Source organism: Pseudomonas paraeruginosa (assembly GCF_003025345.2).
GTDB classification, from domain to species: domain Bacteria; phylum Pseudomonadota; class Gammaproteobacteria; order Pseudomonadales; family Pseudomonadaceae; genus Pseudomonas; species Pseudomonas paraeruginosa.
This window is the reverse complement of the sequence record NZ_CP020560.1, coordinates 2578743-2693809: the sequence shown is the minus strand read 5'-3', so window position 1 is coordinate 2693809 and position 115067 is coordinate 2578743. Positions and strand designations below refer to the sequence as shown.

The window sequence follows — 115067 nt, the reverse complement described above, 5'->3', positions numbered from 1 at the left end:
CGACCTGGAGCAAATCCGAAGAGGACCTGTTGCGCCAGCACTACCAGCAACGCGGCTCGCTGTGGTGTGCCCAGCAGACCGGCAAGAGCCGCGCGGCGGTGTTCCACCGGGCCAAGAAGCTGGGCCTGCAACGGCAACGGCCGAAGCATTCCTGAACGTCAGCGCCGACGCAGCGCGGAGGAAGAAAGGCACTGGGCCGAACCGCGGCCCGCCCGCTCCCGGCAGGCGCGCCCTCCCCCGCACGAGCGGCGAAGGGCGCCGCGAGTCAGCCTCGGTAATAGCGCTGCGCCACGAACGGCATCTTGCTGACCACCAGGGTCACCGGCTTGCCACGCACCATCGCCGTCACCTCGCTGCCCAGCCCGGCCAGCGCGCTCGGCACGTAGCCCATGGCCAGCGGCGCGTTGAGGGTCGGGCCGAAACCGCCGCTGCTGACCTTGCCGATCACCCGGCCGTCGGCGTCGACGATCTCGGCGCCCTCGCGCACCGGCATCCGCCCCTGCGGCAGGAAACCGACGCGCTTGCTGGCGACGCCCTGCGCCTGCTGGGCGAAGATCCGCTCGGCGCCGGGGAAGCCGCCGGCGCGCACACCGTCGGCGCGGCGCGCCTTGGAAATGGCCCAGCCGAGGCTGGCTTCGACCGGCGTGGTGGCGCTGCCCATGTCGTGGCCGTAGAGGCACAGGCCGGCTTCCAGGCGCAGCGAGTCGCGCGCGCCGAGGCCGATCGGCGCCACTTCCGGCTCGGCCAGCAGGCGCCGGGCCAGGGCCTCGGCGTGCTCGGCGGGCACGGAGATCTCGTAGCCGTCTTCACCGGTGTAGCCGGAGCGGCTGACGTAGCAGTCCTGGCCGAGCAGCTCGACGCGAGCGAACTGCATGAAGGTCATCTGCGCCACCTGCGGCGCCAGGCGCTCCAGCACGCGCACCGCCGCCGGGCCCTGGAGGGCGAGCAAGGCACGCTCCTCGAACAGCGGCTCGACGCTGCAACGGCCCTCCAGGTGCCGACGCAGGTGCGCCAGGTCCTGGTGCTTGCAGGCGGCGTTGACCACCAGCAGCAGGCAATCGCCGAGGTTGGCCACCATCAGATCGTCGAGGATCCCGCCCTGCTCGTCGGTGAACAAGGCGTAGCGCTGCTGGCCCACCGGCAGGTCGAGGATGTCCACCGGCACCAGGCTTTCCAGCGCCAGCGCCGCGTCGGCGCCCGCCAGGCGGATCTGGCCCATGTGCGAGACGTCGAACAGACCGGCCTGCTCGCGGGTGTGCAGGTGCTCCTTGAGTACTCCGGCCGGGTACTGCACCGGCATGTCGTAGCCGGCGAAAGGCACCATCTTCGCCCCCAGTTCCAGGTGCAGGGCGTGCAGGGGCGTCTTGGCGAGGGTTTCTGCGGTCATGCTTCACTCCATGGCATCCCGGTCTCCTTCTGCCGGAGAGCCGCGATCGATTGTCGGGAAAGAAAAAAGAAGCGCCGGCGCAGCGGCGCGGTTCAGCATTCGATGATGTTCACGGCGAGGCCGCCGCGCGCGGTTTCCTTGTATTTGCTTTTCATGTCGGCGCCGGTCTGGCGCATGGTGCGGATGACCTTGTCGAGAGAGATGAAGTGCTGGCCGTCGCCGCGCAAGGCCATGCGCGCCGCGTTGATCGCCTTCACCGAAGCCATCGCGTTGCGTTCGATGCAGGGCACCTGGACCAGCCCGCCGACCGGGTCGCAGGTCAGCCCGAGGTTGTGCTCCATGCCGATCTCGGCAGCGTTCTCGACCTGCTGCACGCTACCGCCGAGCACTTCGCAGAGCGCCCCGGCGGCCATCGAACAGGCCACCCCGACCTCGCCCTGGCAACCGACCTCGGCGCCGGAGATCGAGGCGTTTTCCTTGTAGAGGATGCCGATCGCCGCCGCGGTGAGCAGGAAGCGCACCACGCCGTCGTCGTCGGCCCCGGGGATGAAGCGCGCGTAGTAATGCAGCACCGCCGGAATGATCCCCGCCGCGCCGTTGGTCGGCGCGGTCACCACGCGGCCGCCGCTGGCGTTCTCCTCGTTCACCGCCAGGGCGTAGAGATTGACCCAGTCGAGCACACTGAGAGCGTCGCGCAGACCGGCCTCCGGCCGCTGGCACAACTGGCGGTGGAGCGCCGCCGCGCGGCGCCTGACCTTCAGTCCGCCGGGCATGACGCCCTCGTTGCGGCAGCCGGCCTCGACGCAGTCCTGCATCACCTGCCAGATGCGCAGCAGGCCGGCGCGGGTTTCCTCGGCGGGGCGCCAGGCCTTCTCGTTCTCGGCCATCAACCGGCTGATCGACAGGCCTTCGCGGGCGCAATGGTCGAGCAGTTGCCGCGCGGTCTTGAAGGGGAACGCCAGCGGCGTGCGGTCCTCGACGATACGGTCGAGGCCGGCGGCTTCGTCGTCGACCACGAAGCCACCACCCACCGAGTAGTACTCGCGGCTGCGCACCTGCAGGCCGGCGGCGTCGAAGGCACGGAAGATCATGCCGTTGGGATGGTAGGCCAGCGGCTTGCGGATCAGCGCCAGGTGTTCCTTCTCGACGAAGCGGATCGGTCGCTCGCCGAGCAGGCGCAGCTCGCCGCTGGAACGGATGGCATCGAGCCGGGCGGGAATCGCGGCGGTATCCACCGTGTCCGGCTGCTCGCCCTCCAGGCCGAGCAGTACCGCCTTGTCGCTGCCGTGGCCCTTGCCGGTGGCGCCGAGCGAGCCGTACAGCTCGACCTTGACGCTGGCGGTGGCCTCCAGCAGCCCCTCGCGCCTCAGCCCCTCGGCGAAGCGCGCGGCGGCACGCATCGGCCCTACGGTGTGGGAGCTGGACGGCCCGATACCGATCTTGAACAGATCGAAGACACTCAGGGACATGCTCGTCTCCGCTTGCGGATTGGCCGCCACCACGGCGGCGCTCCTGTTCAATCAGCGTAGACCGGGAAGTGCCGGCAGAATTCGCCGACCTGGCCCCTGACCCGTTCGCTGACCTCGGGATTGTCGATGTCGTCGAGGATGTCGCAGATCCAGCCGGCCAGTTCTCGGCACTCGCCCTCGCGGAAACCGCGAGTGGTGATGGCCGGGGTGCCGATGCGGATGCCGGAGGTGACGAACGGACTCTGCGGGTCGTTCGGCACGGCGTTCTTGTTCACCGTGATGTGCGCCGCGCCGAGCGCCGCGTCGGCGGCCTTGCCGGTCAGGCCCTGGCGCACCAGGCTGATCAGCATCAGGTGGTTGTCGGTACCGCCGGAAACCACGTCGTAGCCGCGCCCGATGAATACCTCGGCCATCGCCCGGGCGTTGCGGATCACCTGCGCCTGGTAGTCCTTGAAGCCCGGCTCCAGCGCTTCCTTGAAGCACACCGCCTTGGCCGCGATCACGTGCATCAGCGGGCCGCCCTGGGCGCCGGGGAATACCGCGGAGTTGAGCTTCTTCTCGATCTCCTCGTTGGCGCGCGCCAGAATCAGGCCGCCGCGCGGGCCGCGCAGGGTCTTGTGGGTGGTGGTGGTGACCACGTCGGCGAAGGGGATCGGGTTCGGGTAGAGGCCGGCGGCGACCAGCCCGGCGACGTGGGCCATGTCGACGAACAGCAGCGCGCCGACCTTGTCGGCGATGGCGCGGAAGCGCGGGAAGTCGAGGGTCTTGGAGTAGGCGGAGAAGCCGGCGACGATCATCTTCGGCTTATGCTCCACGGCCAGGCGCTCGACTTCGTCGTAGTCGATCAGCCCGGTGGCGGTGTCCAGGCCGTACTGCACGGCGTTGTACAGCTTGCCGGAGGAGGACACCTTGGCGCCGTGGGTGAGATGACCGCCATGGGCCAGGCTCATGCCCAGGATGGTGTCGCCGGCGTTGAGCAGCGCCAGGTACACCGCGGCGTTGGCCGAGGAACCGGAATGCGGCTGGACGTTGGCGTAGTCGGCGCCGAACAGTTGCCTGGCGCGGTCGATGGCCAGCTGCTCGACCTTGTCGACGTGTTCGCAGCCGCCGTAGTAGCGCTTGCCCGGATAGCCCTCGGCATACTTGTTGGTCAGGCCGCTGCCCTGCGCCTGCATGACCCGCTTGCTGGCGTAGTTCTCCGAGGCGATCAGTTCGATGTGGTCTTCCTGCCGCCGGTCTTCGGCGTCCATCGCGGCGAGCAGTTCGTCGTCGTAGCCCTGGAGCTGGTCGTGCTTGCTGAACATGGCGCTGGCCTCTTGTCGTGTCGGTGTCAGGACGCTCGCTGGCGCGAGCGTGGCCGCGGCGCCGCTACGCAAGCGCGGCGCCGGGAAAGGGGTATCGCCGGAAACGGAAGGACGCCGCCGCTGGCGGCGCCCTCCTCGTCCGTCACTCCTCGCTGTACGCCTCGATGGGCGGGCAGGAGCAGGTCAGGTTGCGGTCGCCGTAGACGTTGTCGACGCGGCCCACCGGCGGCCAGTACTTGGCCTCCACCAGGCTCGCCAGCGGATAGGCGGCCTGCTCGCGGCTGTAGGCATGGTTCCATTCGCCCAGCAGCTCGGCGGCGGTGTGCGGCGCGTTCTTCAGCGGGTTGTCGTCCTTGTCCAGTTCGCCGCGCTCGACCGCGCGGATCTCCTCGCGGATACGGATCATCGCGTCGCAGAAGCGATCCAGCTCGGCCTTCGGCTCGCTCTCGGTGGGCTCGATCATCAGCGTGCCGGCCACCGGGAAGGACATGGTCGGCGCATGGAAGCCGAAGTCCATCAGGCGCTTGGCCACGTCGTCGACGCTGATCCCGCTGCTGTCCTTGAGCGGCCGCAGGTCGAGGATGCATTCGTGGGCGACCAGGCCGTTGCCGCCGGCGTAGAGCACCGGGTAGTGCTCTTCCAGGCGATGGGCGATGTAGTTGGCGTTGAGGATGGCCATTTCCGAAGCGCGCTTGAGGCCTTCGCCGCCCATCATGCGGATGTACATCCAGGTGATCGGCAGGATGCTCGCGCTGCCGTAGGGCGCCGCGCTCACCGCGCCGTCCTTGCGCTCGCTGCGGCCATGGCCGGGGAGGAACGGCGCCAGGTGCGCGCGCACGCCGATCGGGCCGACGCCCGGGCCGCCGCCGCCGTGGGGAATGCAGAAGGTCTTGTGCAGGTTCAGGTGGGAAACGTCGCCACCGAACTTGCCCGGGGCACAGAGGCCGACCATGGCGTTCATGTTGGCGCCATCGATGTACACCTGGCCGCCGCAGTCGTGGACGATGGCGCAGATCTCGCGGATCGCTTCCTCGAACACGCCGTGGGTCGACGGATAGGTGATCATCAGCGCGGCCAGGCGCTCCTTGTGCTCGCTGGCCTTGGCGCGCAGGTCGTCGACATCGACGTTGCCGCGCGCGTCGCAGGCCACCACCACCACGCGCATGCCGACCATGCTCGCGGTGGCCGGGTTGGTGCCGTGGGCGGAGGACGGGATCAGGCAGATGTCGCGCTGGCTGTCGCCGCGGCTGTGGTGATAGGCGCGGATCGCCATCAGGCCGGCGTACTCGCCCTGGGAGCCGGCGTTGGGTTGCAGCGACACGGCGTCGTAGCCGGTGGCGGCGCAGAGCATCGCCTCCAGCTCGTCGGTGAGCTGGCGGTAGCCTTCGCTCTGCTCGGCCGGGGCGAACGGGTGCAGGTTGCCGAATTCGGCCCAGGTCACCGGGATCATCTCGCTGGCGGCGTTCAGCTTCATGGTGCAGGAGCCCAGCGGGATCATCGTGCGGTCCAGCGCCAGGTCCTTGTCCGCCAGCTTGCGCAGGTAGCGCATCAGCTCGGTTTCCGAGTGATGGCGGTTGAAGATCGGGTGGCTGAGGATCGCCGACTGGCGCAACAGCGCGGCCGGCAGGCGGTCGCCGCTGCTGGCGGCAAGGGCGGCGAAGTCCGGGAGCGCCTGGCCCTCTTCGGCCAGCAGGCCCCAGAGGGTCTCCACATCGGCCTGGCGGACGGTCTCGTCGAGCGACAGGCCGAGACGGCCGGCATCGATCTCGCGCAGGTTGATCCCGGCCGCGCGGGCCTTGGCATGGATCGCCGCGGTGCGCGCGCCGGTGGCCAGGCTCAGGGTGTCGAAGAAGTGCTTCTGCTCGACGGCCACGCCCAGGCGCTCCAGGCCGGCGGCGAGGATCGCGCTCAGCCGGTGGGTGCGCCGGGCGATGCGCAGCAGGCCCTGCGGGCCGTGGTAGACGGCGAACATGCTGGCGATGTTGGCCAGCAGCACCTGGGCGGTGCAAATGTTGCTGGTGGCCTTCTCGCGGCGGATGTGCTGCTCGCGGGTCTGCATGGCCAGGCGGTAGGCCGGCTTGCCGTGGCGGTCGATGGAGACGCCGACCAGGCGTCCCGGCATGTCTCGCTTGAACGCGTCGCGGGTGGCGAAATAGGCCGCGTGGGGGCCGCCGAAGCCGAGCGGCACGCCGAAGCGCTGGGCGCTGCCGATGGCCACGTCGGCGCCGAACTCGCCCGGCGGGGTCAGCAGGGTCAGCGCCAGCAGGTCGGCGGCCACCGCGACCAGCGCATCGACCGCGTGGAAGCGGCTGACCAGCTCACGGTAGTCGACGATCTCGCCGTCGCAGGTGGGGTATTGCAGCAACGCGCCGAAGTAGGCGGAGAAGTCCTCGATGGCGCTTTCGTCGCCGACCACCACCTCGATGCCCAGCGGCTCGGCACGGGTGCGCAGCACGTCGAGGGTCTGCGGGTGGCAATGGCGGGAAGCGAAGAACGCCTGGCTGGTACGGTTCTTCGACAGGCGCTTGCAGAAGGTCATGGCCTCGGCGGCGGCGGTCGCCTCGTCGAGCATCGAGGCGTTGGCGATCGGCAGGCCGGAGAGGTCACTGACCAGGGTCTGGAAATTCAGCAGGGCTTCCAGGCGGCCCTGGGAGATTTCCGGCTGGTACGGCGTGTAGGCGGTGTACCAGGCCGGGTTCTCCAACAGGTTGCGCAGGATCGGCGCCGGGGTGTGGCAGTTGTAGTAGCCCTGGCCGATGAAGGAGCGGAACGCGCGGTTGCGCCCGGCGATGGCCTTCAGGCTGGCCAGCGCCTCGGCCTCGCCCATGCCGGCCGGCAGGTCGAGCACGCTGCTGCCCTTGATGCTTTCCGGGATCACGTTGCCGATCAGCGCGTCCAGCGAATCGTAGCCCAGGCGCTGGAGCATGGCCTGGGTGTCGGCGGCGCGCGGGCCGATATGGCGGGCGATGAATTCGTCGTCGGTGCCCAGGTCGATGGCGCCGAGGTTCAGGTTATCGGTCATGACGGGATCCTCAGGCGTCGGCGTTGGCGTTGAGCAGGCGGTCGTAGGCGGCCTGGTCGAGCAGCTTTTCCCAGGCGCCGGCGTCGGCCGGGCGGAAGCGGAAGAACCAGGCCTCGCCGAGCGGATCCTGGTTGACCAGCTCCGGGGTATCCGGCAGCGCGTCGTTGATCGCCACCACCTCGCCGTCCAGCGGCATCAGGATGTTGCTGGCGGCCTTGACCGACTCCAGCACCGCCACTTCGCTGCCGGCGGCGTGTTCGCCGAGCTCCGGCAACTGCACGAATACCACGTCACCGAGGGCGTCCTGGGCGTAGGCGGTGATGCCGACGGTCAGCAGCCCGTCGTCGTCCTGGCGCAGCCATTCGTGGTCGGTGGTAAAGCGCAACTTGCTCATGCTGGATCCTCATTGTCAGCGGGTCGCCCGGTCGGGACGGGACTTTGTTCTGCGGCAGCCCGTAGCAAGCAAGGTGCCAAGCGGCGCCCGCCCCCGCCGCCCGGGGGCTGGCCCCGAGCGGCGGGAAACCCGCACCCGCCTTTCTGGAACGTTTCCGTTACAGACCCACCGGACATTTCCCGAGCCCAGGGGCAAATGCCTGATGGCAAAGGATTTTCGCGCGACCGGAACGAATTCGTTCCAGTCGTAGCCGAAGCGTTACAGCCGCTCGCAGAGCCCTTGCCGTTCCAGGCTGGCGCGCAGGTGCTCGAGAAACGCGCGGACCTTGCGCGTGTTGCGCCGGTGCCCCGGATAGAGGACATGGATGGAAGGCCCGAACGGCCCCGGGTCGAAGTGATGGTCGCCGAGCAGGCGCACCAGCCGCCCTTCGGCGAGCAGCGGCGCGACGCTCCATTGCGGGCAGAACTGCAGGCCCAGCCCGGCCAGCAGGTGGGCGAGCAGGAAGTCGTAGTTGTCGCTGGCCAGTCGCGGGCGCGGCTGGTCGATGCGCTGGCGTATGCCGCCGCGCTCCATCCACCAGAAGTGCTGGTCCAGGGACGGGTGCTGGAACACCAGCCAGGCGTGCCGCTCGAAATCTTCCGGGCCTTGCGGCGCGGGTTGTCGCGCCAGGTAGGCGGGACTCGCGCAAAGCACGATCTGGTTCGGCGCCAGCGGCCGCGCCACCAGCCCCGGCAGGTCGATGGGGCCGTCGCGCAGGCCGAGGTCGTAGCCGCCCTCGCTGAGGTCGAGGAAGGTTTCGTCGAGGTCCACCCGCAGGCTGATCCGCGGATGCGCCTCGAGGAAGCTGGCGCAGGCCTGCTGGAGGAACGCCGCGGCGAACGACGGCGGCGCGGCGAGGCGCAGTTCGCCACGCAACTCCGACTCCAGCAGTTCGATCTCCTGCCCCGCCGTGCGCAGCGTCTCCAGGGACTGGCGGGCCGCCTCCAGGTAGATCTGCCCGGCCTCGGTCAGCGCCAGGCTGCGCGTGGTGCGCTCGAACAGGCGGGCGCCCAGTTCCGCTTCCAGGTGGGCGACGGCCTTGGTCAGCGCCGACGGGGTCTTCCCCAGGCGCTCGGCGCCACGGCTGAAGCTACCGGTTTCGGCAGTGGCGACGAACATCGCCAGGGCATTCAATTTGTCCATCGACTCCTTCCGTTCCGGCACAAGTGTTGTGCGCCTCGCCCGGTTCTGCCGGCCCGGCGCTTTGGCTAGTCTCGCCCGGGTCACGCTACACAAGAGCAAGAAACAAAGGAAACCACCATGAAGCCACGGATACCCACCCTCCTCGCCGGCGCCTGTCTGGCCCTGCCCCTGCACGCCCTCGCCGCCGCCGACCTGCTGCTGGTCAACGCCAGGATCTTCACCGCCAATCCGCAGCAGCCTTTCGCCGAAGCACTGGCGGTGGAGGACGGGCGGATCGTCGCGGTCGGCGACGAGGCCAGGCTGCGCACCCTGGCCGATGGCGACAGCCAGGTCGTCGATCTCGGCGGCAGGCGCCTGATGCCCGGCCTGATCGACACCCACTCGCACGCGGTGTTCGGCGGCCTGGAACTGGCCGGCGCGGACATGGGCAACGAGCAGGTCGGTCTCGACGAACTGGAACGGCGCTTGCGCGCCTGGCGCGACAACGGCAGGGCGCGGCATGGCGACATGCTCGATGTCAGCGGCATGCACAGCGCCTACTGGAGCCAGGTCAAGGGCTTCCGCGCACGCTTCGACCACGGCGAATGGGCCGACCAGCCGCTGGCCTTCATCGGCAGCGACCACCACACCGGCTGGGCCAACGCCGCCATGCTGAAACGCGCCGGTATCGACGCCGCGCGGGTCCGCGCCCTGCCCCAGGAGCAACGCAACACCATCGGCCACGACGCCGACTTCACCCCCAACGGCTTCCTCGCCGATGCCGGCCTCGACGCGGTGCTCGCGGTACTGCCGGCGCCGAGCGCGGAACGGATGCTCGAGGCCGGACGCAGCGCGGTGCGCTACAGCAACTCGCTGGGCCTGACCGCATGGATGGACCCGGCCGCCAATGGCTCGCCGGGCGATGCCCTGTTCAGCCTCAGGCCCGACGAGAACACCGTCGGCGTGCTGCCGGTCTACCAGCGGCTGGCCAAGGGCGGCGAGCTCAGCGCCCACGTCGCCGCCCTCCTGGTCGCCAACCCGCGCAGCCGGCCGGCCGACCTCGAGGTGCTGGACAAGGTGCGCCAGCGCTTCCTCGGCAGCCCCAACCTGACCCTGCCGGGGATCAAGGTGTTCGCCGACGGCGTTCCGGAGTACCCGGCGCAGACCGCCGCGCTCCTCGAGCCCTACCGCAACAGCCGGAAGAAGGGCGAACTGCTGATCGACCCGGCGCACTTCGGCGAACTGGTCAGCGCCGCCGACGCCCGCGGCTGGCTGGTCCACGTCCACGCCATCGGTGACCGCGCGGTGCGCGAGGCGCTGAACGGCATGCAGCAGGCGCGGCGCGACCGCGACAGCGGCATCGCCCACTCGATCACCCACCTGCAACTGGTCAATCCCAAGGAGTTCGAGCGCTTCAGGCCGCTCGGCGTGATCGCCTCGATGCAGCTGTACTGGGCCGCCGCCGACGAAACCACGGTGGACCTGATGAAGCCCTACATCAGCGCCTTCGCCTACCGCTACCAGTACCCGGCGCACTCCCTGCTGAGCAAGGGCGCGACCATCGCCGGGGCCAGCGACTGGCCGGTGTCCAGCCTGTCGCCGTGGAAGGCCATCCAGCAGGCGGTGACCCGCAAGGGCCCGCAAGGCGTGCTCAACGCCGGCGAACGCCTGGACCGCCAGACCATGTTCTACGCCTACACCCGCAACGCCGCGCGGACCATCGGCCTGGAACGCCGGATCGGCAGCCTGGAACCGGGCAAGCAGGCGGACTTCATCGTCCTCGACCGCGACGTGTTCGAGGTGCCGGAGACGCAGCTGGGCGATACCAAAGTGCTGAAGACCTGGTTCGCCGGCAAGCCGGTGTATTCCAGCGAGGGTTGAGCCTGCCTCAGCCGCGCGGACCGATACCGTACTTGCGCAGGCGGTGGGCGATGGCGGTGTGCGAGGTCTGCAGGCGCGCCGCCAGTTGGCGGGTCGATGGATAGCTGACGTAGAGCTTCTCCAGCAGGGCCTTCTCGAAGCCCTCCACCGCCTCCTCCAGGCTGCCCACCTCGCCGTCGTTCTGCCGCGCCACGGCGGTGCCGGCGATCTCCAGGTCGCCGATATCCACCAGGCTGCTCTCGCAGATCGCCGCGGCGCGGAAGATCACGTTCTGCAACTGGCGCACGTTGCCCGGCCAGCGGTTGCTCAGCAGCGCCGGGTAGGTGCCCGGCGCCAGCCGGCACACCGGGCGCTGGATCTGCGCGCAGGCCTGCTGCATGAAGTGCCGCGCCAGCAGCAGGATGTCGTGGCCGCGCTCGCGCAACGGCGGGACTTCCAGGCTGAGCACGTTGAGGCGGTAGAACAGGTCCTCGCGGAAGCTGCCCTCGGCGACCATCTTCTCCAGGTTGCGGTGGGTGGCGCTGAGGATCCGCACGTCGACCCTCACCTCGCGGTCGCCGCCGACCCGGCGGAAGCTGCCGTCGCTGAGGAAGCGCAGCAGCTTGGCCTGCAGATAGGGGGACATCTCGCCGATCTCGTCGAGGAACACCGTGCCCTGGTGGGCCAGCTCCAGCAGGCCCGGCTTGCCGCCGCGCTGGGCGCCGGTGAAGGCGCCGGGGGCGTAGCCGAACAGCTCGCTCTCGGCCAGGTTCTCCGGCAACGCCGCGCAGTTCAGCGCCAGGAACGGCGAGTTGTGTCGCGCACTCAGGGCGTGGCAGCCGCGCGCCACCAGTTCCTTGCCGGTACCGGTCTCGCCATGGATCAGCAGCGGCGCGTCGAGCGCCGCCACGCGCTGCGCGCGGGTCTTCAGGGTGCGGATCGGCTGGGAATCGCCGAGGAGCATCTCGAACCCCTCGGCATGGTCATGGTGCAAGGCCGCCAGGCGCTCGCCGATGCGGTTCGGTTCGTAGAGGGTCAACAGGCCGCCGGCCAGGTGCCGCTCGCCCTCGCCCGGCCCTTCGGTGATCGGCGTGGCATCGAGCAGCAGGGCCTGGCCCATGAAGGTCACTTCGCGCAGCGGCAGGCGGAAGCCCTGCTCGACCAGAGCACCCTCCAGGGTTTCATCGTCGAACAGGCTGGCCAGCCGCTCGCCGGCCGGGTCGCGTCCGCAGCGCTCGCTGAAGGCCGGGTTGGCCAGCAGCACCAGGCCCTTGCCGTCCACTGCCAGCACCGGATCGGCCATCGCCGCCAGCAACGCATCGAGCTGCAGGCGGCGGCGCTGGCCGGGCAGGATGTCGACCACGGTCATCGCCTGCACGCCACGGATGCCCAGCAGCGCTGCGCGCAGTTCCTCGAGCACTTCGGGACTGAGGGTCGGCGCGTCGATGTAGACGTTCGGCGGCACCATCTCCACCGCGTCCAGGTTCAGGTTGCGCCCGCCCAGCAGCGCCAGCACCTCCTGGGTGATGCCGACACGATCGATGAAGGAGACGTGGATGCGCATGCGGGAACCTGGACTGCGGCGACGCTCGCCATGAAGCCGTCGATTGTACGGCCTGGCGCCGCCCAGCCCAAGGGGCCGGCGTCAGGGCACGGGGCGCAGCGCCTCGCTGCGGGTACGGTGGCTCCAGTCGCCCTCGTCGTCCATTGCGGTTTCGGTCACCAGCACTCGGCCCGGCTGCTGCGGGTCGGCCTTGTACAGCACCAGCTCGGCCTCGGCATCGTCCCAGGTGGTGGAGATGTCCGGCAGCACCCGCACCCACTGGCCGTCGCGGATTTCCAGCAGCGACGACCTGGTCCAGGTGCTGGTCCACCAGGTACGCAGCAGTTGCAGGTGCTCGCGGCCGCTGTCGTCGAGGCCGCCGAGCACGCTGAGTACCGCGCCGGTGCAACTGCCCAGCGGCTTGGGCGGGACGCGCGCGTCGGCGCTCCAGAGGTCGCAGCGGCAGTCTTCGTACTCATCGCAGAGCGCGGTGCTGTTCGGTGCGTGCGCCACCACCCAGGCGAATTCCGGCTCGGCCCCGGCGAAGCGGCCGCGAACCAGCGGGGTGCGCCGCGGATCGACGGCGTAGCGGGTGATCTCGTCGCTCTCGCCGACGAAGCGCCAGCTATCGCCCGGCCCGGCGCGCTCGGCCAGGAGCAGCCCCGGATAGTTGCGCAGGCGCCCGTCGAGGCGCACCTGCTTGACGAAGCGCACCTCGTAGCGGCCCTCCTCGTCACCCGGCACGATCTGCGGCGCAGCGACGATGCGCTGCTCGAAGTCGGGATGGCGGGCGAAGAAGGCCTGCTTGGCGGAGAGGGTGCGCTCGCGCGCCTGGACCCGGCCATAGTAGTCCAGGCGCGGCGCATAGACCCCTTCCAGGGCCTTGTCGCTGCGTTGTTCGTGAGCGGCCTGCCAGCGCTGGAACAGCGCGAGGATTTCGCTTTCGGCGGCAGCCTGGACCAACGCTGGGTAGAGGCAGAAGAGCACGGCGCAGAATAGCGGGCGCAAGAGTCGGCGCATCGAGAACATCCTTGTCGTTCGATTGGGCGAACGCCGATTGTCCCCTATTCGCCGACGCTGGCAAATGGCCTTGGGCGATTTTTGCCGATTCCGCAACGCAGTGGGCATCGCGAGCCCGGTCCGGACGGCCTTTCCCACCTCCTGGCCCCGGCACGGCGGATAACCGCCCCACGCCAGCCAGCCTGCTCAATGCGCCGGCAACAAGGCCTGCAACCCTTCGGCAAGCTCCAGGCTCCACGCCGCGTAGTCGTGGCCGCCGGGGAACTCGCGGTAGTGCAGCGGGTAGCCCTTGCCTTGCAGCGCCGCGCGAAGGCTGCGGTTGCTGCCGAGAATGCCGTCCGCCTCGGGCTCCTCGAGCAGGCCGGAACTGAGGAAGAACGCCAGCGGCAAACGCTCGCCAGCGGCGAACTGCCGTACCAGCCACTGCGGCTGCTGCTCGTCCGGCCCCCACCAGAACGAGCCGGACAGGCTCAGCACCTTGCCGAAGCGTTCCGGATAACGGTAGGCGATGCAGCCCGAGGCCAGCCCACCGTAGCTGGAACCGGAGAGCACACGATCGGCTGGCTCCGCGCTCAGTGCATAACGCTGCTGCAACCAGGGCAGCAGCTCGTGGGCGAGCATGTCGGCGAAGGCCTCGTTGCAGGGCAGCTCGCGGCCCCGGCTGCCAGCGTCGACATTGCCGACCATCACCGCCAGGGTCGGGCGGATACGCCCGGCGGCGATCAGGTTGTCGAGGATGGTCGGGGTCGGTACGTCGCGCGCGTAGTGGTCTTCGTCGAACAGCACCAGCAGCGGATAGCGCTGGCCCTCGGGGTCGTAGCCCGGCGGCGTGTAGAGCGTCAGCTGGCGCTGGTTGGCCAGGGCCTGGCTGGTATAGCCGAGGCGCTCCACCTTGCCGCGCGGCACGTCCTTGCGCGGCTGGTCCCAGGTCTCGGCAGGGGCGCCGCCGAGCTGCACCAGCGAGGCCTGCTCGGCCCGCGGCAGCGCGCGGCTGTTGAGCCACGGCGTGCGGCTCAGCGGGTCCGGCCGCGCCGCCGCCTGCAACGCCAGGCGCAAGGTGCCGCGATCGGCCTGTTGCAGGTCCGGCAGGCCGGCGCTGAGCTGGTAGGAAACCCGCGCGTCACGGCGCAGCGGCAGGCTCAGGTAGCGTACGTCGCTGCCGGCCAGGGCCTCGAAGCGGCGGGTGTTGACCTCCGGGGTCGGCCACAGCAGGCGCACGTCGCCGGGACGCTGCTGGCGCCAGAGGAAGGTGACCAGCACCCGTTCGGCATCCAGCGGCTCCACCAGCGGCGTGCCCTGCTTCGCCACCTGCTTCCAGAACGCCTTCAGCGCGCCGGGGCGCTTTTCCGCAAGCTCCGCCTGCAGGCGTTGCAGGATCGGGCTCTGCGGCGCCGGCGAGGCCAGCGCCGGGGTCTGCGGGGTGAGGCGCTGGGTGGGGGTCAGGGTCAGCGCGGTGTCTTCGTCGGCGCTGAAGGTCAGGCGCAGGCCCTGGCGCTCACCGGCCTGCAGGCCGAGCGACTGGCGTCCGGCCAGCTCCATCGCGCGCAACGCCTTGCCGTCGGGCGTGGTAGCGCGCAGGCGGACGCGGCCGCGGTCGACCTCCAGATCGAGCAACTGCAACTCGCCGGGGGCAAGGTCGAGGTAGCGCTGGCGGCTCTCGCCGGCGCCGATTTCGATGCGCCCATCGGCTGGCAACAGGGGTTCGGCGGCCTGGGCCGGGCCCAGCAGATTGAGGAAAAGCAACAACGAGGTGGAAACGGCAGACATGGAATCTCCCTTCGAATAGGCGCCGCCATCCGGGCGGCTCACCGGAAGAGACGTGCAGCCGCAACGGAAATTTGCCGCTGTGATCCCGGCTAGAGCGGTTGCGCCGCGACTGGAGTAGAATCCGCCGCCTCGAAAACCGTCCGAAGGAAAATTCCGATGACTGCCCGTCTGCTGCCCGCCCTGTTGCTCTCCTCCGCATTCGCCGTCCTGGCCGGCTGCTCCACCCCGACCATCGTCACCCTCAACGATGGCCGCGAGATCCAGGCGGTGGATACCCCGCGCTATGATCGTAGTTCCGGCTTCTACGAACTGGAGCAACTGGACGGCAAGCGCACCCGCGTCAACAAGGACCAGGTGCGCAGCATCAAGGACATGTAATCCCCGGACCCGCCACCCGCGCGGTGGCGCACTCCAGGGAAGGAGTCGAACCATGCGATCCGACCTGCACGAGGCCAACCGGCTGTCGTGGAACGCCGCCACCCAGGCGCACAACAGCCACAAGGCCGACCAGGCCGCCTTCTTCCGCAACGGCGGTTCCACCCTCTATCCCGAGGAACTGGAGTTGCTCGGCCACCTCGACGGCCTGCGCCTGCTGCACCTGCAATGCAACGCCGGACAGGACAGCCTGAGCCTGGCGCGCCTCGGCGCACTCGTCACAGGAGTGGACATCGCCGACAGCGCCATCGACTTCGCCCGCCAACTGTCCCGCGACAGTGGCATCGCCGCCGACTTCCAGCGCGACGACATCCTCCGTTGGCTGCCCGTCGCCGCCACCCGTGGCGAACGCTTCGAGCGGGTCTTCGCCTCCTACGGCACGCTGGTCTGGCTCTCCGAGCTCAAGCGCTGGGCCGACGGCATCGCCCAGGTACTGGTTCCCGGCGGGCGCTTCGTCCTGGTGGAGTTCCATCCTTTCGCCCTGTACTTCGACCCACACTGGCAGCCGGCCTACGACTACTTCAGCCGCGAGCCGATCGCCGAGAGCGGCGTCAGCGACTACGTCGCCGAGTCCGGCGCCAGCCTGGCGCCCTCCGGTTACCGCGCCGGCGTCGAGAACTTCAGCAACCCTCATCCCAGCTACGAGTTCCAGTGGGGCCTGGCCGATGTGATCGGCGCCCTGCTCGGCGCCGGCCTGCAACTCGAACGGCTGGAGGAATACCCCTACGCCAACGGCTGGGCCGGCTTCGACGGCATGCGCGACGGCGGCGGCGGACGCATGCTGCCGCCCGCCGATCGTCCGCGCCTGCCGCTGATGTACGGCCTCAGCGCAAGGAAACCACGATGACCGAAGAACGCCTGCTGCGCCGCGACGAAATCCCCCTGGTCTGGGAGATCGACCGCAGCGAAGTGATCGAACACCTGTATTCCGTCGAGGCCGGCCAACTGGTGCTGCGCCCCGAGTTCTACGACATGCGCGGCTGGCCGGAGGGCGAGGCCGAGCACTACACGCCGATCCTGCTCGACTGCTTCGACCGCGGCGGCTGGTTCCTCGGCCTGTTCGACCAGGGCCGCCTGATCGGCGCGGTAGTCCTCGACCCGCGCCGCCTCGGCCCCGAGCACGACTGGTTGCAACTGAAGTTCCTCCACCTCAGCCACGCCTACCGCCGCCGCGGCCTCGGCGCCCACCTCTTCCACCTCGCCGCCACCCAGGCCCGCCACCTCGGCGCCAGCGCGCTCTACGTTTCGGCTACGCCGTCGCAGAACACGGTGGATTTTTATATGAGACTCGGATGCCGGCTGTGCATGGAACCGGATGAGGAGTTGTATCGGTTGGAGCCGGAGGATGTTCATCTGGTCTATGGGTTAGGGGTTAGATAACTCGCGGACTGCGCGAGGGCCGGATATTTCACGGATTGGAATGTGGTGGGAAATGAAAAGGAAATTCTTTGTAGCGGCCCTGCTATCAGCATCGCTTAACCAAGAGGTTGAGGCCGAGCCTTTTTGGTGGGCAGCGAGCTATTTCGACCCGCATCTCAGGTCGGCTCAACTTGCCTGCGAATATACCGCCAGCCGTATTTTGAGATGGTCGGACACCTACTATGCCGGGACAGTTCTTGCCATACGGGTAAAAGGTGGTTATGGGGAGTGCCTAATAAAACACCCTCCATATCCAAACGGGGGAGGAGCGCTTCCTCCTTCCTGGTATTCAATCGTCAGATGGAGCGACGGCTGCCCGGACAACCAGGAATACGATGCCAACACCGGCGCCTGCCTTTCCCCCAATGGCCCGCCCAACCACGGGTCTGACTGCTCGCCGCCGTCACTGTCCGCCGGTAATCCGATCAACATCGCCACCGGCAACAAGTACCAGAGCGAAACCGACTACGCCGGCCCGGCCATCGCTCCCCTGCTCCGCTTCACTCGTCACTACAACAGCAGCAACGGACTCTGGACCCACAACCTAAGCGCCCGCCTCACCCTACAGAGCCATATGGTCACCCTGCACCGGGAGGACGGTCGGGCCCTCGACTTCATCCGCCTGTACGACCGCATCACCTCCCAGGCCGATAACCTCGGCCGATTGGAGAAGATCGACGGCGGCTGGCGCTACGACGAACCGAGCGGCCTGCGCCTGGATTTCGACGAAGCCGGCGCGCTCGTCGAACTGGTCCAAGCCAGCGAAAAGCTGCGTCTGGCCAGGGAAGGAGGGCAGGTTCGCGTTTCCCACAACCGCTACCCCAGGCAGTAAAGGGGACAGATCTATTTTCCCTACTCTAATTTCGGTGACTGCGCCCACGCCGAACCACTCAAAGCGAATAACTCGCTAAACCATGCGCCCTTACCGAGGCATCGCGGAGTCCCCTTACGGCGTCTAGAGCCTGCTTTCCAGAGCATTAGAGCAGGGAAAATAGATCTGTCCCCTTTACGACCAGTCCCCTTTACGGCCAGAAAGAGAGTTTATCTAAAAGCTCTTTTACTTTCTCAGTATCTTCAGGATGGCGCTGAAGATATTTTTCACAAGCGAGCCGAATGAACTTAGAACAAACAGCCTCGCTCACAACAATGGTGTCCTCATCCTTAGGCGGATAGCCATAAGAAAACTCAACCCCCTCAAAGTGTTCCTCATCAAACGGACTGTTTTCATCAGGAAAATTACAGTACGCCCCATCCGTGCTATAGCCCCACCTATTTACAATGCACTCAATGGCTCTAATAAACCTACCATCCGAGTACATTATATCCATGTAGCACATAACTACCCAGCACGGATCAGCCTCGTTGTATGGCTGACCAAATAGTTCATTCATAGAACCACCTATTATTTCGGATGAAAATTAAGGACAGTTCCTGTTCTTTCATCCAGATAAACTCTAAAGGTGATACCTTCAGCCGTACTATCATAATAACGATCACCACTAGCTACCGCTTTTACATAACCACTGGCAGCAGCTTGCTGCCCGAGATCTAGAACCTTCTGATCAGAAATAACTTTAGGATCATATACAGTCTTAGTAAAAGGCTGCGCTTTATAGCCAATTACGTTCCCAGCACGATCATATGCAGGAATCTGATATTCAATCGTCGTAATCCCCTTAACCGAGCCAGGAGTTTCACTAAGTACCTTCACCCCATTACTGGATGCCGCCTGAGAGAAAGCATCTAGGTTATGAGTACCGCTAATCCCACTCTTCTGCGTCAGGCCATCAAAATTGCTGAGGTGATTCTTGATGTTGGGATTGAAGCTCATCCCTTCCGGGAAATTAGCAGTTCCTTTTGGCCCCCCACCCAGCCGACCCAAATCCCCCGCTGCCCCGAGCTGCGAACTCATACTACCGGAAACCGGTGACTCCGCAATCGCGTTGACCAGGTTCTTGGCTGCTGTTGGCAGCTTGGCGGTTATCTGCGCGCCACCTTTTACTGCCGTCAGAACGCCAACAAGTTCCGCAGCGAACCTACCGCCCTCGACACCAGCTGTGACCGAACCTTGCCAGCCGGCATCCTCGTATGCCTGGGTCAAGAATGCGGCGCGCTCCTCCAGCCCCTTCAGGTAGTTATCGCCAAATTGCTGCCGGAACTCTGGCGAAGTGGCCAACTGCTCCAGAGCTGCATAGGTTTCCCTCCAGTTCTTGACCAGCTCATAAACACCCACTGCGGTTTCAGCTGTCGAAAGACCGATGCCTCCTCCAACACCTACGACGATACCGACATCCTGCTGGGCCGAAATAATTGCCCATTTGGCTTCTATTCCGGTTTTGCAGAGCGGTTTGTCCTTGCAGCCATCGACCTCCTGCCGCTTCTTCTCCTCCTGCCAATGACTGAGGTAGTTGTGTTGGGTGGCATTCCCCGCCACCCAGGCCCCCGTCTGCAAGCTCTTGGCGTCCGCATCGCCCTGCGTCGAAGCCGCCAGCATGCCGATCAACTGCGAACTCATGGTCAGCAGGCCCTTCTTGTCATCGATGGGCAGGCTGGCGTATTGCTTGGCGAGGCTATCCACCAGCGCCTCGTTGACTCCCGCAGCCAGGGCTCCGGTACGGAAATCGCCACCTACCGCTTCGGCGGCCAGACCTCCCATCAGGGCGTGCAAGCCGATCTTGCCGAGGCTGCCGTCGTCCAGCACGCCATGGGTGGTGTCGCCAATCAGCTTGAAGCCGTAGGCCGCAAAGGCATTTGCCAGGCTGTTTTGCAACGCATCGCCCAGGCTGCCCTTGCCGCCCAGCGCCCGGTCCAACAGCACCGAAGTACCATTCTGCAGCAACTGGTTCGAGGTGAACTGGCCCACGCCTTGCCAGGTGCCCAACCCTGCGGCGGGCGCCACGGCCCCGGTGTTCGGTAGAGCGGTCGAGGTGCCGGTCTGGGTCGAGGTCCATTTGTCGTAGACGCCGGCAGTCAGCCCCGCAGTTGTGCCAGCGACTACATAGCCCCTCAGCGCATCGCTGGAGGTCACGTCCTTGACGACATCCCCCAGGTTTCCCCGGTTGTTGATGGTGCTGATCGCTCCATTGCTGGCCATGCCGCTGAGCGCTGCGGTACCTGCCGCGTTCAACCAGCCCGCCGAAGTCGTAGCGGTAGCGGCTGCGGTCGCGCCTGCCATGGAGGTTCCGGCCCCGGCCGTTGCAATCGCCCCGCTGGCTGCGCCCGCCGTGAAGTAAGTCACGACGATCGCTATCGCCAACTGCGCGCCGACGCCCAGCCCGGAGTTGCTGTACTTCCAGCTGTCATGCAGTTCCTGCACGCGCCGCCAATCCACATCGCCACGCTGCTCCATCTCCTTCAGCCACGCCAGTTGCGGATCCGCCTGCACCATCGCGTCGATGGTCTGGCTCACGGTCTTCTGGTCGATATGCTTGAGGTCGATCTTCAGCCCTTCCACGGCCTTGATCGCCAGGTTGCCCTGGGCCACGATCTGGGTCTGGCGTACGGTTTCGTCGGTCTGGCCCTTGCCCTTCGATGACTGCCACGCCAAGTCGCCCTTGCTCTTCTCGTGGCTCTCCTGGTGCAGGTCCTTCACTGCCTCGAAGGTCACCGCGCCGCCGCTGACGATGGCCAGGTCGTTGCCCGATTCCAGCTTCGCGCCCTGGTAGGTCTGGTCGCCGCCGCTGAGCAGGGTGAGGTCACCGCCGCTGGATATTTGGCTGCCCACTGCCGTCACATCGGTGATTTCGTCGCGCCGGGTCTTCTTGCTACCGAAGCTGCCTTTGCTCTTCTTGTCATAGAGGTAGTAACTGCTGTCGTTGGCGGCCAGCAGCTCCAGCTTGTCGCCAGCCACCAGGTAGGCTTCGTCGCCGGCGCTGGCCTGGCTCGCGACCAGCCGCAGGTCCTGTCCGGCATTGATCGCCAGGTCGCCGCCAGCGTCCACGCGAGTGGCCTGCTGGGTGATCTTGTCGTCCTGGAAAGTGACCTTCTTGGTCTTGCCATAGGCATGCTCTTCGTTGGCAGCCGCGACCAGGCCCACATCGCGACCCGCCTCGAATGTCACGTCGCGACGAGCGTCGATGCGGCTGCCCACGACGCTGATATCGCGTCCGGCGCTGACGCTGATGTCGCGTCCCGCCACGACCTCGGCGCCCATCTGGGTCGTCTGGGTCTGGTATGCCTGGCTTCCTGCCGTCCAGCCCCGCTCCGCTACCGCAGCCGAAACCAGGACATCCCTGCCGCCTTGCAAGGCGAGGTCGCCCTTGCTGTCGATGACAGCGCCAATATTGGCTACATCGCGTCCTGCCGAAACGGTCAGCTTCTGCGCAGCCTCGATACGCGCGGCGCTATCGGCAAATGCCTCAGTGGTACCGGTTCCCCTGTAGGAGGACTGGTGCTGGGTCACCGTCCGTTCATTGATGACGTCTCCGGTAAGGGCGGAGAGGCTTACCTCGCGCCCGGCAATGATGCCGCCCTGGTCATTGCGGATGGAGCCGCTGGCCAGCAGGTCGAGGCGGTTGCCGGCCTCGATCAGGCCGCTGTTGTCGATGTTGCCGGCTGTCGCGCTGAGGTCGTTCTGCGCGCGCAGGGTGCCGGCGTTCCTCAGGTCCCCGCCGGTGATCAGGTTCACGTCGCGCCCCTGGATCAGCGCGCCGTTCGGGCCCAACCGCCCCTCGGCCTGGGCCAGGTAGACCACGGGGGCGAGGACCTTTTCGCCATTCACCTCGACTTCTTCCAGCCACACGATGTCGTGGGTCAGCGCCGCCACCTGGGCGGCGCTGAGGGTGACGCCAGGGGTCAGTCCCAATACGTCCTTGCTGGCGATGGCGTTGTCCATCAGATAGCGGAACATCGCTTCGTCGCTGTTCAATCCGGCGATGAAGCGCTGCCCCGTACGCTGGACGATCGCTTCGCGTACCAGGCGCTGCTCGTATAGACCGTCGCCCAGGCGCTTCTTGCTGTCATCCGGATTGATACCCAGGCCTCCGAGCAGGTAGTCCGAGTTGAGGAACTGCTTCAGCTCGGTGAGCGCCGGGTTGGTCTCGATCAGATACTTGTGGCTGTTGCTCGGTGTGGCATTGCTGGGCACGCCCTCAACGCGCGCAACCGACGGCAGGGTTTGCAGCGCTGGCTGCCCAACCGGAGATTCGGCAAGAAGGGGACTCCATTTCTCGAAGCGAGGATGGCTGTCCGCCCGAACAGCCGAAGGCAAGGCCTGAACCACCGGCTGCGCGTCCTGCCAATTGGCGAGAATATTTCCATTCCCAGCGTGACCGGGCGCTACGCCTTGTACGCGATCAGCCGCGGGAGAGCTCGAGAACGAAGGTAGATCACCGCGCAGACCGGCGAGGATGATGCCGTTGCTGTGACCCGATGCATTGCCCTCGACGAGTCCACCCAGTCCCGTGGTCGCCTGGTTCTCACCGGTCTGGAAACGGCCAGTGTTTCCCCCCCCGCCCGAGATTGGCGCGGAAGCCCGTAGCGCATCGATAGCCTCAGCTACCCGGCCTTGATAGGCGGAACCGGTAAGCGAGGTGACCCGTTCATCGCCGACACGACGCGCCTGGGTACTCCAGCCACTTACGCCACTGCCTGTCTGTGCGGATACAGATACGCCATGGCCGCTCTGGGTGAGATCGCTGGCGGATTTCAGAGCACCACTTGCCTGGTTCACCTGGGCTCCTTGGGACGCCAGGCGGAAGAGCCCATTCTGGCCTTGAGGCAGGCTGAAGCCCGGCAAGGTGAGAGGATTGATCTGTTGCCTTGCCAAGTCTGGTGGCAGTTGACTGTTCAAGTTGACAATAGTAGATGAGGTATTAGCCGACACTTGTGTATTCAAGGCTATCCCTAGCTCGGACGATACCGGCAGTCCTTCTCGAACGACGCTATTATTTATCTCTTGGCTAGCCGTGATACTGACCTTTCCCGCCGCCTGCACAACGGCATCAGTCACACCTTTCTGTGCACCATCCGAAACAGTAAGAACATCAAAGTAATTGACATTCCTTATTGCATCAGGAAGTGGCACCCTTACACCTTCTGTATATTTCGCCTCAGGAAATATTCCATAAAAATTACTAGGTGTAATAAAGGTCCAGTAATCTTGCCAACCAATCAACACATGGGTTTCTCGGTTAGCCGTCCCTCCCATTTTCCAACCAGTATAGGCAATCGACTCATTCCAGTTCTCATCCCAATAATGTATGGATCCACCACTGACGGTATTTGGAGCCCCGCCTCTTCTGGAAGGAAGATATTGCGAATCATTCGAAGCATTATATTCCATTACCGAGCGCCAAAAACTCAGAATACTTTTGTCTTCGCGCAGCCAAGGGTGTTCGAAGGATCTCCTTACCGAGTACTTTCCTAATGTAGCGCCCTGATTGGTAAATTTGTCTACACGCACATCGATGTCTTTCGAAGCCGTTACATAGGATGCCGAATTGAGAAAATCTGAGCCCAGCACATAGAGACTCCCTCCTGCAGAAATACTTGCGGATGGAGCATCAGCCTTCAGACTCGACTCGTAATTCTCCAGCAAGACCATGTGGCCGTTACCAGGCGACGTTCTCCGCATCCCGATTGCACTGGAAACAAGCTCAGATGACACCTCAAAAAATTCTTTCTTATTTACGATATTGCTGGCAGAAATCCTGGTATCTCCAGAGCTTTCTATATTCGCCGAGATATTTTCCAGGCTGGCGGCACGGTTGCCGGCATCATCGCGGGCGATATCCAGCCTGCCGAGGCTGTACACATCCGCGTAGAGGTTGGTGATGTCGCGGGCGCGCAGGCTCATGTCGGCGCCGCTGAACAGCAGCCCGCGCTCGTTGCGCAGAGAGGTCGCGTTGAGCCGCAGGCGGCCGCCGCCGCCCAGGGTGCCGTAGTTGTTCAGGCTCGCGGCGCTGGCCACGAGGTCGCCGGCGGCGGTGATCCGCCCACGGTTGACCAGCAGGTTGCCGGCGCCGAGCGTGACATTGGCGCCGCCGGCGAGGCTGGCGGCGGTGCCGAGGTCGAGGCTGGCGGCGTTCAGGACGAAGTCGCCGAGGCTGGTGGCGCGGCCGTTGCCACGGTAGCCGCCGCTCAGGTCGAGGCGCAAGCTGCCGTCGCTGGCCAGCAGGCCGTCGTTGCTCCAGTCGCCGCCGCGGCCGGTGAAGGACTGCACGGCCAGCAGCTTGCCCTCGGCGGTCTGGCGGAAGGTGCCGATGTCCAGGTTCAGGCGTCCGGCCTGCAGCACGCTGCTGTTGGTCCATTCGCTGGCGCGGATGTCCAGCAGGCCATTGGTGGTCAGCTCGCCGCCGGCGCGGATCACCTGCCCGGAATCCAGGCCGAAGGTGCCGTTGCCGGTGTGCAGGATGCGCCCGTCGGCGTTGGCCAGGCTGCCCAGTTGCAGGTCGAGGTCCTGGTTGGCGCTTTCCAGCGCGCCGTAGGCATTGTTCAGCTCGCCAGCGACCAGCCGCGTGCTGCCGCTGCGGCCGAGGGCGCGCAGGCTGCCGTCACTGTTGTCGATCGAGGCGGCGCGCAGGAGCAGGTCGCCTTCGCTTTCCAGCTGGCCGAAGCGGTTGGCCAGCGCGCCGGCCAGGCTGAAGTCGACGCGCCCGGCGCCGACCTTGCCGCCCTGGCCCGCCGCCGCGCCCTGGTTGAGGAAGCGCTGGCCGCTGACACTGAGCAGGCCGCTGGCGTAGAGGCCGCCGCCCTGGTTGTCGAAGTCGGCGGTGATGATGCGGTTGTCGCCGGCCAGCGCCGAGAGATGGCCCTTCTGGTTGCGCACGCCTTGCTGGGCCTGGATCTCCAGCGACTGCGCCTGGGTGATGCCGGCGCTGTTGTCGAACAGCCCGGTGACCAGCTTCAGCCAGCCCTTGGCGCTGTTGAGCACGCCGCCGGCGCCGTTGTCGAGGCTGGCGCTCTGCAGGTCGAGGTTGCCGGCCCGGCTGTCCAGACGGCCGTCCCGGTTGTCCAGCGCGGCGTCGAGGCGCAGGCGGTTGTCGCCCTGGGCCTGGAGGGTGCCCTGGCGGTTGTCCAGGCTGCCGGCCTGCACGTCGAGGGCGCCGGCCTGGCTGAAGACCAGGCCGTCCTGCTGGTTGCGCAGGGTGCCCTGGCCCAGGCGCAGGGTCATGTCGGCCTGGCTGGCGAGGGTGCCGGAGGCGCTGTTGTCCAGGCCCTGGGCGAAGAGTTCCAGCAGCCCCTGGCTGACCAGCTTGCCGCCGCGGTTGTCGACGCTGGCGCTGCGCAGCAGCAGGTCGCCGCCGCTGGCCAAGCGCGCGCCGCCGGTATTGACCAGGGCGCCGCCGAGGAGCGCCTCGAGCCAGCCCTGGCTGATCAGCTGGCCGCCGCTGTTGTCCAGGCTGGCGCCCGTGAGCAGCAGGCTGCCGCCGTTGACCTGGCCGCCGGCGTTATTCAGCACCGCGCTGGCGCGGTCGAAGGTCAGCGCGCGCTGCGCCGAGATCAGCCCGCCCTGGCCGTTGTCCAGCTTCCCGGCGATGCTCAGGGTCACGTCGCTTTCGCCGGAGACGATGCCGCCGGCGTTGGCCAGGCGGGCGGCGGCGATCCGCTGCGCCCCCTTGCTGACCAGGGCGCCTTGGCCGTGGTTGTCCAGCGCGCCGGCGAGGCTGACCGCCAGCTCACCGTTCTTGCTCGACAGGGTGCCGCCGGCGCTGTTGTCCAGGCTGCCGCCCTCGACCGCCAGGCCTTCCCAGCCGGAGAACAGGCCGTCACCGGCATTGCCCAGCTGGTCGGCGACCAGGCGCAGCTTCCCGGCGCTGATGATGCGGCCCTTCTGGCCGTTGTCGATGCGACTGGCCAGCAGCTCGAAGCCCTGCTGGCTGGAAATCTCGCCGCCCTGGCGGTTGTCGAGGACGTTCAGCCGCTCGATGCTCAGCGGGCCACGGGCGCTGATCAGGCCGCCCTGGTTGTCCAGGTCGCCGCCCTGCAGGTCGAGACGGACGCCGCGCTCGCCGATCAGCCGGCCCTGGCGTTGCAGCAGGCGCTCGACGGTCAGGCGCAGGTCGCCCCTGGCGGAGATTTCGCCGCCGTCGGCGGAATCGACGCGCCCTGCCGTCAGTTCCAGTTCGCCGTCGCTGGTGAGCAAGCCGCCGCGGTTGTCCAGGTTGCCGGCGCCCAGCGTCAGCGACTGCTTGCCACTGAGGGCGCCGCCACGGTTGTCGAGGTCGGCGCTGCTGACATCGAGGGCGCCCTGGCTGACCAGTTGACCACCCTGGGCGTTGTTCAGCGCGCCAGTGGCGACGCTCAGGCCGGCGTTGCCGGAGAGCAGACCCTTGCCGCTGTTGTCCAGCGAGGCGCTGGCGAGCGTCAGGCGGGCGCCGGAAACGGTGCCTTCGGCGTGGTTGTCCAGCGCGCCGGCGACGCGCAGGTCGATGCCGGCGCGGCTGGCCAGGGTGCCCCTGGCGCTGTTATCCAAACTGCCGGCCTCAATGTCCAGCCCGGTGGCGCCGGAGATCACCCCGGCCAGGCTGTTGTCCAGGGCCTGGGCGATGCGCAGGGTCAGGCTGGCGGCGCCGATCAGGCGCCCGCCGCGGTTGTCCAGGCTGGCGGCGGCGAGGGTGAAGGCGCGGTCGCTGGAGATTTCCCCGCCCGCGCCGTTGTCCACCGCGCCGAGCTGGCGCAGCAGCAGCGCGCCGGGCGTGGCGATCAGGCCGCCGTCGCGGTTGACCAGCGCGCCGCCATTGAGGTCGAGGGTGACGCCGGTTTCGCTGACCAGTGCGCCACCTGCGCGCTGGTCGAGGCCTTTCAGGTTGGCGTCGAGCAGGCCCTTGGCGCTGATCCGGCCCTGCTGGCCGTTGTCCAGCCGGGCGGCCGCCAGGGTGATGCCGGCGTTGCTGCCGATGGTGCCCTTCTGGCTGTTGTCCAGCGCACCGGTGCGGATATCCACCGCGCCCTTGGCGCTGATCACCCCGGCGCGGCTGTTGTCGAGGCTGGCTCCGTCCAGCGCCACGCCGGCGTCGCTGAGCAGCTTGCCGCCCTGGTTGTTCAGCGCGCCCCGGCTGCTCAGCGTGAGCGGGCCGGCGCTGGAGAAGGTGCCGCCACGGTTGTCGAGGCTGGCGGATCGCGCCGTCAGCGCGCCTTCGCTGACCAGCGCGCCCCCCTGGTTGTCCAGCGCGCCGTCCAGGCTCACGCCCAGGCCTTTCTGGCTGTCGAGCCGCCCGCCGTCGCCGTTGAACAGTTCGCCGCCGTCCAGGCTCAGGCCATCGCGCCCGGCCAGCACCCCCTTGGCCTGGTTCAGCAGGCGCTGCACGGTGAGGCGCAGGCCGCCGTCGCCGATGACCTTGCCGGCGCGGTTGTCCAGTTGCTCGCGGACGTTCACGGCGACCTTCGCGGTGCTGGAAATCTCGCCGGCGCGGTTGTCGACCTGTCGCGCCTCGATAGCGATGCCGCCGTTCGCGGCGATCAGCCCGGACTGGCTGTTGTCGAGCACGTCGGCGCGAAGGTCCAGGCTCCCCTGGCTGACCAGCTCGCCGCCTTGCTGGAGCAGCGTACCGACCGCCGCCTCCAGCACGCCTCTGGCGGCGATACGGCCTTGGTTGCCGTTGCTCACCTGGTCGGCTACAAGCTCCAGGCGGCCTTCACTCACCAGGCTGCCTTGTTCGGCGTTGTCCAGGCTGGTCACGCTGATACGAGCATCACCCTTGCTGCCGATGGTTCCCGCACGGTTGTCCAAGACCTGAGACTCGATGGCCAGTCCGTCGGTCGCCAGGACCTGCCCCTTGAGACTGTTGTCCAGTGTCTTGGCGATGCGCAGGGTCAAAGCTTCGCTGCTGATCAGCCGCCCGCCCTGATTGTTCAGTGTGTTGGCGGCGAGGGTGAAAGCACGGTCGCTGGATATCTCTCCGCCGATGCTGTTGTCCACCATGCCGAGTTGGCGCAGCAGGAGCGCGCCAGGCGTTGAAACCAGACCGAGGTCGTGGTTGTCCAGGGTGCCACCGTTGAGATCGAGGGTGACACCGCGCTCGCCGACCAGCGAGCCTCCCCCCTGCTGAAGCAACCCTTTCAGGTTGGCGTCGAGCGTACCCTTGGTGCTGATCCGTCCTTCCCGGCCGTTGTCGACCAACCCGGCGACCAGGGTGACGCCCGTATTGCCGCCAATGGATCCCTTCTGACTGTTGTTCAGGGCTCCGGTACGAATGGCCACAGCCCCTTTCGCACTGACCAGGCCCGCACGGCTGTTGTCGAAGCCAGTGCTGTTCAGGGTGGCTCCAGCATCGGTCACCAACCTGCCACCCTGGTTGTTCAACTCGCCCCGGCTGGTAACGAGCAGGCTACCCGCACTGGAGAAAGTCCCCGCCTGGTTATTGACCTGGCCGGCCTTCACTGTCAGCGACCCTTCGCTGACCAGTGCACCGCTCCCCTGGTTGTCCAATGCACCACTGAGCGTTACATCCACCAGGCGTTGGCTGCTGAGCAGGCCGCCATCGCCATTGAGCAGTTCCGCGCCGTCCAGGTGCAATCCATCGCGACTGGCGAGCACACCCTTGGCCTGGTTCAGCAGGCGCTGCACGGTTAGGCTCAGCTCACTGTCGCCGATCACCTTGCCCCCCCGGTTGTCCAATTGTTCCCGGACAGCCAGAGCCACCTTGGCCACGCTGGATATTTCCCCACCGCGGTTATCGATCTGGCGTGCCTCGGCGGTGACCCCGCCATCGGCGCTCACCAGGCCGCCATTGCGGTTATCCAGGCTATCGGCGTCGAGAGTCAGCGTCCCCTGACTGGCCAGTTCTCCACCCTGCTGCTCCAGGGTGCCAACCGTGACCTGCAGATCGCCCTTCGCGGCAATGCGCCCCTTGGCGCTGCTCACCTGCTTGGCGGTCAGATCCAGGGCGCCTTCGCTGACCACGCGGCCTGCCTCGTTCTCCAGGCGGTTCACCCCGATGCGTGTATCGCCCTTGCTACCAACGATGCCGCTATGGTTGTCGAAGACGAGTGCAGCGACATCCAGCCCTCCGCTTGCGGAAAGAACGCCTTGGAGGCTGTTGTCCAGTGCTTGGGCGATGCGCAGGGTCAGGGAGTCGCCGCTGATCACGCGGCCACCCCGGTTGCTCAGCGCGGTCGCGGCGAGGGTAAAGCTTCGATCGCTGGAGATCTCGCCACCGCCACTGTTGTCCACGACACCCAGTTGCCGCAGCAGCAAGGTTCCAGGCGTGGCGATCAGGCCCTGAGCACGGTTGACCAGTTCTCCCCGCGCAGATCGAGTGCGATGGCCGTATCGCTGACCAGCCTGCCGCTGCCCTGCTGATCCAGCCCCTTCAGGTTGGCAACGATCGCCCCCTTGGCAGTGATCCGGCCGTTCTGGCTGTTGTCCACCAGGTCCGCGACCAGCGCGAGCCCGGCACCGCTGCCTATGCCGCCCTTCTGGCTATTGTCGAGGCTGCCAGTACGGATCTCCGCGGCCCCCTTGGCGCTGACGATGCCGCCCTGGCTGTTGTCGAGGCTGACGCTATGCAGGACGGCACCAGCGTCGGTGACCACCCTGCCCCCCTGGTTGTTCAACGCACCCTGGCTGGAAAGCGACAAGGTCCCGGCGCTGGAGACTGCACCGCCCTGGTTGTCCAGCCGACCGCTCTTCACGCTCAGGCGTCCCTGGCTGCTCAAGCTGCCCGCCTGATTGCCCAATACGCCGTCCAGAATGACGTCGATGCTTTGCTGGCTGCTGAGCAGGCCGCCGTTGCCATTGAACAGTTCGGCGCCATTCAGGCGCAGCCCATCACGACTGGCGAGTACCCCGCCGTCCTGGTTGAGTACCCGTGGCGCGACGAGGCGAAGTCCGCTATCGCCGATGGCCTTGCCGCCTCGGTTGTCCAACTGCTCGGCGACGTCCAGTGTCACCTGGCCCGGGCTGGCGATTTCGCCCGCACGGTTGTCGATCCTCCGGGCGGAAACGGTCAGGTTGCCATCAGCACTGACCAGACCGCCGCTGCGGTTGTCGAGGCTATCGGCCTCGAGCATCAGCGCACCCTCGCTGCTCAATTCGCCACCCGCCTGGTTAAAGGCTGTCACGCTGGCGTGCAGGTCACCCCTGGCCGCGATCCGTCCCCTGACACTGTTCGCTCGCTCGGCAGTCAGTTTCAGACGACCTTCGCTAAGCAGGTCGCCGTCATCGTTTTCCAAACGGGACACGTCGATATCGACGGCGCCCTTGCTGCCGATGGAGCCACTGCGGTTGTCCAGGGCAAGCGCCCGGATATCCAGGCCTCCGGTGCCGGAGAGAACACCTTCGAGGCTGTTGTCCAGAGCCTGGGCGATGCGCAACGTCAGTACACCGCCGCTGCGCAGGCGGCCGCCCTGGTTGATCAGCGCGGAGGTGGTGAGTGTGAAGGCTCGGTCGCTGGAAATTTCCCCGCCGCTGTTGTCCACCATGCCGAGTTGGCGCAGGAGCAAGGTTCCAGGCGTGGCGATCAGGCCCTGAGCGCCATTGGCCAGGGTTCCCTCGTTCAGGTCGAGTATGATGCCGGCATTACTGACCAGCCGCCCTTTGCCCTGCTGATCGAGTCCCTTGATAGTTGCGTCGATCATGCCTTTGGCAGTGATCCGGCCTTCCTGGCTGTTATCCACCTCAGTAGCAATCAGGCCGAGCCCGTCATTGCTGCCAAGATTGCCTTTCTGGCTGTTGTTCAGAACCCCGGTATGGATCTCCGCCGCAGCGTTGGCACTGATGATCCCTGATCGGCTGTTGTCCAGGCTGGCGCTGGTCAGGCGCAGGCTGGAGTCCGTCACCAACTTGCCGCCACGGTTGTCCACCGCCTCCTGGCTGCTCAGTCTCAGCGCACCGGCGCTGGACAGCGTGGCGTCCTGGTTGTGTATGCGCCCGGCGCTCACCGTCAGGGTGCCGTCGCTGAGCAGCGCGCCCTTGCCCTGATTGTCCAGCACGCCGTCCAGAGTGACCTCTATATGTCTCTGACTGCTGAGCAGTCCGGCATTGCCATTGAACAATTCGGTACCACTCAGGCGCAGCCCATCGCGGCTGGCGAGTACCCCCTTGTCCTGGTTGAGCATGCGTGGCGTGGTGATGCCCAGGCCATTGTCAGCAACGACTTTGCCGCCACGGTTGTCCAGTTGCTCAGTGAGGTTCAGCGCCGCTACGCCCTGGCTGGCAATCTCGCCGGCACGGTTGTCCACCTGCCGGGCATCGATGACCACACCTCGGTTGCCGGCGATGCGACCAGCGCCGTTGTCGACTTTGTCGGCGTCGAGGGCCAGCGCGCCCTGAGTCGTCAGCTCTCCCCCGTTCTGCACCAGCGCACCGAGTTTGGCACGCAGATCATCCTTGGCGACGATACGCCCCTTGGAATTGTTCGCCTCATCGGCTACCAGCTTCAGGCCGCGTTCGGCGATCAGCGTGCCAGCGTCGTTTTCCAGGCGGTTCACACCGATATCGATGGCGCCCTTGCTGCCGATGGAGCCACTACGGTTGTCCAGGACGAATGCCTGGATATCCAGACCTCCGGCACCGGAGACAATCCCCTCGAGGCTGTTGTCCAGGGCCTGCGCGATACGCAAGGTCAGGGCTCCGCCGCTGAGCAGGCGTCCCCCCTGGTTGTTCAACGCGGAGGTGGCAAGAATGAACGCGCGGTCGCTGGAGATTTCCCCACCGCTGTTGTCCACCACGCCGAGTTGGCGCAGGAGCAAGGTGCCAGGCGTGGCGATCAGGCCTTGAGCGCGATTGACCAGGCTTCCCTTGTTCAGATCGAGCGTGATGCCGGTATCGCTGACCAGGTTGCCCCTGTCATGCTGGTCCAACCCTTGGAGAGCCGCATCGATCGCACCCTTGGCAGCGATCCGGCCCGCCTGGCTGTTGTCTACCCGAGCGGCGACCAGGGTGAGTCCCGCATCGCTGCCGATACGGGCTTTCCGGCTGTTGTTCAGGTTGCCGGTACGAATCTCCACGGCCCCCTTGCCACTGATCGCACCGGCCTGGCTGTTGTCGAGGCTGGCGCTGCTCAAGCTAAGTCCGGCGTCGCTCGCCAGTCTGCCGCCCTGATTGTTCAGGGCGCCCTGGCTGGTAATTGCCAATACCCCTGCACTGGAAAGCGTACCGCCCTGGTTGTCGAGCCGGGATGACTTCACCGTCAGGAAGCCCCGGCTGTCCAGGCTGCCGGCCTGGTTATCGAACGCACCGGCCAGGGAGACATCGATACCCTTCTGGCTGGACAGCAGGCCCCCCGCACCGTTGAATAACTCCGTAGCACTCAGGCGCAGCCCATCGCGGCTGGTGAGCACTCCGTTGTCCTGGTTGAGCATGCGTGGCGTTGTGATGTCCAAGCCACTGTCACCGACGATCTTGCCACCGCGGTTGTCCAACTGTTCGCGAGCGCTCGCCACCACCCTCGAGGTGCTGGAGATATCGCCCGCTCGGTTGTCGATCAACCGAGAGCTCAAGTCGAGATCCTGGCCGGCGACGATGCGACCGCTGCGATTATCGAGCCGATCCGCCTTCAGGAGCGTACGGCGCTCGCTGACCAGCTTGCCGCCCGCACTGTTGTCCAGACGAGCGACCTCGATGTCCATGTCTCCCTTGCTGGAAAGGAGACCGGCACTGCGATTGTCCAGTGCGGCAGCCTGGACCTGCAGCTCGTTCAGACCGACGACCTGGCCGGCCTGGTTGTTCAGCTCGCTGGCGAGAGTGATCCGGGTCCTGTCCCGGCTCTGCAACAGCCCGCCCCGGCGGTTGTCCAGGTTCGCCGCCGCGACCCGCAGTTCGCCCTCGGCGAGCAGCTTGCCGCCACGGTTGTCCAGGTCTCCGGCGGCCACCCGGGTGGTCGCGCCCTTCAAGCTGCCGCCCTGATTGTCCAGCGCCTGGCTGGCCCTGACCTCCAGCGTGCGGCTGGCTACCAGGCTGCCGGCGTTGCGCAGGGTGCCGCTGCGCAGCTCGAGGTCGCCGCGGGCGTTGCGCCGGTTGTCCGGATCGACGCCGGCCTCGATCACCCCGGTATTGTCGATATGCGCGGCGTCCAGCGCGATGCGCTCGCGCGCCGCCAGGCTCTGCCGGTTGACCAGCTCCTCCGCGCCGCGGATCTCGGCGCTACCGCCGGCGTAGGTCTTGCCGTTCAGTTCCACGGCCTGAGCCGCGATCTTCAGGTCGCCCTGGCTGGAGGCCTGGGCCAGGCTCAGCCTGCCGCTGGCGTCGATGCGGATGTCGCCGCCGCTGGCGGCCATGTCGCCGGCCAGCTTCACCCCCACGCCCTGCTCGGTGCCGACCAGGCGGATCGCCCCGGCGTACATCCCGCCCAGCGCCGAGCTGTCGATCGCCAGTCGCGGCTTTTCGCTGCCGTCGGCGGCGCGCGGAGTGGCCTGCAGGCTGTCGGCCTGGACGTCGTTGCGGCCGGTGACGATGTTCAGGTTCTTCGCGTAGAGCTTGGCGTTGAGCGTGGCGCTGCGGGTGATCAGGTCGAACTGTTCGAGGTTGCTGACGTTCAGTTCGGCGCCTTCGATGGCGATGTCGCCGCCGTCCACCTGGAAGCGCTCCAGGCGCTGGCCGTCCATGATCGGCTTGCCGGTGGTGAGGGTGGCGCGCGGCGTGTTGATGAAGCCGCAGCCCTGGCAGGTGATGCCGTGCGGGTTGGCGACGATCACCCGCGCCGACTGCCCGGCCACCTCGGTGTAGCCGGCCAGGGTGCTGCGGTTGCCGCCGGTGACCTGGTTGAGGATCACCTGCGCCGCCTGGCCCTGCAGGTTCGGGTTGCCGAGGATGATCCCGCCGAGCTGGGTGCCCTGGGTCTTGCCGGTGGCGTTGTTGAGGATCAGCCCGTTGGCGCCGACGTTGTAGTCGCGGAAATGGTTGTTCGACAGCCCGGCGCCATTGGGCGTGGCGATGTTGACGATGGGCACGCCGTTGCCCGCCTGGCCGAGGCTGGTATTGCCGCCGGCCGCCGCGTCCACCGCCAACTGCGCCGCCGCCGCGACGATCGGGTCGAGGAACAGGATGCCGGCCAGGGTCAGGGCGATGCACTGGTTCAGGGGGCTGCGGATGTCCATATCGTCACTCCTTGGCGGGTAGGGGCCCGGCGAGGTTAAGCAAGGTTGTCCAGGGAAAGGGCCTCGATGAACGAAGGCGCTTTCCTAAAGCGTTCAGGAGGTCGCCGCGTCTTCAGAAGAACGCGTCGACCCGGAAATAGATCGGGTGCTCGCGCCGCTCGATGACGCTCGGCCGCTCCAGCGAGCGGGCGAAGCCGACGCTGGCGGCGAAATATCGGCCGCGGGCATCCAGTTCGATGGCGTTGCCGCTCATGCGCCCGCTGGCGCCGTCGTTGTAGCGGTCGTGGCGGATCACGCCGACGTCGTAGGCGAAGGCCACGCCGTATTCCTGCAGCCAGGGCCGCAGCGGCGCCCACTGCACCGCGCGCCGCCAGCGCAACTGGTTGCGCCAGTAGCCGCCGCTGTCGCCGGTCAGGGTCTGGTCCTTGAAGCCGCGCACCGAGCTGTTGCCGCCGAGGCTGATGCGCTGCGGGCTGAACAGCACGTCCTCGCTCCTCTGCCCGGTGGCCAGGCTGTCGAAGCTGAAGCGCTCGCCCCACAGCTGGAACGGCTGCAGGTAGCTGAGGGTCAGGCTGTACTTGTCGTAGCGCGCATGCGCATCGCCGCCCCGCGGCTGGCCGCGACCCTGCGCACCGAGGGCGCCGATGCCCTGCTGCCAGCCGAGGTCGAGGTTGACGAAGCCGCTGCCGATCCGCCGGCCATGGTTGAAGCCGAGCTGGGTCTCGGTGATCCGTGTGCTCTGGTCTTCCAGGCGGGTGTCTTCGATATAGTTGTTGGTGCGCTGGTGGCTGAGCCCCAGGCTCATGGCGGTCTTGCTCACGCCGTCGCGGTGCAGCACGCGTTCGGCGCGGAACTGGTGGCTGCGGCTGTCGCCGTCGAGCTTGAAGGGGAAGCCGCTGGTCTCGTTGCGCGTGTGGTAGTCGCTCTGGCTGTAGCCGTAGGTGAAGGTCCACCAGCCCCAGGGCAGGCTGTAGAACAGGCTCTGGCTGTCGGAATGGCGCCAGCGGTCGGTCACCGCGTCCTGGTTGGCGCGCAGGCTGAGCTGGTCGGCCAGGCCCAGCGGGCTGTCCCAGTCCAGGCCGAGGCCCATCTGCTGCTCGCCGGTGCTCACGTCGCCGTCGTTGTTGCGCGTGGCGGAGACGCGCCAGGGCTTGTCGCGCTCGCCCTTGAGACGCACCCGGCTGCCGCCGACCTGGCTGCCGGGCACCAGCTCCAGCTGTGCCTGGCGCGAGGGCAGGCGGCCCAGCTGGTCGACCAGTTGCTCCAGCTCGCGCAGGTCGAGCAGTTCGCCGGTCTTGCCGGGAAAACTCATCGCCAGCTCGCGCGGGCTGGCCAGCGCGGAGCTGTCGAGACCTTCCAGGCGGCCTTCGACGACGATCACCCGCAGCGTCCCGGAGGCCAGGTCCTGCTGCGGCAGGTAGGCACGGGTGGTGACGTAGCCTCGATCCAGATAATGGTCGGTGATGGTCTTGAGCAACGCGTTGAGCTGGCCCACGCCCAGGCATTTGCCCTGGTAGGGGGCCAGCAATTCGTCGCGGGCGCCCTGCGCCAGGTGCTCGGCGCCTTCGAGCTCGATGCGGCGGATGTCGAAACAACGTCCGTCGCCAGCGGATCCGCCTGGCGTCGAGGGCGCTTCGTTACCTGGCAGTTGCTGGAGTTCCTCCAGGCGCTTGCGCTGCTCGTCCAGCAGGCGCTGCTGGCGCTCGCGGATCAGGTCGCGGTCGCCGGGAGAGGTGAAGGGGGCGGCGCTGGCAAGAAGCGGCAGTAAAACCAAGCCAGCGACAACCACTCGGTAGCTGGAACGCAACATCCGATGTCCTGCGAGTTCCCTTCAACATCCACCGCATAGCTAAACGACATGGGCGTGTTGAGGGGGGATTAGTCCAAAAGTAGGAATGCTAATCCAAACAGGGACAGGAGGGAATGGCACTTTGCCTTCATTGTGTCGTTCTGGCTGTGCGGACGCTTCAGGATCGATGCCATGTCGTCATTTTCGTAATGAGAAGGACCTATCGGTCTCCAGGCAGCGCTCGGCCGGGTTCTGGTGAGCTGATTATTTGCGCTCGTGGCCCGGCAGAAAGCAGGCTCGAACTCACTTCACCGGCAGGTCCTTGCCCCATAGGCGCACCGCCTTGATCCCTTCCGCGCCGCCTTCGAAGACGAAGGTCTGGCGGATGCCGGCCTTGGCCGGGACGGTGACGTCGTCGGGGTTGGCGAGGGCGACCAGGGCGTTGGAGTAGCCGTCGTTGTCGATCACCAGCAGCGCGCCGGTCTGGGTCAGGTTGATCAGGCGCACGGTGGCGTCGCTGTCGTTCTTGAAGCCGAGGGTGACGGCCAGTTGCTGGTCGCGCGGCTCGGTCTTGAGCACTTCGACCTGGCCGATCTCGGCGAAGCCGGCGTTGTCGGAGACCACCTTGGCGCCATCGGCGCCCTGGGCCGACTGGCGACCGCTGGTGATGCCCTCGCTGACCCCGCCGAGGAGGTTCTTGCCGGTCTCGATGGCCGAGGACACCGCGGCCTTGGCCGCATCCTTGACCGAGCTGCCCTCCTCCGCGGCCACGGCGCTGCCGGCGGCCAGGGGCAGGAGCAGTCCCAATGCGGCGATCCTTGCGTTCATTCGTCCATCCTCTGGTGGTGTGGGAGGCAGCCAGACTAACAGCCGGCTAACGGCCGTTCCAGTGGCGCGCCCGGCGCTTGCGCCACCAGATGTAGACACCGGTCAGCGACAGCCCGGCGATGGCCAGGCCGAGGGCGGCGATGGCGATGCGTCCCGGCAGGCCGGCGATGCGCCCGCCGTGGATCGGGTACTGCAAGCGGTAGAAACGCTCTCCCCAACTGCCCTGCCCGGCGACTTCCTGGCCGAGCAGGCGGCCGTCGCTGCCGTGGAAGAACAGCCAGGACTTGCCCATGGGATCGTCGTGGTCGCCGAAGCCGGCGCCGAAGAAGTTGTATTCGAAGCTGTAGTACAGCTCGCCGATCGGCTCGGCGATGCCCAGCCGCGCCGCCTCAGCGCTAGCCAGCTGGAAGGTGCGGTCGTAGTCCAGGCGGGTTTCCCCCAGTTGCTCCCTGGGCAGCCGCCCGCGCGCCTCGTAGACGCTCGGTTCGATCGGCGAGAACAGCGATACCAGCGGCTTGAACACCTGGCTCGGCAGGTTCAGGGCGACGCTGCTCAGCGCCACCGGCGCCAGCAGCAGCCAGAGCCAGAGGCCGCCGGCGCGATGCAGGTCGAAGTTGAAGCGGTAGGCGTTGCCGCGCTTGATCTTCCAGGCGGTCGCCCACTTGCTCCAGAACGGCCGGCCGCGCGGCAGGGTCAGCCAGGCGCCGACGAAGCAGTCGAGGAACCAGAACATCGCCACCCCGCCCATCAGGTACAGGCCCCAGTTCCCCGGCAGGGTCAGGTTGTGGTGGAACTCCAGGACCCAGGGAACCAGGTTCGCCGGCTGGAAGCAGCAGGCCCCCCAGAGGCGCTTGCCGACTTCCTCGCCGCTGACCGGGTCGAGGTAGAACACGTCGTGCTCGACCTTGGCGCCGGCATCGCGCGGCACGGTGGCGAGCAACGCCGGATGCCCGCCCGCCTCGGGATACTCCATGTACCACACCAGTTGTCGCGGATAGCGTGCCTCGACGCGTTGCACCAGGCTGCCCGGGGAAAGGCGCTCACCGCCCTCGCCCACGGCGTAGAAGCCGGGGTTCAGCCATTCGTCGAGTTCATGATGGAAGGCCAGCAGGCTACCGGTGAGACCGGCGAGGAAAAGGAACAGCGCGGTAGCCAGACCGACATAGCGGTGCAGCAGGACCAGGACGGGGCGCATGGGGGCTCCAGGTAACCAGGGTACGGCCGGCGACGCCGGCGAATGCCCGGCGCGTACGTCGCGCGCCGGGCTGCTTGGCCGGTACCGCGGCGCTGGCGCCGGGGCCCGGGTGGACGGTCAGAACTGGTAGTTCACCGTCGCGGTGACGTTGCGCTTCTCGCCGAAGTAGCAGAAGTCCAGGCTGTAGCAGGACGCCACGTAGTCCTTGTCCAGCAGGTTGTTGGCATTGAGGCTGACGTCCAGGCCTTTCAGGCCGAGCTTGCCGAGGTCGTAGCCGATCCGCGCGTCGACCAGGGTGTAGTCCGGCACCCGCAAGGTGTTTTCCTTGTCCGCCCAGGTCTCGCCGACGTAGCGCGCGCCGCCGCCGATGCTCAGGCCGCTGAGCGGGCCGGCGTCGAAGGCATAGTCGGCCCACAGCGAAGCCATGTGCTTGGGCGCCTGGTTCGGTGTATGGCCCTGGTTGCCGTCCAGCGACTTGGTGTAGGTGATATCGGTGTAGGTGTAGCTGCCGAGCAGTTTCAGGTTGTCGCTGAGCTGGGTGTGGGCTTCCAGTTCGAACCCCTGGGAACGCACTTCGCCGACCGAGGTGTAGAAGTTGTCCTGGGGCTCCTTGGAGGCGACGTTCTCCTGGGTGATGTGGAACAGCGAGGCGGTGTAGAAGCTGTTGCTGCCCGGCGCCTGGAATTTCAGGCCGAGCTCCCACTGCTTGCCCTCGGTGGGTTCCAGCGGCGTGCCGGAGGCGTCGGAGTAGGCGTTCGGGTTGAACGACTCGGAGTAACTGACATAGGGCGCCAGGCCGTTGTCGAACAGGTACAGCGCGCCGATCCGCCCGGTGAATTTCTTCCAGTCGTCGTCGGCCTCGGTGCCGCTGCTGCGATTCTTGTCGGTGACGCTGACCCAGTCCTGGCGCAGGCCGACCGAGAAGCGCCACTGGTCGATGTCGATCAGGTCCTGCAGGTAGACGCCGGTCTGCTCCAGGCGCCGGGTGTGGTTGTCGTCGGGGTAGTAGCTGATGGCGTCGTCGCCGTAGACCGGGTTGAACGCGTCCAGCGCCGAGGCCGCGCCGGAACGCCAGTCGACCACGGTGCGCCGGCGCTGGTAGTCGAGACCGGTCAGCAGGGTGTGGCGCGCCGCACCGGTGGCGAATTCGGCCTGCAGCATGTTGTCGACGATGTATGCCTGCAGGTGTTCGCGGGCGCCGGTGAAGTAACGGTTCAGCTTGTTCGGCTCGCTGGCGCTCCAGCCGTAGGCGTAGACCTGTGAAAGGTCGACGTCGGAGTCCAGGTAGCGGAAGTTCTGCCGCGCCGACCAGACGTCGTCTATGCGGTGTTCCAGCTGGTAGCCGAACATCCGCTGGGTGCGGTCGAAGTCGTCCTTGCCCGGCTCGCCATCGAAGAACTCGCGGGAGATGTGCCGGCCGTTGTGGTGCGACAGGGTGCCATCGGCCGGCACGCCGCCGTGGTAGCCGCCATTCGGATCATGCTGCAGGTAGCCCTGCAGGGTCAGGGTGGTGTCGTCGCTGAAATCGATGGCCAGGGTCGGGGCGATGGCGTAGCGCTCTTCCTTGACGTGGTCGAACTGGGTATCCGAGCCCTTGCCGAGACCGACCACGCGGTAGGCGATGCGCTTCTCCTCGTCCAGCGGGCCGCTGAAGTCGAAGCCCATCGACTTCTGGCCCATGTTGCCGACGCTGGCGGTGACCTGGTGGTAGTCCTCGTACAGCGGCTTCTTGCTGGTCAGCGCCACCAGCCCGCCCGGCAGGCTGCGGCCGTAGAGCACCGAGGACGGCCCCTTGAGCACGTCGATGCGCTCGAGGAAGTACGGGTCGACCTGCATCGAGCTGTAGGTACCGCTATCGCCCATGGCCTTGAGGCCGTCGAGGTAGATGTTGTCCACGCTGTTGTCGGCGAAGCCGCGCATCACCACGTAGTCGTAGCGGTTCGAGGCGCCGACCTGGCCGGTGAAGATCCCGGGGGTATAGCGCATCGCCTGCTGCACGGTCCTGGAGGCGGTGTCGTCGATCTGCTCGCGGGTGATCACCGAGACGGTCTGGCTGGTTTCCAGCAGCGGCTTGCTGGTCTTGGTGGCGATCTGGCTATGGGTGGCCAGGTAGCCATCGGTGCTGCCCAGGTTGTTGCCGAGGGCGAAGACTTCCACCGCCTGCAGGTTCAGCACGTCGCCGTCCTTCGCCGGCGCCTCGCGCAGGACGAAGCTGCCGTCGCCCTGGTCTTCCGCTTCCAGCGGGGTGTCGGCGAGCAGCCGGGCCAGGCCCTGCTGCACGGTGAAACTGCCGCGCAACCCCTGGGAACTGTAGCCACCGGTCTGCGCCGGAGTGGCCGAGAGGGTGATGCCGGCTTCGCGGGCGAAGCGGTTGAGCACCTCGCCCAGCTCCCCGGCGGGTATCGCATAGGGCCGCGCCCGCTCCGCCACCACCTCGGCGGCCGAGGCGCAGAGCGGCGCCGCGCCGGCCGCCATGGCCAGCGACAGCAGGGCCGCGCGCACCGAACAGCTCAGGCGCGAGGCACGGGGAAAACCGGAGGACGACGGGGCATTGCGGGGGACGACGGCGGTGGCGGTCATGAACAGGATCCGTTGGAGTCGTTGGAGGCATTGAAGGGGGTTCAACCGCTAAAGCCGGATCAGTCCTGAAAAGCCGACAAAAATAATGAAAATAATTTTCAGTGCGTTTCGCCCCAGGCGGCAGCCAGCTTCCACGCGGCCGCCGGAACGGTTCAGGCGGCGACCACCCTCACCCACCAGCGGGTATGCCGCTGCAGGCGCACCGGCAAGGTCCGCGCGAGCACCTGCAGCAGCCTGTCGCTGTCGTCCAGGCGGTAAACCCCGGACAGGCGCAGGTCGGCGACCTCCGCGGCGCAACCGAGGTAGCCGTTGCGGTAGCGGCCGACCTCGGCGAGGAAGTCGGCCAGGCGCATGTCGCGGGTGACGATCAGGCCATCGGCCCAGGCCGCGGCATCCATCGGCGGTCGCTGGAGACGCCGCACGCCATCGGCGGCGATCCGGTAGCTCTGCCCCGCCTCGGCCACCGGCGCCTGCGCCGGACGCGCGCCGAAGGCCTCGATGCGTACCGCCCCCGCGCTGACGCTGAGACAGGTGGCGGCATCGTGCAGGCGTACGTTGAAACGGGTGCCGAGCGCTTCGAACAGGCCCTGCGCGGTGCGCACCCGCAGGGGCCGATGCCGTGGAGACTGCGCGTCGGCGCCACTGCTGAGGAAGATCTCGCCGCGCGCGAGGAGGATCAGGCGCTGGCCGGCGTCGTAGCGCACGTCGACCGCGCTGTCGGTGTTCAGCTGCAGGCGCGTGCCATCGGCCAGCTCGATGCTGCGGCGCTCACCGGTGGCGGTGCTGTAGTCGGCGCTCAGGCGTTGCCAGGGCAGGCTGTCGCGGCCGACCCAGGCCACCGCGCCGCCGGCCACCAGCAACGACAGCAGCTTTAGCGCCTGGCGCCGCTGCAGGCGCTGCGCGCTGCTGTCCAGGGTGCCGTAGGCGACCCCGCCGGGCAGTGCCTTGAAGCGTCCGTGCAATTCTTCGCTGAGCGCGCTGACCTGCTGCCAGGCCCGTTCGTGCTCGCCGTGCTCCGCGCGCCAGGCCGCGCAGGCGCGTTGCAGGCGGCCGTCGTCCGGCTGCGAGCGCAGGCGCACCAGCCAGCGGATGGCCTGCCTGACCAGCGCCTCGTCGACCCGCCCGCGCATTGCCTCCAGCGCGCCGTTCATTCGCCGTAGCGCAGCAGGTAGCAGTGGTACAGCGCCTCGGCCACGTAGCGCTCGACGCTGCGCTGGGAAACGCCCATGCGTTCGGCGATCTGCCGGTAGCCGAGGTCCTCGCACTGGGCGAGGAGGAAGGCGGTGCGGACCTTCGGCTTGAGCCCGTCGAGCATCCGCGAGATTTCCTCCAGCAGCTCCAGCACCAGTTCCCGCGCCTCGGGCGATGGCGCCTGCGCCTCGGGCAGGTGGGCGATGCTTTCCAGGTAGGCGCGCTGCAGTTCCTCGCGGCGCCAGTGGTCGATCACCAGGCCGCGGGCGATGGTGCGCAGGAACGCGCGCGGCATGCCGATCTCGCGCAGCTCGCGCTTGAGCAGGATGCGCAGGAAGGTGTCCTGGGCCAGGTCCGCCGCGTCCGCCGCGCTGCCCAGCTTGCCGCGCAGCCAGTTCTGCAGCCAGCCGTGATGTTCGCTGTACAGCGCATGCATGGCGCGGTGGTGGGCGTCGATGAGGGTCGGGACGGACATGGAGGAAGCCGGGCCGGCACATGAATGATAATGAATCGCATTGTCGAGAAGCCCGCCACTTTTTGCAAGAGCGTTCGCCAGCCGGTGCCCTACTCCTGCGTCGCGCCTTCGCGCAGGCAGGCCAGCAGGTCCTCGCTGGCGCGGTCGCGGTGCGGCTCGTCGCGCCAGCACATGCCCACCGCGCCCTCGCCGGGAATCTCCAGCGCCAGCCTGGCCACCAGGCCGCGCCCGACGAGGTGCTCGACCACCCGCGCCGAACCGATGGAGAGCATGTCGCTGCCGCGCAGCAGTTCGATATTGGCCAGCATCGATGACGATTCCAGGCGGTAGGCCGGCGGTTGCCGGCCGCTCTGGGTCAGGGCCGTGTCCAGCTTGCTGCGGATCGGCGAGCCGGACGGCCAGACGATCCACTCGTAGCGCCGCACGTCCTCCCACTCCAGCGCGCCGGCGCCGGCCAGCGGATGTTCCGGCCGCGCCATGACCACGATCGCCTCGTTGTAAAGCACTTCGCTGCGCAGGCCGGCACGCGGCGCGTAGTTGTCCAGGCGCCCGACCACCACGTCCAGCTGGCGCTTCTCCAGGCGCTCCAGCAAGCCATTCATGGTGCCCTCCAGCAACTCCACCTGGGCACCCGGATAACGCCCGAGGAAGGCCCGCAGCGCGCGCGGCACCAGGCTCGGCGCGGAAGCCGGCGAGGTGCCGAGGACCACCCGGCTGCCGCTGCCGCTGCGCATCGCCGCGAGGTTCTGCCGCGCCCGCTCCATCTCGGTGAGCACGCGCTGGGCGTGGTTGAACAGCGTCACCCCGTAGGGGGTCGGGCGCAGGCCACGGGCGTGGCGTTCGAACAGCGGCGCGCCGACGTCTTCCTCCAGTTCCTTGAGCCACTTCGACAGGCCCGGCTGGGTGGTGTGGGCGGCGCGCGCGGTGCCGCTGAGGTTGCCGGTCTCCATCAGGCTGACCAGCAATTGCAGGTGCTGCAGACGCAGGCGGCGGGTCCAGTCCATCGCAAGCCATCCTCTGATTCGTATAGGTCGATGTCTAAATATCATTATTCGGTTATGCCTTCACCTCGAATAATGACCCCAGACCGAGGCGGCCCCGCCTCCTCCCGCCGGAGACTCATCGGTATGCATAACGACAATTCCACCGAGAAGCGCGCCGATTTCTATCGGCGCATCCGCCAGCAGCACCTCACCCCGCTCTGGGAGGCCCTGCACAGCCTGGTCCCGGCGCAGCCCGCCGGCGGCTGCCGGGCGGCGCTGTGGCGCTACCGCGAGCTGCGCCCGTTCCTGCTCGAGGCTGGCAACCTGATCAGCGCCGAGGAGGCGATCCGCCGCGTGCTGGTGCTGGAGAACCCCGACCTACCCGGCCAGTCGGCGATCACCCCGAGCCTCTATGCCGGCCTGCAACTGATCCTGCCGGGCGAGATCGCCCCCAGCCACCGGCACACCCAGTCCGCCCTGCGTTTCGTCGTCGAGGGTCGCGGCGCCTACACCTCGGTGGACGGCGAACGCACCCACATGGAGCCGGGCGACTTCATCATCACCCCGTCCTGGACCTGGCACGACCACGGCAACCGCAGCAGCGTCGAGGGCGGCGAGCCGGTGGTCTGGCTGGACGGCCTGGACATCCCGATGCTGCGATTCTTCGGCGCGACCTTCGCCGAGAACCATGGCGAACCGGTGCAGCCGCTGCTGCGCGAGGAAGGCGACAGCGCCGCCCGCTACGGCAGCAACCTGCTGCCGCTGCGCCACCAGCCGGCTTCGCCGACCTCGCCGCTGTTCAGCTACCCCTACGCGCGCAGCCGCGAGGCGCTGTGGCGCCTGTCGCGACAGGAGAGCCCCGATCCCTGGGAAGGACACAAGCTGCGCTACGCCAACCCGGCCACCGGCGGCTGGGCGATGCCGACCATCGCCACCTGCCTGCAACTGCTGCCGGCAGGCTTCAGCGGTCAGCCCGCGCGCAGCACCGACGCCAGCGTCTACTCGGTGGTCGAGGGCAGCGGCGTGGCGCACATCGGTGGCCAGCGCTTCGCTTTCGAAGCCAGGGACCTGTTCGTCGTACCGTCCTGGGCCGAGCTGCGCCTGGAGGCCGGCGCCAGCGACTGCGTGCTGTTCAGTTTCTCCGATCGCCCGGTGCAGCAGGCGCTCGGCATCCTCCGCGAATCCCGCGAACCCCTTGCCCACTGAAGGACCGACCCCATGAGCCATCTCTTCGCGCCCGAAGCGCCCGTCAGCCTCACCATCCATGGCAGCGACCAGACCTTCCCGGTCCGGCGGGTCTACTGCGTCGGCCGCAACTACGCCGCCCACGCCAGGGAAATGGGCTTCGATCCCGATCGCGAGCCGCCGTTCTTCTTCTGCAAGCCGGCCGACGCGGTGGTCCCGGTGGCCGCCGGCAGTACCCTGGAGCTGCCTTACCCGAGCCAGACCGGCAACTATCACTACGAGATCGAGCTGGTCGCGGCGATCGGCAAGGGCGGTCGCGACATTCCCCCGGAGCGCGCCGAGGAGCACGTCTGGGGTTACGCGGTGGGCCTGGACATGACCCGCCGCGACCTGCAGATGCGCATGCGCGAGATGGGCCGCCCATGGGAGATCGGCAAGGCCTTCGACCAGTCGGCACCGATCGGGCCGCTCTACCCGGCCAGCCAGGTCGGCCACCCGCGCCATGCTGCCATCAGCCTGCAGGTCGAGGGCGAGGACCGCCAGCGCAGCGACATCGACCAGTTGATCTGGTCGGTGGCGGAAACCGTCAGCGACCTGTCGCGCTTCTTCGAGTTGCGTCCCGGCGACCTGATCTTCACCGGCACCCCGGAAGGCGTCGGCGCGGTCGAGCGCGGCCAGCGCATGCTCGGCGCCATCGACGGCCTCGGCGAACTCAGCGTCCGCGTGGTCTGAATCGCCGCCCGCGCGCGGCGCGGGCCCACCCTGCCCTTCATCCGGGCTGTCGCCACGGCGACGGCCGAGGAACGCTCATGCCCACGCCCGCCAAGAACAACAAGATCGACGTCCAGGCCTTCATCGACGCGCAGGCGGTCTCCGCCTTCCAGTTGCGGGTCCTGCTGCTGTGCTTCCTGATCGTCGCCATGGACGGCTTCGACACCGCCGCCATCGGTTTCATCGCCCCGGCCCTGGCCCATGACTGGCAACTCAGCCCGGCGCAGCTCAGCCCGATCCTCGGCGCGGCGCTGGCCGGACTGGCCCTCGGCGCGTTCGCCGCCGGTCCGCTGGCCGATCGCTTCGGACGCAAGACCATCCTTCTCCTCTCGGTGCTGTTCTTCGGCGGCTGGAGCCTCGCCTCGGCCTACGCCGGCTCGGTGGAAAGCCTGGCCCTGCTGCGCTTCCTCACCGGCCTCGGGCTTGGCGGGGCGATGCCCAACGCGATCACCCTGACCTCCGAATACTGCCCGCGCCGGCACCGCGCGCTGATGGTCACCGCGATGTTCTGCGGCTTCACCCTCGGTTCGGCGCTGGGCGGCCTGCTCGCCGCGCGGATGGTCCCGGCGCTGGGCTGGCAGAGCGTCCTGCTGCTCGGCGGCGGCCTGCCCCTGGCGAGCCTGCCGTTGCTCTGGCTGTGCCTGCCGGAATCGGTGCGTTTCCTCGCCCGGCGCACACCGGGCTCGCCGCGCCTGCGCCGGAGCCTGGAACGCCTGGGGCGCCTGCCGGAGAACTGGGACGGCCGCCTCGAAGCGCCCGCCGAGGAAGCCACCGGCTCGCCGCTGCGACAGATCCTCGGCGCCGAGCTGCGCCGTGGCACCCTGCTGCTCTGGGCCACCTTCTTCATGGGGCTGCTGATCATCTACCTGCTGACCAACTGGCTGCCGACGCTGATCGGCGGCACTGGCTTCAGCCTCGCCGAGGCTGCGCTGATCAGCGCCATGTTCCAGCTCGGCGGGACCCTCGGCGCGATCCTGCTGGGCAGCGCCATGGACCGCTTCGAGGCGCACCGGGTGCTGAGCCTGGCCTACCTCGGCGGCGCGCTGTTCATCCTCGGCATCGCCAGCCTCTACCACAGCTTCGCCCTGCTGGCGCTGTGCGTCGCCGGCGTCGGCTTCTGCATCAGCGGCTCGCAGGTCGGCGCCAACGCCCTGGCCGCCGACTTCTATCCGACCCGCAGCCGCGCCACCGGGGTCAGTTGGGCCCTCGGCCTGGGCCGCATCGGCTCGATCGTCGGCTCTCTCGGCGGCGGCGCCCTGCTCGGCCTGGGCCTGGGCTTCAGCGGCATCCTCGCGCTGCTGGTGATCCCGGCGCTGCTCGCCGCCATCGCCGTACACCGCCTGGGCCGGTTGCGCCGCCGGGCCGGGCTGTCTTCCGCCACCCTCTGAGCAGGAACCTGCCATGCAGCTCTACAGTTTCTTCAACAGCTCCACCTCTTACCGGGTACGCATCGCCCTGGCCCTCAAGGGCCTGGATTACCAGGTGCTGCCGGTCAACCTGCGGCAGGGCGAGCAACTGCGCCCGGCCGAGCGCGAGCGCAACCCGATGGGCGCGGTGCCGACCCTCGTCGATGACGATGACCTGCTACTCAGCCAGTCGCTGGCGATCATCGACTACCTCGACGCGCTGCGCCCCGAACCGCGCCTGATCCCGCTCGATCCGCGGCAACGCGCGCAGGCGCTGGAGCTGGCCCTGCTGGTGGCCTGCGACATCCATCCGCTGAACAACGTGCGCGTGCTCAAGTACCTGACCCAGGTCCTGGGCATCGACACCGAGGCCCGCCAGCGCTGGTACGCGCACTGGGTCGCCGAGGGCCTGGCCGCGGCGGAGACCCTGCTGAACCGTCACGCTCGCGGCGCGTTCTTCACCGGCGAGGCGCCGGGGATCGTCGAGTGCTGCCTGGTGCCGCAACTGGTCAACGCCCGGCGCATGGGCTGCGACCTATCGCCCTATCCCGGCCTGCTGGAGCTGCAGCGACGCTGCCTGGCGCTCGACGCCTTCCAGCGCGCCAGCCCCGAACGGCAGCCCGACTACCTGCCGGACTGACGCCTGTCCCCTGTCGAAAACAACAACAAGAAGGACACACCCATGACTCTCCGTACCCGGGCCAGCCTGCTGGCCCTGCTGTTGCCCGCCTTGCCGGGCGAAGCCGCGCTGCCGGGCATGAACCTCGGCCAGACCTCCTTCCTCGACGGCAAGGCCCTGCCCGGCACGCTGTTCCAGCAGTTCGTGAACCTCTACGAGGCCGACGACTTCATGGACGCCGATGGACACCGGCGCCCGCTCGACAACCGCCTGCGCACCCTGCTCGCCACCAGTCACTTCGCCCACATCAGCCAGCACCAGCTGTTCGGCGCCTACTACGGCGCGGAAATCCTCGTCCCGGTACTGCTCGCCGATCCCGACTTCGAACCCCACGCCGGCAGCGCCAACGGCCTGGGCAACCTGGTCGTCAGCCCTTTCATCCTGCAATGGCCACAGACCGAGCTGTTCGGCCGGCCCTACTGGCAGCGCCTGAACCTGGCCTTCCAGTTGCCCAGCGGACGCTACGACAAGCACCGCGCGATCAATCCCGCCAGCAACCACTGGAGCTTCAACCCGCACTACGCGCTGACCTGGGAGTTCGCCGCGGGCTGGGAGGCCAGCGCCCGCCTGCAGTACCTGCTGCCGGGCAAGAATCGCGAGCCGGCGCCGCAGTTGGCCGACGACTACCTGCAACCGGGCCAGGCGCTGCATGCCAACTACTCGGTATCGCTGGCGCTGGATCCGCACTGGCGGGTCGGCTTGTCCGGCTACAGCCTGCGACAGATCACCGATGAACGGGTCGACGGCCACGACCGCCCGGACTCCCGCGAGCGGGTCGACGCCATCGGCCCGGCGCTGATGTTCGGCTGGGGCAAGTCGCGGCTGTTCCTCAATGCCTACCACGAATACGGCGCACGCAACCGCAGCGAGGGCAGCCGGCTGATCCTGCGCTATTCCCAGGTGTTCTGAGGCCCAGCCGCGACCACGGGCAAGCGTTCCAGGGTGCGAAACGCCGCGCTGCGCCGCCAGCTCAGGCCTTCCGCCTGCGGCAGCGGGGCCAGCCGCCGGCGCGCCAGCGCGCGCAGCGCGCCCTGCAGTTCGAGACGTGCCAGCGCGGCGCCCAGGCAGTAATGCGGGCCATGGGCGAAGGCCAGGTGCTGGCGGGCGTTGGCCCGGTCCAGGAGCAGCCGGTCGGGCGCCGCGAACATCGCCGGATCGCGATTGGCCGCGAGAAAATACAGGATGATCCGCTCCCCGGCCGGAACCCGCTGCCCGCCGATCTCCACCTCCTCCAGGGTGCAACGCAGGCCGCTGCGCACCGCGCCGTCGTAGCGCAGCAGCTCCTCTACCGCGTTGCCCAGCAGTTCCGGCTCGCGGCGCAGGCGCTCGAGCTGGCCCGGATGGTCGAACAGCGCCAGGGTACTGTTGCCGACCATGCTGATGGTGGTCTCGAAGGATGCCATGAACACCATGGCATAGGCCGCCACCAGGTCGTCGAGGGCCAGTCCGGCGTCGAGCATGGCCGCGCCGTCGAGGATCGGCGCCGTGCCGGAGCGCCGCGCCGTCCCCTGGAGCCAGCCATGCGCCTGTTCCCGCAGGTAGTCGCTGAAAGCCGCCGCGCTGCGGTTGATCCGCGCCGCGTCGCCCTGCACGGCGGCCAGGTCCAGGCCGGCGGCGAGGTCGCGGCCCCAGGCCAGCAACTGGCCGACGTCTTCGCGGGGAAAGTCGAACAACTCGGCCGCCACCCGGATGGTCAGCGGCTCGGCGAAATCCTGGATGAGCTCCGGCGCGGGACGCTCCAGCATGGCGTCGAGCAGCTCCTCCACCAGCACGTCGATGCGCGCCCCCCAGCGGCGTACGGCCTCCGGGGTGAAGGCCGGGGCGAAGAGCCGTTTCAGCCGGGTATGCCGCGGCGCATCGTTGAACAGCATGAAGTTGTCGTAGAAGCGCGCCAGCGGTTGCAGGCGCTGGTGGTCGAACCAGCTCGCGCCCGGCCCGCCCGCACCGCTCTGGCGCGCCGGGTCGGCGGAGAAACGCGGATCGCGCAGGCAGGCCGAGACATCGGCATAGCGAGTCAGCCACCAGTTCCCCTCGCGGTCGCGGTAGAGCGGCGCGCGGGCCCGCAGCTGATGCAGGAAGGGATAGGGATTGGCAAGGAAGTCCGGGTGGTAGGGATGGAGCTCGAGGCCGCCCTCCGGCGTCTCCTCCAACGCCCGGCGCGACGACAGGCCCCCGGCGGCGCGCAACCGCTCCACGCCCAGCTCGAAGGTAGCCTCCTCGCCCAGGACCTCCTCGATCGCCGCCGCCAGCCGCTGCGCACGGGGCGGCAACACCAGGGAGAAATGATCGCCCTCCAGTTCGACCACCCGCAGCGCCGGACACAGCGCGCCCCAGCCCAGGGTCGGGTCGTCGAAATACAGGCGGGTGCGGCGCTGCGGATGCAGGGTCGCCGCCGGCAGCGCCTCGCGGGCCTTGAACAGGGTCACCGGCCCCGGATAGTGGCGCGGCTCGTAGCGCTCCATCGCGGCATAGTTGCTGCGGTAGACCGCCACCAGCTGCGGATTGTCGGTCAACGGCCGGGATTGGTGAGCGCCGCCGAGACGACGCTGCACCAGGCCCAGCTCGTAGGCCAGCGTCTCGGCAGCGGGCGGCTCGGAATCACCGCTGTTTTCCACCCGCAGGGTGTCGATCAGCAGCAGCGCGCCGACCGGCTCGCCGCGGACGCCGAGCTGTTGCGCCATTTCGTAGGCGACGATGCCGCCATAGGAATGCCCGGCGAGCAGGTAGGGCCCCTCGGGCTGGATCGCCTTGATCACCTGGATGTAACGCGCGGCCTGCTCTTCCACCGAGCCCAGCGGCGGCTCCTCGCCCTCGAGCCCGGGCGAGCGCAGCGCCACCAGCGGACGGCTGGCGGCCAGGGCGGCATCGAGGGCGGCGAGATAACCCACCGCACCTCCGGCGCCACCCAGGCAGAACAGCGGCGCGGCGACCCTCCAGCCGCCCAGGGCGACGGCGCCCAGCCTTGACCCCGCCGTGGCCGGATCCTCCGGCCGCAGGTTCTGTACGATACGCTGCGCCAGGCGCTCGGGGGTCGCCTGGTGCCCCTGCCAGGCGGAGGCTGGCAGCCTGACGCCCAGGCGTCGTTCGACCTTGCCCGCCAGCACCAGGGTCTCCAACGAGGCCAACCCGGCCTCCTCGAGGCTGGCGCCGACCGGGGCGGCACGGCCGGCGAGCCGCGCCACCTCCTCGGCCAGCGCCCGCCCCAGGCGGATGCAGCGTTGCGCCGCAGGCAGCTCGAACAATGCGTCGCCGCCGAGCGCGGCGAGTCCCTGCGTATGCCGTTCGTCCATGACCGCGTGCTCCGAGGAAGTCTCGTGGAGCCAGGAGTATAGATGGCCGGCGGCTCGGCGCCGGCCCGGAGGATCAGCGCGGACCGAGGATCTCCGCCAGTTGGTCCGGCTGCGGCGCGCCCTGTTGCTGCTGCATGCGCCCCTCGGCGTTGAGGTAGAAGATCGCCGGGGTCGCCGCGGCGCCCATCGACTCCATCAGTTCCATGTTGCCGGCGAGCTGCTTCTGCACCGCCGCCGGGATCTTCGCCAGCGGCTTCAGGGTACTGGCCTTGCCCGCCTGCTCATGCTCGTGCAGGGCCTTCTGCGGATCCTTGCTGGCCAGCAGCGCGGCGGACTTGGCCTCGCTGTCCTCGCGGATGATGCCGACCATGATGTGCCGCAGCTGCACCTTGCCGGATTCCACCCAGGGCCGCGCCTGCTGCCAGAACATGGTGCAGTACGGGCAGTTCGGGTCGCTGAACAGGTAGACCACGCGCGGCGCGTCGGCACGGCCGTCGGCGATCCAGGCGCTCCGCTCCATCTTCTGCCACATTTCCTTGGCCAGCGGCGCGTACACCAGGCGTTCCAGCGGTTCGCGGCTGAGGTCCTTGCCCTGGGCGTCGAACAGGTGGCCGGTGAGCACGTGCTTGCCGTCGGCGGTCAGGTACAGCGCCATGCCCTGGTTCTGGTATTCGGCGGCGTAGCCGCGCAGGCCGTCCGGCGCGTCGAAGCTGCCGAGGATGCGGGCGCCCTTCTCCTGGACCATGCGGATCGGCGCCGGCAGTTCCTCCGCCGCCGTGGCCAGGCCGGCGTTGAGGAGGGTCAGGCCCAGGCCAAGGGTGATCAGGTTGCGCGGCACTCTCATTCGGAACTCCTGGTTGCGGGGGCGGCAGCGGCCGGCTCGAAGGCTTCGAGGTAGCGCGCCAGGCTGCCGCGGGACAGTTCACCGAGATGGCTGCCCAGCAGGCGGCCCTCGGCGGTGTAGAACACGGTGGTGGGCAGGGCGACCGAGCCGACCTGCTGGCCGAGCTGTCCGCCGTTGTCGAACAGCAGGTTGTCCAGGCGCAGGTTCTCGGCCTGGAGGAAATGGCGCACGGTCTCGGCGCTCTCGCCCTGGTTGGCGAACAGGAACACCACGTCGGGGTTCTCCGCCTGCGCCTGTTGCAGCACCGGCATCTCGCGCCGGCACGGCGGACACCAGCTGGCCCAGAGGTTGATCACCAGCGGGCGGCCCTGGAAGTCCGCCAGCTGCACCGACTCGCCGGCGGCGTTGCGCAGGCTCAGTTCCGGCAGGCGCGTACCGCGCTCGTAGATGCCCAGGCCGAGGCTGCCGAGCAGCCAGAACGCCAGGCCGAGGCTGGCGCCGACTCCCAGCGAACGACGCAGCGCCGGTCGCCGCCAGGCCCAGAACAAGGCGCCGAGCGCGGCGGCCACCAGGCCCGGCCAGGCGAGGAAGCCGCCGTCACGGATATCCAGCATCTGTGCGAAGTCGCCACGGTACTGCGGCCAGTAGCGCACCACGAAGGCCAGGCGCGCCACCAGCAGGCTGAGCAGCAACAGGTTGAACAGCGCCGGCTCGGCGTTGCGCCCACCGCCGCGCGCCGCCAGCCAACCGCCGAGCAGCGCGGCGCCGAGGGCGAGGAACAGCAGCAGGTGTTGCAGCGAGACCACCAGCGGCCCCAGGGAAAAACTCAGCATCAGCCGCGCTCCCGGGTCGCCTGCCAATGGGCGAGGAAGCCACCGGCGTCGACTTCGCCGGTCAACCGGCGGGCGCGGCGCTCCTCGCCTTCCGGGCCGATCCAGATCAGGCTCGGCGGGCCGGGCACCTGGTAGCGGCGCAGCAGTTCACGGCTGGCGGCGTTGTCCGCGGTCACGTCGAGCCGCAGCAGGCGTACGCCCTCCAGGGCGGCGAGCACATCGGGTTTGGCGAACACCTGTTTCTCCATGATCCGGCAGGACACGCACCAGTCGGCGTAGTAGTCGAGCAGCACCCATTGCCCCTCGGCCCTGGCCGCAGCCAACTGGCGGTCCAGCTCGTCCGGCTGGCTGACCGTGAGGAACGCCTCGTGCGCGCTGGCCGCCGGCGTGGCGCCCCGGTTCGCCGCCGCATACACCTGTAGCGGACGCCAGGGATCGTCGGCCCCGGCCGCGGCGCCCAGCAGCATCGCCGCGCCCCAGAGACCGAAGATGCAGCCCGCCGCGCCGAACAGCACGGCGTGCCGCGCCAGGCCACGCGCGGTATGCAGCGCGGCGTAGGCCAGGACCAGCAGCAGCGCGCCGCCAAGGCCGATCCACAGCGCCTCGCCGAGCAGCGGACGCAGGAGTATCCAGGCGGTGCCGAGGAAAAGGAAGCCGAACACGCCCTTGACCAGGTTCATCCAGGGGCCGGGCTTGGGCAGGAAGCGGCTGCCGACCGTCACCAGCAGCAACAGCGGCATGCCGATGCCCAGGCCCAGGCTGAACAGCACCAGGCCGCCGTGCAGGGCGTTGCCGGTCTGCGCGATATAGAGCAAGGCGCCGGCCAGCGGCGCGGTCATGCACGGCCCCACCAGCAGCCCGGACAACGCGCCGAGCGCCGCGGCGCCGGCCAGGCTGCCGCCCTTGCGGCCGCGGCTGAGGCCGTCGAGGCGGTCGCGCAGGGCCGCCGGCAGTTGCAGTTCGAAGAAGCCGAACATCGGCAGCGCGAGGAACACGAACAGCGCGGCGAAGCTGCCCAGCAGCCATGGCTGTTGCAGCCAGGCCTGCAGGTTGCCGCCGAGCAGTGCGGCGACCACCCCGAGGCCGGCGTAGACCAGCGCCATGCTCAGCACGTAGCTGCCGGCCAGCAGCAACCCGCGACGCGGACCGGCGCCGCTGCCGACCACCAGCCCGGCGAGGATCGGCAACATCGGCAGCGAACAGGGGGCGAAGGCCAGCAGCAGGCCGAGGCCGAAGAACAGCAGCAGGCTCCAGGCCAGGTTGCCAGCCTGCAGGCTGCCGGCCAGGCCCTGGTCCTCGGCTACTTCGCCGCTCGTCCCGGCGACCGCACCGGTCGGGCCGGCACCGCCCAGGTCGAGCACCTGGCTCTGCGGCGGATAGCACAGGCCGGCGTCGGCGCAGCCCTGCCAGCCCAGGCGCAGCTGTCCGGCGGCGGCCGCCGGCAGGGTCAGCTCCAGGCTCTGGCGATAGACCTGCGTCTCGCCGAAGAACTCGTCGCTGTGGCTTTCGCCCGGCGGCAGCTGCGGATGCAGGGTCGGGTCGAGACCATCGAAGCGCAGGCGCTTCTGGTACAGGTAGTAGCCCGGCGCGATCTGCCAGCGCAGTTGCACCTGGCCGTCGTCGAGGCGCTCCCAGCTGAAGCGGAAGGCTTTCTCCACCGGCAGGAAATCCGTCTGCGTCGCGCCGCGCGGGGCGAACAGGTCGTCGCCCGGCTGCGCCTGGGACAGGCCCGGCAGCAGGAGCATCAGGAGCAGGATCAACACACGCATGGAAAACGCCTTCTACGATGAACTCGGCGGGCAGCATGGCCAGCGACGATTAACAGGCCGTTAACGCGGCCACGGGAAAGCACCGGCGGCACGCCGGGCGGGGCATAATCCTGGCTTAATTCACCCGCTTCAGACTCCTATCCCTTTGACCAGCGATACCGCCATGCATGTACTGCTCACCGAAGACGACGACCTGATCGCCAGCGGCATCGTCGCCGGCCTCAACGCCCAGGGCCTGACCGTGGACCGCGTGGCCAGCGCCGCCGATACCCAGGCGCTGCTGCAGGTGGCGCGCTTCGACGTGCTGGTCCTCGACCTCGGCCTGCCCGACGAGGACGGCCTGCGCCTGCTGCAACGCCTGCGCCAGCAGGGCTTCGACCTGCCGGTACTGGTGCTGACCGCGCGCGACGCGGTGACCGACCGGGTCGCCGGGCTGCAGGCCGGCGCCGACGACTACCTGCTCAAGCCCTTCGACCTGCGCGAACTCGGCGCCCGCCTGCATACCCTGCAACGGCGCTCCGCCGGACGCTGCGTCAATGTCATCGAGCACGGCCGCCTGAGCTATGACCCGAGCACCCGGGAAACCTGGCTCGACGGCCGCCCGATAGAGTTGTCGCGGCGCGAACAGGCGCTGCTGCAGGCGCTGCTCAACAACCGCGGGCGGATCCTCAGCGGCGAGCAGCTCAAGGACAGTGTCTACGGCTTCGGCGACGAGGTCGAGAGCAACGCCCTCAACGTGCATATCCACCACCTGCGGCGCAAGCTCGGCAACGCCATCGTGCAGACCGTGCGCGGCCTCGGCTACCGCCTCGGGCCGGCGCGCGGCGACGGGGACGACGCATGAGCCTGCGCCTGCGCCTGACCCTGATCCTCGGTGCGGCCTTCATCCTGCTCTGGTCGCTGGCCGCCGCCTGGATGCTCTGCGACCTGCGCGGACAGATGATGCGCTCCTTCGACCAGCGCCTGGCGGCCTCGGCGCGGATGGTCGCCGGCCTGCTCCAGCAGTTGCCGCAGCCGCAACCGGCGAACGGCCAGGCCGCCCGCCTGAGCGCGGAGCAACTGGGCATTCCCAACGGCATGGCCTGCCAGGTCAGTTCCCTGCGCGGCGAAGTCCTGGCGCAGAGCCATGCCACCCCGGAGCGGGCGCTGGACAGCACCGCCAGCGGTTTCCGCGACCAGGAAATCAACGGCGTGCTGTGGCGCAGCTTCACCGTGCAGGCCGGCGACCTGCGGGTCAGCACCGCCGATCGCCTGGAAGAGCGCGACGTGCTGCAACGCTCGGTGGTGGTGGCCGCCGCGGTGCCGGTGACGGTGGCCCTGCTCGGCAGCCTGGCCCTGCTCTGGCTCGGCGCCGGCCAGGGCCTGGCGCCGCTCAAGCGGATTCGCGACGCCCTCACCCGGCGCGGCGCCGACTCGCTGGAACCGCTGGAGCTGGCGGCCCTGCCGAGCGAACTGAAGCCGCTGGTGGAAACCCAGAACCAGCTGTTCCAGCGCATCGCCCAGGCCATCGAGCGCGAGCGCCGCCTGACCGGCGATGCCGCCCACGAACTGCGCAGCCCGCTGACCGCGATCAAGACCCACCTGCAGGTGGCGCGCATGACCGAGGGCGCCGCCGCCGAGCAGGCCCTGGCCCACGCCGAGGAAGGCGCCGACCGCCTGCACCGGACGCTGGACCAGTTGCTGTTGCTGGCGCGGGTGGAAGGCAGCCTGTCGTTCGACGACGGCGTGCAGTGCAGCGCCGAGGACGCCGCCCGGGTGGCCATGCACGACGCCGGCCATGGCGATGTGCGGATGTTCGAGCTGGTGCTGGCCGACGGCTTGTCCGAGGCGCCGCTGGAAGTCCCTTCGCTGCTGGCCATCGCCGCGCTGCGCAACCTGCTGGACAATGCCCTGCGCCACACCGCCGCCGGCACCCGGGTGGAACTGGCGGTGGAAACCACGCAAGGCTGCGCGCGCTTCCACGTCCGCGACCACGGTCCGGGCATCGCCGAGGCCGACCTGCCGCACCTCACCCGGCGCTTCTGGCGCCACGGCAAGAGCGGCGGCAGCGGGCTCGGCCTGGCCATCGTGCAGGCCATCGTGCAACGCTGCCAATGCCGGCTGGACTTCGACAGCCGCACGGACGGCCTGCGGGTGACGCTGGAGATGCCGCTGCGCGAATGATGCGCCGGCCCTACCCGCGCACCCGCCGACTCCCGTAGGGCGAATAGCCGCTCGCGGCTATCCGCCGCCGAGGCCCAGGCATCGGCGGATAACGCCGCTGGCGTTATACGCCCTGCCCACTCGCCGACCGGCTTCCGCCGGAGCGGTTCTCCGTCCTGCGGCCGCCAGGCCACGAGGGGTCAGATCCCCTGTCCCAGCAGCACGCCGTTGACCTTCTGCCCGTACAGGTTGACGCCGTCGTTGGCATGGAACTTCTGCCGCGTCTTCTCCACCGAACCGTCCACCAGGCGCGGGTCCTGCGGCCGTTCGTGGCTGTTCATGAAGGCGGCGACGTCCCAGGCGTCGCGGTCGCTGAGGGAGCCTGGCTTGCCCAGCGGCATGTTGTACTTGATGAAGGAGGCCGCGGTGTTGATCCGGTGCATGCCCGCGCCCCAGTTGAACGACTGCGCGCCCCACAGCGGTGGAAACACCGTCTGCCCCTGAGCCGTCTGGCCCTGGCCGTCGGCGCCGTGGCAAATCGCGCACTGCGCGGCATAGACCTTGGCGCCGCGCTCGATGCTGTAGCCGCCTTCCGGCGGGGCCACGTCCGGATAGCCGCGTCCTGGCAGGCTGACCCCGGTCGGCGCCTGGCTCGCCAGCCAATAGGCGTAGACGGTCAGGGCCTTGATCTCCGGGCTGTCGGCCGCCGGCACCGTGCCGTTCATGCTGAACTGGAAGCAGCCTTGCAGGCGTTCGGCGAACGTATTGACCTTGTTGTTCTTGGCGCGGAACGCCGGGTATACCGGGTAGGCCGCCCATTGCGGCGCGGAGTTGGCCCGGCGGCCCTGGTCGAGGTGGCAGTTGACGCAATTGAGCTGGTTGCCGACCAGATGCGGCGCGTTCTTCCGGGTTTCCACGAACAGTGCCTGGCCCTGGCGGACCATTTCGCCGAAGGCGTTGTCCGGCAGGCTGCTTTCGGCCGGCGGCTGGAACGGCTCCGAGGGGGCCGTTGCCGCGTGGACGGGTGCGACCAGCAGGCCGGCGACAGCCAGGGAAAGGATCGACGGCATGTTCATGGCTGGCCTCCTGCCTGACCGAGGGTGGCGAAGAACTGGCTGACGCTGCGGATCTCCTCTTCGCTGAGGGACTTGGCGATATGTCCCATCAGATCGTTCGGATCGTTGCGGCGAGTGCCAAGCTGCCAGGCGCGCAACTGGTTGCCCAGGTACATCTCGCCCTGCCCCTGCAACGGCGGGAAGGCATCCCCCACGCCGCTGCCGGCCGGACCGTGGCAGGTCACGCACTCGGGAATGTTGCGCTCCCAGGCGCCACGCACAGCCAGGGTCTCGCCGGAGCTGCGCGGGGTGGCCACGCGCGACAGCGCCACCGGCTTGGGCGCCGGCATTGCCGCGAGGGTCTTGGCGAGCGCCTGGATCTCGTCGTCATCGAGGGCGTCGGCGATGCCCTTCATCACCGGGTGCTCGCGGCTGCCGCCCTGCTTGAGGTCGTGCAGTTGCTTGCTCAGGTAGGCGGCGGGAAGGCCCGCCAGGCGTGGAAAGCCGGCGGCGGCCAGACCCATGCCATCGGCGCCGTGGCAGGTGACGCAGGCCGCGGCGGCCGGGTTGGCGCCGCCCTGGGTGTAGAGTTTCTGGCCGTCGACGGCGGCCTGGGCCGTCGCCGCCAGCAAGGCGGTCAATGAAAACAGCAGTCGGTGTGCAACCGGCATGGCAGGGTTCCTCTCTGGCTTATTGTTTTTGGTTCTAAGTTTAGAACCAAAAAACCTATCGCCGAAAGACCCTGCCGCATGCAGGCCTACATTGCTTTCCTACAAGCCCCGGATCACGCGCCTTTCAGCCCGGCGACGATTTCGCAGGAGCGCAGCCGATGGGCGTGCTCGTAGAAGTCGCTGGTGAAGATCAGCTCGTCGGCGCCGGTCTGCTCCAGGAGGATCTCCAGGCGCGCGCGAACCTTCTCCGGACCGCCGATCACCGCCAGGCCGAAGAAGCTGCCGACCGCGTCCTGCTCGTGCGGCAGCCACAACGGCGCCATGCTTTCCACCGGCGGCTTCTGCTTCAGGCTCTCGCCGCGGATCAGCGCCAACACGCGCTGGAAGGCAGTAGTGGCGAGGAACTCGGCCTCTTCGTCGGTAGGTGCGGCGATCAGCGGCACGCCGATCATCGCGTAGGGTTTGTCGAGTACCGCCGAGGGCTGGAAGTTGCTGCGGTAGATGCGCAGCGCCTCGTGCAGGTAACGCGGTGCGAAATGCGAAGCGAAGGCATAGGGCAAGCCTTTCTGCGCCGCCAGGTGGGCGCTGAACAGGCTCGAACCGAGCAGCCAGATCGGCACGTTGGTACCCTCGCCCGGCACCGCCAGCAGGCTCTGCCGGGAACGGCGCGGGCCGAGCAGCATTTCCAGCTCGGCGACCTGCTCGGGGAAGTCGTCGCCGTTGCCCAGGCGGTCGCGACGCAGGGCGCGCATGGTCGCCTGGTCGGCGCCCGGGGCGCGGCCGAGACCGAGGTCGATGCGGCCCGGGTAGAGCGTCTCCAGGGTGCCGAAGTTTTCCGCCACCACCAGCGGCGCGTGGTTCGGCAGCATCACCCCTCCCGAGCCGACGCGGATCCGCGAGGTGCCGCCGGCGATATGGCCGATCAGCAGCGCGGTGGCGGAGCTGGCGATGCCATCCATGTTGTGGTGCTCGGCCAGCCAGAAACGGTTGAAACCCAGGCGCTCCACATGGCGCGCCAGGTCCAGGGAATTGTGCAGGGCTTCGGCCACGCTGCCGCCGGTGCGCACCGGCACCAGGTCGAGCATGGACAAGGGGATATCAGCAAGCGTCGTCATGAAGGCTCCAATCGGCAACGGGCGATGGCCAGGGCGCGAGACACGCGCGGAAGGACCTCGCCCGGGGTTTGGATAAATTCTATATCACGCGTTATAGTTTTTGCCCACGGAGAATCCATGGGCTTTCCAGCCAGGGAGCGCTGTGGCGTCAGGCGGCCCCGACCGCCAGCAAGGAATCCCAGGCCGCCATCGCGCAGCGGCCGATCGCCAGCAACTGCTGGCGGCTGGCGCCGTCGCGGGCCTGGATCGACAGGCCCTGGAGCACGCTGCTGTAGAAACTGGTGAGCGCGTCGAGATCGGTCTCGGGCGGTACGTCGCCATCGGCCACGCCACGCGCGAAACGCTCGCGCAACAGTCGCGCGGCGCGACGCCGGTGATCGCGCAGGTAGTCCTCGACGCCTTTGTTGGCCGGCGAGAAATTGGTCGTGCTGAGGTCGACCAGGCAACCACGCGGCTTGCCTTCGGTGGTGTAGCTGACGGCCGCGCTTTCCAGCAGCGCGGCGATCGACTCGCGCGCCGTCGGCAGGGCGAAGGCGCCCTTGGAAAGCTGGCATTCCTGGCTCAGGTAGAGTTCCACCGCCGAACGGAACAGCGCCTCCTTGGAACCATAGGCGGCATACATGCTCGGCGCGCAGATACCGCCCATGGCCTCCTTCAGCGCGGCCATGGTCGCGCCTTCGTAGCCGGCCTCCCAGAACACGTCGAGCGCCCGGCGCAATGCCTGTTCACGATCGAAGCCGCAGGGGCGTCCACGCTTGGCCATGGGAATTCCTGAGAAAAAAACACGTCATATGGTAACACCGGCGAACAGTCGCAAGGCTGGAGGGGGTCGCTTGATCCATCACCGCGCTCGATATACACCATGCAGGCTTTTTACTTCTGCCGGTTCTCCCGCTGGGCAACCATGCTCTCCAGGGGCAGACGCCCACCCTTCCTCAGGAGAACCGATCATGTCCAGCTTCAGCGCCCTCGCCAATTACTTCGCCGCTTCCGCGTTCTACAGCAATGCAGTGACCCCTACTCGCCCGGTTCAGGCCAGCGCGCCCGCGCCGACCCGCGAGAAGAAATGACCCGAGGAGGCATCCATGCTCTCAGCCCGCTCCCGCAAGGCCCCGACCTATGGCGTCACCTATGTGAGTCTCGAGGATTGCACCCTGCACTTCGAGACCGAGTACATCATCGAGCGCCGCGACGGCAGCCTCGCGCACATGCCGATGCGTACGCCGGTCAGTGAGCGCGAAGCCCTGCAACGCCTGATCGAAAGCTGCATCGACGACTGATACCTCCAGTGCCCGTGTGCCGCTCTCAGGAGCGGCCAGCGGCGTTTTCCCAATCCGCCACCAGCGCCCGCAGTCGCGCGTCGCGCAGTTCGAAGAGTTCCAGCAGCCCCAGCGCCCGGATCGCCGGCAGCAGGGCGCGCAGGTCCTCTTCCGCCTGCCGCCGTTGCGCTGCGGGCCGGTCCCGCTCGAGCAGCAGGCGGGCGTTGGCGATGAACGCGCCGACGCTGCCCTTGCGTATCTCCACGCCGTCCAGGCGGATGCGGTCCTGTCGGTCGGGAAGGATGTCTTCGGCTTTCATGAGGATGCTCCAGGCAGGAATGATGAGCCGCCAGGCTACATTCGCCGTCGAATGGCCTATTATCCATTCCAGGCCATTCATCGTCGTTTTTCCGCCAAATGCTTCCGGAACCCCTGCCCGCCCCGCTCTTCGCCCTGCGCCTGGATCGCGCGACCAGCCGCACCGCCCCCCATAGCCATGCCTGCGGCCAGCTCTACTGCCTGGAGCGCGGCCTGTTGATGGTCGAGGACGAGCGCGGTCGCCAGGCCCTGCCACCCCGCCAGATCGCCTGGATCCCACCGGGTCACCGGCACGCGGCGCACTCCCACGGCGCGCTGCTGGGCTGGAGCGCCTATCTCGACACCAGCCATTGCCACGCCCTGCCCGCATCCCCCGGCGTGCTCGCCTGCTCGGATTTCGTGGCGCTGATCGTCGAACGCGCCACCCGCTGGCCGGCGGGTTCCGCCTGGAGCGCCGAACGCGAGAACCTGCTGCGCGTGCTGCTGGACGAACTGCGCCACGCCGTGCCCCAGCGGACCCGCCTGCCCTATCCGGGGGATCCGCGCCTGCGCAGGATCGCCGAGGCATTGCTGGCCAACCCCGGCGATCCGCGGCCGGCGGCCGAGTGGGCACGCTGGGCGGGGCTCAGCAGCCGTAGCCTGAGCCGGCTGTTCGGCGCCGAGACCGGCATGAGCTTCGCCCAATGGCGGCAACTGGCGCGACTGCACGCGGCCGTCGAACGGCTGGCTGCGGGCCAGGCGGTCGGCGAGGTCGCCTGGTCGCTCGGCTACGAAAGCCCGAGCAGCTTCGCCAGTGCCTTCCGCGCGGTATTCGGCGAGACGCCGTCCGGCTATTCCAGTCGTGCCGCCGAAGCGCTAGCCTGACCCTTCCGCGCCACGAGCCTTTCTCCATGAGCCACGCCAATACGCCCCGCGACTGGGTTCGCCGCGCGCCGCGACAGGGCGCGGTGGAACGCATCGAGGCCTACTTCGCCGGCCACGGCTACGATCCGCATCGCCACGACACCTATGCCATCGGCCAGACCCTGGCCGGCGTGCAGAGCTTCCGCTACCGCCACAGCCAGCGTCACAGCCTGCCGGGCGGCTGCCTGGTGCTGCATCCCGACGAATTGCACGACGGCGAGGCCGGCAGCCAGGAAGGGTTCCGCTACCGGATGCTCTACGTCGAGCCGGCGCTGATCCAGCAGGCCCTCGGCGGCCGGCCGCTGCCGTTCGTGCGCGGGGGCTTGTCCGCCGACCTGCGCCTGGTCGCCGCCAGCCGGGCCCTGCTACAGGCCATGGATACCCCGCTGGAGCCGCTGGAAGAACAGGACGCCCTGTTCGAACTCGCCCACGCCCTCGACGCCGCGGCCGGCAACCGGGCGCGCGGCAGGCGCCACTTCGACTTCGTCGCCGCCGAGCGCGCCCGGCAGTACATCCACGCGCACCTGGAACGCCCGCTGAGCCTCGACGAACTGGCGCAGGTCGCCCAGCGCGAACGCTGGAGCCTGTCGCGCGATTTCCGCGCGCTGTTCGGCACCAGTCCCTACCGCTATCTGGTCCAGCGCCGCCTGGACATCGCCCGCCGGCTGATGCTCGGCGGCCAGTCGCTGGCCGAAGCCGCACTCGCCGCCGGGTTCGTCGACCAGAGCCACATGACCCGCCATTTCGGCCAGAGCTACGGCCTGACGCCGGCACGCTGGCTGCGCATGCTCGGCGGCGACTAGGCAGGCTGCACGATCATCCAAGACCGCCCGCTGCGCAGTCGCCTACCCTGGCGCCATCACACCCACCGGAGCCTACCGATGAGCACCCCGCAACCGATCAATTTCGCCGCCAAGCTCGCCCTCTTCGACGACCGCTGGCAGCCCAGGGTGGTCGCCCAGATGAACGACTACCAGTTCAAGCTGGTGAAGATCGAGGGCGACTTCGTCTGGCACAGCCACGCCGACACCGACGAGACCTTCATCGTCCTCGCCGGTCGCCTGCGCATCGATTTCCGCGACGGCGCGGTGCACCTGGGCCCCGGCGAGATGTATGTGGTGCCGCGCGGCGTGGAGCACAAGCCGTTCGCCGAGGGCGAGGTGCGCATGCTCCTGGTGGAGCCCTGCGGCGTGCGCAACACCGGCGACCAGGGCGGCGAGCGGACGGCCATCAACGATCTGTGGATCTGAAACCACGCCCACGAAAAAGCCCGGCTCGATGGCCGGGTTTTTCCGCTGCGGGTCGTCCTCAATCGGCGACGTGGATCACCACCCGGCCGCGCTTCGGACAGGTTTCCATGTAGCGATGCGCCTCGACCACCTGGTCGAACTCGAACACCCGGTCGATCACCGGCTTGAGCAGGCGGTCGCGAGTCAGTTGCTCGATGTGCGCCAGGGCCTTGCTCACCGACTCGTCGTTGCGTTCCAGGCCCATCTCCGGATGGCCGGTGAAATCCATCAGGCAGTGGCGGTAGAACTGCAGGTGCTTCTTGAACGCGGCGCAGGCCGGGAATGCCGACTCGTTGCCGCCGTTGCAGCCATACAGCACCAGCTTGCCGCGGGTGGCGGAGACGTCGCCGAGCAGGGTCATCTGCGGGCCGCCCAGTTCGTCGAGAATGACGTTGACGCCCTTGCCCTCGGTGAAGCGCTCGACTTCCAGGACCAGGTCCTGTTCGTCGGTCACCACTACCTTGTCGGCGCCCTGCTCGCGGAGGAACTCGCGCTCGTCGGCGCACTTGGTGGAAACGATCACCCGCGCGCCGAGGGCCTTGGCCAACTGGATCGAGACCGGCCCGTACATGCGCGCCGCCTCGGTGATCAGCACGCTCTGCCCGGCCTTCAGCCCAGCCAGGTCGACCAGGCCGAAATAGGCCACCAGCAGGCCGGTGTAGTAGACGCTGGCCTCCACCGGGGTGAGCACCTCGGGGTAGACCGCCAGCGCCGCGCGCGGCATCAGCACCACGTCGCCATAGGCCGGATAATGATCAGGGGTGTGGGCCGGAAAACTGGCCACGCGCGAACCCGGCGGCAGGTCGCCGACGCCGGCGCCGACCGCGAGCACCTCGCCGGCCAGCTCGAAGCCGAGGCCGGACGGCAGCGCGGCCTGTTCCGGGGCCAGGTTCTGACGCCAGAGCACATCCTTCCAGCTCACGCCGATCGCCTGGACCCGCACCAGGACTTCCCCTGCGGCCGGCGCCGGGGTCGGCAGCTCTTCGCATTTGAGGACCTCTGGCGGGCCAAACTGATGAAAACGGATCACTCGGGACATCGCAAACCTCTGCAGTGCATCACGGGGTGAATAACCTCATGGGTTGTGACTGTATCCGCCCATGCCTGACAAAACCACCCGTCGTTATTGATAATGGCTATGCCTGTCAGTGATCCTATGCCCCTTCGGCACCTCGCCAGGCCCCGTCCCGTCTCGCACCAGGGCTTGACGGCGAGCCCCCGCGGTTGCAGCCTCTAGCCCCTGGAAACGAGGAACGCCATGAACCGAAACGACCTGCGCCGCGTCGATCTGAACCTGCTGATCGTGTTCGAGACCCTGATGCACGAACGCAGCGTGACCCGCGCCGCAGAGAAACTGTTCCTCGGCCAGCCGGCCATCAGCGCCGCGCTGTCGCGCCTGCGCACGCTGTTCGACGACCCGCTGTTCGTCCGTACCGGGCGCAGCATGGAGCCCACCGCGCGGGCCCAGGAAATCTTCGCCCACCTGTCACCGGCGCTGGACTCCATCTCCACCGCCATGAGCCGCGCCAGCGAGTTCGATCCGGCGACCAGCACCGCGGTGTTCCGCATCGGTCTCTCCGACGATGTCGAGTTCGGCCTGCTGCCGCCCCTGCTGCGCCGCCTGCGCGCGGAAGCACCGGGGATCGTCCTCGTCGTGCGCCGCGCCAACTATCTATTGATGCCGAACCTGCTGGCCTCGGGGGAAATCTCGGTGGGCGTCAGCTACACCGACGAACTGCCGGCCAACGCCAAGCGCAAGACCGTGCGCCGCAGCAAGCCGAAGATCCTCCGCGCCGACTCTGCGCCCGGCCAGCTGACCCTCGACGACTACTGCGCGCGACCGCACGCGCTGGTGTCCTTCGCCGGCGACCTCAGCGGCTTCGTCGACGAGGAACTGGAAAAGTTCGGCCGCAAGCGCAAGGTGGTCTTGGCGGTGCCGCAGTTCAACGGCCTCGGCACCCTCCTCGCCGGCACCGACATCATCGCCACCGTGCCCGACTACGCCGCCCAGGCGCTGATCGCCGCTGGCGGCCTGCGCGCCGAGGACCCGCCGTTCGAGACCCGCGCCTTCGAACTGTCGATGGCCTGGCGCGGTGCCCAGGACAACGACCCGGCCGAACGCTGGCTGCGCTCGCGGATCAGCATGTTCATCGGCGACCCGGACAGTCTCTGAGTCATCCACGGCCCATGCCCGGATGACCGCGCGCGGTCGCCTTCCGCTACGCCACGCCTCCCCTTTCCTGCGCGAAACCCGATGGTGAAGCGCGCCCTACCGCTCATCCAGCGAAACCACTGTCTATAACCATCGACTGTTACATAAAGCGAAAAACCATGTATCACTATTCGTGATAATCAAAATCTCACCGTTCGATTAGTTCCCCGCGGGAGCAGCCCGCAGACTTCGCCAATCCCGAAAAACCGACTGGCGGAGTCAAGCATGGAACAGTCATCCCACTTCTTCTGGCGCTACCCCCTCGCACTCGCGGCCGTACTGGTCCTGAGCGCCTGCGGCAAGGTCCCGGAAACCACTCAAGGCATGGCGGCGCCCAAGGTCAGCGTCGCCGAAGTCATCGAACAACCGCTGAACGAGTGGGACGAATTCACCGGCCGCCTGGAGGCCCCGGAGTCGGTGGAGCTGCGCCCGCGGGTGTCGGGCTACATCGACCGCGTGGCCTTCCATGAAGGCGCCCTGGTGAAGAAAGGCGACCTGCTGTTCCAGATCGACCCGCGCCCGTTCGAAGCCGAGGTCAAGCGCCTCGAAGCCCAGCTGCAACAGGCCCGCGCGGCCCAGGCGCGGAGCGTCAACGAAGCCCAGCGCGGCGAACGCCTGCGCGCCAGCAACGCGATCTCCGCGGAACTCGCCGACGCCCGCACCACCGCCGCCCAGGAAGCCAGGGCGGCGGTCGCCGCGACCCAGGCGCAACTCGACGCGGCGCGCCTGAACCTGAGCTTCACCCGGGTCACCGCGCCGATCGACGGGCGCGTCAGCCGCGCCGAAGTCACCGCCGGCAACCTGGTCAACTCCGGGGAAACCCTGCTCACCACCCTGGTCAGCACCGACAAGGTGTACGCCTACTTCGACGCCGACGAACGCGTGTTCCTCAAGTACGTCGAGCTGGCCCGCCAGGCCGGGCGCGACACGCGCAGCGAGAGCCCGGTCTACCTCGGCCTGAGCAGCGAGAACGGCAACCCGCACCTGGGCCGGCTGGACTTCCTCGACAACCAGGTCAACCCGCGCACCGGCACCATCCGCGGCCGCGCCGTGTTCGACAACGCCAAGGGCGAGTTCACCCCGGGGCTCTACGTGCGCCTGAAGCTGGTCGGCAGCAAGACCTACGCCGCCACCCTGATCAAGGACGAAGCGGTCGGTACCGACCTGGGCAAGAAGTTCGTGCTGGTCCTGGACGGCGACAACAAGACCGTCTACCGCACCGTCGAGATGGGGCCGAAGCTGGAGGGCCTGCGCATCGTCCGCAGCGGCCTGAGCAAGGGCGACCGGATCGTCGTCAACGGCCTGCAGCGGGTCCGTCCGGGCATGCAGGTGGACCCGCAGCAGGTCGAGATGGCCAGCGCCGACACCCTGGCCACCCTCGCGCGCCTGCGGCAGTCGGTCGGCGACAGCGAACCGCCGAAGGTGGCGGCGACCAAGGACAACGCCACTCGCAACGAGCCGCGCGGCTGAGCGCGGCGATAGGAAGAACCGATGAATTTCTCCCAATTCTTCATCCAGCGGCCGATCTTCGCCGCGGTGCTGTCGCTGCTGATCCTGATCGGCGGCGCCATCTCCCTGTTCCAGCTACCCATCAGCGAGTACCCGGAAGTGGTGCCGCCGACCGTCGTGGTCCGCGCCAACTTCCCCGGTGCCAACCCGAAAGTCATCGGCGAAACCGTCGCCTCTCCCCTGGAGCAGGCGATCACCGGGGTGGAGAACATGCTCTACATGTCCTCCCAGTCGACCTCCGACGGCAAGCTGACCCTGACCATCACCTTCGCCCTCGGCACCGATCTGGACAACGCCCAGGTACAGGTGCAGAACCGCGTCACCCGGACCGAGCCGAAGCTGCCGGAAGAAGTGACCCGGCTCGGCATCACCGTCGACAAGGCCTCGCCCGACCTGACCATGGTCGTGCACCTGACCTCGCCGGATAACCGCTACGACATGCTCTACCTGTCGAACTACGCGGTGCTCAACGTGAAGGACGAACTGGCCCGCCTCGACGGCGTCGGCGACGTCCAGCTGTTCGGCCTCGGCGACTATTCCCTGCGCGTCTGGCTGGACCCGAACAAGGTCGCCTCGCGCAACCTCACCGCCACCGACGTGGTCAACGCCATCCGCGAGCAGAACCGCCAGGTCGCCGCCGGCACCCTGGGCGCACCGCCGGCGCCGAGCGCCACCAGCTTCCAGCTGTCGATCAACACCCAGGGCCGCCTGGTCACCGAGGAAGAGTTCGAGAACATCATCATCCGCACCGGCGCCAACGGCGAGATCACCCGCCTGCGCGACATCGCCCGGGTCGAGCTGGGCTCCAGCCAGTACGCCCTGCGCTCGCTGCTGAACAACAAGCCGGCGGTGGCGATCCCGATCTTCCAGCGTCCCGGCTCGAACGCCATCGAGATCTCCAACCTGGTACGGGAGAAGATGGCCGAGCTGAAGCAGAGCTTCCCGCAGGGCATGGACTACTCCATCGTCTACGACCCGACCATCTTCGTCCGCGGCTCCATCGAGGCGGTGGTACACACCCTGTTCGAAGCCCTGGTGCTGGTGGTGCTGGTGGTGATCCTGTTCCTGCAGACCTGGCGCGCCTCGATCATCCCCCTGGCCGCGGTGCCGGTGTCGCTGATCGGCACCTTCGCGGTGATGCACATGCTCGGCTTCTCGCTCAACGCGCTGTCGCTGTTCGGCCTGGTGCTGGCGATCGGCATCGTGGTCGACGACGCCATCGTGGTGGTGGAGAACGTCGAGCGCAACATCGGCCTCGGCCTCAAGCCGGTGGAAGCCACCAAGCGCGCCATGCGCGAGGTGACCGGGCCGATCATCGCCACGGCGCTGGTGCTCTGCGCGGTGTTCATCCCGACCGCGTTCATCTCCGGCCTCACCGGGCAGTTCTACCGCCAGTTCGCCCTGACCATCGCGATCTCCACGGTGATCTCGGCGTTCAACTCGCTGACCCTGTCGCCGGCGCTGGCGGCGGTCCTGCTCAAGGGCCACCACGAGCCGAAGGACCGCTTCTCGGTGTTCCTCGACAAGCTCCTCGGCGGCTGGCTGTTCCGTCCGTTCAACCGCTTCTTCGACCGCGCCAGCCATGGCTACGTCGGCACGGTGAACCGGGTCCTGCGCGGCAGCTCGATCGCCCTGCTGGTCTACGGCGGGCTGATGGTGCTGACCTACTTCGGCTTCTCCAGCACGCCGACCGGTTTCGTCCCGCAGCAGGACAAGCAGTACCTGGTGGCCTTCGCCCAGTTGCCCGACGCGGCCAGCCTGGACCGTACCGAGGCGGTGATCAAGCAGATGTCCGAGATCGCCCTGGCGCAGCCCGGCGTGGCCGACTCGGTGGCCTTCCCCGGCCTGTCGATCAACGGCTTCACCAACAGCCCGAACAGCGGCATCGTGTTCACCCCGCTGAAGCCGTTCGACGAGCGCAAGGACCCGAGCCAGTCGGCCGGCGCCATCGCCGCCGCGCTGAACGCCAAGTACGCCGACATCCAGGACGCCTACATCGCGATCTTCCCGCCGCCGCCGGTTCAGGGGCTGGGGACCATCGGCGGCTTCCGCCTGCAGATCGAGGACCGTGGCAACCAGGGCTACGAGGAGCTGTTCAAGCAGACCCAGAACATCATCGCCAAGGCCCGTGCGCTGCCTGAGCTGGAACCCAGCTCGGTGTTCTCCAGCTACCAGGTCAACGTGCCGCAGATCGACGCCGACATCGACCGCGAGAAGGCCAAGACCCACGGCGTGGCGATCAGCGACATCTTCGACACCCTGCAGGTCTACCTCGGCTCGCTGTACGCCAACGACTTCAACCGCTTCGGCCGTACCTATCAGGTCAACGTCCAGGCCGAGCAGCAGTTCCGCCTCGAACCCGAGCAGATCGGCCAGCTGAAGGTGCGCAACAACCTTGGCGAGATGGTCCCGCTGGCGTCCTTCATCAAGGTCAGCGACACCTCCGGTCCGGACCGTGTGATGCACTATAACGGCTTCATCACCGCCGAACTCAACGGCGCCCCGGCCGCCGGCTACAGCTCCGGCCAGGCGCAGGCGGCGATCGAGAAGCTGCTGAAGGAGGAACTGCCCAACGGCATGACCTACGAGTGGACCGAGCTGACCTACCAGCAGATTCTCGCCGGCAATACCGCGCTGTTCGTCTTCCCGCTCTGCGTGCTGCTGGCCTTCCTCGTGCTGGCCGCCCAGTACGAGAGCTGGAGCCTGCCGCTGGCGGTGATCCTGATCGTGCCGATGACCCTGCTGTCGGCGATCACCGGGGTGATCCTGGCCGGCAGCGACAACAACATCTTTACCCAGATCGGCCTGATCGTTCTGGTGGGTCTGGCGTGCAAGAACGCGATCCTGATCGTCGAGTTCGCCAAGGACAAGCAGGAGGAAGGCATGGACCGCGTCGCCGCGGTGCTGGAAGCCTGCCGCCTGCGCCTGCGGCCGATCCTGATGACGTCCATCGCCTTCATCATGGGCGTAGTGCCCCTGGTGATCTCCACCGGCGCCGGCGCCGAGATGCGTCACGCGATGGGCGTGGCGGTGTTCTCCGGGATGATCGGGGTGACCTTCTTCGGCCTGCTGCTGACGCCGGTGTTCTACGTCCTCATCCGCCGCTTCGTGGAAAACCGCGAAGCGCGCCGCGCCGCCAACGACAAAGGCCTGCCAGAGGTGCATGCATGATTCACGCGCAGTCGATCCGGAGCGGGCTGGCGCCCGCCCTGGGTCTGTTCAGTCTGCTGGCGCTCAGCGCCTGCACGGTGGGTCCGGACTACCGGACCCCCGACACCGCGGCGGCGAAGATCGACGCCACGGCGAGCGAGCCCTACGACCGCAGCCGCTTCGAAAGCCTGTGGTGGAAACAGTTCGACGATCCGACCCTGAACCAGTTGGTCGAGCAGTCGCTGACCGGCAACCGCGACCTGCGCGTGGCCTTCGCCCGCCTGCGCGCCGCCCGCGCCCTGCGCGACGACGTGGCCAACGATCGCTTCCCGGTGGTTACCAGCCGCGCCAGCGCCGACATCGGCAAGGGCCAGCAACCGGGAGTGACCGAGGACCGGGTCAACAGCGAACGCTATGACCTGGGCCTGGACACGGCCTGGGAGCTCGACCTGTTCGGGCGTATCCGCCGCCAGCTGGAATCCAGCGACGCCCTCAGCGAAGCGGCCGAGGCCGACCTGCAGCAGCTGCAGGTCAGCCTGATCGCCGAGCTGGTGGACGCCTACGGCCAGCTGCGCGGCGCGCAACTGCGCGAGAAGATCGCGCTGAGCAACCTGGAGAACCAGAAGGAGTCGCGCCAGCTCACCGAGCAACTGCGCGACGCCGGGGTCGGCGCCGAACTCGACGTGCTGCGCGCCGATGCGCGCCTGGCGGCCACGGCCGCCAGCGTTCCGCAACTGCAGGCGCAGGCCGAGCGCTCCAGGCACCGTATCGCCACCCTCCTCGGCCAGCGGCCGGAGGAACTCACGGTGGATCTCTCGCCCCGCGACCTGCCGGCGATCACCAAGGCCCTGCCGATCGGCGATCCCGGCGAACTGCTGCGCCGCCGGCCGGACATCCGCGCCGCCGAACGGCGCCTGGCCTCGAGTACCGCCGAGGTCGGCGTGGCCACCGCCGACCTGTTCCCGCGGGTCAGCCTCAGCGGCTTCCTCGGCTTCACCGCCGGGCGCGGTTCGCAGATCGGCTCGAGCGCCGCCCGCGCCTGGAGCGTCGGCCCGAGCATCAGTTGGGCCGCCTTCGACCTCGGCAGCGTGCGTGCCCGCCTGCGCGGCGCCAGGGCCGACGCCGACGCCGCGCTGGCCAGCTACGAGCAGCAGGTGCTGCTGGCCCTGGAAGAATCGGCGAACGCCTTCAGCGACTATGGCAAGCGCCAGGAGCGCCTGGTCTCGCTGGTCCGCCAGTCGGAAGCCAGTCGCGCCGCCGCGCAACAGGCGGCGATCCGCTACCGCGAAGGCACCACCGACTTCCTGGTGCTGCTGGACGCCGAGCGCGAGCAACTCTCCGCCGAAGACGCCCAGGCCCAGGCCGAGGTCGAACTGTACCGCGGCATCGTGGCGATCTACCGCTCCCTCGGCGGCGGCTGGCAACCCAGCGCCTGAACCGGCTATCCCCGGCCGATGGAAATCGGCCATTCCAGCCCCGCGATTGCAACTCCTGGTCGCGGGGCTTTTTTATGCGCAAGGCGGGGCGAACGCTCGGTCGAGTCCCCCGCCGTTTAACGCGATGGCGGCGAGGCTCGGCGGGCATTGCCGCAGGCTATTCCCGCCGCTCCGGCTGCACCGTGTGGAAGTACCGGATGTAGGTATCCGCCGGCCGGGACGCTCCCGCCAGGTCGGCGGCATGTCCGATGCGCCGCGATGGTAGGTGCCATGGTTGACGGTATGGAAGAGGACCCTAGCCCGGGAAAAAGCTTCAGCGCGCCTCCCGCAAGCCTTCCAGGCGCGCGGCGCAGAGTTCGTGCAGGCGGTCACGAAGAATGCGCCCGGCGCTGTCCAGTTCGGGGCGCGCGTAGAGCGCCAGCTCCAGCCCGCCGATGGGCGGGAAGCCGGCCTCCGCGCCGAGCAGGCGATGTTCCGGCCCGACACAGCCCAGCGGTAGCAGGCTGACCCCCAGGCCGGCGCCAACCGCCGCCACCAGGCTCGCCAGGCTGGCGCTGGAATAGCTGATCCGCCAGCGCCGGCCGAGGCTTTCCAGGGCGTGGATCATCTCCTGCCGGTACAAGGCGCCGACCGGGAACACCACCAGCGGCAACGGCTCGTCCAGGGAGCGCTCGCGCCACGGCCGCGCGGCGCTCTCGATCCAGCCCAGCGGCTCGGCCCAGCGCGCGTGGCAATCGCTGTCGGCGCCCCATTGCTTGACCAGCAGCAGGTCCAGTTCGCCGCCGCGATACAGGCGCAACAGATGGTGGCTGAGCCCGCTCTCGACTTCCAGGCGCAGCCGCGGGCGCTCTTCGGTGAAACGCGTCAGCACCGGCATCAGCACCTCGCCGGCGAGGTCCTCGGGTACGCCGAGGCGCAGCACGCCGTCGCCATGGGCCGGACTCAGCGCCTCGCTGGCCTCCTCCGAGAGGCGCAACAGGCGCCGCGCATAGCCGAGCAGGCGCTCGCCCTCCTCGGTCGGCAGCACCTGGCGCTGGCTGCGGTCGAGCAGGCGGCAGCCGAGCGCCTGTTCGAGGCGGATGACCTGCTGGCTGACGGTGGACTGGGTCAGGTGCAGGTGTTCGCCGGCACGGGTGAAGTTGCCGGTATCCACCACGCTGACGAAGGTACGGAGCAGGACCAGGTCAAGCATGCATACTCCCACTGAAAGGCATTACATCATTTAATTTCAGCATACATATCATCCTCTTCATACTGTCCGCCATCACCCCTCGGAGCTTAGCGAGATGTCACTGGCCAACCTGTGGAGGAGCGCACTCATGCTGGTTTGCGCAGCATTCAACGCAAGCGCCGGCGCCAGCGACGCCGGCGAACTGCTCGAAGCCGCGCGCCGCGGCGACAGCGCGCGGGTCGCCAGCCTGCTCGAGCGGCGGGTCGAGGTCGACGTCCGCAGCGCGGACGGCAGCACCCCGCTGCTGCTGGCCACCGCCAACGACCACCTGGCGGTGGCGCGCCAGCTGATCGAAGCCGGCGCCGACGTCAACCTGCAGAATCGCCAGCTCGACAGCCCCTACCTGCTGGCCGGCGCCCAGGGCCGCCTGGAGATCCTGCGCCTGACCCTGCTCCACGGCGCCGACCTGAAAAGCACCAACCGCTATGGCGGCACCGCCCTGATCCCGGCCTGCGAGCGCGGCCACGTGGAGGTGGTGAAAACCCTGCTGCAGGCCGGCGTCGATCCCAACCATGTCAACAAGCTCGGCTGGACCGGCCTGCTCGAGGCGATCCTGCTCAGCGACGGCGGGCCACGGCACCAGGAAATCGTGCGGCTGCTGCTGGACGGCGGCGCCGATGTCAACCTGGCCGACGCCGACGGCGTCACCCCCCTGGCCCACGCCCGCCAGCGCGGCCAGCACGAGATCGAGCGGCTGCTGCTGGCCGCCGGTGCCCAATGAAAGCGAAGGAGACAAGCATGTCCGCGGAAACCTTCATGCGCGAGGCCATTGCCCTGGCCCGCGCCAACGTCGAGGCTGGCGGCCGCCCGTTCGGCGCCGTGCTGGTACGCGACGGCCAGGTCCTGGCGCGGGGCGTCAACCAGATCCACGAATCCCACGATCCCAGCGCCCACGCCGAACTGCAGGCGATCCGCCAGGCCAGCCGGCTGCTCGGCAGCCCGCGCCTGGATGGCTGCGAGATCTACGCCAGCGGTCACCCGTGCCCGATGTGCCTGGCCGCCATGCACCTGTGTGGCATCCGCGCGGCCTGGTTCGCCTATTCCAACGAGGACGGCGAGCCCTACGGGCTGTCCACCGCGGCGCTCTACGCCGAGATGGCGCGTCCGCCGCAACAGCAGGGCCTGCCACTGCGCGCCCTGCGCCCGGCCGGCGAGGACGGCCTCTATCGGCAATGGCGGCAGCGCCAGGCATGAGCTCGAGAACCCCATCCGACGGCCAGGCCGCCAGCAGCGCCGGCGTGGCGCAGGCCAGCTGGGTCGGTCTGCTGGTGATCTTCTGTCTCGGCATCAACCTGCGGCCGATCCTCACCGGCATCGGCCCGCTGCTCTCGGAAATCACCGTCGCCACCGGCCTGGGCTTCCAGGGCGCGTCGCTGCTGACGGTCCTGCCGGTGCTCTGCATGGGCCTGGTGGCGTTGCTGCTGCCCTGGCTCGGACGCTGGCTGGCCGAACACCGCGGCATCGTCTGCGGGCTGCTGGCCATCGCCGCGGCCTGTCTCTGGCGCCTGGAGCTGCAGGGCGGCCTGGCGCTGATCGCCAGCGCCGCGCTGGCCGGCAGCGGCGTGGCGATCATCCAGGCGCTGGTGCCGGGGGTGATCAAGCGCTGGTTCCCGCAGCGGGTGCCTGCGGCGATGGGACTCTACTCGGCCTCGCTGATGGCCGGCGGCGGCACCGCCGCGGTGCTCAGCCCTCGCATCGCCGAACATTTCTCCAGTTGGCAGGCCGGCCTCGGTGCCTGGGCCCTGCCGGCCCTCCTGGCACTGCTGCTGTGGACCTTCGCCCGGCCCCGGGAGACACTGCCGGACAGCGCCGGCGGGCCGGCCCGGCACTTCTTCGGCAACCGTCGCGGCTGGCTGCTGGCGCTGTACTTCGGCCTGATCAACGGCGGCTATACGAGCATGGTGGCCTGGTTGCCGGTGTACTACCGCCAGCTCGGCTGGAGTGCCCAGGACAGCGGCGGCCTGGTCGGCATCATGACCATCTTCCAGGTATTCGCGGCACTCAGCGTGCCACTGCTGATCCGTGGCCGCCCGGACCGCCGCCCCTGGCTCCTGGCGGCACTGCTGGTCCAGCTCGGCGGGTTCTGCGGCCTGCTGCTGATGCCGCTGCAGCACGCTCCGCTGTGGGTGGCGCTGATCGGCTACGGGCTCGGCGCCTGCTTCGCCCTCAGCCTGACCCTGACCCTCGACCACCTCCACGAGCCGCGCGCGGCGGGAAGCCTGGCGGCCTTCGTGCAGGGCATCGGCTTCATCATCACCGGCATCGTGCCCTACCTCACCGGCTGGCTGCGCGACGCCACCGGCAGCTTCCAGGCCTCCTGGCTGCTGCTGGCGGTGAGCGTGGTGGCGATGTTGCTGGTGACCCTGCGCTTCGCCCCGTCCGGCTATGCCCGGGCCATGGGCGAGACGCGAGACTGAGCGGCGGACCTCCGCGCCCGTCATTGCGGGCGCGGGTGGCGCTTCAGTAATGGGTGGCGATATAGATGCGGTAGCTGATGATGGCCAGCATGCAGATCACGCCGACCCACATGAGGAACAGGCCGAACGGCGTGTCGCGCTTGGTGAAGCCCGTGCCGATGAAGAGCATGCCCAGCACGATGATTGCGAAAGTGACGCCGTAAGAATCCATGTTTGCCCTCGTTGGCTGCGTTCCTGACATACCCGTCAGTCTAGCCTCAAGCCCGCTAGAACTCCGTTGATATTTGTCAGCCTGCGGTCAAGCTCGGGAAAATCCTTCGAATTCGAGGAAACTTCCTATATCCGCCTGGCCAGCGCCCTGAGGAGCGCATCGATCTCGGCGAAGTCCGGACGCTCGGCCACCCGCGACGCCACGCAACGCCGCTGCAAATAGAGCAGCGCCGCGCCTGACGTCGTCGCGTGCGGCGCCGGCTCGCAGCGCTCCAGCAGTTCCTCCAGCAGGCAGCCGAACGCGCGCACCTCCAGACGCCGCAAGGCGCCGGCGAACGCGGCATCCTCGCGCGGCAGGAAAGAGGCGGCGCCGAAGTCGCCGAGCAGGCAAGCGCCGTTCTCGCGGCAGAGGATGTTGTGCGCATAGAGATCGCCATGGCCGATGCCACGCCCATGCAGGTGCGTCATCACCGCGGCGATCGAGCCCGCCAGGCGCAGGACCGTCGCCAGGTCGAAACGACGCTCCGGCGGGTATACGTCGCGGGTGCAGGACGCCAGGCTCGGCGGCCCCGCCAGGTTGCGGTAGCCGTCGCCGAGCAATTCCAGCACCAATCCCTCGCGCCGCTGCGGGTGGCCGGCGATCCGCCCGAGCACCTCGATCAGTTGCGGATGGCGCCCCGCCGCCAGGCAGGCGGCCATTTCGCTGGCCGGCGTACCGTCGCTGGTCACCCCGCCCTTGAACAGTTTCAGTGCCACCGCCCGCCTGGAGCCGTCGGCCTGCCACCAGTCGCCGCGATGAATCGCGCCGGAAGCGCCTTCGCCAATCAGCTCGCCCGGCGTCAGTTGGCTCCAGTCCAGCGCGGCGATGTCGCCATCGGCCAGCGCCGGCAAGCGGCACAGCGGATTGCCGGCATAGGCCAGCCAGGTCAGGCGCGGCAGTCCGGCCAGCCAGGCCGGTAGGCGCTGGAAGCGATTGGCGGCGATCCGCAGCAACTCCAGGCGCTCGCAACCGGCCATGCTCTCGGGCAGCGCCTGCAGCCGGTTGCCGGCCAGCATCAGCTTCTGCAGCGGCCGTTGGCCAAGTTCCTCGGGCAGCGCGGCGATGCGATTGTCGGTGAGGATCAGCCAGCGCAGCGCCGCTGGCAGCGCGGCGGCGGGCACCCGCTCGATGCGGTTGGACTTGAAGCCGACCATGTCCAGCGCCGGGCACTCGCCTACCACCGCCGGCAATTCATCGAAGTCGTTGGCGGAACAGAACAGCACCTTCAGCCGGCGCAGCCGGCCGAGATCGTCCGGCAGCCGGCTGAGCGCGTTGCCGCTGAGATTGAGCACCTCCAGTGTATCGGCGAGGTCGAAGATCTCCCGCGGGAACTCGCGAAGACCGCAGGACAGGTCCAGGCGGGTGGCGCCGGCCAGTTCGCCGCTGCGCAGCTGTTGCAAGGTGTGCATGGATCGACGGACTCCGGCGAGGACGGATGGAGAGCCGCGCATGATAGCCAAGGCATTGCGGAACGCGCACCTTCGCCGTGCTAGAGTGGCCGCCCCGAATCGACAGGACCCAGAGAATGGAACTCTCCCCCGCCGAACGCCAACTCCTGCAGGCCCATCGCCTGGCCGTGTTCGACGGCTGCGTGGTGTACGACGCCCAGCCGCCGGTTTCCAGCGATGCTCTCCAGCGCCTCGCCGAGGGCCTGGCCGGGCCGCTTCCCGAGGAGCTGCTGCGACTCTGGCGCACCTGTTTCGGCGGGCGCCTCGGCTATGACCTGGAAGTCGACTACGACGGCCACCGCCACCCGTTTTCCTTCAACGAGCTGTTCTACCCGGACAGCGACGGCTACCACGATCTCTGGGGCTGGATCGAACACGAACGCGAACTGGCCGCGCAAGCCGCCGAGGACGAAGGTCGCGCCTGGGATGGCAGGCTGGCCTACCTGCCGTTCGGCGGCTTCGAGTACCTGGAGCGGCTCTACGTCTGCGTCGAGCCCGGTCCCGAGTACGGCGCGGTGATCGCCTGGAGCCACGGCCTGCCGCCAGCCTGGGCCGGGCGCCTGCACCAGGACTCGGCGACACGCCTGGCCGACGACGTCGGCGGGCTGTTCCGCCTGCTGTCCTTCGAACAGGATCCGTTCGACGCCGAGAACGCCTGCGGCGTGGCCGACGAGCTGCTGGAAGCGCTGGACGCCCTGGAGTCCGCCGGGGAGACCGGCAAGGCGCTCAAGGGCCGCCTGGAAGTCCTGCTGCGCCAGCGCATCCTCGACTGGCGGCCGGCCCTTGCCGACGGCCGCCTGGCCGCCGAGCCGCGGCTGCGCCAGCTGGCCCTGGCCGAAGCCGCGCAAGCCGGCGACATCGACCTGCTGCAACGCCTGCGCGGGGCCGGCTGCGATTTCGCCGAAACCCTGCGCGGACGTGGCGGTGTGCTCGAAGCATGCCTTGCGCGCGGTCGCCTGGAGGCTGCCGGATGGCTGCTCGACCAGGGTGTCGCGGTGCACGAGGACAGTCTGCGGATCGGCGCCGCGCATCTCGACGCGGCCCTGGCCGAACGCCTGCTGCGGCTTGGCGCGAGCAGCGACCCGAACACCGTGCTCCTGGCCTTGCAGTATGGCGACGAGGACGCCGCGCGAAGCATGGCGCGCCCGCTGCTGGAAGAGTCGCCGGCGCGGGCCAGCGCCCTGCGCCTGGCGCTGGGCAGCCGCGCCGAACGCGAACGCAGCGATGCGAAGCGGGTCAGGTCGGGGAAGATGGGCAGCAACCGCACTCCGGAAGACTACCTGGCCCTGGCCGAACGCCTGGAGCGCTTCCTCGCCGGACTGGCAGGCTGACTCAGCCCTCCGGCCCCTGTACCTCGATGAAGGAACCGTCGGCCAGGCGCTCGAAGGCCCGGCCCGGTGGCGCGTCGAGCAGCGGCAGGATGCTGTCGTCGGCGTTCAGCACCGAGCCGAGGCTGACGTAGGCTGTGGTGCCGGCGGTGTTCATGTAGTCGTCCGACTCGTCGCCGGCCATCAGCCGCCAGCCGCTGTCGTTCTCCTCCTCCGGCGCCTCGCGGTAGAGATAGCCGACCGCCTTCCCCTCGTCGATCACCCGGCGCGTTACGAAGCAGCGCCGGGCATAGCGCGAGATCGGCGTTTCCCGTGGGTCGTGCTCGGTATTGATGATGTGCCGCGCCTCGAAGACGATACGCTCGCCCAGCGACAGGTCGCGGATGTACTGCGGATAGTTGTCCAGGCGGCCGCTGAAGGCGCCGTCCGCCTCGATGCCTTCCACCGTCACCCAGAGCCGCTCGGCGCGCGGCGCGTCCGGGTTGTCGGTATCAAAGGCGAAGATCAGCTTGACGCTTTCCCCGGCCGCGACCCGGTCGATGGTCTCGGCGTCCGGTTTGTAGAAGGTGTAGGGATGGCGGAGCGCGATTACGCTGGCGTCCACCAAGGTCCACGAGGCCATGTCTGCTCCCGCTTGGCTGGCTACGCGGCGCCCGTAGCCTGGGCTGCCTCGGGCACGCCGGTGCCCGGGCGGCATGGGTGTGATGGCGTCGCCGAGGTTCGCATGGCAGCGCCGGCCGGCAGGTCGAGGCCAGGCCAGGGGCCGTCCTTCGGCCTGCCTACCCAGAGGAAGGTAGCAGCGCAGCCGCGCAGCCGCCAGCAACGGGCTGTCGCGGCACGCCGCCCCGGGCGGGGCGGCGCCGGGCCCTCAGAGGACCTGCAGCGGGTACTCGACGATCAGGCGGACTTCGTCGAGGTCCGACTCGAAGCTGTCGGAGCGCACCGTGGCCTGGCGCACGCGGAACGACAGGTCCCTGGCCGCGCCGCTCTGCACCACGTACTTCACTTCGACGTTGCGTTCCCAGCGGCCCTGGTTGGTCAACGGGTTGCCGTTCTCGTCGCGCCGCATGTACACGCTGTTGGCTCCCGAGTAGTCGGCGTCCCAGCCCTTGCCGTAGCGGGTCATGAAGCTCAGCCCCGGCACGCCGAAAGCCGCCATGTCGAGGTCGTAGCGGAGCATCAGGGAGCGCTCCTTCGGCGAGTTGAAGTCGCTGTACTGGATCGAGTTGTCGAGGTAGATCGAGTCGGTCTGGCGCAGGTAGTCGAAATCGTTGTCGCCGTTGTTGCGCTGGTAGGACAGCAGCACCTGGTGCGGGCCGTAGGAGAAACCTCCGCGCACGCTCCAGATGTTGTTGTTCAGCTCGCCCATCACCTGCTTGCCCTCGTCCTTGACCTTGTAGTAATTGGCGCCGCCGAGCAACGACAGGTTCTCGTCCAGCGGATAGCTGAAGCTGGTGCCGACGAAGTACTGGTCCCAGGCATCCTTCTGCCGGCTGCTGTAGAGGCTGAGATTCCAGTGCTCGGTGGCCTGGTAGTCACCGCCGGCATAGGCCACCCAGGGCGAGTCGATGCGTCCGCCATAGAAGCCGTAGAAGTCGTCGCGGGCACTGGTGCTGTTGGGCTGGGTCATCGAGTCGAGCTTGCCGGCCTGCAGGGTCAGCCCGTCCACCAGACTGTCGTTGACCAGGGTGAAGCCGCGGAAGCTGGAGGGGAACAGCCGGCTGTTGCCGAACTGCACCACCGGGGTCTCCGGGAACACGTCGCCGACCCGCAGCACGGTGCCGTACCAGCGCAGCTTGACCGCGCCGCCGGCCCGCGAATAGTCTTCCTGGGCGCGCCCCTGGCTGTCGTAGGGCAGCAGGTCGATGCTGCCGCCGGCGCCGGAGCGCCCGCCGCCGCTGTCCAGACGCACGCCGAGCTGGGCGAAGGCATCGATGCCGACACCGACGGTGCCCCGGGTGAAACCCGAGGAGAAATTGGCCATGAAGCCCTGTGCCCATTCCTCGCTGTAGCCGCCACCGACCGGGCTCGACTGGCCCTTGCGGAAATCACGGTTGAAATAGTAGTTGCGCAGCAGCAGGTTCAGCTCGCTGCCCTCGATGAAGCCTTCCTTGCTGCGTTCGGCGCTCTCCTCGGCGACGGCCGAGGTCATCAGTCCGGCCCCCAGCAACAGCGGAAGCGTCCACAGTCGTTTCTTTCCATCCCCTTGCATGGCGATTGCTCCAGATCGGTTCATGTCTGTTTTTCTTCTGCGGCCATGCCCTGCGGCGCTGGCTGTGCGTGAACTTCTGGTCGATCGCGCCCCCGCGCAGTCCTGCCGCTTCCGGCATTGACCGTGGGGTGATTCTGGAACCGGGTAAATGACGCGGACATGAGGGAGGGATTACTTTTCCGCAATCTTAACTGGCGCTTAATCCGCTTCGGCCAGACTGTTCCGCCAGGCATCGGAGCGTCGCCGAAGTTATCGGAAACGTAATCTCCCCCTCACCCTTGGGTAATCCGTCCGCTCTTACTCTTGGCTCCATCGGGACGAATACCTCGTTCCGCAGCGAGCCAACCCGAGAGGTTTGCCATGAAGATCATGCCGATGGCCCTTGCCGCCCTGCTGGCGCTCGGTGCCGCCACTGCCCAGGCCCAGGACGGCAGCGAACGCTCCTGGCAGTACAACGCCGAATTCCGTGCCGCGCAGAAGGAACTGCGCGAGAAGCGCCTGCAGAAGCAGCAACTGGAGGCCCAGGCGCAGAAAGCCGACCGCAGCAAGTGCGGGGAGCGCAAGGACGGCAACGGCTGAGCCGCATCGTTACCGAGCAATACACTTGTCCTTTTTGGGTTGCTCCTTTGGACAAGTCCTGAGGCGCCAGTCATGGCGCCTTTTTTTTCGCCTTCGCGCGTAGCGGAAGCTGGCGGAATGGCCGCCAGCGACCAGCCGCCCTCCCCGGTCTCGGTCCTACTGTTGCAAGGCCCGTGGCCGCTGGCTGCGGCGCTCGGCGGCGGGTGCCGGGCTGGCCTGGAGCTGGAAGTCGAAATCGAGCTCGGCGAAACGCCCGCCCTCCACGCCACGGTCACGAGCGGCGGCGGGGTCGTCGTTGAAACGCAGGTCGCCGATCAGGCCATCGCGGGTGGCATAGGCGAAGTCGTCCCACAGGTACTGGTCGCCCGCCAGGTTGATCTGGGTGGTCAGGTGCCGATGCCCCGCCGCCGAGATGAAGAAGTGGATGTGCGCCGGACGCTGGCCGTGGCGACCGAGACGGTCAAGCAGCTCCTGGGTCGGGCCATCGGCCGGGCAGCCGTAGCCGGACGGCACGATGCTGCGCGCGCGGTAGCGGCCGTCGGCGTCGGTGCGGATGCGCCGGCGCAGGTTGTACTCGGACTGGCTGCTGTCGAAGTAGGAATAGGTGCCCTGGGTGTTGGCATGCCAGACATCGACGATGGCCCCGGCCAGTGGCCGGCCGTCGGGACCGCTGACGCGGCCCTGGAGGAACATCACGGTGCCGGGGTCGCGGCCGTCGTCCATCCGCGCCTCGCCATCGCTCAGCGGCGCCCCGGCGACGTACAGCGGGCCCTCGATGGTGCGCGGGGTACCGCCGGTGAGGCCGGCCTCGGCGTCCTGGGCATCGAGCAGCAGGTCCAGGTAGTGCTCCAGGCCCAGCCCGGCGGCCAGCAGGCCGGCCTCCTGGCGGCCGCCCAGGCGGTTCAGGTAGTCCACCGCTTTCCAGAATTCGTCGGGCGTGACCTGCATCTCTTCGATCAGCTTCGCCGTGTCATCGAGGATGCGTCGCACCAGGGCCTTGGTGCGCGGGTCGCCGCGTTCGTTGAGCTGGCCGCTGGCCTCTTCGAAGAAGCGCTGGACCTCGGCAGTCTGGGAAATATTCACGGTCATGGCGGTTGCCTCTGTTTGTTGTTGTCGGGCGTGGGAAGTGAATCTCAGCGGTCGTCGGCATGGATCGACGAGGGATGTCGGCAGAGCCCGTCGATCTCGATATCCATGTAGGGGAACAGCGGCAGCCGGCTCAGGGTGTCGTGCAGCGCCTCGACGCCGGGCAGGTCGAACACGCTGTAGTTGGCGTAGTGCCCGGCGATCCGCCAGAGGTGCCGCCAACTGCCCTCGCGCTGCAGGCGCTGGGCCATTTCCCTCTCGTCGGCCTTGAGCCGCTCGGCGCGCTGCGGGTCCATGTCGGCGGGCAGCTTCACGGTCATCTTCACGTGGAACAGCATCGTGCGTTTCTCCTCTGTCTGCGGAACGGTTTCAGCGCCGGCGGAAGCGCGCCAGGCGCTCCTCGTCGAGCGCCAGGCCGAGGCCCGGCGCGCGCGGCACGTGCAAGTGGAAATCCTGGTAGCGCGGCGCCTCGGCGAGGATGTCCTCGGTCAGCAGCAACGGGCCGAACAGCTCGCTGTGCCAGGCCAGCCGATCGAGGGTGACGAAGGCGTGGGCGGCGGCCAGGGTGCCGATGCCGCCCTCGAGCATGGTCCCGCCGTACAGGCCGACCCCGGCCGCCTCGGCGATCGCCGCGCAACGCAGCACGGCGCGCGGACCGCCGTTCTTGGCGATCTTCAGGGCGAACACCGGGGCGGCGCCCTCGCGAGCCAGGTGGAAGGCATCCTCGACGCTCTCGATGGCCTCGTCGGCCATGATCGGCGCGCCGCCGAGGCGGCTCAGGCGCGCCAGGCCGACGCGGTTGTGGCGGGCGATGGGCTGCTCGATCAGGGCGATACCGTTGTCGCCGAGCACCGCGCAGGCGCGCTGGGCGACGCCTTCGTCCCAGGCCTGGTTGACGTCGACGCGCACGCTGGCGCGCTCGCCGAGGGCGCGCTTGATGGCGATCGCATGGGTCAGGTCGGCGTCCACCTCGCCGACGCCGATCTTCAGCTTGAAGTGCCGGTGGCGGCGCAGGTCGAGCATCCGCTCGGCCTCCTCGATGTCGCGGCCGGTGTCGCCGCTGGCCAGGGTCCAGGCTACTTCCAGGCTGTCGTGCAGGCGCCCGCCGAGCAGCTCGCTGACCGGCAGGCCGAGGCGCTTGCCATGGGCGTCGAGCAGTGCGGTTTCCACCGCCGAGCGGGCGAAGGTGTTGCCCCTGATGTGCCGGTCCAGGCGCTGCATCGCGGCGTTGACGTTGTCCGCCGGCTGGCCCAGCAGCAACGGGGCGAAATGCGCGTCGAGGTTGCTCTTGATGCTCTCCGGGCTTTCGTTGCCGTAGGCCAGGCCGCCTATGGTGGTGGCCTCGCCGAGGCCCTCGATGCCGTCGCTGCAGCGCAGGCGGAGGATCACCAGGGTCTGCCGGTTCATGGTGTGCATGGCCAGCTTGTGCGGGCGGATGGTCGGCAGGTCGACGATGATCGACTCGAGGCTCTGGATGACGGCTTGGCTCATTCGGGGTCCACCTGGGTTGCGGTCGGGTTCTCGGCGGCTCGTGGTACAGGTCCCGTTCGATACCGAACGGGTTTCGCCGCAGTCTCAACCAAGCATCCATCGTCTTCTTCGCCAGGGTCCAATATCATGTTCCTCTCGAACCATACCCTGGAGGTATCATGGAGCTTCGTCACCTGCGCTACTTCCAGGCGCTCGCCCGGACCCTCAACTTCACCCGCGCCGCCGAGCAGCTGCACATCGCCCAGCCACCGCTGAGCCGGCAGATCCGGCAGCTCGAGGAAACGCTCGGGGTGGCCCTGCTGGAACGCGGCCGGCCGTTGCGCCTGACCGAGGCCGGGCGCTTCTTCCACGAGCAGAGCGCGACCCTGCTGGAGCAGCTGGAAAGCCTCTGCGACAGCACGCGGCGGATCGGCGAGGGCCAGCGCCAGTGGTTCGGCATCGGCTTCGTGCCCTCGGCGCTGTACGGCGTGCTGCCGGAGCTGATCCGCCACCTGCGCGGCGACCCGGAGCTGGAGCTGGGCCTGCTGGAGATGACCACCCTGCAGCAGGTCGAGGCGCTGAAGAGCGGACGCATCGACATCGGCTTCGGGCGTATCCGCATCGACGACCCGGCGATCCACCAGAGCGTGCTCAGCGAAGAGCCGCTGGTCGCCGCCCTGCCCGCCGGCCACCCGTTGCTCGGCCAGCCGCTGAGCCTGGAGCGCCTGTCGCGCGAGCCGTTCGTGCTCTACCCCGGCCAGCCGCGGCCGAGCTACGCCGACCACGTGCTGGCACTGTTCGCCACCCACGGCCTGAGCCTGCGCGTGACGCAATGGGCCAACGAGATGCAGACCGCCATCGGCCTGGTCGCCGCCGGCCTCGGCGCGACCCTGGTACCGGCCTCGGTGCAGTTGCAGCACCGCGACGACGTCGCCTACCAGGCCCTGGCCGACGCCTCCCTGACCTCGCCGATCATCGTCAGCCGGCGCCAGAGCGACGGCTCGCCGCACCTGCGGCGCTGCCTGGCGCTGATCGGCCGCGACGACGCCTGAGCGCCCCCTCAGGAGCGCCGCGCGGCGCGCTGCTGGGTCATGCTCGGGTTTCCTCGAAACGCTTGCGGTAGTCCACCGAGAATCGTCCGAGATGGCTGAAACCCCAGCCCAGGGCGATCGTCGAGATACTGCGGGCGCCGCCGCTGGCGAGGATCTCCTCTCTCGCCGCGGCGAGCCGGTAGTGCTTGAGGTAGCTCATCGGCGACACCCCGAAGTAGCGGCGGAAGCCCTCGAACAGCTTGAACCGCGAGACCCCGGCGGCACGCTCCACGTCCTCCAGACTCAAGGGCTCGCGGGCGTTGGCCTGGAGAAAGTCGCGGGCGCGCAGCAGGTAATGTGGCGGGCGGCCACCGAGGCCCTGTTGCAGGGCCTCGCTGTAGTTGTTCGGCTGGGCCAGGATCAGCCCCTTGATCAGCGCGCGCTCCAGGTCGCGGCTGAAGAAGGCCTGGGCGTACAGTTCGCTGCGCGCCATTTCCTCGCTGACATGCCGCACGGTACGCCACCAGGAAGCCGAGGCGCCGTCGAGGGCGTCCATCTCCGGATCGAAGCGCAAGGGCGTATCGATCGGCCGCTGCAACATTTCCTCCAGGACCTTGCGCATCGCCGTGCGGCCGATTACCACCTGCAGCTTGCGGCAGTCCCCGGCGATGCTCAGTTCCTGGCGCTCGTTGGGCGCGATGATCACCCCGCGGCGAACGTCGGAGAGCAGGCGCAGGCCGCCCCGGCTCAGCTCCTGCTCGCCGCTGAGGGGCAGGCTCAGGCTGTAGGCGTTGAACGCCGCGGCATCCTCGACGGTGATGGTCACGTCGGTGCCGTAGGCGATGTAGCCCAGGGTGGTGCACATCGACTTCAGCACGCTGCCGTGGTGCTGGAACTGCACCAGCCCCGGGCTCTGCGCCTCGAGCCGGTGCGGCCCGCAGACCCGCGACATCCAGGAGCGGGCGGCGGCCAGGTCCAGGTGGTCGGCATGGAGATCGCCACGATCGGCGCTGGGATTGGTCGTCCTCATGGTTCGGCACTCGACACGGCAAGGCTGGTGGTGCGCTCTGCTGGCGCTCTGGTTTCAGCAAAATGCAAGGCATGTGCCGGCGCAAGTCCGACACCCGGCATCCTCCACTATCCGGATAGCGTTCGCCGACTTTCCGGACAGAACGTCCGCGGAAGCCTGCCACCGGGCCCGGCGGAGATCGCTCCCGGCGTTGCCGGCCCGCCCTTCCCGGGCACGGATTTTCGGGATGCGCATCGCCGACTAAGCGGATAGCCCGAGCCCCTTCGCGGTCGTTGAATGGGCCACCCATAACGACAACGCACAAGGGTGAGAATGCATGAACGCTACCCGCAGAAGCCTCGAGCAATGGCGCGACTACGTCGGCGGCTGTCTCGATTTCCGTCCCGAGGAAGGCATCTTCCGCATTGCCCGGGACATGTTCACCGAGCCGGAGCTGTTCGACCTGGAGATGGAGCTGATCTTCGAGAAGAACTGGATCTACGCCTGCCACGAGAGCGAACTGGCCAGGCCCCACGACTTCGTCACCCTGCGCGCCGGGCGCCAGCCGCTGATCGTCACCCGCGACGGCAACGGCCAGCTGCACGCGCTGGTCAACGCCTGCCAGCATCGCGGCGCGACCCTGGTGCGGGTCGGCAAGGGCAACCAGTCGACCTTCACCTGTCCGTTCCATGCCTGGTGCTACAAGAATGACGGCCGGCTGGTGAAGGTCAAGGCGCCGGGCGAATACCCGGAGGGCTTCGACAAGGCCACCCGCGGCCTGAAGAAGGCGCGCATCCAGAGCTACAAGGGTTTCGTCTTCGTCAGCCTGGACGTCGCCGGCGAGGACGACCTGGTGGACTTCCTCGGCGACGCCCGGGTGTTCCTCGACATGCTGGTGGCGCAGTCGCCCAGCGGCGAACTGGAAGTGCTGCCCGGCACCTCCACCTACACCTACGAAGGCAACTGGAAGCTGCAGAACGAAAACGGCCTGGACGGCTATCACGTCAGCACCGTGCACTACAACTACGTAGCCACCGTACAGCATCGCCAGCAGGTCGAGGCCGAGCGCGGCGGCGTGGCCGCCACGCTCGACTACAGCAAGCTCGGCGCCGGCGACGCGGCCACCGACGACGGCTGGTTCTCCTTCGCCAACGGCCACAGCGTGCTCTTCAGCGAGATGCCCAACCCTGCCGTACGCCCCGGCTACGCCAGCGTGATGCCGCGACTGGTGGAGGAATACGGCCAGGCCCGCGCCGAGTGGATGATGCATCGCCTGCGCAACCTCAACCTCTACCCCAGCCTGTTCGTCATCGACCAGATCAGCTCGCAGCTGCGCATCGTCCGCCCGCTGGCCTGGAACCGTACCGAGATCGTCAGCCAGTGCATCGGCGTCAAGGGCGAGTCGGACGCCGACCGGGAGAACCGGATCCGCCAGTTCGAGGACTTCTTCAATGTCTCCGGGATGGGCACGCCCGACGACCTGGTGGAGTTCCGCGAAGCCCAGCGTGGCTTCCAGGCCCGCCTGGAGCGCTGGAGCGACATCTCCCGCGGCCACGGCAAGTGGCTCGAAGGCGCGACGCCGAACAGCCAGGCGCTGGGCATCGCGCCGCTGCTGACCGGTACCGAGATCACCCATGAAGGCCTCTACGTCAACCAGCACGCGCATTGGCGGCGCTTCCTCCTCGATGGCCTGGAGCGCCTGGCCCTGCAAGCCAGGGAGGTGCGCGCATGAACGCCGGACTGCAATACCGCGTCGAACAGTTCCTCTACCGCCACGCCGAGCTCTGCGACGCCCAGGACTGGGACGGCTACCTTGCGCTGTTCGACGAGCAGTGCGAGTTCCACCTGCCGCAGTGGGAGTCCGAGCACCGCTACACCCGCGACCCGAAGCGCGAGATGTTGCTGATCTACTACCCCAGCCGCGCCGGCCTGGAAGACCGGGTGTTCCGCATCCGCACCGGCAAGGCCGCCTCCACCGTGCCGATGCCGCGCACCCTGCACCAGATCGGCAACGTGCGCATCGCCGAGGACGACGACGGCCTGCTGCGGGTGCGGGTCAACTGGCAGACCCTGTTCCAGCGCCTGGACCAGACCGGCAGCTTCTTCGGCCACGCCACCTACCGCCTGAAGCCCCATGGCGAGGCCTGGCTGATCGCGCGCAAGCACATCGTCCTGCTCAACGACCGGATCGACTCGGTCCTCGACTTCTACCACCTCTGAACGGCGGGCCCCGTCACGATGAATCACAAAGTCGCCCTCAGCTTCGCCGACGGCAAGACCCTGTTCCTGCCCGTCGGCCACGACGACCTGCTCCTCGACGCCGCCCTGCGCCATGGCATCAACCTGCCGCTGGACTGCCGCGAAGGGGTCTGCGGCACCTGCATGGGCCGCTGCGAGACAGGCAGCTACAGCCTGGACTACGCCGACGAGGACACCCTCTCCGCCGCCGACCTGGAGCAGCGCAAGGTGCTCGCCTGCCAGACCCGGGTGCGCTCCGACGCGACCTTCTACTTCGACTTCGCCTCGTCCCTCTGCCACGCCGCCGCGCCGCAGACCCACAGCGGCGTGGTGCGCGAACTGCACCTGCTCGCCGAGGACACCGCCCTGCTGCGCCTCGACGCCAGCGCCGCGGGCCGCCAGCTGGACTTCCTGCCCGGCCAGTACGCGCGCCTGCAAGTACCCGGCAGCGACTGCCGGCGCGCCTACTCCTTCGCCAACCGGCCGAATCCGCAGAACCACCTGCAGTTTCTCATCCGCCTGCTCCCGGGCGGCGCCATGAGCGACTACCTGCGCCAGCGCTGCCGGGTCGGCGACGAGATCCGCTTCGAGGCGCCGCTGGGTGCCTTCTACCTGCGCCAGGTGGAACGCCCGTTGCTGCTGGCGGCCGGCGGCACCGGCCTGTCGGCGTTCCTCGGCATGCTCGACGAACTGGTCGAACGCGGTTGCGAGCGGCCGGTGCATCTCTACTACGGGGTACGCCGCGCCACCGATCTCTGCGAACTGCAACGCATCGCCGGCTACGCCGAGCGGCTTCCCGGCTTCCGCTTCGTCCCGGTGCTCAGCGAGGCCGACGCCGGCTGGGACGGCCGGCGCGGCTATCTGCACGAGCACTTCGACGCCACGCAGCTGCGCGAGGAGAATTTCGACCTCTACCTGTGCGGGCCGCCACCGATGGTCGAGGCGATCCGCCAGTGGCTGCGCGAGCGCTCCCTGGAACATCTGCGGCTGTACCTGGAGAAGTTCAGCGAAAGCGCCGACTGACGCGCTCAGCCGAGGTCGCCGCCAGCTACCGGCAGGGTCACGCCGGTGATGTAGGAAGCCTCGTCGGAGGCGAGGAAGAGGATCGCCGCGACCTGCTCGTCGATGCTGCCGTAGCGCTTCATCAGGCTGCTGTCGAGGGTCTGCTCGACGATCTGCCGATACCAGCGCCGTTCTTCCTCGCTCTGCGCCGCGGCGTTGCGCGGGATCCGCCGCGGCGGCGCCGCGGTGCCGCCCGGCGCCACCGCGTTGACCCGGACACCCTGGTCGGCGGTCTCGAACGCCAGGCAGGCGGTCAGCGCGTTCACCCCACCCTTGGCGGCGCCATAGGGCACCCGGTTGACCCCGCGGGTGGCGACCGACGAGACGTTGACGATCGCCCCGCTGCCCTGCTCCAGCATCGCCGGCAGCGCCGCGCGGCAACACCACAAGGTGGGCAGCAGCGAACGCCGCAACTCGGCCTCGATCTCTTGCTCGGCATAGTGCTGGTAGGGCTTGGCCCAGATCGTGCCGCCGACGTTGTTGACCAGGATGTCCAGCCGGCCGAAACGCTCCAGCGTCCGCTCCAGTGCCCGCTGGCATTCGGCGTAGCGCTCCAGGTCGGCGACCAGGCACAGGCAGGCGTCGCCGGCCAGTTCGTGGACCAGCTCGGAGCGGTCCACCGCCACCACCCGCGCGCCCTCGGCCAGCAGCCGGCGGGCCACGCCCAGGCCGATGCCCTGGGCGGCGCCGCTGACCAGGGCGACCTTGCCGCGGAATCTGTCGTTCATGGGTATCTCCTTGGCTGGCTCGGGTTCAGGCCGCGCTGGCGGCGAACTTCTCGTAGTAGACATTCGCCGGGCGCACGCCCTGCTCGCGCAGGTAGCGCTCGACCGCCTCGACCATCGGCGGCGGCCCGCACAGGTAGATGTCGACGTCGCCCTCGTGCAGCTGCTGCGCGCCGATGTGCTCGGTCACGTAGCCCTTGCGCGGATAGACGCTGTCGGCGCTGGCCACGCAGGCGCTCCAGGTGAAGCCGGGAATCCGTTCGGCGAACGCTTCCAGTCGCTCCAGGCCGACCAGGTCGACGTCGTGGGTCACCCCGTAGACCAGGTGCAGCGGGTGCGCGCTGCCCTGCTCGGCGATCCGCTCGAGCATCGCGATGAACGGCGCCAGGCCGGTGCCGCCGGCCAGCATCAGCAACGGCCGGCGAATCTCGCGCAGGTAGAAAGTGCCCAGCGGGCCATCCATCGCCAGGCTGTCGCCGGCCTTGGCCGGCCCGCTGAGGAAGCCGCTCATCAGGCCGCCGGGGACATTGCGGATCAGGAAGCTGACCTCGCCGTCCTTCGCCAGCGAACTGAAGGAATAGGCGCGACGCTGCTCACTGCCCGGCACCTGGAGGTTGACGTACTGCCCGGGGAGGAACGCCAGGCCGGCCAGGGCCTCGCCCTTCAGCGACAGCGCGATGGTGCTCGGCGACAACTGCCGGACCTGGCTGATGCGCGCCTCGTAGCGCGCCTGGCCGGTCCTGCACAGGGTCGAGGACGCCGGCACGCGCAGCACGCAGTCGCTTTCGGCGCGCATCTGGCAGGTCAGCACGTAGCCGCGCGCGGCCTCCTCGGCGCTCAAGGCGTCGTCGATGTAGTCCTGGCCGAGGTCGTAGCGGCCGGCCTCGGCCAGGCACTTGCAGGTGCCGCAGGCACCGTCGCGGCAGTCCAGGGGAATGTTGATGCCCTGGCGATAGGCCGCGTCGGCCACGCTCTCGCCGGGCGCGGCATGGATGAAGCGGGTCACCCCGTCTTCGAAGTTGAGTGCGATCCGATGGTTCATGGCATGTCCCTCGACAGCCCGCCGGCGCGGGCGTCAGACGTGGTAGACGTCGATCAGCTGGCGAACGTAGTCGTTCTTCAGGACCACTTTCTTGGCCTTGATCAGCGGACTCTCGCCGCGTACGTCGAGGTCGTAGAAGGTGGTGCCGAAGTAGCTGTCCACGGTCTGGTAGCGATAGCTCAGGGTGTGCCAGTTGCAGCGCGCGCGGCAGATGCCGTCGTCCTCGCCGAGCAGTTCGATGTTGCTCAGGTTGTGCGAGGTGCGGGTGTCCGGCAGGGTCGCGCTGGAGCGCTCGGTGCGGATGCGGAATACCCGGTCCTCCAGGCCGCCGCGGTTGCCGTACCAGATCAGCGAGATTTCCCGCTGCGGGTCTTCGGTGAGTTGGTCGCGGTCGTCCCAGGACGGCATCCAGAAACTGGCGTCCGCGGCGTACAACGCCAGCCAGGCGTCCCAGTCCCTGTCGTCGAGGTAGCGCGCCTCGCGATAGAGGAAATCGCGCAATGCGTCGTAGCCCAGGCTCATGACGCCACCTCCCGCAGCGCCACGCGCTGCGCCTGCTCACGCTCCAGCGCGGCGAGCAGCGCCTCCTGCCAGTAGCGGTGCTGCAACACGAACAACCCTTCGTCCTCGGTGCGCACACCGCTCAGGCGCGGCCGCAGGTCGATCGCTTCGGCCGCCGCGTCGGCACCCTCTATCCAGTGCTCGGCGCCGCGCGACAAGTCGTTCCAGCCGACCACGCTGCCCTGATAGCCCTGCTGGCAGGAGCGGAACTCCTCCAGGTCGTCCGGGGTGGCCATGCCGCTGACGTTGAAGAAATCCTCGTACTGGCGGATGCGCCGGGCGCGCGCCTCGGCGCTCTCGCCTTTCGGCGCGATGCAGTAGATGGTGATTTCCGTGCGGTCCACCGACAGCGGCCGGGCGATGCGGATCTGCGAACTGAACTGGTCCATCAGGTAGACGTTGGGATACAGGCAGAGATTGCGCGAGTTCTCGATCATCCAATCGGCGCGGGCCGCGCCGAAGTCACGGGCGAGTTCGGCGCGGCGCTCGAAGGCAGGACGGTCCTCGGGGTTGGCCCAGCGGCTCCAGAGCAGCATGTGGCCATGCTCGAACGAGTAGAAACCGCCGCCCTGCCGCGCCCAGCCGCCGGCGCTCATGGTCCGTGGCTGCCCTTCGGCGGCGCGCTGCTGGCGCTGGCTCTGGGTCGCCGCGTAATTCCAGTGCACCGAACTGACGTGATAGCCGTCGGCGCCGTTCTCGGCGGTGAGCTTCCAGTTGCCCTCGTAGACGTAGCTGGAGGAGCCGCGCAGTACCTCGAGGCCCTGCGGCGACTGGTCGACGATCATGTCGATGATCTTCGCCGACTCGCCCAAATGCTCGGCCAGCGGCCTGACGTCGGGGTTGAGGCTGCCGAACAGGAAGCCACGATAGGACTCGAAGCGCGCCACCCGGGCCAGGTCGTGCGAGCCTTCGCAATTGAAACCCTGCGGGTAGCCGGCGCCGGCCGGGTCCTTGACCTTGAGCAGCTTGCCGGAGTTGCTGAAGGTCCAGCCGTGGAACGGACAGGTATAGGTGCTGCGATTGCCGCTCTTGTGCCGGCAGAGCATCGCGCCACGGTGGCTGCAGGCATTGATGAAGGCGTTGAGCTGGCCGTCGCGGTTGCGCGCGATGACGATCGGCTGGCGGCCGATGGTGGTCGTCAGATAGTCGTTGTTCCCGGCGACCTGGCTGTCATGGGCGAGGTACACCCAGTTGCCCTCGAAGAGGTGCTTCATCTCCAGCTCGAACAGGCGCGGATCGGTGAACATCTCCCGCTTGCAGCGGTAGACCCCGCGTTCGGGGTCTTCTTCCAGCAGTGAACGCACGTAGTCGCTACCCAGGGACATGGCCAGGGCCTCCGTTGTTATTGTTCAGGCCCGGTCAGGTTAGGTAGCGCGGTGCGGCAGGACTATCCGTTGCCTGCCGATCGCTGGCCGTTTCCTGCACGCCGGCGCAGGGTCTCCGACGGCAGCTCGCCGAACTGCCGGCGATACTGCTCGGCGAAGCGGCCGAGGTGGGCGAAACCGAAGTCCAGGGCCAGCGCGGTGACGTTGCGCACCGCGCAGTCGGGGTCCGCCAGGCAGGCGCGGATGCGCTCCAGGCGCAGCCGGCGGATGTACTGCTGGGGGCTCTCGCCGCACTGGCGCTCGAACAGCGCGTACAGCGCGCGGGGACTCATGTGCGCCTGCCCGGCCAGCGCCGCGACCTCGATATCGTCCTGCAGATGGCGGCGGATGTAGGCATCGATGCGGGCGAAGACGCCCCGCGCGTCGCCGGGGTCCTCGCGGCTGACGTTGGTCTTCAGCAGGGTCAGCAGCTTGCTGCCGAGGATCTGCTCGAAGTGGCTGTCGACCCGCGCCAGGCGCTCGCCGGCCTCGGCCTCGCGGCAGACCAGGGCGAGCAGGCCGACGAAGCCCTCCAGCTGTTCCAGGCGGTAGCGCTGCTGGAGAAAGCGCACGCCCTGCCCCGGGTGCCGCCAGCGCTGCTCGGCGCAGATCGCTTCGAGCAGCGCGCAGGGCAGCTTGACGATGAATTTCTCGCAATCCGCCGAGTAGGTCAGGTCGACCGGATCGTCCGGATTGATCAGCAGCAGCTCGCCCGGCGCCAGGGCGTGCTCCTGCCCGCCGCCGCGCCAGAGGCAGTGGCCGCGCAGGAGGATCTGCAGATGGAAGATGCTCTCCAGCGCCGGCGAGGTGACCCGAACCGCCGCGCCGTAGCTGATCCGGCACAGGTCGAGACTGGCGAAGGTGCGGTGGTCGAGGCTGGCTCGTGGCCTGCCACTGGCCGGCAGACGGATGCGATGCGAACCGACGTGCTGGTTGACGTAGCCGGACACCGCATGGGGATCGGCGCGTTCGAACACCCGGCTGCGCTCGCTGAGCAAGGAGGCATTCATGGGCAGGACACTCAGGCTGGGATCGTTGTCGTTATCGCCGCGCGGCGCCGGGCGCCAGGCACGGTTCGTCCGCCCACACTACGCAAGCCCTCCGCCGGCGACAATCCGGGCCGGCACTGGCGTGCGGTAATCGAACGGAATCCGGCCAACGGAAAACGGAAAAAGGCCGGCGGGAATCCCCCTGCCGGCCCGCTTCCGCGCCGGCTCAGCCGGCCGCCGGCGCCTCCTCGTGCGGTCCGGCGTCGCGCCCGTGGGTCCAGCGATAGAGCACCGGCAGCACCAGCAGGGTGAGCATGGTCGAGGACAGGATGCCGCCGATCACCACCGTCGCCAGCGGCCGCTGCACCTCGGCGCCGGTGCCGGTGGCCAGGGCCATCGGCACGAAGCCGAGGGACGCCACCAGCGCGGTCATCAGCACCGGGCGCAACCGGGTGATGGCGCCCTCCCACACCGCCTGGTCGAGGCTGCGTCCTTCCTGCAACAGGTTGCGGATGAAGGAGATCATCACCAGGCCGTTGAGCACCGCCACCCCGGACAGGGCGATGAAACCCACCGCCGCCGAGATCGACAGCGGTATCCCGCGTAGCCACAGGGCCAGCACCCCGCCGGTGAGGGCGAAGGGGATGCCGGTGAACACCAGCAGGCCGTCCTTGACGTTGTTGAACATGGCGAAGAGCAGGGTGAACACCAGCAGCAGCGCCACCGGCACCACCACCTGCAGGCGCTTGGCGGCGGACTGCAACTGTTCGAACTGGCCGCCCCAGGTGGTCCAGTAGCCGGCCGGGATCTTCACCTCGGCCTGCAGCTTCCGCTGCGCTTCCAGCACGAAGGAGCCGATGTCGCGACCACGCACGTTGGCGCTGACCACGATGCGTCGCTTGCCGTTCTCCCGGCTGATCTGGTTCGGTCCCGGCGAGAGGTCGAGGCGCGCCACGTCCGACAGCGGGATGAAATCGATCCGCGCCAGGTTGTTCGGCGGCAGCGGGATCAGCAGGTTGGACAGCGCCGGCAGGTCGGCGCGCAGAGTTTCCGGCAGGCGGATGACGATGTCGAAGCGACGGTCGCCCTCGAACAGGGTGCCGGCGTTGCGCCCGCCGAGGGCGGTGGCGACGGTGTCCTGGATGTCGCCGACGTTGAGGCCGAAGCGCGCCGCCTTGTCGCGGTCGATGTCCACCGTCAGCACCGGCAGGCCGGAGGTCTGTTCGACCTTGACCTCGGAAGCCCCGTCGATGCCCTGCAGCACCTTGGAGATCTTCTCCGCGGTGTCGTTGAGCACCTGCATGTCATCGCCGAAGACCTTCACCGCGACGTCGCTGCGCACCCCGGAGATCAGCTCGTTGAAACGCAGCTGGATCGGCTGGGAGAACTCGTAGACGCTGCCCGGCACTTCCAGCGCCGCCGCCTGCAGTTCCTCGAGCAGCGTCTCGCGCGACTTCTTCGGGTCCGGCCATTCGCTTTGCGGCTTGAGCATCACGTAGCTGTCCGAGGCGTTCGGCGGCATCAGGTCGGAGGCGATCTCGGCGGTCCCGGTACGGGCGAAGATCCGCTCGATCTCCGGGAACTTGCCCATCAGCTTCTTCTCGAGGGTCTGCTGCATCTCGATCGACTGGGTCAGGCTGGTGCCCGGCACCCGCAGGCCCTGCATGGCGAAGTCGCCCTCGCTGAGGCTGGGGATGAATTCGCTGCCCATTCGCGAGGCCACCAGGCCGGTGAGCAGGACCATGCCCAGGGCGCCGCCGACCACCAGCGCGCGATGCCCGAGCACCCAGCGCAGCGCCGGTTCGTAGGCCAGCCGCGCGCGGCGCATGACGAAGTTCTCCTCTTCCTTGACCTTGCCGGTGATGAACAGCGCGATCGCCGCCGGGACGAAGGTCACCGAGAGGATCATCGCGCCGAGCAGCGCGGTGACCACGGTGAAGGCCATCGGGTGGAACATCTTCCCCTCGACCCCGGTGAGGGCGAAGATCGGCAGGTACACCACCATGATGATGATCTGGCCGAAGACCAGCGCCCGGCGCGCCTCCTTGGAGGCGACGAAGACTTCGTGGAAGCGCTCCGCGCGGGTCAGCTGGCGGCCGTGGTGGGCCTGGGCATGGGCCAGGCGGCGGATGGCGTTCTCGACGATCACCACGGCGCCGTCGACGATGATGCCGAAGTCCAGCGCGCCGAGGCTCATCAGATTGGCGCTGACCTTATTGCTGACCATCCCGGTGAAGGTGAACAGCATCGACAGCGGGATGATGGTCGCCGTGATCAGCGCCGCGCGGATGTTGCCGAGGAACAGGAAGAGCACCGCGATCACCAGCGCCGCGCCCTCCACCAGGTTCTTCTTCACCGTGGCCACGGCCTTGTCCACCAGGGTGGTGCGGTCGTAGACGGTGATCGCCTTGACCCCCTTGGGCAGGGTCCGGTTGATCTCCTCCAGGCGCTGGCCGACCGCCTGCGCCACTTCCCGGCTGTTCTCGCCGATCAGCATGAACACCGTGCCGAGCACCACCTCGCGGCCGTTCTCGGTGGCCGCGCCGGTGCGCAGCTCCTTGCCCAGGCTGACCTCGGCGACGTCGCGGATGCGGATCGGCACGCCGTCGACGTTGGAGACGATGATCCCGCGGATGTCGTCCATGTCCTTGACCTGCCCCGGCGCGCGTATCAGCAACTGCTCGCCGCGCCGCTCGATGTAGCCGGCGCCGACGTTCTCGTTGTTGCGCAGCACGGCGTTCTGCAGGTCGCCGAGGGTCAGCTTGTAGGCCGCGAGCTTCTTCGGGTCCGGGGCGATGAGGAACTGCTTGGCGTAGCCGCCGATGGTGTTGATCTCGGCCACGCCCTTCACGTTGCGCAACTGCGGGCGGATGATCCAGTCCTGGATGGTGCGCAGGTCGGTGGGGGTGTAGGCGCTGCCGTCCTCCTTGGTCGCGCCCTCCTCGGCCTCCACCGTCCACAGGTAGATCTCGCCGAGGCCGGTGGAGATCGGCCCGAGGGTCGGCGAGATGTCTTCCGGCAACTGTTCGCGCGCCGTGCTCAGGCGCTCGTTGACCTGCTGGCGGGCGAAATAGATGTCGGTGCCTTCCTCGAAGATCACCGTCACCTGGGAAATCCCCGGCCGCGACAGCGATCGGGTTTCCTGCAGGCCCGGCAGGCCGGCCATGACGGTTTCCACCGGGTAGGTGATCCGCTGTTCCACCTCCAGCGGCGAGTAGCCGGGAGCGGCAGTGTTGATCTGCACCTGGACGTTGGTGATGTCCGGGACGGCGTCGATGGACAGCTTCTGGTAGCTGCCGATGCCGATCCCGGCCATCCCCAGCACCGCCAGCAGGACCAGCCAGCGTTGCTCGATGGCGAATTGGATGATGCGTTCGAACATACGAAGACTCCTGGGCCGGGACTCAGTGACCGTGTTCCGCCGAGCCCTTGCCCAGTTCGGATTTGAGGATGAAGCTGCCGCTGGCGGCGACTTCGGCGCCGGCGCGCAGGCCCTCGAGGACCTCGACGCGCTGGCCGTCGCTGATGCCCAGCTTGACCGGCTGGGCCACGAAGCCATCGGCCACGCGGACGAACACCACGTCCTCGCCGTCGACGTTCTGCACCGCGCCGTCGGCGACCGTCAGGACCTCCTTGCGGGTCGCCTCGGCGACCTGCACGGAGACGAACAGGCCCGGGCGCCAGGTGCTCTCGGGGTTGCTCAGGGTGACCCGGGCGGTGGCCGCGCGGGTCTGCTCGCCGAGCAGGTCGCCGATGTAGGACACGGTCCCTTCCACCTCGCTGTCCAGCGCCTGGGCGAGCACCTTGACCTTGCTGCCGACGCGGACCTGGCCGAGCAGTTGCGCCGGCACGTTGAAGGTGGCCCAGACCGAGGACAGGTCGGACAGCGTGAACACGTTGGCGGTGCCGTCCACCGGCTCGCCCTGGGTCAGGTGCTTCTCCACCAGCACCCCGGCGAACGGCGCACGCAGCTCGTAGCGGTTGCCGCCCTGCAGGCTGGGGTTGCCGCCGAGCGCGGCGATCTTCGCCCGCGCGTTGCTCACCGCGATCTCGGCTTCCTGCAGGCCCTGGCGGGCGAGGAGGAATTCCTGCTCGGCGGAGATGCCTTCCTTCCACAACTGCTGTTCGCGCTTGTAGGTGCTCTGCGCCAGGCTCAGGCGGCGTTGGGCGGCGGCGAATTCGCTGCGCTGGTCGGACAGTTGCGGACTGCTGATCACCGCCAGCAGTTCGCCCTGCTTCACCGCCTGGCCGAGATTGGCCGGCACGCTGTCGACGATCCCCGGCAGGCGCGGCACGATGTGCGCGGTGCGGTCCTCGTTGAAGCGGATCTCGCCGGGCAGCGAGACCACCTGGGCCAGGCTGATCGGCCGCGCCTTGTCGAGGGTGATGCCGGCGGCCTCGATCTGCTCGGCGTCCAGCTCCAGCTTGCCCTCCTCGCGGGTGAAGGCGAAGTCGTAGCCCTGCTTGCCGGCCATCAGCTTGAGGCGCGCGGTGAAGGCATGCGGCTCGGCGATCCCGGCGTTGGCCACCAGGGCGTCGCCGCTGGCCTTGAACAGCAGGTCCTCGACCTCGCCGGTGGCGCGCTCGACGTCCGCACCGAGGACCACGTCCTGCGGCGCCAGCGCCTTGCCGCCACGCTCGACCCAAGCCTTGAGCGGGCTGCCATCCTCCGGCACCAGCAGCTCCAGGGTCAGGTCGCCCTGGCGCAGCAGCAGGCCGCCGCGCGGTCCGTTGCCCTCGCCCTCCGCGGCGGTTTCGCCGGCGCCGGCCGGCGCCTTGCCGCCCAGCTCCAGGTAGGCGCCGCCGCCCAGGCCGAGCAGCGCCAGCGCGGTCACCGCGATAATCGTCTTCTTGCCCATTCTGTTCTCCCGAACCGTTCAGGGGGCGCGCCGGCGGCCCGCCCCGGAAATCTCACTGGCCGAGGTGGCCGATGTCTTCGCCGAGCAGGCGCTCCATGCTCACCCGCGCCTGCGCCGCGGCGTCCAGCGCGCGTACGTACTGGGCGCGGACGCTGACCAGGGTGCGCTGGGCGTCGAGCACATCGAGGAAGTTGAACTTGCCCATCTCGAACCCACGGGTCATCGAGTCCAGAGCGCTCTGCGCGCCGGGCAGCAGGTCGCGGCGAACCAGCGCCAGCTCCTGCTCCGAGGTGCGCAACCGGTCGTAGGCCTGTACCGCTTCGCTGCGCAGGCGCAGCAGGGTCGCGCGCTGCAGGTCGCGGGCCTGGTCGGCGCGGCTCTGGGCGGCGTAAATGTTGCCCTGGTTGCGGTCGAACAGCGGCAGCGGCATCGACAGGCCGATCAGGTTGACCCGCTCGCCGCGTCCGTCGCGGGCGGTCTGGTCGTACTTGCTGCCGATGCTGACCGTCAGGTTGGGGATCCGCTGGCGCTTCTCCAGGTCGACCTGGGCCTCGCCGCGCGCCACTTCCTGGGCCGCCAGGCGCAGGCTCGGCGACTCGTCGAGATGGCGCAGCAAGGCGCCACGGGTGATGCTCGCCGGCACCGCGTCGAGTTCGCCGCCGACCCGGGCGAAGCCGGGCTGCGGCTCGTTCCAGGTGCTCGACAGTTGTACGTAGGTGCGCTGCAACTCCAGCTCCGCCTGGCTCAGGTCGAGCTGGGCGTTGTCCGCCAGGACCTGGGCGCGGACCCGCTCCACCGAGGAAATGCTGCCGGCCTTGACCCGCCGGTCGGCGGCCTGCAGGGCGCGCCTGGCCAGGTCCAGCGAGGTCTTCGCCAGGCGCACCCGCTCCTGCGCGGTCAGCGCGGCATAGTAGGCGCCGCGGACCTCGGCGCGCAGTTCGGCGCGACGGACTTCCAGCTGGGTCCAGGCGATCTCGCTGCCACGCTTCGCCACCTCGACCCGCGCGCCGCGCTTGCCGCCGAGCTCCAACGGCTGGGCAAGGCTGACGCTGGTCTGGCGATTGCCCTGGCGGGTGTCCTCGACATCCCAGGACAGCTCCGGATTGGGGATCAACCCGGCCTGCTGGCGAGCGCCCGCGGCGATCTCGGTCTCGCGGCCGACGGCCGCCAGCCCGGGGTTGCTCTGCAACGCCCGTTCCAGCGCCTGTTCGAGGCTGACCGAGGTCCCGTTGAAACTGGCCGGCGCGGGCGCCGCCAGCGCCGGCAACCCCAGGCAGATTCCCATCAGTAGCCAGCAGGCGCGTTTCCCCGCGCTGGCCAGTGGCCGATGTATCGGCATGTTCCGCTCCTCATCTGACAACCGCCGTCGGCGACGGCGATTCACTACGCTCCGGAGCCACGCAACCATTCGTCGGCGATAACCGCCGGGCGATATTCGAAGTTGCACTTCCGGAATGCGGCAGATGTTAGGGATCAGGGCTTATCGGCAAGGTGACGAGAGAATTACAAGTCGGTAATGAATATTCTCCGCGGACAATTAGCGGTTACACTCCGGCAACCTTCGAAGAGGCTCGCGATAGTTGGATGAAAAGCAGGGTCAAGAGCAACATGCGCTTACAAATAGACGCTCCTCTCACGCCAGGCGTGGCTTGCACCACGGCCATCAGCGCGGAACACCCGGTTTCTTTCGGCAAAACCATCCACTTATTCGATATTCATCATCGAAGCGCCGGGATGATATGAAATTACATTTCCAGCGGCACATATAAGCGATCTTCGCGAATGTAACTTTATAGCAATGCATCCACACATTTACTTGCAACTGAACCCATACTTTATATAGGGGCGAACATGCGCATCCTTATTATCGAAGATGAAGTCAAGACGGCCGACTACCTGCACCAGGGCCTGACCGAAAGCGGCTATATCGTCGACCGCGCCAACGATGGCATCGACGGTCTGCACATGGCCTTGCAACACCCTTACGAACTGGTGATCCTCGACGTCAACCTGCCCGGTATCGACGGCTGGGACCTGCTCCGCCGCCTGCGCGAACGCAGCAGCGCGCGGGTGATGATGCTCACCGGGCACGGCCGGCTGACCGACAAGGTGCGCGGCCTCGATCTCGGCGCCGACGACTTCATGGTCAAGCCGTTCCAGTTCCCCGAACTGCTGGCGCGGGTCCGCTCGCTGCTGCGCCGCCACGACCAGGCGCCGATGCAGGACGTCTTGCGGGTCGCCGACCTTGAGCTGGACGCCAGCCGCCACCGGGCCTTCCGCGGTCGGGTGCGGATCAACCTGACGACCAAGGAGTTCGCCCTGCTGCACCTGCTGATGCGGCGCAACGGCGACGTCATCACCCGGACGCAGATCATCTCGCTGATCTGGGACATGAACTTCGACAACGACTCCAACGTGGTGGAAGTCGCCATCTGCCGCCTGCGGGCGAAGATCGACGACGGCTTCGACCTCAAGCTGATCCACACCATCCGCGGCGTCGGCTACGTGCTGGAAGCGCGCCGATGACACCACCAGGCCGACTGTCGCTGCGCCTGGCCCTGCTGGTCGGCGCCCTCGGCGCGCTGCTGGCGCTGGCGCTCGGCGCCATGGCGCACTGGAACCTCGGCCGCGAACTGGAAGCCCGCGAGCGGGAAAACCTGCAACTGAAGCTGGAACAGATCCGCCACAGCCTGGAGGACGACCTCGACCTGCGCAGCGACCCGGCAGTGCAGGCGCACGCCCTGCGGGACCAACTGGTAGCCCACAGCGGCCTGCACCTGAGCATCCTCGACAGCCGCAGCGGCCAGCCGCTGATGAGCTTCGGCGACCGGGCCGCGGCCAGCGTCGCGGCCAACCGCGCCCTCCTCGCCAGCCTGCAGACGGACGCCCGCCAGCCGGTGTTCCAGAGCTGGGTCACCGGCAGCGACCAGCGCCTGCTGAGCATCGGCGCGTCGTTGCGGATGAAGAACGGCACCCCGGTGCAGGTGCTGCTGAGCAGCGAGCGCGGTGCCGACGAGCGCCTGCTCGACGGTTTCCTGCGCGCCACCCTGCTGGCCCTGCCCTTCCTCCTGCCGTTGATCGCCCTGGCCGCCTGGTGGGTGGTGCGCGCCGGCCTCGAACCGCTGAACCGCTTCCGCCGGGTGGCCGCCCAGGTCAGTCCGCAGGACCTGTCCTACCGGATTCCCGAGCAGAACCTGCCGCGCGAGCTGGACAGCCTGGCGCGCAGCTTCAACCACATGCTCGGCCGCCTCGAGGATGGCGTACGCCAGCTGTCGCAATTCTCCGACGACCTGGCCCACGAACTGCGCGCGCCGATCTGCAACCTGCTCGGGCGCAACCAGGTGCTGCTCAGCCAGACCCGCGACGGCGCGGCCTACCGCGAGGCACTGGAGTCCAACGCCGAGGAACTGGAGCGGCTGTCGCGGATCGTCACCGACATGCTGTTCCTGGTGCAGGTGGACAACCCGGCGATCCAGGCCCAGTTCGGCCGGGTGGCGCTGCACGAGCAGGCGGCCAAGGTCATCGACCTGTACGAGATGGTCGCCGAGGACAAGGGCGTCGAACTGCGCCTGTCCGGCAGCGGTTTCGCCCATGGCGACAACCTGATGATCCAGCGCGCCATCTCCAACCTGGTCTCCAACGCGGTGCGCCACACTCCGCAAGGCGGGCGCATCGACGTGCGGATCGGCCGCCGCGCCGGCCATACCGAACTCATGGTCAGCAACGACGGCCCGGGCATTCCAGCGGACTACCTGCCGCACCTGTTCGAACGCTTCTACCGCCGCGCCGGCCGCCAGCCCGGCGCCCAGGCCGGCACCGGCCTGGGCCTGGCCATCGTGCAGTCGATCATGGCCTACCACGGCGGCCGCGCCGAGGCGGAAAGCGTGCCACAGCAGAAGACCCACCTGCGCCTGCTGTTCCCTGCGACGGGCGCTGCCTGACGCCGGCTTCAGCAACCGACGCGGCGCCGCCACAGCCGGTACTCGCCGCAGAAACCGGCGAGGAACAGCGCCAGGCCGAGCGCCAGCAGGGTCCAGGGGGTCCGCAGCGGGGCGCGCTGGAGCGGCGGTTCGCCGTGCAGCAGGACGAAGCATTGCAGCAGCGCCCAGAACATCGCGGCGACGCCGCCAAGCATGGCCAGGCGGCACAACCAGCCGAGCCAGCAGCCTCGGCGCGAGGGCTTATCCGGAAATGTCCCCGACACGTATTCACCTCCACATCCGCCACCGGCACTCTAGCCGAGAGGCGGACGGCGGTGTGTCATGCAAGCGCAATGGCTGGGAAAGGCATTCGTCAGGAACAGGCAGCGAGAATAACTCAGGGCGAAGGCGGCAGGCCCTCCTCGACCCGGCCGAGCCGCTCGTCGGTCCGCTCGATGTCGGTGCTGTCCCAGCCACCACCCATCGCCGCGATCAGTTGCACGCTGGCGGTCAGGCGGCTGCCGAGCAGGGTCAGCACGCTGCGCTCGTTGCTCAGCGCGGTGGCCTGGTTGGTGACCACGTCGGTGTAGTCGACGGTGCCGGCCTTGTACTGGTTCTCGGCCAGGCGCAACGCCTCGCGGGCCGACTCCAGCGCCTCGCGCTGCACGCCGCTCTCCTCGTCGAGCACGCTCAGTTGCACCAGGTAGTCCTCGACCTCGCGGAAACCATCGAGCACGGTCTGCCGGTAGGTCGCCACGGTCTGGTCGTAGGTCGCCTCGGCCTGGTCCACCTGGGAGCCGATCAGGCCACCGTCGAACAGGGTCATGGCGAACTGCGGGCCGATCGACCAGAAGCGGTTCGGCGTGCTGATCCAGTTGCTCAGGCTGCCGCTGCGGTAGCCGCCGGCGGCGCTCAGGGTGAGGTCGGGGAAATAGGCGGCCTTGGCCACGCCGATCTGCGCGTTGGCGGAAATCACCTTGCGTTCCGCCGAGGCGATGTCCGGCCGTCGTTCGAGCAATTGCGACGGCACCATCGCCGGCAGCTCCGGCAGCTTCGGCACGCCGGCCACCGGCGGCAGGTTGAACTGCGCCGGCGGCAGGCCGACCAGCACGGCGATGGCATGTTCCAGCTGGGCACGCTGGTACTTCAGGTCGATGGCCTGGGCCTGGGTGCTTTTCAGCTGGGTGCGGGCCTGGGCCACGTCGGCCCTGGTGACGATGCCGGCGCGGTATTTGTTCTCGGCCACCTTCAGCGAACGCTCGTAGCCCGCGACGGTGGCGTTGAGCAGGCGGATCTGCTCGTCCATCACCCGCAGTTGCAGGTAATTCTGCGCCAGTTGCGACTGCTGGCTGAGGCGCACCGCGGCGAGGTCGGCGGCGCTGGCATGCAGGCTCGCCTGGTTGGCTTCCAGTTGCCGGCGCAGCTTGCCCCAGAGATCGACCTCCCAGCTGACGCCGAGGCTGGTCGAATAACTGTTGCTGATGGCGCCAGAGCCACCGCCGCTGCTCACCGTCGAACCATCGGGCAGGCGCACGGTGCTGTCGCCGCCGCCCTGGCCGCTGCGGGTCTTGCCCACGTTGCCGGTGATCGACGGGAAGAACGCGGCCCGCGCGCCGCGCACCAGCGCCTCGGCCTGGCGGAACTGCGCCACCGACTGGGCCAGGGTCTGGTTGGAACGTTCCAGGTGCATCTGCAGGTCGTTCAGGGTCTGGTCGCCGTACAGCTCCCACCAGGCGCCGCGCTGGAACACGTCGCGCGGCTCGGCGCGGCGCCAGCCTTCGGCTTCCTTGAATTCGGCGGGCACCGCCAGGTCCGGTCGCTGGTAGTCGGGGCCGATGGCGCAGCCGCCGAGGGCGGCGACCAGGGCCAGGGCGAGCAGCGAGGGGGTGTGTTTCATAGGGGTGTCTCCAGCGCACCGTCCGTGCGTACGCCGCGTTTCTGGTTGACCCAGTGGCGCAGGCGGTCGAGATAGAGGTAGACCACCGGGGTGGTGTACAGGGTCAGCAACTGGCTGCCGATCAGCCCGCCGACGATGGTGATGCCCAGCGGCCGGCGCAGCGCGGCGTCGCCGCCGATGCCGAAGATCAGCGGCAAGGCGCCGAGCAAGGCGGCCAGGGTGGTCATCATGATCGGCCGGAAGCGCATCATGCAGGCCTCGAGGATCGCCTCGCGCGGGCTCAGGCCGTGGCTGCGCTCGGCCTCCAGGGCGAAGTCGATCATCATGATGGCGTTCTTCTTGACGATGCCGATCAGCAGGATGATGCCGATCAGCGCGATCAGGCTCAGCTCGCTGCGGCAGAGGATCAGCGCGAGCAGCGCGCCGACCCCGGCCGAAGGCAGGGTCGAGAGGATGGTCAGCGGGTGCACGTAGCTCTCGTAGAGGATGCCGAGGACGATGTACACCGCCAGCAGCGCCAGGAGGATCAGCCAGGGCATCTGGTTCTGGGTGTCCTGCACCGCGCCGGCGTTGCCCTCGAAGCTGGTCTGCACGTCCACCGGGATGTGCAGCGGCTCCAGGGCCTGCATGATGGCCTCGCGGGTCGGGCCGATCTGCGCGCCCGGCGCCAGGTTGAAGGACAGCGTGGTGGCGGCGAACTGGCCCTGGTGGTTGACCTCCAGCGGTGCCCGGCTCGGTTCGTAGTGGCTGAACGCGGACAGCGGCACGCGCTGGCCGTCGTTGCCGATCACCTGGACCTGGCGGAGGATTTCCGGGCTCTGCTGGTACTGCTGGTCGACCTCCATCACCACCCGGTACTGGTTCAGCGGGTTGAAGATGGTCGACACCTGGCGCTGGCCGAAGGAGTCGTTGAGCACCGCGTCGACCATCTCCACGTTGATCCCCAGGGTCGCCGCGCGGTCGCGGTCGATCACCAGGCGGGTCTGCACGCCCTTGTCCTGGGAATCGCTGTTGACGTCCACCAGCTGCGGCAGCTTGCGCATCGCCGCCTCGACCTTCGGCGCCCATTCGCGGAGCAGGGTCAGGTCGTCGCTGCGCAGGGTGAATTCGTACTGCGCGTTGCTGTCGCGGCCGCCCAGGCGCACGTCCTGGCCGGCGTTGAGATAGAGCGCCGCGCCGGGCACCTTGGCGATCCGCTCGCGCAGCCGGGTGAGGACCTTCTCCACCGGATCGCGTTCGCCGATCGGCTTGAGGGTGACGAAGAACGAACCGGTGTTGCTCGATTGCCAGCGGCCGCCGCCGATGAAGCCGACCACATTCTCTACCGCCGGGTCGGAAGAGAGGATCTTGCGGTACTCGCCCATCTTCGCACTCAACGCCTGGAACGAAATGCTCTGGTCGGCCACCGCGTAGCCACGCAGGCGCCCGGAGTCCTGCTGCGGGAGGAAGCCCTTGGGCACCACCACGAACAGCCAGAGGTTCATCGCGATGCAGGCCAGCATGATCACCACCATCAGCCGCGAGTGCTCCAGCGCCCAGCCCAGGCTGGCGCGGTAGCGCAGCATGAAGGCGCTGAAGAACCGGTCGCCGCGCCGCGCCAGGGAGGCGCCCTGCGGCCGCTTCAGCGGGCGCAGCAAGCGTGCGCAGAGCATCGGCGTGAGGGTCAGGGATACCACCAGGGACACCAGGATCGCCGCCGACAGGGTCACCGCGAACTCGCGGAACAGCCGTCCGGTGAGTCCACCCATCAGCAGCAGGGGGATGAACACCGCGACCAGCGAGAGCGTCATCGACAGCACGGTGAAACCGACCTGGCGGGCGCCGGTGATCGCCGCCTGGATCGGCGGGTCGCCCTCCTCGATGCGCCGGGCGATGTTCTCCACCACCACGATGGCGTCGTCCACCACGAAGCCGGTGGCGATGATCAGCGCCATCAGCGACAGATTGTTCAGGCTGAAGTCGCACAGGTACATGACCGCGAAGGTGCCGATCAGCGAGACCGGCACCGCCAGGCTGGGGATCAGCGTCGCGCGGCCGTTGCGCAGGAACAGGAAGACCACCAGGATCACCAGCGCCACCGAGATCAGCAGGGTCAGCTCGGCCTCCGCGAGCGAGGCGCGGATCGACGGGCTGCGGTCGTCCATCACGTTCAGCTTGACCTGCGGCCCGAGCAGTTCCTGCAACACCGGCAGTTGCGCGTGGATGGCGTCGGTGGCCTCGATGATGTTGGCGCCGGGCTGGCGGGTGACGATCAGCAGCACCGCCGGCAGGTCATCGGAGAAGCCGGCGTTGCGCACGTCCTCCACCGAGTCGCTGATCTTCGCCACGTCGCCCAGGCGCACCGCGGCGCCATTTTCGGCGTTGTAGTGGATGACCAGCGGCTGGTACTCGCGGGCCTTGCGCAACTGGTCATTGGCGTCCACCTGCCAGTGCTTGTCGTCCTTCTCGATGGCGCCCTTGGGTCCGTTGCTGTTGGCCGCGGCGATGGCCGTGCGCACGCTGTCCAGGGACAGCCCGTACTGGCTCATGGCATCCGGATTGAGGTCGACCCGCACCGCCGGCAGCGAGCTGCCGCCGATGCTCACCTGCCCTACCCCCCGCACCTGCGACAGCTTGGGCGCCAGCACGGTCGAGGCGAGGTCGTACATCTCGCCGCGGCTCTGGGTCTCCGAGGTCAGGGTGAGGACCATGATCGGCATGTCCGAGGGGTTGGCCTTGCGGTAGCTGGGATTGTTCGGCATGCCGCTGGGCAGCAGGCTCATCGCGCCATTGATCGCCGCCTGCACCTCGCGGGCGGCGCCGTCGATGTCCTTCTCCAGGTCGAACACCAGCACCACGGTGGTCGAGCCCAGCGAACTGCTGGAGGTCATCTCGCTGATTCCGGCGATCCGTCCCAGCGAGCGCTCCAGCGGGGTGGCCACCGACGAGGCCATGGTCTCCGGGCTGGCGCCCGGCAGGCTGGCGCTGACCACGATGGCCGGGAAATCGACGTTGGGCAGCGGCGCCACCGGCAGCAGGCCGAACGACAGGGTGCCGGCCAGCAGCAACGCCAGGGTCAGCAGCGTGGTGGCGACCGGGCGGCGGATGAAGGGCGTGGACAGGCTCATCGCCCGGCGTCCCCGTCGAGCCCGGCCTCGGTGTTCAGGTCCAGCCCGCGCTGCTTGCGCCAGGCCGCCCAGCGACGGGCCAGGCGGTCGAAGTAGAGATAGATCACCGGGGTGGTGAACAGGGTCAGGACCTGGCTCAGCAGCAGCCCGCCGACCATGGTGATGCCCAGCGGCTGGCGCAGCTCGGCGCCGGCGCCGCCGGCGAGCATCAGCGGCAGCGCGCCGAGCAGCGCGGCCATGGTGGTCATCAGGATCGGCCGGAAGCGCAGCAGGCAGGCCTGGTAGATCGCCTCATGGGGCGGCTTGCCTTCGTTGCGTTCGGCGTCTAGGGCGAAGTCGATCATCATGATCGCGTTCTTCTTGACGATGCCGATCAGCAGGATGATGCCGATGATCGCCACGATGCCGATCTCCTGCCCCGCCAGCATCAGCGCCAGCAGCGCGCCGACCCCGGCCGAAGGCAGGGTCGAGAGGATGGTCACCGGATGGATGAAGCTCTCGTAGAGGATGCCCAGGACGATGTACATGGTCACCACCGAGGCGAGGATCAGCAGCAGCGTATTCGACAGCGAAGCCTCGAAGGCCAGCGCCGCGCCACGGAAGCTGCCCTGCATGCTCAGCGGCAGCTCCAGGCTGGCCTCGACGCCACGGATCGCCTCGACCGCCTCGCCCAGGGAGTAACCCTTGGCCAGGTTGAACGACAGGGTCGCCGAGGGGAACTGGGCGATATGGTTGATCGCCAGCAGGGTATGCCGCTCCTCCACCTTCGCCAGGCTCGACAGGCGCACCTGGGTGCCGTCGCTGGACGGCACGTAGAGCTGCTCCAGGGCCTGCGGGCCGAGCTGGAACTGCGGCGCCACCTCGAGCACCACGCGGTACTGGGTGGCCTGGGTGAAGATGGTCGAGATCAGCCGCTGGCCGAAGGCGTTGTAGAGCACGCTGTCGATGTCGGAGAGCTTCACGCCGAGGCGCGAGGCGGTGTCGCGGTCGATGTTCAGGTAGGCCTGCAGGCCCTTGTCCTGCCAGTCGCTGGCGACATCGGCGAGCTGCGGCAACTCCTGCAGCCGCGCCACCAGCTTCGGCACCCACTCGGCGAGCACGTCCGGGTCGGCGTCCTGCAAGGTGAACTGGTACTGGGTGCGGGCGACCCGGTCCTCGATGGTCAGGTCCTGCACCGGCTGCATGTACAGCTTGATCCCGGCCAGGTGGTCGAGCTCGGGCTGCAGGCGCTGGATCACCTCGCTGGCGGTGACGTCGCGCTCGCTGTGCGGCTTGAGGTTGATCAGCAGGCGCCCGGTGTTTAGGGTCGGGTTGCTGCCGTCGACGCCGATGTAGGAAGACAGGCTGGCCACCGCCGGGTCCTTCAGCACCACCTCGGCAAGGGCGCGCTGGCGCTCGGACATGGCCTGGAAGGAAATCGACTGCGGCGCTTCGGCGATACCCTGGATCACCCCGGTGTCCTGCACCGGGAAGAAGCCCTTGGGCATGGCCAGGTAGAGCAGCGCGGTCAGCGCCAGGGTGGCGACGGCCACCAGCAGGGTCAGCGGCTGGTGCCGCAGGACCACCCGCAGGGCCTTGGCGTATTGTGCAATCAGGCCATCGATGACGCGTCCCGCGGCGCGCGCGAAGCGGCCCTGCCTGTCCTCGTCGACGTGGCGCAGCAGCTTGGCGCTGAGCATCGGCGTAAGGGTCAGGGAGACGAAGCCGGAAATCAGGATCGCCACCGCCAGGGTGATGGCGAACTCGCGGAACAGCCGCCCGGCGACGTCGCCCATGAACAGCAGCGGGATCAGCACGGCGATCAGCGAGAAGGTCAGCGAGATGATGGTGAAGCCGATCTGCTTCGAGCCCTTGAGCGCCGCGTCCAGCGGCGAGTCGCCCTGCTCCAGGTAGCGGGCGATGTTCTCCACCATGACGATCGCGTCGTCGACCACGAAGCCGGTGGCGATGGTCAGCGCCATCAGGGTCAGGTTGTTGATCGAGAAGCCGGACAGGTACATCACGCCGAAGGTGCCGATCAGCGACAGCGGCACGGCGAAGCTGGGAATCAGGGTGGCATAGACGTTGCGCAGGAACAGGAAGGTGACCATCACCACCAGCGCCACCGCCAGCGCCAGCTCGAACTGCACGTCCTTGACCGAGGCGCGGATGGTGGTGGTGCGGTCGGTCAGCACTTGCACGTCGAGGTTGCCCGGCAGGGTCGATTGCAGCTGCGGCAGCAGCGCCTTGATCCGGTCGACCACTTCGATCACGTTGGCCCCCGGCTGGCGCTGGATGTTCAGCACCACCGCCGGCAGGTTGTTGGCCCAGGCGGCCAGGCGCACGTTCTCGGCATCGTCCTCGACGCTGGCGACGTCGCGGATGCGCAGCGGCGAGCCGTTCTTGTAGGCGATGATCAGGTCGCGGTAGGCGTCGGCCGAGCGCAACTGGTCGTTGGCGTCCAGGGTCGAGGCACGGGTCGGGCCGTCGAAGCTGCCCTTGGGACCGTTGAGGTTGTTGCTGGTCACCGTGCTGCGCAGGTCCTCCAGGCTCAGCCCCGCCGCGGCCAGCGCCGTCGGGTTGGCGCGCACCCGCACCGCCGGGCGCTGGCCGCCGCTGATGCTGACCAGGCCGACCCCGGAGATCTGCGAGATCTTCTGCGCCAGGCGGGTATCCACCAGGTCCTGGATCTGCGGCAGCGGCATGCCGTCGGACATCACCGCCAGGGTCAGGATCGGCGCGTCCGCCGGGTTCACCTTGCTGAATACAGGCTGGTTCGGCAGGTCGTTGGGCAGCAGGCTCTGCGCGGCGTTGATCGCCGCCTGGACTTCCTGCTCGGCGACGTCGAGGTTGCTCTGCAGGCTGAACTGCAGGGTGATCACCGAGGCGCCGCCGGAACTGCTGGAAGACATCTCGTTGAGCCCCGGAATCTGCCCGAGCTGGTTCTCCAGCGGCGCGGTGATCGACGAGGTCATGATCTCCGGGCTGGCGCCGGGGTACAGGGTGACCACCTGGATGGTCGGGTAGTCCACTTCCGGCAACGCCGAGATCGGCAGGAAGCGGTAGGCGATCAGGCCCGAGAGCAGGATCGCCACCATCAGCAGGGTGGTCGCGACCGGCCGCAGGATGAACGGGCGGGACGGGTTCATTCAGCGCTCCCGCTGCCCACCGAGTCGCCCTGGAGGCCGCTGGGACGGCCGGTCTGCGGTTTCTGCGGCTCGCCCTCGAGGACCTGCGGGGAGGCTTCGGCGACACGCACTTCCATACCGTCGCGCAGGCGGTCGGTGCCTTCCACCACCACCTGTTCGCCGGCCTTCAGGCCGCTTTCCACCACCACCCGCTCGTTCTCGCTGGTGCCGATGGCGACGCTGCGCTGGCTGACCTTGCTGTCGGCGCCGACCACGTACACATAGATGCCGTTGGTGCCGCGCTGCACGGCGTTGGCCGGAATGGTCAGCACGCCCTTGAGGGTCTGCGCCAGCAGGCGCACGTTGACGAACTGGTTGGGGAACAGCTTGCCGTCGGCGTTCTCGAAGCGCGCCTTGAGCTTGACCGTGCCGGTGGTGGTGTCGATCTGGTTGTCCAGGGTGGCCAGCACGCCTTCGGCGAGGACCTTTTCCTGGTTGCGGTCCAGCGCGGTGACCGCCAGCTTGCCAGGACCGCTCATCTGCTCGACGACGGTGCCGATCTGCTGCTGCGGCAGGCTGAATACCACCGAGATCGGCTTGACCTGGGTGATCACCACCAGCGGCGTGGTGTCGCCGCTGGTGACCAGGTTGCCGATGTCCACCTGGCGCAGGCCGAGGCGCCCGGAAATCGGCGCGCGGACCTCGGTGAAGGCCAGGTTGAGACGGGCGTCGTCGACCTGGCCCTGGTTGGTGCGGATGGTGCCCTGCAACTGGCGGACCTGGGCTTCCTGGGTATCCAGGGTCTGCTTGGCGATCGAGTCCTCGGCGTACAGGCCCTTGTAGCGCTGCAGGTCGATCTCGGCGTTCTTCAACTGCGCCTGGTTCTGCATCAGCGTACCCTCGGCCTGGGCCAGCGCCGCCTTGTAGGTACGCGGGTCGACCACCGCCAGCAGGTCGCCGGCCTTGACCTCCTGGCCCTCCTGGAACAGTACCTTGACCAGCTCGCCATTGACCCGCGGCTTGACGTTCACCGTATTGAAGGCGGTGACGGTGCCCAGCGCATTGAAATGCAGGGCCAGGTCGCCCTGCTCGACCCTGGCCACGCCGACGGTGAGCGCATTGGCCTTGGGCAACGCGGCACCCGGCTTGCCGCCGCGACCGGGCCGCCCGTCGGAGGACGGCGCCGAGGCGGGTGCGGCCAGCCACATCACCAGGCCGATCACGGCGGCGAAGGCCAGGGCGGTGATCAGCCACGGGCGCAGGGTACGGAACTTGGATTTACCGGTGGTTGGAGTCATGGTTCTTCTTCAGGCTAGAACGGAGGCGCTTTTTCCAGGCTGCACGATAAGCATTGCGGGAGCCCAGGCAAAGCCTCTTTACCCGCTATTTACCCTTGCTTTACCGATAGTTAGATGTTTCCGGGGCATGCCCGGCAGCCTCGGCGCAGGGTGGCATCCGCCTATGACAACAAACGGCTTGCTCCGTTACGGGCAAAGGCTTGAAATAGACCGTTTCCCCATCCGCCCGCCAGTTTTCGCAGGGACGAGACGATGATCGATCATCTGAAACAGCGCTTTGCCTTCGCTCCGCAGCCGCGCCGGGTTCCATTCGCTGCGCTATGTGCAGCGTAGCGGCGAATACCTCGCGGTGCGCCGCAACGTCAGCGAGCCGCCGCACTTCCGCCAGGACCGTGGCGCCATGCTCTGCGTGCGGCTGGACGGCGTGGAGGCCTACGCCGCCACCAGCGACCTTTCCCTCGCCGGCCTGCAAGCCGCCCTGGAGCGTGCCGAACGGCAGGCCGAGCGGATCGCCCGGCACGCTCTGTTCGACGTGCGCGGGTTGGCGCCGGCGAGTGGCCGCTCGCACTACCGCTCACCGAACCAGGACGCGCCCTTCCCCTCCCTCGCCGAGTGCTACGAGCTGCTCGCCGAGGAGTCCGCCAGGGTGCCGCGCGACGAGCGCCTGGTGAACTGGAGCGTGTTCCTCGAAGTCAGCCGCCAGGAACAGCTGTACCTGAACAGCGCCGGCGCCGAGCACTACCACGAGCAGCGCTTCGTCTATCCCGGCGCCAGCGTCACCGCCTACGACGGCCACGACAGCCAGACCCGCAGCTTCGGCGGCCATCACGCCGGCCAGCAGGGCGGCGCCGAGGTGATCGATCGCCTCGGCCTGGTCGGCGCCGCGCCGCGCATCGCCGACGAGGCCCTGCAACTGCTGGCGGCGCCGAACACCCCGGATGGCCGCCGCGACCTGCTGCTGATGCCGGACCAGATGATCCTGCAGATCCACGAATCGATCGGCCACCCGCTGGAACTCGACCGCATCCTCGGCGACGAGCGCAACTATGCCGGCACCAGCTTCATCAAGGTCGAGGACTTCGGCCGCTACCAGTACGGTTCCAGCCTGCTCAACGTCAGCTTCGACCCGCAGATCCCCGAGGAACTGGCCAGCTATGGCCAGGACGACGACGGCAGCCCGGCGCGCAAGGAATTCCTGATCCGCGAGGGACGCCTGCTGCGCCCGCTCGGCGGCGCCCTGTCGCAGTTTCGCAGCGGCCTCGAAGGGGTCGCCAACAGCCGCGCCAGCAGCTGGAACCGCGCGCCCATCGACCGCATGGCCAACCTCAACCTGGAACCCGGCGACAGGAACCTCGCCCAACTGGTCGGCGGCATCGAGCGCGGGGTACTGATGTCCTACAACCGTTCCTGGTCGATCGACGACGCGCGCAACAAGTTCCAGTTCGGCTGCGAATGGGGCCGGCTGATCGAGGACGGCGAACTCAAGGGCGTGGTGAAGAACCCCAACTACCGGGGCATCTCCGCGCAATTCTGGCGCAACCTCTGCGCGGTGGGCGACGCCAGCACCTTCGAGGTGCTCGGCACGCCTTACTGCGGCAAGGGCGAGCCGAACCAGATGATCCGCGTCGGCCATGCCTCGCCGGCCTGCGTGTTCAGCGACGTGGACGTATTCGGAGGAGACACCTGATGCAACAGCGGCAGCATTTCGAGGCGCTCGCCGAGGACCTGCGCCGGCAGTTGGCCGAGGGCGAGGACTTCACCCTCTGGTACAGCGCCGAGGACTCCGAGTTCATCCGCTTCAACCGGGCGCGGGTACGCCAGGCCGGTCGGGTGCGCCAGGCCACCACGCTGCTCCGGCTGATCCGCGACGAGCGCCAGGCGAGCCTCGACCTGACCCTCTCCGGCATCCCGGAAGAAGACCGCCAGCGCCTGGGCGACGGTCTCCGGCAACTGCGCTGGAGCCTCGCCTGGATTCCCGCCGATCCCTACCTGCTGCTGGACACCACCCCCTGGCAGCGCCTCGACGAAAGCCTCGGCGAGCCTCCCGACAGCGGCGAGCTGCTGGCCGGGATCGAGCGCCAGGCGCGCGACCTCGACCTGGTCGGTATCTACGCCGCCGGGCCGCTGTTCCGCGGCTTCGCCAACTCCTGGGGGGCGTTCGGCTGGCATGCCGGCAGCAGCTTCAACTTCGACTGGAGCCTGTTCCACGCCAACGGCCAGGCGGTCAAGGCCGACTACGCCGGCCAGCGCTGGGATGGCGAACGCTTCGCCCGGCGCTTCGAGCAGGCGCGCGAACAGCTTGGCCACCTGGGCAAGCCGGTGCGCCAGCTGAAGCCCGGCGACTACCGCGCCTACCTGGCACCGGCGGCACTCGAGGAAGTCCTGCAGATGCTCTGCTGGGGCGGTTTCTCCGCGCGCGCCCTGGCCACCGGGGAAAGCCCGCTGCAACGCCTGCACAACGGCGATGCCCTGCTCAGCCCGCTGCTGAACCTCGGCGAGCGTCCGGCCGGCTCGCCGTCACCGGCGTTCAGCGCGGAAGGCTCGCCACGCGCCGACGTCGAGCTGATCGGCGGCGGCCGTCCGGGCGGCCGCCTGGTGAGTTCGCGCAGCGCCCGCGAGTACGGTCTGCAGGCCAATGGCGCCGACGCCGGCGAAGCGCCGAGCGCGCTGGACATGGCTGGCGGCAGCCTGGAGCAGGAACGCATTCTCGCCGCCCTGGACACCGGCCTGTACATCGGCAACCTGTGGTACCTGAACTACTCGGACATGCCCGCCGCGCGCCTGACCGGGCTGACCCGCTTCGCCACCTTCTGGGTGGAGAACGGCCAGATCCAGGCGCCGGTCAGCACCATGCGCTTCGATGACAGCCTGTACAGCTTCCTCGGCGCGCACCTGGAAGATCTCAGCCATGAGCGCGAGCTGCGCCTGTCGAACAGCACCTACGGCGAACGCCACACCGACTCCATGCACCTGCCGGGCGCGCTGACCGGGCGCTTCACCCTCACCCTCTGAGAACAGGCCTGGCCCCCGGCGGTTCTACGCCGGGGCGTCCCGCCTCCCGGCGCCATCATCAAGCCACCCTAAACGGAGCGGTTCCCTCCTCGTCCTCCTCTCTGGTGAGACACGCCCGAGAGGAACCACCCGCACGCCTGACCTACTTGCTACACGGAGGTGAACCTATGCCCGCTTTGAGTCGCCGTTCGTTCGTCACCCTGACCGCCCTGGCCTCCAGCAGCGCATTGCTGAGTCCGGCGGCGTTCGCCGGCACCGGCAGGAAAACTGCCGCGGAACCGCAGGAAATATTTCTGGATTTCAACGAAAGTCCCTACGGCCCCTCCGCCAGGGCCAGGGCCGCCATGCAGGAGGCTGCCCCGCTCTGCGGTCGCTACGACTATGACACCCAGGACGCCCTGGTCGGCCTGTTCGCCAAGCAGAACGACGTTCCCGCGGAATGCGTGCACGCCTACTGCGGCTCGCGCCAGCCGCTGCAGTACGCCATCGCGGCGTTCACCGGCAAGGCGCGCAGCCTGGTCATGGCCGATCCTTCCTATGACTCGGTGGCCAGCGCCGCACAGGCCCAGGAAGCGCAGGTGCATGCGGTGGCCCTGGACGGCGAGGCGAGCCACGATATCGAACGCATGCTCGCCGCGGCGCAGCAGGATGCCGGACTGATCTACATCTGCAATCCGAACAACCCGACCGGCACCCTCACCCCGCACGAGCGGATCGTCCAGGCCATCGAGCGCAAGCCGGCGCACAGCGTGGTACTGGTCGACGAGGCCTACATCCATTTTTCCGATGCGCCGAGCGTCATCGGCCTGGCCGCCCGGCGCAAGGACCTGCTGGTCCTGCGCACCTTCTCCAAGCTCTACGGCATGGCCGGTGCCCGGCTAGGCCTGGCGATCGGACATCCCGAACTGCTGGCCCGGCTGGAGCGCTTCGGCGGCCACAACGTGGTGCCCTCGCCCACCGCCCACGCCGGCCTGGAAAGCCTGCGCGAGGGCGAACTGGTGCCACGGCGCAAGCGGCAGAACGCGGAGATCCGCGAGCGCACCATCGCCTGGCTGCGCCAGCAGGGGTTCCGCTGCACCGCCTCGCAGTCCAATTGCTTCATGGTGGATATGCGCCGCCCCGCCGAGATGGTCATCGCCGAGCTGGAAAAGCAGCGGGTGTATGTAGGACGTCCGTGGGCCGCCTGG

General features: G+C 68.2%; 83 protein-coding genes and 4 pseudogenes (2 of these 87 cut by a window edge). 36 read left to right on the top strand and 51 right to left on the bottom strand.

Going from position 1 to position 115067, the window contains the following annotated elements:
- Positions 1 to 155, top strand: partial view of a hypothetical protein gene (locus B7D75_RS12965; RefSeq protein WP_034083052.1) — the end only. The gene continues 718 nt to the left of window position 1, outside the view; 155 of the gene's 873 nt are visible here — the last part of the coding sequence; its start codon lies beyond the left edge, outside the window; the stop codon is at positions 153 to 155.
- 110 nt (positions 156 to 265) lie between these two features.
- Here the strand turns inward: B7D75_RS12965 and gcvT are convergent, their stop codons facing one another.
- The 6 genes from gcvT to B7D75_RS12930 all read right to left on the bottom strand — a co-directional run bounded on the left by gcvT (position 266) and on the right by B7D75_RS12930 (position 8758).
- Positions 266 to 1387, bottom strand: coding sequence for a glycine cleavage system aminomethyltransferase GcvT (gene gcvT / locus B7D75_RS12960; RefSeq protein WP_107114079.1), 1122 nt, complete (start codon positions 1385 to 1387; stop codon positions 266 to 268).
- A gap of 92 nt (positions 1388 to 1479) precedes the next feature.
- Positions 1480 to 2856 (bottom strand): L-serine ammonia-lyase, encoded by a 1377-nt coding sequence (locus tag B7D75_RS12955; RefSeq protein ID WP_058174794.1) that lies wholly within the window; start codon positions 2854 to 2856, stop codon positions 1480 to 1482.
- 47 nt (positions 2857 to 2903) lie between these two features.
- Positions 2904 to 4160, bottom strand: a complete 1257-nt coding sequence (gene glyA, locus B7D75_RS12950) for a serine hydroxymethyltransferase (protein ID WP_107114078.1) — start codon at positions 4158 to 4160, stop codon at positions 2904 to 2906.
- Positions 4161 to 4302: 142 nt separating this feature from the next.
- On the bottom strand, positions 4303 to 7182 hold the full coding sequence (gene gcvP, locus B7D75_RS12940) for an aminomethyl-transferring glycine dehydrogenase (protein WP_107114077.1): 2880 nt from the start codon (positions 7180 to 7182) through the stop codon (positions 4303 to 4305).
- Between the two features lie 10 nt (positions 7183 to 7192).
- The gene (gene gcvH, locus B7D75_RS12935; RefSeq protein ID WP_012075618.1) at positions 7193 to 7576 is read right to left on the bottom strand and encodes a glycine cleavage system protein GcvH; all 384 of its coding nucleotides are present in this window, start codon (positions 7574 to 7576) and stop codon (positions 7193 to 7195) included.
- Between the two features lie 258 nt (positions 7577 to 7834).
- The gene (locus B7D75_RS12930) at positions 7835 to 8758 is read right to left on the bottom strand and encodes a LysR family transcriptional regulator (RefSeq protein WP_003157858.1); all 924 of its coding nucleotides are present in this window, start codon (positions 8756 to 8758) and stop codon (positions 7835 to 7837) included.
- Between the two features lie 117 nt (positions 8759 to 8875).
- Here B7D75_RS12930 and B7D75_RS12925 point away from each other — a divergent pair, with 117 nt between their 5' ends.
- Positions 8876 to 10618 (top strand): amidohydrolase, encoded by a 1743-nt coding sequence (locus tag B7D75_RS12925; protein WP_107114076.1) that lies wholly within the window; start codon positions 8876 to 8878, stop codon positions 10616 to 10618.
- Positions 10619 to 10625: 7 nt separating this feature from the next.
- Here the strand turns inward: B7D75_RS12925 and B7D75_RS12920 are convergent, their stop codons facing one another.
- The 3 genes from B7D75_RS12920 to B7D75_RS12910 all read right to left on the bottom strand — a co-directional run bounded on the left by B7D75_RS12920 (position 10626) and on the right by B7D75_RS12910 (position 14927).
- Positions 10626 to 12161: a sigma-54-dependent transcriptional regulator gene (locus B7D75_RS12920; RefSeq protein WP_107114075.1), complete on the bottom strand. Its 1536-nt coding sequence runs from the start codon at positions 12159 to 12161 to the stop codon at positions 10626 to 10628.
- Positions 12162 to 12242: 81 nt separating this feature from the next.
- Entirely contained in the window at positions 12243 to 13160 is a 918-nt protein-coding gene (locus B7D75_RS12915; protein WP_043102747.1) for a hypothetical protein, read from the bottom strand.
- A gap of 186 nt (positions 13161 to 13346) precedes the next feature.
- Positions 13347 to 14927, bottom strand: a complete 1581-nt coding sequence (locus B7D75_RS12910) for an alpha/beta hydrolase (protein ID WP_107114074.1) — start codon at positions 14925 to 14927, stop codon at positions 13347 to 13349.
- A 156-nt stretch (positions 14928 to 15083) separates the two neighbouring features.
- On the opposite strand from B7D75_RS12910, the gene B7D75_RS12905 reads away from it, so the two are divergent.
- From B7D75_RS12905 to B7D75_RS29765, 4 genes are read left to right on the top strand one after another with little or no spacing between them, the layout of a single operon-like run.
- Positions 15084 to 15305 (top strand): YgdI/YgdR family lipoprotein, encoded by a 222-nt coding sequence (locus B7D75_RS12905; protein WP_003157706.1) that lies wholly within the window; start codon positions 15084 to 15086, stop codon positions 15303 to 15305.
- A gap of 52 nt (positions 15306 to 15357) precedes the next feature.
- Positions 15358 to 16209 (top strand): class I SAM-dependent methyltransferase, encoded by an 852-nt coding sequence (locus tag B7D75_RS12900; protein WP_003157705.1) that lies wholly within the window; start codon positions 15358 to 15360, stop codon positions 16207 to 16209.
- Positions 16206 to 16742, top strand: a complete 537-nt coding sequence (locus tag B7D75_RS12895) for a GNAT family N-acetyltransferase (RefSeq protein WP_053813862.1) — start codon at positions 16206 to 16208, stop codon at positions 16740 to 16742. The genes B7D75_RS12900 and B7D75_RS12895 overlap by 4 nt, the downstream gene beginning before the upstream one ends.
- A gap of 52 nt (positions 16743 to 16794) precedes the next feature.
- Positions 16795 to 17613 carry a DUF6531 domain-containing protein gene (locus B7D75_RS29765; RefSeq protein WP_239481365.1) on the top strand — a complete coding sequence of 273 codons (819 nt, stop codon included), beginning with the start codon at positions 16795 to 16797 and terminating at the stop codon, positions 17611 to 17613.
- 190 nt (positions 17614 to 17803) lie between these two features.
- On the opposite strand, the gene cdiI is transcribed toward B7D75_RS29765, so the two are convergent.
- From cdiI to B7D75_RS12845, 9 genes and pseudogenes are all read right to left on the bottom strand, one after another.
- Positions 17804 to 18172 carry a ribonuclease toxin immunity protein CdiI gene (gene cdiI / locus B7D75_RS12885; RefSeq protein ID WP_058135072.1) on the bottom strand — a complete coding sequence of 123 codons (369 nt, stop codon included), beginning with the start codon at positions 18170 to 18172 and terminating at the stop codon, positions 17804 to 17806.
- An 11-nt stretch (positions 18173 to 18183) separates the two neighbouring features.
- Positions 18184 to 33761, bottom strand: a pseudogene (locus B7D75_RS29555) (two-partner secretion domain-containing protein).
- Between the two features lie 112 nt (positions 33762 to 33873).
- A complete protein-coding gene (locus B7D75_RS12875; RefSeq protein WP_107114073.1) occupies positions 33874 to 35571 on the bottom strand; it encodes a ShlB/FhaC/HecB family hemolysin secretion/activation protein in 1698 nt (565 codons plus the stop codon).
- A 282-nt stretch (positions 35572 to 35853) separates the two neighbouring features.
- A complete protein-coding gene (locus B7D75_RS12870; protein WP_003120098.1) occupies positions 35854 to 36378 on the bottom strand; it encodes a hypothetical protein in 525 nt (174 codons plus the stop codon).
- Positions 36379 to 36424: 46 nt separating this feature from the next.
- A complete protein-coding gene (locus B7D75_RS12865; RefSeq protein WP_107114072.1) occupies positions 36425 to 37573 on the bottom strand; it encodes a PepSY-associated TM helix domain-containing protein in 1149 nt (382 codons plus the stop codon).
- Between the two features lie 117 nt (positions 37574 to 37690).
- On the bottom strand, positions 37691 to 40153 hold the full coding sequence (foxA, locus tag B7D75_RS12860; protein WP_107114071.1) for a ferrioxamine receptor FoxA: 2463 nt from the start codon (positions 40151 to 40153) through the stop codon (positions 37691 to 37693).
- A gap of 152 nt (positions 40154 to 40305) precedes the next feature.
- Positions 40306 to 41292 (bottom strand): FecR domain-containing protein, encoded by a 987-nt coding sequence (locus B7D75_RS12855; protein WP_079383510.1) that lies wholly within the window; start codon positions 41290 to 41292, stop codon positions 40306 to 40308.
- An 8-nt stretch (positions 41293 to 41300) separates the two neighbouring features.
- Positions 41301 to 41819: a sigma-70 family RNA polymerase sigma factor gene (locus B7D75_RS12850; protein WP_034080393.1), complete on the bottom strand. Its 519-nt coding sequence runs from the start codon at positions 41817 to 41819 to the stop codon at positions 41301 to 41303.
- A gap of 89 nt (positions 41820 to 41908) precedes the next feature.
- Positions 41909 to 42823, bottom strand: a complete 915-nt coding sequence (locus B7D75_RS12845) for a LysR family transcriptional regulator (protein WP_033999228.1) — start codon at positions 42821 to 42823, stop codon at positions 41909 to 41911.
- A 123-nt stretch (positions 42824 to 42946) separates the two neighbouring features.
- Here B7D75_RS12845 and gtdA point away from each other — a divergent pair, with 123 nt between their 5' ends.
- The 5 genes from gtdA to B7D75_RS12820 all read left to right on the top strand — a co-directional run bounded on the left by gtdA (position 42947) and on the right by B7D75_RS12820 (position 47752).
- Positions 42947 to 44008, top strand: coding sequence for a gentisate 1,2-dioxygenase (gene gtdA, locus B7D75_RS12840; protein WP_058135512.1), 1062 nt, complete (start codon positions 42947 to 42949; stop codon positions 44006 to 44008).
- Between the two features lie 12 nt (positions 44009 to 44020).
- The gene (locus B7D75_RS12835; RefSeq protein WP_012075584.1) at positions 44021 to 44719 is read left to right on the top strand and encodes a fumarylacetoacetate hydrolase family protein; all 699 of its coding nucleotides are present in this window, start codon (positions 44021 to 44023) and stop codon (positions 44717 to 44719) included.
- 77 nt (positions 44720 to 44796) lie between these two features.
- The gene (locus B7D75_RS12830) at positions 44797 to 46146 is read left to right on the top strand and encodes an MFS transporter (RefSeq protein ID WP_043104043.1); all 1350 of its coding nucleotides are present in this window, start codon (positions 44797 to 44799) and stop codon (positions 46144 to 46146) included.
- 13 nt (positions 46147 to 46159) lie between these two features.
- Complete coding sequence (gene maiA, locus B7D75_RS12825) at positions 46160 to 46804, top strand: maleylacetoacetate isomerase (protein WP_043104042.1); 645 nt, start codon at positions 46160 to 46162, stop codon at positions 46802 to 46804.
- A gap of 42 nt (positions 46805 to 46846) precedes the next feature.
- Positions 46847 to 47752: a SphA family protein gene (locus tag B7D75_RS12820; protein WP_107114070.1), complete on the top strand. Its 906-nt coding sequence runs from the start codon at positions 46847 to 46849 to the stop codon at positions 47750 to 47752.
- Here the strand turns inward: B7D75_RS12820 and B7D75_RS12815 are convergent.
- The 4 genes from B7D75_RS12815 to dsbD form a co-directional block, all read right to left on the bottom strand.
- The gene (locus tag B7D75_RS12815; protein ID WP_079383501.1) at positions 47734 to 50133 is read right to left on the bottom strand and encodes a cytochrome P450; all 2400 of its coding nucleotides are present in this window, start codon (positions 50131 to 50133) and stop codon (positions 47734 to 47736) included. The two genes, B7D75_RS12820 and B7D75_RS12815, sit on opposite strands and share 19 nt — an antisense overlap.
- 73 nt (positions 50134 to 50206) lie before the next feature.
- Positions 50207 to 50977 carry a thiol:disulfide interchange protein DsbG gene (gene dsbG, locus B7D75_RS12810; protein WP_012075579.1) on the bottom strand — a complete coding sequence of 257 codons (771 nt, stop codon included), beginning with the start codon at positions 50975 to 50977 and terminating at the stop codon, positions 50207 to 50209.
- Positions 50974 to 51810, bottom strand: coding sequence for a TlpA family protein disulfide reductase (locus B7D75_RS12805; RefSeq protein ID WP_043104037.1), 837 nt, complete (start codon positions 51808 to 51810; stop codon positions 50974 to 50976). Before B7D75_RS12805 ends, dsbG begins: the two co-directional genes overlap by 4 nt.
- Complete coding sequence (dsbD, locus tag B7D75_RS12800) at positions 51810 to 53579, bottom strand: protein-disulfide reductase DsbD (RefSeq protein WP_034080398.1); 1770 nt, start codon at positions 53577 to 53579, stop codon at positions 51810 to 51812. The genes B7D75_RS12805 and dsbD overlap by 1 nt, the downstream gene beginning before the upstream one ends.
- 163 nt (positions 53580 to 53742) lie before the next feature.
- Here dsbD and B7D75_RS12795 point away from each other — a divergent pair, with 163 nt between their 5' ends.
- Positions 53743 to 54423 carry a response regulator gene (locus B7D75_RS12795; RefSeq protein WP_012075576.1) on the top strand — a complete coding sequence of 227 codons (681 nt, stop codon included), beginning with the start codon at positions 53743 to 53745 and terminating at the stop codon, positions 54421 to 54423.
- A complete protein-coding gene (locus B7D75_RS12790) occupies positions 54420 to 55742 on the top strand; it encodes an ATP-binding protein (protein WP_107114069.1) in 1323 nt (440 codons plus the stop codon). Before B7D75_RS12795 ends, B7D75_RS12790 begins: the two co-directional genes overlap by 4 nt.
- A 179-nt stretch (positions 55743 to 55921) precedes the next feature.
- Here B7D75_RS12790 and B7D75_RS12780 read toward each other — a convergent pair whose 3' ends face one another.
- The 4 genes from B7D75_RS12780 to B7D75_RS12765 form a co-directional block, all read right to left on the bottom strand.
- Entirely contained in the window at positions 55922 to 56797 is an 876-nt protein-coding gene (locus B7D75_RS12780; protein WP_079383502.1) for a c-type cytochrome, read from the bottom strand.
- Positions 56794 to 57447, bottom strand: coding sequence for a c-type cytochrome (locus B7D75_RS12775; RefSeq protein WP_043099088.1), 654 nt, complete (start codon positions 57445 to 57447; stop codon positions 56794 to 56796). The genes B7D75_RS12780 and B7D75_RS12775 overlap by 4 nt, the downstream gene beginning before the upstream one ends.
- A 113-nt stretch (positions 57448 to 57560) precedes the next feature.
- Positions 57561 to 58562, bottom strand: coding sequence for an LLM class flavin-dependent oxidoreductase (locus B7D75_RS12770; RefSeq protein WP_003154914.1), 1002 nt, complete (start codon positions 58560 to 58562; stop codon positions 57561 to 57563).
- Between the two features lie 148 nt (positions 58563 to 58710).
- Positions 58711 to 59325 (bottom strand): TetR/AcrR family transcriptional regulator, encoded by a 615-nt coding sequence (locus tag B7D75_RS12765; protein ID WP_107114068.1) that lies wholly within the window; start codon positions 59323 to 59325, stop codon positions 58711 to 58713.
- A 187-nt stretch (positions 59326 to 59512) separates the two neighbouring features.
- Here B7D75_RS12765 and B7D75_RS30015 point away from each other — a divergent pair, with 187 nt between their 5' ends.
- Entirely contained in the window at positions 59513 to 59632 is a 120-nt protein-coding gene (locus B7D75_RS30015; protein ID WP_279537425.1) for a PA2485 family small membrane protein, read from the top strand.
- A 15-nt stretch (positions 59633 to 59647) separates the two neighbouring features.
- Entirely contained in the window at positions 59648 to 59842 is a 195-nt protein-coding gene (ptrC, locus tag B7D75_RS12755) for a type III secretion system co-regulatory protein PtrC (protein ID WP_003089814.1), read from the top strand.
- Positions 59843 to 59867: 25 nt separating this feature from the next.
- Here the strand turns inward: ptrC and B7D75_RS12750 are convergent, their stop codons facing one another.
- Entirely contained in the window at positions 59868 to 60140 is a 273-nt protein-coding gene (locus B7D75_RS12750) for a hypothetical protein (RefSeq protein ID WP_034080404.1), read from the bottom strand.
- 98 nt (positions 60141 to 60238) lie between these two features.
- Here B7D75_RS12750 and B7D75_RS12745 point away from each other — a divergent pair, with 98 nt between their 5' ends.
- From B7D75_RS12745 to B7D75_RS12735, 3 genes are all read left to right on the top strand, one after another.
- Positions 60239 to 61003, top strand: a complete 765-nt coding sequence (locus B7D75_RS12745; RefSeq protein WP_043099091.1) for an AraC family transcriptional regulator — start codon at positions 60239 to 60241, stop codon at positions 61001 to 61003.
- A 26-nt stretch (positions 61004 to 61029) separates the two neighbouring features.
- The gene (locus B7D75_RS12740) at positions 61030 to 61845 is read left to right on the top strand and encodes an AraC family transcriptional regulator (RefSeq protein ID WP_107114067.1); all 816 of its coding nucleotides are present in this window, start codon (positions 61030 to 61032) and stop codon (positions 61843 to 61845) included.
- Positions 61846 to 61923: 78 nt separating this feature from the next.
- Positions 61924 to 62292 (top strand): cupin domain-containing protein, encoded by a 369-nt coding sequence (locus B7D75_RS12735; protein ID WP_058130229.1) that lies wholly within the window; start codon positions 61924 to 61926, stop codon positions 62290 to 62292.
- Between the two features lie 58 nt (positions 62293 to 62350).
- Here the strand turns inward: B7D75_RS12735 and mexS are convergent, their stop codons facing one another.
- Entirely contained in the window at positions 62351 to 63370 is a 1020-nt protein-coding gene (gene mexS / locus B7D75_RS12730; protein ID WP_033999216.1) for an oxidoreductase MexS, read from the bottom strand.
- 219 nt (positions 63371 to 63589) lie between these two features.
- Here mexS and mexT point away from each other — a divergent pair, with 219 nt between their 5' ends.
- The 4 genes from mexT to oprN all read left to right on the top strand — a co-directional run bounded on the left by mexT (position 63590) and on the right by oprN (position 70638).
- Positions 63590 to 64504 (top strand): multidrug efflux system transcriptional regulator MexT, encoded by a 915-nt coding sequence (gene mexT, locus B7D75_RS12725; protein WP_003089829.1) that lies wholly within the window; start codon positions 63590 to 63592, stop codon positions 64502 to 64504.
- 264 nt (positions 64505 to 64768) lie between these two features.
- Positions 64769 to 66013, top strand: coding sequence for a multidrug efflux RND transporter periplasmic adaptor subunit MexE (gene mexE, locus B7D75_RS12720; protein WP_107114066.1), 1245 nt, complete (start codon positions 64769 to 64771; stop codon positions 66011 to 66013).
- A 21-nt stretch (positions 66014 to 66034) separates the two neighbouring features.
- The gene (gene mexF, locus B7D75_RS12715) at positions 66035 to 69223 is read left to right on the top strand and encodes a multidrug efflux RND transporter permease subunit MexF (RefSeq protein WP_034080410.1); all 3189 of its coding nucleotides are present in this window, start codon (positions 66035 to 66037) and stop codon (positions 69221 to 69223) included.
- Positions 69220 to 70638 carry a multidrug efflux RND transporter outer membrane subunit OprN gene (oprN, locus tag B7D75_RS12710; RefSeq protein ID WP_053817139.1) on the top strand — a complete coding sequence of 473 codons (1419 nt, stop codon included), beginning with the start codon at positions 69220 to 69222 and terminating at the stop codon, positions 70636 to 70638. Before mexF ends, oprN begins: the two co-directional genes overlap by 4 nt.
- A gap of 157 nt (positions 70639 to 70795) precedes the next feature.
- On the opposite strand, the pseudogene B7D75_RS30010 reads toward oprN, so the two are convergent.
- Positions 70796 to 70935: pseudogene (locus B7D75_RS30010) on the bottom strand (DinB family protein); the annotation flags it as partial.
- Positions 70936 to 70951: 16 nt separating this feature from the next.
- Positions 70952 to 71830 carry a LysR substrate-binding domain-containing protein gene (locus B7D75_RS12700; protein WP_043099099.1) on the bottom strand — a complete coding sequence of 293 codons (879 nt, stop codon included), beginning with the start codon at positions 71828 to 71830 and terminating at the stop codon, positions 70952 to 70954.
- A gap of 127 nt (positions 71831 to 71957) precedes the next feature.
- Between B7D75_RS12700 and B7D75_RS12695 the strand changes: the two genes are divergently transcribed.
- From B7D75_RS12695 to B7D75_RS12685, 3 genes are read left to right on the top strand one after another with little or no spacing between them, the layout of a single operon-like run.
- Positions 71958 to 72590 (top strand): ankyrin repeat domain-containing protein, encoded by a 633-nt coding sequence (locus B7D75_RS12695; protein WP_012075565.1) that lies wholly within the window; start codon positions 71958 to 71960, stop codon positions 72588 to 72590.
- A 17-nt stretch (positions 72591 to 72607) separates the two neighbouring features.
- Entirely contained in the window at positions 72608 to 73063 is a 456-nt protein-coding gene (locus tag B7D75_RS12690) for a nucleoside deaminase (RefSeq protein WP_034080415.1), read from the top strand.
- Positions 73060 to 74286: a CynX/NimT family MFS transporter gene (locus B7D75_RS12685; RefSeq protein ID WP_043099102.1), complete on the top strand. Its 1227-nt coding sequence runs from the start codon at positions 73060 to 73062 to the stop codon at positions 74284 to 74286. The genes B7D75_RS12690 and B7D75_RS12685 overlap by 4 nt, the downstream gene beginning before the upstream one ends.
- 43 nt (positions 74287 to 74329) lie before the next feature.
- On the opposite strand, the gene B7D75_RS12680 is transcribed toward B7D75_RS12685, so the two are convergent.
- Both B7D75_RS12680 and B7D75_RS12675 read right to left on the bottom strand, forming a co-directional pair.
- Positions 74330 to 74497 carry a hypothetical protein gene (locus tag B7D75_RS12680; protein ID WP_003089849.1) on the bottom strand — a complete coding sequence of 56 codons (168 nt, stop codon included), beginning with the start codon at positions 74495 to 74497 and terminating at the stop codon, positions 74330 to 74332.
- A 125-nt stretch (positions 74498 to 74622) separates the two neighbouring features.
- On the bottom strand, positions 74623 to 75945 hold the full coding sequence (locus B7D75_RS12675) for a leucine-rich repeat-containing protein kinase family protein (protein ID WP_107114065.1): 1323 nt from the start codon (positions 75943 to 75945) through the stop codon (positions 74623 to 74625).
- Between the two features lie 116 nt (positions 75946 to 76061).
- Here B7D75_RS12675 and B7D75_RS12670 point away from each other — a divergent pair, with 116 nt between their 5' ends.
- Positions 76062 to 77315, top strand: coding sequence for an SMI1/KNR4 family protein (locus B7D75_RS12670; protein WP_034080417.1), 1254 nt, complete (start codon positions 76062 to 76064; stop codon positions 77313 to 77315).
- Between the two features lies 1 nt (position 77316).
- On the opposite strand, the gene B7D75_RS12665 is transcribed toward B7D75_RS12670, so the two are convergent.
- On the bottom strand, positions 77317 to 77934 hold the full coding sequence (locus tag B7D75_RS12665) for an immunity protein Imm33 domain-containing protein (protein ID WP_034080418.1): 618 nt from the start codon (positions 77932 to 77934) through the stop codon (positions 77317 to 77319).
- Between the two features lie 246 nt (positions 77935 to 78180).
- On the bottom strand, positions 78181 to 79524 hold the full coding sequence (locus B7D75_RS12660; RefSeq protein WP_107114064.1) for an OprD family porin: 1344 nt from the start codon (positions 79522 to 79524) through the stop codon (positions 78181 to 78183).
- A 360-nt stretch (positions 79525 to 79884) separates the two neighbouring features.
- Between B7D75_RS12660 and B7D75_RS12655 the strand changes: the two genes are divergently transcribed.
- Positions 79885 to 80103 carry a hypothetical protein gene (locus B7D75_RS12655; RefSeq protein ID WP_003157156.1) on the top strand — a complete coding sequence of 73 codons (219 nt, stop codon included), beginning with the start codon at positions 79885 to 79887 and terminating at the stop codon, positions 80101 to 80103.
- Between the two features lie 156 nt (positions 80104 to 80259).
- On the opposite strand, the gene catA is transcribed toward B7D75_RS12655, so the two are convergent.
- From catA to B7D75_RS12640, 3 genes are read right to left on the bottom strand one after another with little or no spacing between them, the layout of a single operon-like run.
- The gene (gene catA / locus B7D75_RS12650) at positions 80260 to 81192 is read right to left on the bottom strand and encodes a catechol 1,2-dioxygenase (RefSeq protein WP_012075558.1); all 933 of its coding nucleotides are present in this window, start codon (positions 81190 to 81192) and stop codon (positions 80260 to 80262) included.
- Positions 81193 to 81236: 44 nt separating this feature from the next.
- Complete coding sequence (gene catC, locus B7D75_RS12645; protein WP_003157155.1) at positions 81237 to 81527, bottom strand: muconolactone Delta-isomerase; 291 nt, start codon at positions 81525 to 81527, stop codon at positions 81237 to 81239.
- A gap of 31 nt (positions 81528 to 81558) precedes the next feature.
- Positions 81559 to 82680 carry a muconate cycloisomerase family protein gene (locus B7D75_RS12640; protein WP_053813840.1) on the bottom strand — a complete coding sequence of 374 codons (1122 nt, stop codon included), beginning with the start codon at positions 82678 to 82680 and terminating at the stop codon, positions 81559 to 81561.
- A gap of 158 nt (positions 82681 to 82838) precedes the next feature.
- Between B7D75_RS12640 and B7D75_RS12635 the strand changes: the two genes are divergently transcribed.
- Positions 82839 to 83711, top strand: coding sequence for a LysR family transcriptional regulator (locus B7D75_RS12635; RefSeq protein WP_107114063.1), 873 nt, complete (start codon positions 82839 to 82841; stop codon positions 83709 to 83711).
- Positions 83712 to 83719: 8 nt separating this feature from the next.
- Here the strand turns inward: B7D75_RS12635 and B7D75_RS12630 are convergent.
- Positions 83720 to 84720: pseudogene (locus tag B7D75_RS12630) on the bottom strand (AraC family transcriptional regulator).
- Positions 84721 to 85036: 316 nt separating this feature from the next.
- On the opposite strand from B7D75_RS12630, the gene antA reads away from it, so the two are divergent.
- From antA to antC, 3 genes are read left to right on the top strand one after another with little or no spacing between them, the layout of a single operon-like run.
- Entirely contained in the window at positions 85037 to 86431 is a 1395-nt protein-coding gene (gene antA, locus B7D75_RS12620; RefSeq protein ID WP_107114061.1) for an anthranilate 1,2-dioxygenase large subunit, read from the top strand.
- Entirely contained in the window at positions 86428 to 86919 is a 492-nt protein-coding gene (antB, locus tag B7D75_RS12615; protein WP_107114060.1) for an anthranilate 1,2-dioxygenase small subunit, read from the top strand. The genes antA and antB overlap by 4 nt, the downstream gene beginning before the upstream one ends.
- Positions 86920 to 86937: 18 nt before the next feature.
- Positions 86938 to 87960 carry an anthranilate 1,2-dioxygenase electron transfer component AntC gene (gene antC, locus B7D75_RS12610; RefSeq protein ID WP_033999200.1) on the top strand — a complete coding sequence of 341 codons (1023 nt, stop codon included), beginning with the start codon at positions 86938 to 86940 and terminating at the stop codon, positions 87958 to 87960.
- 5 nt (positions 87961 to 87965) lie between these two features.
- On the opposite strand, the gene B7D75_RS12605 is transcribed toward antC, so the two are convergent.
- The 8 genes from B7D75_RS12605 to B7D75_RS12570 form a co-directional block, all read right to left on the bottom strand.
- On the bottom strand, positions 87966 to 88727 hold the full coding sequence (locus B7D75_RS12605; RefSeq protein WP_034080425.1) for a 1,6-dihydroxycyclohexa-2,4-diene-1-carboxylate dehydrogenase: 762 nt from the start codon (positions 88725 to 88727) through the stop codon (positions 87966 to 87968).
- A 25-nt stretch (positions 88728 to 88752) separates the two neighbouring features.
- Positions 88753 to 89766, bottom strand: coding sequence for a benzoate 1,2-dioxygenase electron transfer component BenC (gene benC, locus B7D75_RS12600; protein ID WP_003156889.1), 1014 nt, complete (start codon positions 89764 to 89766; stop codon positions 88753 to 88755).
- 33 nt (positions 89767 to 89799) lie between these two features.
- On the bottom strand, positions 89800 to 90288 hold the full coding sequence (benB, locus tag B7D75_RS12595; protein ID WP_107114059.1) for a benzoate 1,2-dioxygenase small subunit: 489 nt from the start codon (positions 90286 to 90288) through the stop codon (positions 89800 to 89802).
- A complete protein-coding gene (benA, locus tag B7D75_RS12590) occupies positions 90285 to 91652 on the bottom strand; it encodes a benzoate 1,2-dioxygenase large subunit (RefSeq protein ID WP_012075548.1) in 1368 nt (455 codons plus the stop codon). Before benA ends, benB begins: the two co-directional genes overlap by 4 nt.
- Positions 91653 to 91714: 62 nt before the next feature.
- On the bottom strand, positions 91715 to 92701 hold the full coding sequence (locus B7D75_RS12585) for an AraC family transcriptional regulator (RefSeq protein WP_107114058.1): 987 nt from the start codon (positions 92699 to 92701) through the stop codon (positions 91715 to 91717).
- Positions 92702 to 92906: 205 nt separating this feature from the next.
- Complete coding sequence (locus B7D75_RS12580; RefSeq protein WP_034080429.1) at positions 92907 to 96062, bottom strand: efflux RND transporter permease subunit; 3156 nt, start codon at positions 96060 to 96062, stop codon at positions 92907 to 92909.
- 22 nt (positions 96063 to 96084) lie between these two features.
- Positions 96085 to 97539: an efflux RND transporter periplasmic adaptor subunit gene (locus tag B7D75_RS12575; RefSeq protein ID WP_012075545.1), complete on the bottom strand. Its 1455-nt coding sequence runs from the start codon at positions 97537 to 97539 to the stop codon at positions 96085 to 96087.
- Between the two features lie 52 nt (positions 97540 to 97591).
- Positions 97592 to 98878: a TolC family protein gene (locus tag B7D75_RS12570; RefSeq protein ID WP_012075544.1), complete on the bottom strand. Its 1287-nt coding sequence runs from the start codon at positions 98876 to 98878 to the stop codon at positions 97592 to 97594.
- Positions 98879 to 99390: 512 nt separating this feature from the next.
- Here B7D75_RS12570 and B7D75_RS12565 point away from each other — a divergent pair.
- Both B7D75_RS12565 and B7D75_RS12560 read left to right on the top strand, forming a co-directional pair.
- Positions 99391 to 100065, top strand: a complete 675-nt coding sequence (locus B7D75_RS12565) for a heavy metal response regulator transcription factor (RefSeq protein ID WP_003089900.1) — start codon at positions 99391 to 99393, stop codon at positions 100063 to 100065.
- Positions 100062 to 101480, top strand: coding sequence for a sensor histidine kinase (locus B7D75_RS12560; protein WP_043099126.1), 1419 nt, complete (start codon positions 100062 to 100064; stop codon positions 101478 to 101480). Before B7D75_RS12565 ends, B7D75_RS12560 begins: the two co-directional genes overlap by 4 nt.
- A gap of 8 nt (positions 101481 to 101488) precedes the next feature.
- Here the strand turns inward: B7D75_RS12560 and B7D75_RS12555 are convergent, their stop codons facing one another.
- From B7D75_RS12555 to muxA, 5 genes are all read right to left on the bottom strand, one after another.
- Positions 101489 to 101743 carry a hypothetical protein gene (locus tag B7D75_RS12555; RefSeq protein ID WP_034080432.1) on the bottom strand — a complete coding sequence of 85 codons (255 nt, stop codon included), beginning with the start codon at positions 101741 to 101743 and terminating at the stop codon, positions 101489 to 101491.
- A gap of 113 nt (positions 101744 to 101856) precedes the next feature.
- Complete coding sequence (gene opmB, locus B7D75_RS12550) at positions 101857 to 103356, bottom strand: multidrug efflux RND transporter outer membrane subunit OpmB (protein ID WP_053813837.1); 1500 nt, start codon at positions 103354 to 103356, stop codon at positions 101857 to 101859.
- Positions 103353 to 106463 (bottom strand): multidrug efflux RND transporter permease subunit MuxC, encoded by a 3111-nt coding sequence (gene muxC / locus B7D75_RS12545; protein WP_012075540.1) that lies wholly within the window; start codon positions 106461 to 106463, stop codon positions 103353 to 103355. The genes opmB and muxC overlap by 4 nt, the downstream gene beginning before the upstream one ends.
- Positions 106460 to 109591, bottom strand: coding sequence for a multidrug efflux RND transporter permease subunit MuxB (gene muxB, locus B7D75_RS12540; protein WP_034080434.1), 3132 nt, complete (start codon positions 109589 to 109591; stop codon positions 106460 to 106462). The genes muxC and muxB overlap by 4 nt, the downstream gene beginning before the upstream one ends.
- A complete protein-coding gene (gene muxA / locus B7D75_RS12535) occupies positions 109588 to 110868 on the bottom strand; it encodes a multidrug efflux RND transporter periplasmic adaptor subunit MuxA (protein ID WP_033999182.1) in 1281 nt (426 codons plus the stop codon). The genes muxB and muxA overlap by 4 nt, the downstream gene beginning before the upstream one ends.
- Before the next feature lie 252 nt (positions 110869 to 111120).
- Here muxA and B7D75_RS12530 point away from each other — a divergent pair.
- The 3 genes and pseudogenes from B7D75_RS12530 to ptaA form a co-directional block, all read left to right on the top strand.
- Positions 111121 to 112555, top strand: a pseudogene (locus B7D75_RS12530) (TldD/PmbA family protein).
- Positions 112555 to 113880: a TldD/PmbA family protein gene (locus tag B7D75_RS12525; RefSeq protein WP_107114057.1), complete on the top strand. Its 1326-nt coding sequence runs from the start codon at positions 112555 to 112557 to the stop codon at positions 113878 to 113880. Before B7D75_RS12530 ends, B7D75_RS12525 begins: the two are co-directional and overlap by 1 nt.
- 167 nt (positions 113881 to 114047) lie before the next feature.
- On the top strand, positions 114048 to 115067 hold the 5' portion of the coding sequence (gene ptaA, locus B7D75_RS12520) for a pyoverdine biosynthesis transaminase PtaA (protein WP_058174206.1). The gene runs 102 nt beyond the window's last position; 1020 of the gene's 1122 nt are visible here — the first part of the coding sequence; the start codon lies at positions 114048 to 114050; its stop codon lies off the right edge, out of view.

What these genes read in the sequence shown, in the direction of transcription:
- muxC (WP_012075540.1), bottom strand. Translation starts at nt 106,463, where the DNA reads ATGAGCCTGTCCACGCCCTTCATCCGCCGCCCGGTCGCCACCACGCTG.
- B7D75_RS12655 (WP_003157156.1), top strand. Translation starts at nt 79,885, where the DNA reads ATGAAGATCATGCCGATGGCCCTTGCCGCCCTGCTGGCGCTCGGTGCC.
- B7D75_RS12910 (WP_107114074.1), bottom strand. Translation starts at nt 14,927, where the DNA reads ATGTCTGCCGTTTCCACCTCGTTGTTGCTTTTCCTCAATCTGCTGGGC.
- B7D75_RS30015 (WP_279537425.1), top strand. Translation starts at nt 59,513, where the DNA reads ATGTCCAGCTTCAGCGCCCTCGCCAATTACTTCGCCGCTTCCGCGTTC.
- B7D75_RS12580 (WP_034080429.1), bottom strand. Translation starts at nt 96,062, where the DNA reads ATGTTCGAACGCATCATCCAATTCGCCATCGAGCAACGCTGGCTGGTC.
- B7D75_RS12740 (WP_107114067.1), top strand. Translation starts at nt 61,030, where the DNA reads ATGAGCCACGCCAATACGCCCCGCGACTGGGTTCGCCGCGCGCCGCGA.
- mexS (WP_033999216.1), bottom strand. Translation starts at nt 63,370, where the DNA reads ATGTCCCGAGTGATCCGTTTTCATCAGTTTGGCCCGCCAGAGGTCCTC.
- B7D75_RS29765 (WP_239481365.1), top strand. Translation starts at nt 16,795, where the DNA reads ATGAAAAGGAAATTCTTTGTAGCGGCCCTGCTATCAGCATCGCTTAAC.
- B7D75_RS12790 (WP_107114069.1), top strand. Translation starts at nt 54,420, where the DNA reads ATGAGCCTGCGCCTGCGCCTGACCCTGATCCTCGGTGCGGCCTTCATC.
- B7D75_RS12795 (WP_012075576.1), top strand. Translation starts at nt 53,743, where the DNA reads ATGCATGTACTGCTCACCGAAGACGACGACCTGATCGCCAGCGGCATC.
- B7D75_RS12920 (WP_107114075.1), bottom strand. Translation starts at nt 12,161, where the DNA reads ATGCGCATCCACGTCTCCTTCATCGATCGTGTCGGCATCACCCAGGAG.
- opmB (WP_053813837.1), bottom strand. Translation starts at nt 103,356, where the DNA reads ATGAAACACACCCCCTCGCTGCTCGCCCTGGCCCTGGTCGCCGCCCTC.
- B7D75_RS12805 (WP_043104037.1), bottom strand. Translation starts at nt 51,810, where the DNA reads ATGCTGAGTTTTTCCCTGGGGCCGCTGGTGGTCTCGCTGCAACACCTG.
- B7D75_RS12850 (WP_034080393.1), bottom strand. Translation starts at nt 41,819, where the DNA reads ATGTCCGTCCCGACCCTCATCGACGCCCACCACCGCGCCATGCATGCG.
- B7D75_RS12750 (WP_034080404.1), bottom strand. Translation starts at nt 60,140, where the DNA reads ATGAAAGCCGAAGACATCCTTCCCGACCGACAGGACCGCATCCGCCTG.
- B7D75_RS12905 (WP_003157706.1), top strand. Translation starts at nt 15,084, where the DNA reads ATGACTGCCCGTCTGCTGCCCGCCCTGTTGCTCTCCTCCGCATTCGCC.
- B7D75_RS12895 (WP_053813862.1), top strand. Translation starts at nt 16,206, where the DNA reads ATGACCGAAGAACGCCTGCTGCGCCGCGACGAAATCCCCCTGGTCTGG.
- B7D75_RS12870 (WP_003120098.1), bottom strand. Translation starts at nt 36,378, where the DNA reads ATGAACGCAAGGATCGCCGCATTGGGACTGCTCCTGCCCCTGGCCGCC.
- gtdA (WP_058135512.1), top strand. Translation starts at nt 42,947, where the DNA reads ATGCATAACGACAATTCCACCGAGAAGCGCGCCGATTTCTATCGGCGC.
- B7D75_RS12815 (WP_079383501.1), bottom strand. Translation starts at nt 50,133, where the DNA reads ATGGACGAACGGCATACGCAGGGACTCGCCGCGCTCGGCGGCGACGCA.
- B7D75_RS12660 (WP_107114064.1), bottom strand. Translation starts at nt 79,524, where the DNA reads ATGCAAGGGGATGGAAAGAAACGACTGTGGACGCTTCCGCTGTTGCTG.
- B7D75_RS12605 (WP_034080425.1), bottom strand. Translation starts at nt 88,727, where the DNA reads ATGAACGACAGATTCCGCGGCAAGGTCGCCCTGGTCAGCGGCGCCGCC.
- B7D75_RS12690 (WP_034080415.1), top strand. Translation starts at nt 72,608, where the DNA reads ATGTCCGCGGAAACCTTCATGCGCGAGGCCATTGCCCTGGCCCGCGCC.
- B7D75_RS12780 (WP_079383502.1), bottom strand. Translation starts at nt 56,797, where the DNA reads ATGAACATGCCGTCGATCCTTTCCCTGGCTGTCGCCGGCCTGCTGGTC.
- muxB (WP_034080434.1), bottom strand. Translation starts at nt 109,591, where the DNA reads ATGAACCCGTCCCGCCCGTTCATCCTGCGGCCGGTCGCGACCACCCTG.
- B7D75_RS12640 (WP_053813840.1), bottom strand. Translation starts at nt 82,680, where the DNA reads ATGAGCCAAGCCGTCATCCAGAGCCTCGAGTCGATCATCGTCGACCTG.
- B7D75_RS12570 (WP_012075544.1), bottom strand. Translation starts at nt 98,878, where the DNA reads ATGCCGATACATCGGCCACTGGCCAGCGCGGGGAAACGCGCCTGCTGG.
- B7D75_RS12915 (WP_043102747.1), bottom strand. Translation starts at nt 13,160, where the DNA reads ATGCGCCGACTCTTGCGCCCGCTATTCTGCGCCGTGCTCTTCTGCCTC.
- B7D75_RS12765 (WP_107114068.1), bottom strand. Translation starts at nt 59,325, where the DNA reads ATGGCCAAGCGTGGACGCCCCTGCGGCTTCGATCGTGAACAGGCATTG.
- B7D75_RS12635 (WP_107114063.1), top strand. Translation starts at nt 82,839, where the DNA reads ATGGAGCTTCGTCACCTGCGCTACTTCCAGGCGCTCGCCCGGACCCTC.
- mexT (WP_003089829.1), top strand. Translation starts at nt 63,590, where the DNA reads ATGAACCGAAACGACCTGCGCCGCGTCGATCTGAACCTGCTGATCGTG.
- B7D75_RS12680 (WP_003089849.1), bottom strand. Translation starts at nt 74,497, where the DNA reads ATGGATTCTTACGGCGTCACTTTCGCAATCATCGTGCTGGGCATGCTC.
- B7D75_RS12865 (WP_107114072.1), bottom strand. Translation starts at nt 37,573, where the DNA reads ATGCGCCCCGTCCTGGTCCTGCTGCACCGCTATGTCGGTCTGGCTACC.
- B7D75_RS12670 (WP_034080417.1), top strand. Translation starts at nt 76,062, where the DNA reads ATGGAACTCTCCCCCGCCGAACGCCAACTCCTGCAGGCCCATCGCCTG.
- B7D75_RS12560 (WP_043099126.1), top strand. Translation starts at nt 100,062, where the DNA reads ATGACACCACCAGGCCGACTGTCGCTGCGCCTGGCCCTGCTGGTCGGC.
- catA (WP_012075558.1), bottom strand. Translation starts at nt 81,192, where the DNA reads ATGACCGTGAATATTTCCCAGACTGCCGAGGTCCAGCGCTTCTTCGAA.
- muxA (WP_033999182.1), bottom strand. Translation starts at nt 110,868, where the DNA reads ATGACTCCAACCACCGGTAAATCCAAGTTCCGTACCCTGCGCCCGTGG.
- B7D75_RS12565 (WP_003089900.1), top strand. Translation starts at nt 99,391, where the DNA reads ATGCGCATCCTTATTATCGAAGATGAAGTCAAGACGGCCGACTACCTG.
- B7D75_RS12675 (WP_107114065.1), bottom strand. Translation starts at nt 75,945, where the DNA reads ATGCACACCTTGCAACAGCTGCGCAGCGGCGAACTGGCCGGCGCCACC.
- B7D75_RS12745 (WP_043099091.1), top strand. Translation starts at nt 60,239, where the DNA reads ATGCTTCCGGAACCCCTGCCCGCCCCGCTCTTCGCCCTGCGCCTGGAT.
- gcvT (WP_107114079.1), bottom strand. Translation starts at nt 1,387, where the DNA reads ATGACCGCAGAAACCCTCGCCAAGACGCCCCTGCACGCCCTGCACCTG.
- B7D75_RS12875 (WP_107114073.1), bottom strand. Translation starts at nt 35,571, where the DNA reads ATGTTGCGTTCCAGCTACCGAGTGGTTGTCGCTGGCTTGGTTTTACTG.
- gcvH (WP_012075618.1), bottom strand. Translation starts at nt 7,576, where the DNA reads ATGAGCAAGTTGCGCTTTACCACCGACCACGAATGGCTGCGCCAGGAC.
- B7D75_RS12525 (WP_107114057.1), top strand. Translation starts at nt 112,555, where the DNA reads ATGCAACAGCGGCAGCATTTCGAGGCGCTCGCCGAGGACCTGCGCCGG.
- mexE (WP_107114066.1), top strand. Translation starts at nt 64,769, where the DNA reads ATGGAACAGTCATCCCACTTCTTCTGGCGCTACCCCCTCGCACTCGCG.
- maiA (WP_043104042.1), top strand. Translation starts at nt 46,160, where the DNA reads ATGCAGCTCTACAGTTTCTTCAACAGCTCCACCTCTTACCGGGTACGC.
- B7D75_RS12770 (WP_003154914.1), bottom strand. Translation starts at nt 58,562, where the DNA reads ATGACGACGCTTGCTGATATCCCCTTGTCCATGCTCGACCTGGTGCCG.
- catC (WP_003157155.1), bottom strand. Translation starts at nt 81,527, where the DNA reads ATGCTGTTCCACGTGAAGATGACCGTGAAGCTGCCCGCCGACATGGAC.
- B7D75_RS12685 (WP_043099102.1), top strand. Translation starts at nt 73,060, where the DNA reads ATGAGCTCGAGAACCCCATCCGACGGCCAGGCCGCCAGCAGCGCCGGC.
- antC (WP_033999200.1), top strand. Translation starts at nt 86,938, where the DNA reads ATGAATCACAAAGTCGCCCTCAGCTTCGCCGACGGCAAGACCCTGTTC.
- B7D75_RS12775 (WP_043099088.1), bottom strand. Translation starts at nt 57,447, where the DNA reads ATGCCGGTTGCACACCGACTGCTGTTTTCATTGACCGCCTTGCTGGCG.
- benA (WP_012075548.1), bottom strand. Translation starts at nt 91,652, where the DNA reads ATGTCCCTGGGTAGCGACTACGTGCGTTCACTGCTGGAAGAAGACCCC.
- oprN (WP_053817139.1), top strand. Translation starts at nt 69,220, where the DNA reads ATGATTCACGCGCAGTCGATCCGGAGCGGGCTGGCGCCCGCCCTGGGT.
- B7D75_RS12700 (WP_043099099.1), bottom strand. Translation starts at nt 71,830, where the DNA reads ATGCTTGACCTGGTCCTGCTCCGTACCTTCGTCAGCGTGGTGGATACC.
- dsbD (WP_034080398.1), bottom strand. Translation starts at nt 53,579, where the DNA reads ATGCGTGTGTTGATCCTGCTCCTGATGCTCCTGCTGCCGGGCCTGTCC.
- B7D75_RS12835 (WP_012075584.1), top strand. Translation starts at nt 44,021, where the DNA reads ATGAGCCATCTCTTCGCGCCCGAAGCGCCCGTCAGCCTCACCATCCAT.
- B7D75_RS12585 (WP_107114058.1), bottom strand. Translation starts at nt 92,701, where the DNA reads ATGAATGCCTCCTTGCTCAGCGAGCGCAGCCGGGTGTTCGAACGCGCC.
- dsbG (WP_012075579.1), bottom strand. Translation starts at nt 50,977, where the DNA reads ATGAGAGTGCCGCGCAACCTGATCACCCTTGGCCTGGGCCTGACCCTC.
- antA (WP_107114061.1), top strand. Translation starts at nt 85,037, where the DNA reads ATGAACGCTACCCGCAGAAGCCTCGAGCAATGGCGCGACTACGTCGGC.
- B7D75_RS12845 (WP_033999228.1), bottom strand. Translation starts at nt 42,823, where the DNA reads ATGGACTGGACCCGCCGCCTGCGTCTGCAGCACCTGCAATTGCTGGTC.
- foxA (WP_107114071.1), bottom strand. Translation starts at nt 40,153, where the DNA reads ATGACCGCCACCGCCGTCGTCCCCCGCAATGCCCCGTCGTCCTCCGGT.
- B7D75_RS12820 (WP_107114070.1), top strand. Translation starts at nt 46,847, where the DNA reads ATGACTCTCCGTACCCGGGCCAGCCTGCTGGCCCTGCTGTTGCCCGCC.
- gcvP (WP_107114077.1), bottom strand. Translation starts at nt 7,182, where the DNA reads ATGACCGATAACCTGAACCTCGGCGCCATCGACCTGGGCACCGACGAC.
- B7D75_RS12830 (WP_043104043.1), top strand. Translation starts at nt 44,797, where the DNA reads ATGCCCACGCCCGCCAAGAACAACAAGATCGACGTCCAGGCCTTCATC.
- B7D75_RS12955 (WP_058174794.1), bottom strand. Translation starts at nt 2,856, where the DNA reads ATGTCCCTGAGTGTCTTCGATCTGTTCAAGATCGGTATCGGGCCGTCC.
- ptrC (WP_003089814.1), top strand. Translation starts at nt 59,648, where the DNA reads ATGCTCTCAGCCCGCTCCCGCAAGGCCCCGACCTATGGCGTCACCTAT.
- B7D75_RS12695 (WP_012075565.1), top strand. Translation starts at nt 71,958, where the DNA reads ATGCTGGTTTGCGCAGCATTCAACGCAAGCGCCGGCGCCAGCGACGCC.
- B7D75_RS12665 (WP_034080418.1), bottom strand. Translation starts at nt 77,934, where the DNA reads ATGGCCTCGTGGACCTTGGTGGACGCCAGCGTAATCGCGCTCCGCCAT.
- benC (WP_003156889.1), bottom strand. Translation starts at nt 89,766, where the DNA reads ATGAACCATCGGATCGCACTCAACTTCGAAGACGGGGTGACCCGCTTC.
- B7D75_RS12925 (WP_107114076.1), top strand. Translation starts at nt 8,876, where the DNA reads ATGAAGCCACGGATACCCACCCTCCTCGCCGGCGCCTGTCTGGCCCTG.
- B7D75_RS12930 (WP_003157858.1), bottom strand. Translation starts at nt 8,758, where the DNA reads ATGGACAAATTGAATGCCCTGGCGATGTTCGTCGCCACTGCCGAAACC.
- B7D75_RS12900 (WP_003157705.1), top strand. Translation starts at nt 15,358, where the DNA reads ATGCGATCCGACCTGCACGAGGCCAACCGGCTGTCGTGGAACGCCGCC.
- antB (WP_107114060.1), top strand. Translation starts at nt 86,428, where the DNA reads ATGAACGCCGGACTGCAATACCGCGTCGAACAGTTCCTCTACCGCCAC.
- B7D75_RS12575 (WP_012075545.1), bottom strand. Translation starts at nt 97,539, where the DNA reads ATGGGCAAGAAGACGATTATCGCGGTGACCGCGCTGGCGCTGCTCGGC.
- mexF (WP_034080410.1), top strand. Translation starts at nt 66,035, where the DNA reads ATGAATTTCTCCCAATTCTTCATCCAGCGGCCGATCTTCGCCGCGGTG.
- cdiI (WP_058135072.1), bottom strand. Translation starts at nt 18,172, where the DNA reads ATGAATGAACTATTTGGTCAGCCATACAACGAGGCTGATCCGTGCTGG.
- B7D75_RS12735 (WP_058130229.1), top strand. Translation starts at nt 61,924, where the DNA reads ATGAGCACCCCGCAACCGATCAATTTCGCCGCCAAGCTCGCCCTCTTC.
- glyA (WP_107114078.1), bottom strand. Translation starts at nt 4,160, where the DNA reads ATGTTCAGCAAGCACGACCAGCTCCAGGGCTACGACGACGAACTGCTC.
- benB (WP_107114059.1), bottom strand. Translation starts at nt 90,288, where the DNA reads ATGAGCCTGGGCTACGACGCATTGCGCGATTTCCTCTATCGCGAGGCG.